The sequence below is a fragment of the Streptomyces sp. NPDC001848 genome, from assembly GCF_042891915.1.
In the GTDB taxonomy this organism is placed as follows: Bacteria; Actinomycetota; Actinomycetes; order Streptomycetales; family Streptomycetaceae; genus Streptomyces.
Map to the genome: position 1 here is coordinate 1 of NZ_JBIATP010000024.1, position 111,827 is coordinate 111,827.

Consider the following 111,827-nt stretch of genomic DNA (forward strand, 5'->3'; position numbering starts at 1 on the left):
AGCGAGTTGGGCACGGATCTCGTCCGGGATGCGCATACCACACCAACGAGCCACGGGACGGGAAGCAACACCTTGATGATCTGCAAGCCCTAAGGGCTGTCCCGCTATTCGCGCGTCCACACCCCTCGTGTGGTACAGCGACACTGACCCGGGCGGCCGACTCGCCAGATCGGGCACCAGGAATCCGGTTGGGCCCGCCCGCGGACGATGCGTACCCTGTCGGACCATGTGCTACCACGCGTTCAACGGCGCCTTCCGGCACTACGTGTGCATCGCGTGCCGGCTCTCCTTCAAAGGCAGCACGTGGCCGATCCGGAAGCGCATCTGCCCTGGCTGTCGTGAACAGCTCGTCTTCGCCGGCTACGACTTCGCCGCGCCCCGGCGACGCGACACGAAGGCATGGTCCGTCGTTGCGACCGTGCTCGCGGAGGGGCTGACCTACGATCACCGCCCTGGCTGCGGCTGCTCTCGGCTCCCCTCCTTCCGGCCCCGGACCCGAGCTCAGGTGCGTGTCCGGCGCCGCGCAGCCGAGCGGCTGGGCCTGCCTCTGTCGGTGACCCTCGCTCGCCGCGACGCCTTCACCTCGGAGAGCCGCGACGAGCAACCCCCCTCGCCGTCAGCCGCGAAGCGCGATACGACCTGAGCGTCGCGTCGACGCGGCATGCCGCGCTGGCCATGTGAGCGGTCAGGGCGTAGTTCGCCCTGAGAAGATCCCGCTGTGGCTGGAGTGATCACGGCAGCAGAACCGTCCTGGATACCAAGAGGCCCTAATCCCTTGTTAAGGCGTTCCAAGAGAGCGGTAGCTCCAGGAGCGTTCGAGTGCCGGACCGCGACACTTCGTGGCTGCCAGGCGGGCAACGCCTCGCTTTAGACAGCGTGCGCGGTCCTGGTGCTCATGGTGGTGGTCGCGTGGGCGCCGTATGAATGCCCCAAGAGGCCCTGACGTGCGACGTCTCAAGGCAGAGCGGCGACATGCGGTGCAGCGGGGCCGCCACCACCGTCGACGGGCGCTGGTGCTCGTCAGCACTGGACGGACGCCTGTGCAGGTCTGGGCCTTGATGCCTCCAGCCAGAGCGGCGACGTCCAGGGCCGTCGAGCGTCAACACCACCCTTTGATCACTCGTTGGTCTTGGTGGTGCGAGCCTGCCGCACGGTGACCTCTTGATACGCCCGAGTCGTCCGAGCTCCCGCGCAGACCGAAGCCCGTGGGGTGCGCTGGTGCCACGAACGGCTAGTGAGGTGGAGGCACAGCCGCAAGGCGGTTGATGCCTGGGATTAGGGTCTGTCCGGCGGATCTTGCCGGGCTCTCCCTGAGCACAGCGGTTGCTGTGGCACTTGACGGTGCTTCCGGATAATTGAGTCGACACCCGTTCCGAGCTGCGGGAAACTCCCCGCGATGACTCAACGAACCGACACTCCTCCCACGTGGGACGAGCGTACGCAGCTGGCCACCTTCCTGGACTACGCCCGTGATACCGCGCGAGCCAAGTGCGAGGGCGTGTCCGCCGAAGACGCCCGCAAGGCCCCACTCCCGAGTTCACCGCTGATGACGCTGTGCGGACTGATCAGCCATCTGCGGTGGGTCGAGTACTACTGGTTCCAAGTGATGTTCCTGGGCGAGGAGCTCGCGGGGCCGCTCGCCGAGGCGACCGACGACGATCCCGATCCCGAGATGCGGACAGCCGTCGATATCCCGTTGCCCCAGCTTCTCGCCGAGTACGAGGAGCAGAGTGCCCGCTACCGTCGCCTGGTGTCCGACCGCGAGCTGAACGCGACGGCCAAGCGTCCCATCAGGGACGGCCGCCACGTCGACCTGCGCTGGGTGATCCTCCATCTCATTGAGGAGACGTCCCGCCACAACGGTCACCTCGACGTCGTGCGTGAGCTCGTCGACGGGCAGACCGGCGCCTGAGACCTGTCGTCCGGGTCACGAGCGGAGCCAGAGCCGGATCGAGGCGAGGGTGACGGTGCCGTGGAATACGTAGGCGCGCTTGTCGAACCTAGTGGCCACGGCGCGGGAGTTCTTGAGCGCCAAGATGGTCCGTTCGACTTCGTTCCTGCGCTTGTAGATCGTCTTGTCGAAGCTGGCGGGCCGTCCGCCCTTGCTGCCGCGGCGTTTGCGGTTGGCCCGCTGGTTCTTCGGCTCAGGGATGGTGTGCTTGATCTGCCGTCTGCGCAGGTAACGGCGGTTACGGCGGGAGGAGTACGCCTTGTCACCGCCGAGGTGGTCGGGGCGGGTACGGGAGCGTCCGCCGCCCAGGCGGCCGACACGGATGCGTTCCATGACGGGGATGAACTGCGGGGCATCGCCCCAGTGGCCTGGAGTGATCAGCAGGGCCAGGGGGCGGCGCCCGCCTTCCCCAGCCAGATGGATCTTGCAGGTGAGGCCGCCCCGGGAGCGTCCGAGCCCTTCGTCGGGACGGTGTTGCCGGGGCGCGCGCCTTTTCCCGGTCTGCGGGGGCCTCTTGCGTGCTCCGGCCGCGTGCCTCGAGAACGGCCTCCTCGTCGAGCGCGAGGAGCGGGCAGCTTGATCGCGTCAGAGAGTGCCCGGCCGGGCCATGGCGGGCCAGTCCAGCTGCATAGATCTTGATCTATCCTCGGTCTTTCACCACCGGGACAGGGGCGATCAGACATGGCGTATCGGGTTGGCGACGAGGTGACCGTCTCTTGCGAGCCGGCAAGCGCTCGGGTCGTCTCGGTGAATGCGACCCACATCCGTCTCCAATGGCCATGGGGAGAGATCGACAACTCCAGGCAAGTTCGCTGGGACGGGACATTCCACCTCCCGTGGGCCGATTCGAGCGGTGAATGGACCCCGTATCACTTCGAGCCGGCGCCTCCCGCCCTCCGAGCAGGAGATGTCTGCACGGTGTCGATCCCTCCCATTCGCCTCTGCGTGGGGCACTACGAGGAGTACGACCCTCCTCGTGACTTCGGCTGGGTTCCCGCCCCCACCGCCGGAATCTACGTCGTGCCGCCGGAGAGCTTCGACCTGGAGGACGTGGACGAGACCGCGGGGTGCATGCTCTACCTCGGCGGAGCAGAGCCTCATCGAGTAGACCCTGTCCAGGGCTGAGTCGCCAACCGCACGTCATCTCGTCCACAGACTATTGCTCTCCGTGGGCCTCACAGGGGCGCTACTGGATGCGAACGGCTGGTGTAGTTGGGGTACTTCGCTGCTGTACCGCGTCACAGGTCCACTTGGGACTCCGTTTCGCGGGACTGGGACTCTGGAGGGATCTACTCGATACTTGTGCGCCGACCTGGTGAAACGGTCCTTTGGGGAGCTGCGGTGGCTGGTGCCCAACGCTCGCGATTTCCCGCTGTTCCGCGTTCGGTCTGGTGCCGATGTGGTGCGGTGCTGGTGCGCCCCTCGGCGGCACTGTCAGTGCGTGTCGCTAAGGTCACCGGTACTGACAGCTGAGCAGAGAACCACCAGGGGGAACTTCATGGCAAGAGAGATCGCGGCGGCTGTTGTGGACGCGTGGGATGAGATCGAACGGTGGTACGAGGCCCAGGGTGCCGCGCATCTGATCCTGCCTCCTGCCTCCGGTGAGCAGATCGCCGCCCTTGAGGAGATGCTCGGCATCGAGCTGCCTGAGGCGGTCACGGCCTCGCTGCGGCGACACAACGGATCGACGGACGGGGGCTGGCCCACGGGCACGCTGTTGTCCTGTGACGGCATCCTGCAAGAAGTGAGTGTGTGGCGCGACCTCCTGACCAGCGGCGACTTTGACGACCTCAAGGACTTCGTTGCGGACGGCGAGGCACTCAAGGCCGGCTGGTGGCAGTTCGGTTGGGTCTCGCTCGATGCAGACGGCGGGGGAAACGGCGCGGTGCTGGACCTGTCGCCGGGTCCTGGGGGACAGGTCGGCCAGGTCATCGACATGGACCACGAAGCAGGGCCGAGCGGGCCCATAGCGAGTGACTTCGTCGGATACCTGACGGCAGTGGCCGCCCGGCTGGGCGACTTCGCAGTGATCGACGGACAGTACGTCGAGGAACAATAGATGGGGCGCCCTATGCACCCTGGCCCAGCCCTGGCGCGGGATGACCTCGTGGACTTTGCCGTACGGTCTCATCTTTATCAGGTCGATCACGGGGGACTGCCCACGTCGACCAACCGCCCTTGCGCCCCAGTCGATCGTCACCCGAGGTTCAGCGTCGACCGCCGCTGTCCGTGCTTGTTGGTGTCAGCTACTGGTGTCCGCCGCCGCACGTGGTCTTGGCAGGGGCCTGCCCTCTCCCGCCTGGAGTACATACGATCACCAGGTGACGACGCCTCATGGTGGCCTTGTGATCGAGGCCGCAGTGTTTGTCGGCCGTGGTACACCGGTCACCGGGTGGGGCCTACTTGGGCCGTTCTTCATGGGCGTGCTCTTCGCGGCTGTGGGACTGGTCATCGTTAGCGACTATCGGGGCTTCGCGACTTGGCACCGCCGACGAGCTGAGGCGACTGTGCCGTTGTGGCTGCGGCGCCTGTCCGAGGGGCGCAAGGGACAGCGACGCGAGTTCAACGACCGCGTCAACCAGGTCATTCAGAAGATCGTGGGTTGGGGGTTCCTGGTCCTAGGCACGTTCATCGCCGTCGGCGCGTTCATCCAAGGGATCTCCGACTTGAGCCGAGGTCGCTGACCCCCGCTCCTGGCTTCACCCACCCAGATCCGCGTCCCCCGCCTTGGGCCGGGCAGGCCCCGCAAGAAGCCCCCACGGCGTCGCCGCGGACCGGGCATACAGCAACCAGCCCTGCCGCGAGTCCTGCGACGTCGCGACATCCCGCACACGATTGCAGAGAAGACCGACAGCCAGGCCGCCCGCCTACGCAAAGGCTCACGCGGAGGGCGGCCACCCGGCTTCGACGAGGACCGCTACAAGAAGCGCAACACCGTTGAGCGGGCCATCAACAAACTTAAGAACCACCGGGCCGTGGCCACTCGATACGACAAGCGCGGGTATGTGTTCCTCGGCAACGTCACGGCGGCCGCCATCGTCATCTGGCTGAGGGCTTGAAGTCGTTCACAGCACGAACGGATAGTAGGCCAAAGCCTGGTCAACGACTTGGGCTGCTGTCGGCTCTTGCCTGTCCTTCGGCCAGAAGATCAATCCAGCAACGTAGCCAGTCGGGCAGCCGAGCCCCCTGTCGAGCTCGTCCAGCACGCGCTGCATCTCGTCTTCGTCGTACTCAACATTCATGACCTTCTGCACCAGCGTGACCGCTGTCTCGCGAGTCATTTGCAACTGAACCCACCCTTCGAGAGCAGAAGCACCCTACTCAAGCGCAAGATAGGCCGGACAGCTCCTAGCGGAGCATTGGCTCGGCGACAGGCTTCAGATCGGCCACCGAATCAGCTGAAGGCACGTGTGATGCGGTGAATACACCCGCCCACAAAGGGGGGCCGGGACGGGTGTGGCACCGTGGACTCAGGCGGGTCCGCCACTTCCCCCGTGGTGGAGGGCCACGCCTTTCTACGTGGCCGTCTGCTCCGGCTCCGGCGGGGAGGCCTCCCCGAGGACCTGACACAGATCGGTGTACATCCGCAGCCGTACACCTGGCTGGCCGGCATCCCGAGTGGTGTGCACGGCGGTCGAGGTGCCCCACAGGCGCGCGATCGCGGCCTGGAAAGCGAAGACGGTGTCATCGTCGAAGCCCGCCACGTCGATGACGAGCAGGCCGGGTTCGGACAGGTGCGCTTCTCGGATCGGGTCCACGTCTGTCAGTACGTCTTCGTGTACGGCCAGGGTTCTGTTCAGGCTCCGGATTCACCTGGCCGGGTGAGTTGTCAGTGGCGACGCCACGCCCTGGAGACCCAGACGCGGCATGCCCGTCTCCGTACGCTCGACCTGGCGGGCATGCAGCTGCTGCAGACCCTCTTCGACGCCGCGCGCGTCCACGGCACCGAGGTGCGCCTCACCCCCGTGACGGCCCCGGCGTACTGGGACGGCCCCGCCTTCACCAGAGGGCCGGACGTGGCCACCGTGCTGGAGGCTCAAGCTGATCCTGGTCGGCCACTCGGGCAGCTTCCTCTGGCCTGACGACCCCGCGCCGGGTGAGAACTTCGAGCACGTTGGCGCCGCCTTGGAGCCCCGGCCCCGGCAAATCTCAGCACGGAGCACCGCCGCGACGAACGCAACCCGGCCGCCCACCGGCTCGTGGACCTCCTTGCGTAGGTCCTTCACGTGGACGCGGACCATGGGATACGAGACGTAGTCGGCCCCACGGTCCTCGACCAGGCGGCCGTACTTGCACTGGGCGGTGTGCCGCTGCCTGGGCGGAGAGTCCAGGCCAGCCCGCAGCATCCCGTCAATCAACGGAGTGACTGAGCGCGGCCGGGCCGCGGCCTTGCGGACGCTCGCTGATCTCACCATGGAGGTAGAGAACCACAAGGTGCGCTTGGCGAGGATTGCGGTGGGCGCGACCGCGCACAGTTCGGCTCGATTGGCGTTCGCCCCGTCGCATCCGGTGTCGTATCCGCCGTCGCTTCCGTGTACGCGCTTGAATACGACACCCTTACACCCCCGTCCCTGCAGGTCAGGCGACCTGCGAGCCACCAGTGGGCGAGGGCGACTGTATATCGGTGCAGCAACGCATCCCGATCCACCACCAGCCGGCCCGGTTCCGTACACCCCGGTGCCCGCCGCTCTCCGCCCTGCTGCGTCTTTCCCGCTTATTGATTCCTTTTCTCCCGACAGCCCAGGCATGCGGGCCGGCTCGGCGCTCACCGTGCAAGGCGGCGGCACCCAGGCGTAGCCGAGGGTGGGGGCCGCGCCGGGGGCCTAATCGGGCGCATACTCGAATTTCCGAAATCTCAATTAGGTGGGCGGCTTGCAATCGGTCGTGTGGGCCGCCGATCGCGACGCCTTGCGTCGCGCCGCCAGGAATTCCCCTGAAAGCGAGTCGTGAATTCGCGAGAATTCCAGCATTTCCGAGCCGGAATACGTCTTCAGGTGGTGTGCGGGTCGAGCTATATTTGAATTGTTCCCGGAAGGCCGGGAACAGAAAACCTCCGATGGGATCCGCCCGGAAATGGATGACGGGTGGAGTGCGCCCAAAAAGGGCCTGAAGTTTTCAGAATTCGGAATATGGCTGCGCCTACAGAGAAGGGCTTCACGAGATGACCGCTACCGCCGCACCGACGCCCCCGCCGTCCGGGACCACCACGCAGGCACCCGTATCCGGTGCGCCGAACACCTCAGCGGCGCCTGCCAGTTCACCGCCCGGCCCCGTAGGGAAGGCGCGCCCAGGCCAGTTGCGGGCGATGATCGCGCAGGTGTTGGCGGCGAATGCGGCGGCGATGTTCACCGTCACGGAGCTGGCCAGGATGCTGGGCCATTCCGGCGGGGCGGTGGGTAATGCCTGCGAGACCCTGGCACGGCGGGGCGAGGCGGAACGTGTCGGCTCCAAACCACGTATGTACCGGGCGACACCGGCCACAACGACCGCAGCCCAGCGTGCCTCTGCAGGCCCGCCCGCCCCGAGGCCCAGGCCCCAGGTGCCGCATCAGGCCACCGGGCCAGCGGCTGCGGCTGCCCCGCCGGGCGGTCGGCCGGAGCCGATCACCCGGCCGAACGGGCAGCGCTACCACCCCAGGGCGTTGGCGCAGTTGCCGGATGTGGAGGCGCTGCGGCGGCTACGCCAGGCGCAGGTTCCGGTGTTGCTGTACGGGCCGCCGGGGACGGGGAAGACCTCACTGATCGAGGCTGCTTTCCCGGACCTGATCACGGTGGCCGGGGACGGCGACACCACGGTCGGCGACCTGATCGGCGAGTACACCCAGGATGCCAGCGGCGGCTACCAGTTCATCTACGGGCCGCTGGTGACCGCCATGCAGGAAGGCCGCGCCCTCCTCCTGGACGACGCCACCCTGATCTCGCCGAAGGTGCTGGCAGCCCTGTATCCGGCGATGGACGGCCGCAGGCAGATCCAGGTCAAGGCACACAAGGGCGAGACGATCACCGCCGCCGACGGCTTCTACGTGATCGCCGGACACAACCCGGGCGTCCACGGCGCGGTCCTCACCGAGGCCCTCGCCAGCCGGTTCAGCGTGCAGATCCAGGTCGGCTCCGACTACGACCTCGCAGCCTCCCTACAGATCAACCGCACGGCGGTGCGCATCGCCCGCAACCTCGCCGCCCTCCAGCAGGCAGGCGACGTCGGATGGGCCCCGCAACTGAGGGAGTTGATCGCCTTCCAGAAGATCGCCGACGTGCTCGGCACCGAGGCCGCCTTCGCCAACCTGATCGGAATCGCCCCCCTGGAAGACCGCGACACAGTCGCCGAGATCGTCACCAAGGCCATCGGCCGCCCGGTCACCGCCCTCGCCCTGGGCCGCCAACTCTGACCCCGCCCCGGCCCGGCCAACCACCGGGCCGGGCCCCGGCCCGCCACCCACACCCACCGACCCTTCTGGAAGGGACCGCATCTGCCATGCCCGCACCCGCTCACGTGTTGCCCACCCCGCCCGCCCAGACCGAGACCGAACAGGCTCTGGCCCGCTGGGAGGACGACGGCGGCCCCATCTACCAGCCCCGGCCCAGCCTGCAGACCGAACACTGGCTGCGGATCGCCGCCGCCCTGACCGAACGCCTCCCCGAACTCGCGGGACGCGAGGACGTGATCGTCACCTGCGAAGAGCAGACCCGCTCCGGGGCCCCAGCCGCCTTCTTCCCCACCCAGGCCGCCCTGGAAATCGACCGGGCACTCTTCGCCCCGCTCCACCCGGCCATCATCGACCCCACCCGAACCGGAGACGAGCACAACTACCCCGTCGCCTGGGGCGCGTTCACCCACGAAGCTGCGCACGCCGCCCACAGCCGGTGGACCACCCCGCCCCCGCTACGCGGCACCGCCCTGGACGCGGCGGCCCAAATGCTGGAGGAATCCCGCGCCGAACACGCCCACCTCGCCCGCCGCCCCGCCGACCGCACGTTCCTACGCTCCGCCATCCACACCCTGGTCCTCGCGGACTTCACCACCCACACGCCGGGCGATGCGTGGCGGGCCGGGCTGGCCGCCGCCTTGATCCTCGCCCGCCGCGACGCCGGAATCCTCGACCCAGACGAAACCCAGCCCGTAGAACACGCCGTCACCAGCATCCTCGGCCAAGGCCTGCTGAATACCCTTGCGGCTATCTGGACGGCCGCGCACACCACCGGCGACGAGGACACCCGGGCGATGCTGGCTCACGCCCAGGCATGGTGCCAGGCCCTCGGTGCAGCCCCCGACCAGCAGGAACCGACCCCAGATGCATGCTGCGGGCATGTCGGGGAGCTGGCCGAGGCGGTCGGCAAGGTGACCGCCCAGGTGACCGTGAACGAGGCCACGCAGCGCGCGGCCCAGGCCCGTATCGCGGCGGCCCGCACCGCCCGGGCCAAGGCGAAGGCCACCCAGGCCGCCCACGCACGCAAGGCGGCCCAGATCGCTGAGAAGGTCTTCGCCCCCGGCGCCCGGCCCTTTACCCCCGATAGCCAGCGTGAGCGGGCACGGGGCCGCCGCATCCCCTCACCTGTCACCGGAACCCGCCCGCCCACCCCGGCCGAGAAGGCGGCGGCCGGACAGCTCGCCCGGGCCCTGCGCGCCGCCGCCTACCGCGAACGCACGGTCACCGTCACCGCCTCGACGGTCCCGCCCGGACGCCTGAGCATGCGCGGTGCGCTGGCGCGGGACGCGCAGAAGGCGGCGGGGGCGATGCCCACGGCCCAGCCCTGGATCCGCACCCAGCGCCGCCAAAGCCCCACCCCACCGCTGCGCGTCGGCATCGCGGTGGACGTCTCCGGCTCCATGCGCGCCGCCGCCCACCCGATCGCCTCGGCCGCCTGGATCCTTTCCAAGGCCGCCGCCCTGACCGACCCGGACTCGCGTACCGCAACCATCGCCTACCGCCGCTCCATCACCGCGATCACTGTCCCCGGGCGGGTTCCGACGCGGGTGACCGAGTTCGACGCGGACGGCGGCGGACACAGCCTCGCCGAGGCCACCGACGCCCTCACCGCCGGACTCGACCTCACCACACCCGGTGCGGGCCGCCTGCTGGTGATCGCCTCCGACGGCTACTACCGCCCCCAGGAGGCCGCCTCCGCTACTGAGCGCATCACAGCCCTACGGGCGGCGGGGTGCGCGGTGATGTGGCTCGCCTTCGACCCTGACCCCCACCCCCTGCCCGGCACCACCCTCCTCCAACTCGCCGACCCAGCCCAAGCCGCCGCCGCGATCGGCAAGGCCGCCACCGCCGCCCTCGCGGCCACCAACCCCTGACGCCCCGCTGCCGCCCCGGCTCTGCCCGGGGCGGCACCCCCAACCGACCGCTGACCCACCCGCCGTAAGGAGTCCGCTCGCCCATGACGTCTCTTGCCGAACGAGCCCACGCCGCCGCCGCATTCATCCGTCACAACAACGTCGTCAGCCTGCACGGCCCCTACCGGGGCGAGGAACACGCCCGCACCGCCGTACGTCTCGCCGCCGCCCTCGGCCTCAGCCTGGACCAGATCACCACCACCCCCGACTGGCTGCGCCGGCGCACCACCCCGGGTGAGCCCATCCTGGCCACCGCCACCTGCCCCGACACCGGCGAGACCTACACCTTCCTCGCCCGATCCCCGATCTACGACGACGACCCATTCGAACTCCTCGGCCCCTGCCCCCAATGCGGCGCAACCGTGCCCCTCGCCGAGATCAGGCACCTCGCCGACCTCGGCACCCACCTCGCCCACCCCCCGCTCAAGCCCGAGGAACTCATGCACACCGACAGGCTGCCGGACACCTTCACCCGCGACGAAGGCCACACCTGCACCTGCTCCTACGGCGAAAACCTCTAACCCTCAAGCACCCGCCATCCAGGAAGGAACCCTGCCGCCATGACCCACCGCATCAGCCGCCACCCCGGCACCCCGGCCCGAACCAACACTCCCACCGCTGCGCCCGGTTTCGACCGCCCAGCCCGGCGCCTGCCGGGGGACGAGGCCCTCCGCGTGACCCTCGGCGAGGACGGCCCCCACCTCCTTGACCGACAGAGCCGAGAACGGGGCACCGCGCTGGGAGAGCTCGCCGACCTGGTCCTCAAAACCGCCCACGAAGCCGACCGGCTGCACGGCAAACTCCACCGCCACGCCGCCCACGTACGCGCCCGCCTCGACGACGCCCTCGACCCCCACCTGGATCCAGCCTTCGTCCCCGTCACCGGCCTGCTCACCAGCACCGGCCACACCACCGACCTGCACGCCGCCCGCTTCGCCCAACAGATGAGCCAGCTCGCCCTCGCCTTGGAGAGCTACCAGGCCGCCGTACTGCACACCGGGAGCGTGACCAGCCGCAGTTGACCCACACGGGCGTCGGGCCCCGACTCTGCCCCTCCACCCCACACACGGCGGGCCGGACACATGGAACCGGCCCGCCCCGTCTCCGGGAAGGACGTTTGACCCGTGGCCGTGCCCGCAGCCGCACACCACCACCAGCTCGTGCACCAGGTGATCCAGCACGCGCACGCCCCTCCTCGCAGCCGTCGACCCGGACGAAGAAGCCCTACCGGCTGCCGCGCTTTGGCCCGTGCGACAGAGCAGGTGTCGGTCGAGGAGCGTGCCGAACCGGATCAACTTGCGCTCGCCTGGGTCGCAGCCGAGCCCGCCGTACGTACCCTGGCCTGCGCCCGCATCCCCATCCGGGCACAGGACCCGCACCTGGCGAACTGCCTTCAGGCCCTCGACCAAGATGCCCCGTACGGCTCGTGTCGGCTTGCTCGCGGCGGCCGTGAGGCGCACCGTCCCCGACCACGAAAGCAATACGTTGCGGTGGGGTGACAGCGGCACGCGCTGTCACCCCACCCCTGGCACTTCCAGCGCCTCATCACACGCACGGTTGCCGCGCCCAGTGGCGACCGGCGACGCCCTTTCGCCGGTCAGCGGTGGCGGTGGCCGCCCCAGGAGACGGAGTCGACGAACTGGTGGTGGTTGTTGCGTAGGGTCGCGGTGTCGGAGGTGTTGTTCCAGACGTAGGCGCGGCGGTCCTGGTAGAGGTCGTGGCGGGAGCCGCGCCCGATGCCGGTGTGGACGCGGACGGTGGAGCGGCCGTCCAGGCGTCCAGGTTCACCACCCGGCGGGTGTTGTTCGTGATGTCCACCCACTCCTGGTTCAGGGAACGGATCGAGCGGTCGTCGCGACCCGGGGAGTCGTACTGCACCCGGCTGATCTGAACACTGGCGCGAGACGAGCGGTGGTCGGCCGCGGAGGCGGGCACGATGATCACCGCGGCGACGGCCGCGGCACTCAGTGCGGCGGCGGTCAGACGGCGAGCAGACACGGAAACGGTCAAGGTCCCCCTGCATGGTGCGGGCACAACTCCGGGTCCGCAGCCCACAGGGCCGCAGCTGGGGTGTGCAGAGTGCGAGAAGCGGCCGGCTGGCCGCGCACCCACACCTTGCCCACCACGTGAGGTAAATGTGGGCGAGAGGTGAATCGTGTCACAGATCGCCCATACCGCCGTGACTCTCGCCTGCGACATCCATCTACGTGGCGAGCACGCCAGGTTGACACCCCTCGGGCCGACAACCGGTGCGGGCCCTGACCAGGCGCCCCCATACGCCACCGTCGGCGCACCGGACACTGCGAAGCAGAACGAGGCCGCCGCTCGCGGCGTCATCCGCGCCACGGCGGACACCGTCCTCGAAGCCCAAGGGCGCCATGAGGACTGCCCTGCTCCGAACCGGTGATGACCGAAACCGATCCCTACGCAACCGGAAGATCACTCGGTGTGGTCCATCCTGGGTGACCCGCCGTGGGACGACACCCTGCCCGGAGCCGCCCGTATGACACCGCTTCCGCCGCCGAACCCCTACCCGCCGTCATGGCCGCACTGCGGGTATGACGCCGACTCGACCACCGATCCGGTCGGCTGCCGCGGCATCCACGTAACTGGCCACACCGCGTGCCTGGCACACCTTGCGGACACTGATCGTGACGCCTACCTGGCCAGCCTGACCCCCGGCGCCAACATCGACCATCGCGGCACCCCTTTCTCCGGAGACCTGCTACGCCGACTCCTCAGCGCGCTTAGCGATCCCACCACCCAAAGACCCCAGCTTGGGAACGGCAACTTCAACGAGGCGGACTTTGACGGTGACGCCAACTTTCAGAGGGCGACGTTCTTTGGGATGGCCAGCTTCGACGGGGCGCAGTTCTCCGGTGACGCAACGTTCCACGAGGCTCAGTTCTCCGGTGACGCATGGTTCAGTCACGCCCAGTTCTTCGGAATCGCTGGGTTCGGCGGGGCCCGGTTCTCCCGCGAGGTGTGGTTCGACCGGGTGCAGTTCGGCAGCGCCGAGTTCAGCGAAGCACAGTTCTCCAGCGACGCCTGGTTCCGAGCGCAGTTCTCCCACCTCGCGAGATTCGGGGGCGCGCAGTTCTCCGGCACCGCCGGGTTCTTCGGAGCAGAGTTCTCAGACGAGGTGAGGTTCGATGGGGCGCAGTTCTCCGGCCTCTCCGGGTTCGGCAGGGCGCAGTTCTCCGGCCACGCGAGGTTCCGAGAGGCTCAGTTCTCTGGCGATGTTCAGTTCGACGAGGTGCAGTTCTTGGACGACGTCTCGTTTTACGGGGCGCGGTTCGCGAGAGCTACGGAATTGGGGCCGTTTGTGTGCGCGAACGCGGTGAATCTGTCGGGTGCCGTGTTTGAGGCACCGGTGACATTGGAGATTGCGACGCTGAAGGTGTTCTGCAAGCGGACTCGATGGGATTCGACAGCGGTGGTGCGCCTGCGGCGGGCCAGAATTGATCTCAGTCATGCGGTGCTGTCGGCGCCTGTAGCAGTCACCGCCCACCCGATCCCCTTCAATGCCATGGCCACTGTGGACGAGGGCTCACTGGCGGGCCACAGCGAAGGGGTGCGGGTGGCATCGATACAGGGTGTCGATGCCGCCCAGCTGGTTCTGACGGACATTGACCTGACCGACTGCCTGTTCTCAGGCGCCTTCCACCTCGACCAGCTTCGCCTGGAAGGCCGCACCGTCTTCGCGCCCACGCCGATCGGCTGGCATCGGCGAGGCATCTGGCCAACGCGCTGGAGCCGGCGGCGCACCCTGGCCGAGGAGCACCATTGGCGCGCGCAGGCCGCTGGCCAGCCTGCCCTGCCCCCGGGGACTACGCCCTCTGACGCTCAGTGGCGTCCTGGCCGGTATCACTCCGATCCCGACCTCACCCCTGATCCCGAGGACGTTGCAGCCCTCTACCGGCAGATACGCAAAGCCTTTGAGGACGGCAAGAACGAACCCGGAGCCGCCGACTTCTACTACGGCGAGTGCGAGATGCGCCGCCACGACCGCACCGGCACCCCGCCCGGCGAGCGCCGATTGCTGTGGGGCTACTGGCTACTGTCCGGCTACGGCCTGCGCGCCTCCCGCGCCATGGGCTGGCTCCTGGCCGCTATGTCCCTGACCGTGTTGCTCCTCATGGGCTGCGGTGTGCCCACCCACGACCCCGACCCTGCCACCACCGGCACTCTCCACGGCAGCAAGATCAGCCTCAACACGACCACACCCGACCCAGCACTGCACGGCGGCTGGGACCAGCGCATGACCTGGGCGCGTGCGGAGAAGGCCACCCGCGTTGCTGTCAACTCGGTGGTCTTCCGGTCCTCCGGCCAGAACCTCACCACCCTCGGCACATACATAGAGATGACCTCCCGTCTCCTGGAGCCCACACTCCTTGCCCTGGCCGCACTCGCCGTACGCGGCCGCATCAAACGCTGACCACCGCACGAGAGGATGACCCCATGACCACCGAGCGCGTCACTGCCCGAGTCCTGCTGCTGTTCGGCGACCAAACCGAGATCGTCGCCGACGTCCCGCCGGGGGAGCGCGCCGAGCCGGAGCGCTATCCGGCCGCCGACATCGCCGCCGCCGTCGGCGTGCCGGCCAGCGACCTGCCCGGAGTACGGCTGACGGCCGAGGTCAGCGACAACGGCCGGCTGTCCGATTGGCGGCTGACCTGAGCTGAGCACCGCCCTCGAGGGTCGCCGCGACTACCGCAAGGCCGACGACTGACGCCCTCAGGCACCTGTCCACCGCCCAAACGAGAGGCGAGGATTGGCGCATGGCCAAGAAGAAGCGCACCAAAGCCGCGAAGGCCTACCGGCAGGCCAAGAGACTGCAGGAACGCGTCGCTCAGGAGCAGGCTGTGCTGGCACAGCGAAGGGCGACGGCCCGGCAGCAGGCCGTCGGTGACGGCGTGTCGAAGCCGCCACCAGACAACCCCGTGTCTGTCCGCACCATCCCTTCGGCCGTAGAGAGCGGCCGCCGCCGGCACTGATGGCCGGCCGACCGGCGTAGCTTGGCCGTGAGCCCTCAAGGGGCAGGCGTACCGGGCGGCCGTACACCGCCCGCGTTCCGGGTGGGCCGCGCGATCCCGTGTGCCCGGGATGGACAGAACCCCGGCGCGCCACCAGCTACTCGACGACAGCAGTGGCTTCATCCGTCACAGATCAGACACGAAGCATTCATGTATCCTGCACAAGTTTCTAGGGCGCCTCCACAATGGCCCTTCCGCGCAAAAACCTTGGGGGCAACCGTGGCTTACAACCACAACCCGTACATCAACGCACCCATCACCCCGACCCGCCCGCGCATGTATGGATCGACCGTCGCACGCGTCATCTGGACGCTCGTGCCCGTGGTCAGCGCGACCCTGCTCGCCGCCCTGCCCTTCGTCGTGGCCGCCGTGAAGGGCGTCATCAAGCCCTGGCTGGCCGCGGTGTACGTGATCGCCGAAGTCGCCGTCTTCGTGTTCTCCACAGCCGTATCCGGCAACGACCCGAAGAACTGGGCGGGTCTCCTGCTCGTGCTCCTCATGCTCGTGTCGGCGACGCATACGGCCCTGCTCGACAGCGAGAAGATCCGGGTCGGGAAGTAGCCAGGAGAGAGTGGCGTCATGCCGAGCTACAGCGCCGTACAGAAGGCCGTGTGCGTCGAAAGGTTCCGAATCTGGTTCGCGTGGGCGTGCGGCGGGTTCGTCGGCCTCGGCGTGGCGAACGCAACGAAGGACATCCACATCGTCAGCGTGATCACGCAGGTGCTGTTCGTCGGGCTCGGCATCCTGTCCACCACCGCGGCTGTACGGATGACGAACGCGCTCAACCGCAGAGCCGAGGCCGCCCGCAAGGAAGTCCTCGGCGACCTGTAGCACCAGCGAAAGGACACGCGATGCGGCTGCGTTGGCGCATCCCCCTTCCCGGCCCGTTCTCCATCGGCGGAAGCATCCCGCTGACCGCCGGACGGCGAAGCCAAGGCGGCGGGGCCGGCTGCATCACGGCACCGTTCATGCTGCTGTGGTGGTGCCTGCTCCTCGAAGCATGGGTCGCCTGGTGGATGCTCAAGCCCTTCTACATCCTCGGCGTGCTGGCCCACCGCAAAGTCACCGGGCAACACACGCCGATATGGCGGAGCGGCAGCGGCTGGTGGTGACGGTGGCGAGCAGACTGCAATGTACTGCCTGTGGCCGGCCGGTGAGCGCCAGCCCGGGCCACGAAGTGAGAGCAGCCGCTGGCCACGCGAAGCAGGTCGGCCACGCCTTCAGTTCGTTGGCCCCCTGGTCAGACGGCAGATACAGCCGCACGCGGGACGCACGCGAACGCGAGCCGTCGGCCCTCACACCGGCCGGGTCGCGAAGTGCCCGTCAGCCCCGGCAGGGCAAGTGGCAGGTGCTGCCCCTTCACGTACATGTCCTGGCCGCGTTGGCTGCTGCCGTGATGGCCTTGGTGTTCGGACTTCAGATTGCTGGTGCCCTGGGCGCTCATGACAAGCCGCTTGACTGCTTCCCACGAAACCGACTTTGTGCAAACCACGGGAAGTGAGCACGGCCATGACCACCGAGCGCGTCACCGTCCGTGTCCTGCTGTTGTTCGGCGACAAGGCCGAGATCGTCGCGGACGTCCGGCCGGAGGAGCGCGGCGAGCCGGAGCGCTACCCGGCCGCCGACATCGCTGTGGCCGTCGGCGTTCCCGTGAGCGACCTGCCCGCCTACGGCTGACTGCCGAGGTCGGCGTCGAAGGGCGACTGACCGGCTGGCAGTTCGCCTGACCTGCGACAACGGCCCCAGCGAGCAGTGATCGGTGCAGCGACGCTGACGGGACCGGGGAAAGATTCGATGGCGAAGTTCGACGGAGCAGCGTTTCGGAAAGCTGACTGCGACGAGTCTGTGTGGAATCACGTCAAGTGAATTGGTTCGCGGATTTGGCCTTCGCAGTTTCAAGCCGGGCGCTAGAGTAGGGACATCACGCATCTATGGATGCGTCAGGGTGGGGCCGTACAGTTCGGCGTCACCCAGAGGACGACCCCCCGAGCCACAGTGAGGCAGCAGCGGGGGGCCCGCCCAACGCAGGTCAGTGACCGCGTGTCAGCATCCAGACTAGGAAGGCGGCAAGGATGGAGGCCACCACCCCGGCCGTTACCTGGTCGAGCCAGCGCTGCGCGCGGTCACTGGTCCATCGGACCCTGAACCGCGCACGCACGGCTCGGTAGGCTTCGGCGCACTGGTCACGCGCGTCCGCCCACCTGAATAGCAGCGTCTCGATGAGCCGCCGCAGGTCGCGTACAAGACGCATCCTCATTTCCCCTTCATGCTCCGCGAGCAGTCCGGCGCCCACGGCGCCGCCACGGGACCCTCGCTTGCTAACTCGTGGCACACGAGGGGGAGATGAGCCTGATTGGCAGTATGTCCGACGGTGTCTCTTGGTGTCTCAAGAACCACAGAAGACGGGTAATCATGGGGCCGGTATGCGAGGGGTACGCTGGTGGCGAGCCCCGGGAGGGGCAGGCGTACCAGGCGGCCGTACACCGCCCGCGTTCCGGGTGGGCCGCGCGAGCCTGTGCGCCCAGGAGAGGCAGAACCGCGGTAGGCCGCCCAAGAGCCACATCAACCCACAGGCTTGAACGTCCCGCACTCCTGCGCTCAGATCGGTGCGCTCGTCGGGGTGGGTGGTCTGATCCCCGCGGTGATGGCGTTCTTCGTCCACTGAGCCTCCGCCAACTTGAAATCACAGGTCAAAGGGCTGGCGTGACCGGCTCTCGGGGTGCTCACGCTGGTCGTGGGTGACTGTCTGCGGAGTAGGTCATCTGTCAGTGATTGGCTTGGAGGTCTGTTAGGAAGAGCCGGGCGTCTCGGAGGCGGTCGACGGGCGCCGCAGTGCCCATGGCGCCGACAGCCGAGCGGCATGGATCAGCCCAGCGATGCAGTTGCCGCACGCAGGTCTTCCAGGGCTGCCAGTGCATGTGGCGCGAGCCCTTCTGTGTCATCACGATCGCTTTCAGACCACTGGGCGTATCCCCGCTTGAACGCGAGGACTCCCAGCTCGCCCGCGAGGTGCGCGGTCGGGTCGGGGACGCCGCGGGCGATGAGCGCGGCTGTCATGGCGGCCGCGAGGCCAACGCTCTTGAGGGCGTCGCGCTCTTGTAGTTCGGTGCTGGCTGCCACGGCTGCTTTGAGGCGGGGGCCGAGTTCGCGGTTCGTCGGTCCCATGGCGCTCGATGCGCGCTCGAGACCGGCTGCTACCGCCTGGAGCGGGCTGGCGCTCGCAGGGGCCTCGGTGATGCCGTCGGCGAGCAGCCTGCTGAGCGTCTCCTGGCCGGCGACCAGTAGCTCGCGCTTGTCGGAGAAGTGCCGGAAGAAGGTGCTCTTGGTGACGCCGGCGCGCTCGGCGATCTGCGTCACCGTGGTGGCGTCGTACCCCTGCTCGGTGAACAGGTCGACGGCCGCAACGACGAGTCGCTGGGTCGCCCCCGGTTGCCATCTAGCCATGCGACCAGGATAGGTGATGGGACACCTGTCCCGTCACCGTGTAGGGTCAGTGATGGGACAACAGTCCCATCACTTTCAGGGAGAGCTCATGCATGTCTTCGTCACCGGCGGTACCGGCACCATCGGCTCCGCCGTCGTCGCCGAACTCCTCGGCACCGGCCACACCGTTCTCGCACTGGCTCGCTCGGACGGCTCCGCGCAGGCCCTTGAAAGCGCTGGTGCCAAGGTGCTGCGAGGAGACCTGGCGGACCTCGACGTCCTGCGGTCCGGCGCAGGGCAGTGCGACGGCGTGATCAGTCTGGCGTTCGGACGCGACTACAGCAGTCCGGACGCGCTCGCGCAGGCCATCGCCGAGGAGAGCGCCGCGCTCGCCGCGCTGGGGCAGGAACTCATCGGGAGCAACCGCCCGATCGTCACGGTCTCGGGTACGCCTTGGGTGCCGGGTCGCGCCTCCACCGAGGCCGATCCGCTGCCGACCGACGGACCGGTGGGCGGTCGGGGCCGTTCGGTCAATGCACTGCTGGACCTCGCCTCGCGCGGTGTGCGCAGCATGGCTGTCCGCATGCCGCGCACGGTCCACAACGAGGGCCAGGGCGGATTCGCCGGCCTGTTGACCGATCAAGCGCGCCGCACCGGGGTGGCCGGCTACCCGGGCGACGGCACCCAGCGCTGGCCGGCCGTGCACGCGCTCGACGCAGCCGTCCTGTTCCGGCTGGCCCTTGAGTCCGCACCGGCCGGGACGGCCTGGCACGCCGTCGGCGACGAGGGCGACGCGGTGCGGGACATCGCCACAGTCATCGGCCGGCGACTGGGCCTGCCGGTCGAGGAGGTTCCGCAGGAGAACTTCGGCCCGTTCGGCCCGATCTTCGCCATGGACCAGCCAGCGTCCAGCGCCCACACCCGGGATGCCCTCGGGTGGCAGCCGACCCACTCCAGCCTCCTCGAGGACCTGGAAACCATTCAGCCCTGACGCACACCGGTTCCAGGGCACCGGACGGGGACGGCTCAATGGGTCACTGGCAAAGGGCCGGTATGCCCGGTACCGGGACACTCCAATTCGTCGTGGGCGACTTCCTGCTGAGTAGATCCCTCAGCGGTTGACTTCGAGGTTCGTCAGGACGAGCAGGGCGCGCAGGAGGCGGGTGGCGCGGGCCGGGTGGGTGCGGAGTTTGGTGAGGATCCGCCAGTTCTTGAGGTGGGCGAAGCCGTGTTCGACGGGGGCGCGTCCGGCGGCCAGGACCCGGTTCGCCTCCTTCTGCCCGGCGTTCAGTTTGCGGTAGCGGGTGGCCTTGAAGCCGGTGACGATGACCAGGTCATCGGGGTTGTCGGGCTTGTCCACGCCGAGGAAGCCCAGATCGGCGAGCGCGCCGAGGCTGGCCGCTTTCAGGTGTTCGACGAGATGGTCGTGGCGGGCGGCGGTGGCGTCGTGGGTGCGGCCGGGCCGGGCGGCGGAGATCCAGAGCAGCCGTCCCTTCTCGTCGGTCAGGGCGAGGAAGTGCAGGCCGTGGTGGTGATGTTTACCGGAGAAGTTCTTCCGGTCGTCGCGTCCGGTGCGGCGTTGGGTGGGGATGAGGGTGCCGTCGACCAGGACGACTTCCCCGCCCCGTTTCGCGATCTTCTTCAGGGCCCGGTCCAGACGCGGGGCCCTGGCGGCGAGCAGGTGGATCATCTCGTCGCGCCAGCGGCGGACGGTGGATTCGGCGACGTTGTTGCCGCTGGCCATGTCGGCCAGGCGCTGGTCGTGGCGGAGCACGGCCAGGACGATCACTGCGATCTTCCCCGGTGGCAGGGCCCGCCAGCGGGAACCTATCGATTTCAGGTGTCGCCGCAGCAGGCCGGCGAGGTGGTTGACGGTGCTCGTGGACAGCGGCAGACGACACTGGTAGACAAGGGACACGGTGTCCCCGGCGCGCTCTTCGGTTTTGCTCACGCATTCCCAACGAGCCCCGGGGGCACCGCAGTTACGGCAGCCCCCATCGGCTCGCGCCTCACGATCGGAGGGTGAACCGCCCGTCGGGACGCTTGCGCAGCCAACCTCGGTCGGCCAGCTTGGTCAGTTTCCCGCGCAGCGGCTCCAGCTTGCCCCGTACCCCGGTATCCAGCCCGAGTGCCTCACCGGCCTGGCGGACCGTGACGGGCCCGCCCGTGTCACGCACTGCGGCGAGAATGCGCTGGTACTCCGGTGGGAGCACGGTCTCGGTGACCTGCGGCGCGCGGTGCGGGATCAGCAGCACCGCTTTCCCGCCCAACTGCGCGGCAGCTGGCGCCGCCGCGGCCCGTTCCGCGGCGATCTGCTCGCCCATCCGGGTCAGCACCCGCTCGGCCGCAGCGAGGTCATCGCGTTCGTCCCGTACCTCCGCCAACTGTTTGACCAGCTGTTCTTCCAGATCGTCCAACTCCGCGCGGCGTACTGCGATCCGCTCGGTCACCTCGGGATCCACCATGCGCCGGATCGTAGGGAAGAAGGCGAGGCAGCGGACCGGAACAGGCGAACCGCTCTGCCAGATGATCTACATGCTGGACACTGCCCCACCACCAGCCCGAGCAGCCCCACCCACCATCACACCAGGGCCCGCGACCAGCCAAAATCAAGATGGCGGGGGCCCTGTGTACCGAGCGGGAGCAGGTGGCGCTGGACCTACTCCTGATTTACGCCAGGAGGCAGCACGACCAGCGGCGGGCCCCCACATGTGCCGCTCGTCGTACCCGTCCGTCACTCCTGTAGCACGGCCCGGCCAGTGGTCCGGAAGCCCGGGAACCGATCAGCACCGAGACCGTATTCCCGTCCATCTCGCGTGCGGAATGAAGCCTGTGCCAGGCTCGCGTCCACGGTGCCATATGTCCGGTACGCACGCAGTCTCTTCAGAAGCGGGCGTGCCGACGCGCCTGGCATTCGTCTCTGTCCGAGGACGTCCCGGAGCAGGCACCGGGTGGCCGCGGAGGCATCTGTGCCGGTGCCCGCCCGGGCGGCTCAGCTCAGGCCCAGCTTGGCCAGGGCGGTGGTCCAGTCGCTGGCGATGGCCTGCTGGGCGGCAGCGAGGGTGACCTTGCCGTCGCAGACCGCGGTGTGCAGCTTCGTCTCCACTGGGTCCTTCTTGTTGTTGATGCCGCCGCCGGACTTGTGGCCAGGGTCGGCGGGTTCGACCCACAGGTTGCGCTCGTCGTTGGGGTCGCCCCCGAGCTGGAGGCTGATGAGGTGGTCGTACTCGGCGTCTCCCATGCGGCCGGTGTAGCCGTAGGAGGCAGCGTTCAGCTTCTTCTCCCGGCTGGTGACCGAGACAGGCGGGCGGATGCCGCCGGTGTAGCCGCCCTTGCGGCAGATCGTCGACCTCAGCGTCGCCTGGGTGACTGCCGGAGAGATCGCACCAGGCGTGCACTTGGGATCCGGGAGCGGCTCCCCACCCTGGTAGCGGTAGTGGCAGCTGCCCGCCGGCGGCTGCTGCTGGACGGTGTACGTCTTCTGCGGGCCGGGACCCACCGCGATCGCCTGCCCGGCGCCGCCGCCCGCACCTGTGGCCGATGTCGTGGACGGCGGTGTGCCGCCCAGTGATCCGGCCCCGACGTTGTGGGCTTTGGGCGAGCAGCCCGCCAGGAACAGTCCAGCGAGCAGCACGGACGACGCGGAGCGGATGAAGGATCTCATTACGGCACCTCACACTTGGGCAGTTGCTGAGCAGATGCTGCCCCAGCCGTCTTTCGTCCTACCGCTCGGGGTGCGGCGCGAAGGCGCACAAGTGTCACACGGGGCGGCGCCACGGCGGAGCAGGTGTCATTCCTGCAGGGCTGTCGGGTGTGTAGGTGGAGGGGTAGGTGGTGGTGTACTCCTCCACCAGCATCCCCATCTGCGCCGCGTAGTCGGCCCGGGCTTGCCGGTCGGCCTCGGTGATCTCCGGGTGTACGCCAGGCGCCTGGGGTGAGCGCCACAGTTGGACAAGGTGGCGTTCATCGCGGTCGCCGACGCCCGGTTCGAGGTTGTCCACGTGGCAGTACAGGCGCATCCGCACCCAGTCGCCGCCGCCCGCGGAGGGCGGAATCTCCAGAGGCGGCTCGTGTTCGGGCCAGGCGTCCCAGAAGTCGCTCTGCCTGATGACGGCAAGGCACAGGGCGGGGAAGTCGGCGCGCAAGCTGACCTCCTCGGCGGGTTCCCAGTCGCCGCCCGTCTCGGCCGCCGGTGGGCCGTCGTGGATCTGGACGGTCATCTGCACCGGGCCGGTATCGGTCGTGGGGATCACGACGGCGTTGGCGTCGGTGGCCGGGCCGCACCGCCAGCCGAAGGGCATCTCCTCGGGCCAGGCGTAGTCGTCGTCGAATCCGATGAGGTAGCCGTTTTCGCCAAGGTCGACGGTGAACGTCGCTTCACGGACCAGCATGAGACAAGCCTCCTTCAAAGCAGAAGGGTGCCCCCGGCCCCGTCTCAAGCGGGACAGGGGGCACCCTGGCGGTGGTGAGTGTGGGGCGGGCCAGCAGCGCGATGTCATCGTCGCGGTCGCCGGACCCAGCATGCCGAGGCCCTCGTCGCACAGCGCCTCCAGCGGCGGCGGGTGATTGACGCCCGTGATCCGGGCGGTCACGGCGAGCTTCTCCCGCAGTTGCTCTTTGCCAGTCCAACGTCCCTCAGCCGCGCCCCGGCCCGCCGAGAACGGCGGTCGCCGCGTCCTGACCGACGGCGTGACCCTCGGTACTGCGTTGAGCCTGCACGACGTGCCGGTGTTCTTGGGGCAAGTCGGCCTGGAGGGCTGGGATGAACTGGACGTGCTCGCGCACGCCGAGCTGATCAAGTGGCGGGGCGGCGGCCCGGACGTGCGGCCTACGAGCAGTGACGGCATTCCACGTCGGGTGCTTAGCCTGAGGCGTTGTTGCTGACCCGGCGCTGGCAGTACGGTCATGGAGCGCGGATAGCGACGCGTTCACCAAACTTTGGTGCCGCGAGTAGCCGTGGAGGTGGCGGTGCCTGCTTCTGTGACAGAGACGAGAGGTCCCCCCATGGCCTCATGCTCCCCCTCCGTCCGCGGCACTCGGTTAGCCGCAGGAGAACGGTGGGTGGCAGCCTCCTGGGTGAGCGACCCCAAAGAGAGCCAGTGGAAGGCAGAGTGGCCCGCCGGTGCATCCCCCGTCGCCGGCGGGCCACCAATCAACCACTGACCCTCATCCTGGAAGGCTCGACATGGAAGCTGCCGGGTGGGTGACGGCTACCTTGGCCGGCATCGCGGGAGGCATCTCAGTCCTCGGATACCTCTTCGATCAGGTGCCACCGCTGTCGCAGAAGGCGATCAGGGCCGTCCGCTCTCTCCGCGCCCTTCGCGAGGAAGTGAAGCGAAGCAAGTGATGAACCGGCGTCGTACCGGCCTCGTGCCGGTGCGGCGCCGGTCGTGCGAAGGAGCATGCTTGCTGCACAACGTGGTCCTCCACGCCGTCTGCGACTTGCCTCAACTGATGCAGGGCACAAGCACACCACGGCAGGCCTGGTCGACCGCTACGCGAGGTCAGCGATGGATCTCCGCGCACGGTGTGTCGTCCGCCTGGTTGAACTGAATGCACAACCACGTTCCGTTCTGGAAGCGTCGTCCCTTCAGGTTCCAGTCCACGCTGGAGAACTTCGTCATTCCCGCGGTGATCGGAGTCGCGTCCTTCCATCGGGTGATGTCGGTTCGCTCGCCTTTGTAAACCGTGTAGAGGAGGGCCCGGACACCGGTGCCGTGACCGTCCATCCAGCCGCCCGCCCGCTTCACTGACAAGCCTTTCCCTGTGACGCTCAGCCCCACTTTGCCCTTCTCGATGGTGGCGTCCGCGTGTGCGGGGGCAATCGAGCAGGCTAGAGAGAGGAACACTACGGCGGCGGTCGTCAAGGGCTTCATGGTTCGTCCAAGTGAAAGCGTCATGTGGATAGTTACGGAGTCCGCGTCGGCCTCAGAGCGGACCTACTGGACATCCGGTGCAACGAGTAGCATGCGTGCGAAGCTTCCTTTTGTCACTCGAATCAGTGGAAAGAGCCTTGAGAATGGGCATTATCGTGCGGTAGGTGCGAAGCTCGCGGCATTCATCAGCCTCGGAGCTGAACCAGCAGGAAGGGAGCGCCTGTTGCCTCGTCACCACGTTTCGTTGCTTGCCTCGGTACTGCTAGCTGCACCGCCGCTGGTGTTGTCGGCTCCCGCAGGGGCCGCCGTGCCGGTACGTGCCGCCGGGGTGCCGGTGGTTGCCAAGGGGGAGTTCTGCCGGATCACCGGCTCCTCGGCGACGGTGCGTGCCAGGCCGAGGGCGGGAGCGACGGCGCTCGGCACCACGTATAAGGGAGACACCTGTATCGCGCACGGCTGGGCCGAGGGCGATGGAGCGTGGGTCAAAGTCACGATCAAGCGCACCGGCGTCACTGGCTATGTGCAATCGTCTCGGGTGGCGTGGGGCCAGGAGAGCTTGGTGCGTACCAGCATGTGACCGGCCCACCAAAGCTGCCCCTCGTGCACCATGATCCGCCGGTGCCAGCCGTCACGGATTGAGCTGCGGGGGCTCGATCGGATCTGCGCGGTCTGCATCGAGGGCGGGTCAAAGCGGTTCATTCGGGTGAGAGTGACGGATCGGCCTCGCGGGCGAGGAGCTGGTCGTGGATCTGGCGCGCGCGTCGGGGGCCGATCCGCAGATCGGTACGCAGCTTCCAGACGCTCACCGGTTTCCCGGTCGAGGCACGTGCCGCGTCGTTCAAGGCGAGTGCGCGTGGCCATACGTCGGCGTCTGTCGCTCCGCTGCTGCCCGGTGGGGATGCGGGGGTTGGGGAAGGGCCGTGGATCGTGCGGCCGCCCGTACGAGGTCTGGCGTGGTGGGTGCTGTCGGTGCTGAGGACGCCGGTCGCTGCGGGCTGATGGCCAGATCGGCTATCGGTCGCCATGGCATTGAGCGGATTCAGGACGGTGGCGTTCGAGCCGGGCCGCTCTTTGGTCGATCCGATGGCCATGGTGGGGCGCCCACGGGAAGGCTTCATTGGGTTGGGGGAGTGGGTTGGGTCCATCAGGTCGGTGATGCAGCGTCGGTAGGCGGCGATCGTTTCTGTCAGGCCGATCAGGAGCAGGGCAGGGGTCAGGTGCAGCAGCACGGCGGCCGGATCGGCCTTGTGGGGCCAGCCGATCTGTCCGTCGGGCCACAGGCTCTCCCAGGAGTTCATGAGAGCGGCGGTGCATCCGGCGCCCCAGCGCAGTGTGGTGGACCAGGCTGGCGGGCTGATGCCCCAGGAGGCCAGGCGGGCATCTACGTAGAGGACGCCGGCGAGTGCGGTGCCGATCATGGGGTCGAGGAGGATCGCGATTGGCAGGGGGACGCTGCGGCTGGTGGCGAAGCGGGTGACGTTGACGGTGGTGAAGACCAGGGCGAGGATGCCGACCGCGCACAGGACCCAGGTCATGGACTTGAGCAGGCTGATGGCCTCCCGCGTGTCGATGTGCTTCACGGGGCACCACCTCCTTGTGGCGCCGAGGGACGTGTTGCGCCCTGGAACGACCGAGCGGTGGTGTTCGCGGGACCTTCGCGCACGACAGCTCCGGGATGTGGAGCATCGATGGCCTTGCCGTCCCCGGTATAGAGGGAGACGTGGGTGATGGTGTGCGGGCTCGTGCCGAAGAACAGCAGGTCGCCCGGCGCCAGTTGCGCCCCCTTTAGGAGATGCGGACCGTGGTCGAACTGGGCTTGGGCGACGCGGGGGATGCTGATCCCGGCGGCGTGGTAGGCGGCCTGGGTCAGGCCTGAGCAGTCGAAGCCGCCGTCGGCGGGGCCGTTGCCGCCCCACACGTATGGGGTGCCGAGCTGGGCGTGGGTGAAGGCGACCGCTGTGGCTGCTGCGGCTGTTGGGGCAGGGGTGGCGCTCGCGTACGTGTCGGCGATGCGGAGTACTTGGTTCACGTAGGCGTCGGAGTGGTTGTAGTGCCAGATGGCGCCCCGCAGGTTCTTCCCATGGCGTGCGCCGTTGGCGCAGAGCAGCCGGGCGGCGGCGTAGACGGCGTCGACTGGGTCCCAGGGGGTGGGCGGTGTTTTCCCGCCGGGCGGGACGGGATACGCGTATGACTGGAAGGTGGACGGCAGGAATTGCATCGGCCCCACTGCGCCGGCCGAGGAGGTCATGATGGGGTGGCGCGTGTGGTCAGTCTCAACTTTCCCGATCGCGGCGAGGATCGTCCAGGGCAAGCCCGGGCACTGCGGGGCAGCCTTCTGGTAGAGGGCGAGCATGGAGGCGGGGATGTCCGCCAATGCGTGTGTGCTCGGAGTGGCCGCCATGCTGCCGCCTGACGATAGGCCGCCCAGCAGCGCCGCAAGGATGAGCGCGCCCAGCAGCGGCAGGGCGAGGACCGCGCACCCAATGCCACCGGCAGCCTTGGTGAACAGGGAGCTCAAACGTCCGCCTTGGGCATCGGTGGGAGCGGGGGTACCGGGAGAGTGACGGTGGTGTCGGCGTCCGTCGGCTCGAGATCTGAGGCCGGACCGAGTCTGGTCCAGCGGTCGGCGAGCCGGATGAGGGTGGTGCGGCGGGTGTTCCCGGGATCGAGAGGGCTCCACCAAGGGCCCCAGGGGTTGGAGGTGGTGAAGTCCGCGGACGAGGTCGCGATGTATAGGCCTAGGTCGCGTGCGGGTGCGGCGAGGCGGCGGCGGATGGCTTGGTCGCGGGAGGTGGTGCGGGTGTGGATGAGCAGGGCCGGCCGGGCGTTCGCTGAGGTGGCGAAGGCGGCGTAGCCGGCGAGTTTGGCCTCGACACGCGCGAGGGGCTGGCTGCCGGTGTCGTATTCGAGGAAGAACGGCAGTAGCTGGTCGCCGTCGTGCCAGTGGGCGTAGGCGTCGGGGCGGACGATGTCGCCCCAGCGGCGGGCGCAGGAGCGCTCGGACAGCCACAGCGACAGCGTGGCGCGTGGGGTGGTGCGGCTGTGGGCGGCGAGGTGGGTGAGGAGTTCGTTGACGCCGATGTCGTGGCCGAGGGAGGGGGAGTAGGCGATGCGGCCGGTGTGGGTGGGGCGCCAGCCGAGGTCGGCGGGGTCGCATCCGGTGTGGGCGGCGAGGACGGCGGCGCCGGCGGGGCCGAGGGTGTAGTGCTCGGGGGCGGATCCGGTCTGGGTCAGGGGGCGGAAGGAGTCGAGGACGGCGTGCTGGTGCAGGGTGCGCAGGCGGCGCTGGGCGGAACGCAGCGATGTGAAGGCGAGGCTGGCGATCTGGTGGGTGGTCAGGACGCGGTGTTCGTGGAGCATCCGTGTCAGCCACAGATCTCGGGCGGTGAGGATGCGGGAGAGTGCGGCGACGTCGGTGTGCCGGGAGGGGCGCGGGCGGGTGGTGGCGGCGCGGGCGGTGTAGCGAGATCCGGGGCCGACGGCGGGGCGAGGGAGTGCGGGCATGACGGGTCACCACCGGAAGGAGGACGAGCAAGGGGGTGTGGTTCAGGGGTGGGTGGCGGGGCGGGGGCCGGTGCGGCCGCCGGCTGCCGTGCGCAGGTCTTTGGCCCGGCCGGGCACCGCAGGTGGCAGGGGCCGGGTGGTGAGGGTGAAGGCGGCAGATTCCGCGCCGCCGGTCAGCAGGTGCGCGGCGGCCTGGTAGGGGCCGAGGTGGGCGAGGTCGTGTGCGGTCAGGGTGGGGAGCGTATGCCGCTCCAGGGCGTTTGCGTCTTCGGGGGATGCGTTGAAGAAGATCTTGTTGCGGGCGTTGGCGGAGATGCCTTCGCGCAGGTCGCGGGGGAGTTGGGCGAGGTGCTGGTGGGCCAGCAGCATGGACAGGCGGTAGCCGCGGGCCTCTGCGAGCATGTCTTCCAGCGGATACGGGAGGGTCAGGAAGTTGTGGGCCTCGTCGATGCTGAGGGTGGCGTCGATCCGGGTGTGCTCGGGGGTGCGGGCGCGGGCGGCTGCGGCCTGCCAGGTGCCGGCGACGATGAACGAGCCGAGCAGGCGGGCGGTCTCCTCGCCGAGGGCTCCTTTGGGGAGGCGGGCGAGGAGGATGCCGCCGTCGAGCACGCTGCCGAGGTCGAAGGTGGAGGGGCCGGCGGCAATCGCGCGGCGGGCGAAGTCGCGTAGCAGGAAGGCTCGCAGTTTGTTCATGACGGGGCCGACGACGGCGGCGCGGGACGGTTCGGACATGGACTCGTACCAGGCCCAGAAGCCGCGCAGGACGGGGTCCTTGAGGGCGGGGATGATGCGCAGCCGGTAGGCGCTCTCGCCGAGCAGGCGGGGAACGTCGGCGAGGGTGACCAGTTGGTGGGTGCGCTCGCGGTGTTTGAGGAGGGTCAGGCAGGCGGCGCGCATGACGTCGTCGGTGCGTGGGCCCCAGAAGGCGGTGAAGATGCGGCGGAAGATGCCGGTGATGTTGTCGACGACGACGTCGATGTCCGCGCCGTCGAGGACGTTCAGGCAGGGCGGGGTGTGCGGGTCGTCGGGGTCGATGAGGACGAGGCGGTCGGCGCAGGTGTCCGGGAGGCGGTCCAGCAGGTCGGTGACCAGGTCGCCCTTGGGGTCGATGACGATGACGCCACGATGACTGCGAACGTCGTCCAGGACGAGATTTGCGACCAGGGTGGACTTGCCGGAGCCGGTCGCGCCCATGACATGGAGGTGATGGCGAGCGTCGGCGACTGCGAGCCCCACACCACGGCGGGCCCCGGTGTCCGAGCGGCCCAGGGGCTTGACCCCGTTGCCAGGCTTCGGCTCGGGAACGGACGGCGGTGGAAGGACCGAGCGGGCTCCGGCCCGCTGGAGGCCCGGCGCGTCCGCATCGACGGGCAGGTGCGCGAGGGCCGCAAGTTCCGGCACCGACAGCAGCACCGGCCGGCCGGGCGGGAACTGCCGGGCTGTCAGGTGAGGTTCAAGATGGCGTGCGCGGGTGCGGGCAAAATAGTTGCGGTCGGCGTACAGGCCGAAGGCCGAGGCGAGGGCGTGGGCCCGGCCACGCGCCACATCCTCGGCACGTTCCGCCTTCGGGGAGCAGGTGGACGCGTAGGTGATCACGCACTGCCACTGTGGGCCGGAGAGTTTGGTCGCCGACTGCCGTACCGCGGTGCCGTGTTCAGGATCCTGCTTGCCGGTGGCAGCAGGTTGTGCGCGGTGCAGAAGGAACGCGGCCAGGGCGGGAAGCCGTGCCGGTGTCCGGCCCGCTTTGAGGCGGCGTGCCTGGCGGCGGGCCCGGCGCAGCGCGAGGCCGGTGGCGGGGCGGGCGAGGATCTGGACGCATGCGGATTCGTCCTCGCTCATGCCGGTGGCGGCCTGGAGCAGCGCCCGGAGCGGGTCGGTGGGGTGGTCGGTGCGCAGGGGCAGGATGTCGGGGCGGGCTGTGCGCAGTCGCCCCGCGGTCACCACATGCCCCATCGGCAGCAGAGGCCGGGGTTCGGTGACGCGGGTGTGGGAGCCGGGCCAGGCGGCTTCCACCGCACGGCGCACCAGACCGAGCGGCACCGTGCCCGGGACCCAGAGGCGGATGGCCAGTGCGGTGGGGTACCAGGTGTATTCGAAGGCCAGATGCGGCTGGCCAGTGGTGATCCGCCGCCACCACGGGCGCAGCAGCCCGGACAGCTGCGCCCACAGCACTTCCCCGCCCTTGGCAGCGACCTGGGGTGGAGCGAGGACATCCACCAGGCGGGCACCGTCGGCGAAGCGCTGCTGCCGTGAGCGCAGCAGGCGGCGCCAGGCGGCACGCCCACACACCGTGGAGACGAGGACCGCAGGGACCAAGACGGGGGCACACGCGGCACACCAGTCCACGGCCGCCGAAAGCGAGGTGATACCGAGTGATTCGGGGTGCTGGAGGAAGTCCACCAGCCATCCATGCGGTTGGACAGCGACGAGAAGTCCCTCCGCCGTCACAGCTCCCACCCCCCGTCTCCCACAGGTTCATCGATGCCAGAGTCATCGGAGTCGAGGTCGGCGTCTGGGTGCAGGGTGGCCGCGATCTCGCCGGGATCTGTGGTGACTACTTCGTGTTCGCCGGGGGCTGCGATGCTGATCAGCGCGACCTTGTGGCGGCGGTCGCCGGTCAGCAGCAGAGCCTCGCCTCGTGTAGCGGACAGCAGGAACTCCCGCTCGCCGTGGCAGAGGTGGAAGTTCTCGCTGATGGTGTCCATCGCCTGCGGGGCCTGGCGCAGCAGGATCTGCGTGGCCGCGTTGGACACGATGGCCCGGCCCAGCGGGGAGGACAGGACGTCGTCGGCGTCCTGGGTGATCACAGCCAGGCCGGTCCAGTACTTTCGGGCAGCCTTGGCCATACGGAACAAGAACCGGGCGCCGGCGCCGTCCCGCATCAGCAGCCACGCCTCATCGACCACCACCAGATGGCGGCCGGAGCCTTGGCGGGCGGTGACTTGCCTCCAGGTCGCATCCAACGCCAGCAGCATCGCCGGAGCCTTGACCTCCTCCGGCAACTGGCGGAGCGCGAAAACCACCAGGTGCCCGGAGGTGGCGGTGGTGCTGTGGCCGTTGAACAGCCGGGCGTGGGAGCCGGTCGTGTAGGGGACCAGCCGCTCGGCGAGCTGCGTTGCCGTCTCGCTTCCGTCCCCGGCCAGGACGGACGCCAGGTCGGCCAGTGTGGGCGGCGTGCGCTGCCAGGTACGCGCGTCACCGGTGATCCCGGCCTTCGCGTACGCGGCGAGGATGGCCCGGTCTAGCACCGCTTTCTCGCCTGCGGTCAGTTCAGAGCCCAGCAGGACGGCCAGGAACGTGTGCAGGAACAGCACCCGTCGCGTCAGGACGTCCTCGCCCCCGGGTGTCGCGGCTGGGAGGTCGAAGGGGTTGAGGCGCACACCGTCGGCGCCGAGGGCGATGACGTGGCCGCCGACGGTTTCCGCGAGGCGGACGTACTCGTCCTCAGGGTCGATCACGCAGGCTGTCACGCCGGTGAACAGCAGCCGGAGCAATTCGAGTTTGGCGAGGTAGGACTTGCCGGCGCCGGAGCGGGCCAGGGTGATGGAGTTGTAGTTGTCCTGCGCGAAGCGGTCCCACAGCACCGGGGCGCCGGAGACCGCGTTCAACCCGTACAGCACCCCTGACGCCGCACCGTCCTTGCCGCTGGGGAGGGTCAGATCGGGGCTGGTGAAAGGGAAGCAGGCGGCGAGCGCTGCGGTGTCGAACGTGCGGCGGATCTTCAACGTGTCGATGCCGAGAGGAAGGGTGGCCAGCCAACCCGGCAGGGCCCGGTAGGTGGTCAGGGCGACCGTCATGAGCAGCGACTCGGCGACCGCCCGGACGGCGGCGGCCTGCTCGGCCAGCCTCTCCTCATCCGGTGCATGCACGGTCAGGTAGAGGGCGACGTGGAAGAGCTTTCCCTCCCCGCGGGCGATGCGATACGCAAGCTCTGCGGCGTCCGCTGCGGCGGCCTCGACTTCCGGGTCGTCCAGGTGCCCCTTGTCGAAGCCGGTACGGCGGCCCGACTCCAGGCGGGCGCGCTGCTTTTTCAGTCCGGCGGCGGCCACGGGGTTGGGGACGGGCTCGATGTGCAGGGCAACATCGAGGTGGCCGGGGAAGTTGAGCAGCGGGGCCAGCCAGCCGGGGGTGACCTCGGCCGGGTAGCCGGTGACCACCAGTGTGGTGGTCAGGTGGGCGCCGATGGCGAGGGTGCGGGCGTGCACCTCGATGGCCTCAGGGCCGCTCACGTGGAGCAGTTCGGCGGCGTCGATGCCCGTGGTCGGGGACGCGGAGCGGCGAGGACCGAAGCGCAGTCGGATCATGCGGAGTCGCCTTCTGTCTCTGTGGAGGACGGGGTGGGGGTGCCGGGGTTGCAGGCCGTACTGACCAGCTCGGCGCTCCGCTCGGCATCCAGGGGCGTGACGGTGACCTCGGCGGCGGCCAGGGCTCGGACGGCCTCGTCGAGGCGCTGCAGGGCCCGTCCCTCGCCCGTTCTCCGCCGCAGCATGTGCGGTGCGGCCTCCTCGCGGGCGACCAGCACGATCTGCCGGCCCAGCAGGTTGCCGCCGGTGGCGAGGTCGGTGAGGAAGTCGGCGTGCGCACGGGCGGCCCTCTCCAGCGCCGGGTGCGGGAGCGCGGCTGCCTCCTGCTGGAGCGTGTCGGCGAGCGGGGCGAGATCGAGGCGGTGGCAGCGCACCAGCAGCTGGGTGGGGCCGGTCAGGGAGTTGAGCCAGCGCGCGAACGCCGCGGTCAGGGCCTGCTGTTCGGCCGCCGAGCGCAGTTCGAAGTTGACTGTGGAGCACGTCGCCAAGGCAGCTTGGCCGTCGCCTCCTAGGTCGAGTACGCCGCCTGCGGTGATGCCGTCGTACGGCATGTCCATCGCAGCAGGAGCGGGTCCAGCCGCTTTTGCCCAGTGGCCGGGGACGGCGGCGGGCAGCGGCGGGATGCCTTCCGGGGCATGCACGCGTCGCTTCGGAGTGCGTGCGTGCAGGAGGGCGGCGGCCAGGAACCGGTCCAGGCCGATGCCCTCCCTCTGTCCCAGCGCGAGCGCTGCCACTGCTCCGGCGATGGGGATCACCAGGGTCACGTAGGCGAGCGGCGCCATGAAGGAGCGGGTGGCCCACCAGCCGCCGTACAGCACCACTCCGGCGATGGCGAGGATGGCGGTCTGTCGGGCGGTGAACGGGCCCAGGAGCCGGTCAGGGCGGGAGATGTCCGCAGGGATACGCGTGGCATAGGAGGAGTCCGACGACTCGTCGGTGGGGCTCATGCGGTGTTACCTCCGGGGCGATTCCAGGGGGAGCCGTAGCTGCATGGGGCGCGGCGGCCGGGCACGGACGCGTGGCGCGGGCACGGGCAGGGCCAGCTGGCGCGCACGCAGGCCAGGGGCAGTGGGCGCCGGCGGGGGGGTGGTCAGGGCGCGGGGGACCGGCCGCGGGCCGGGGACGGCGCGTTCAGCACGGATCGGCAGCCACATCTGGGTGGGCTGAGGTGGGCGTGCCGGGGTGCGCTGGGCGGTGATGGGGAGAGCCAACTGCCGGATGCGGCGGGCCCGGGCGGGATGGACCACAGCGTGAGGGCCTCTCGGCGTACGGACGGGGGAAGCAGCGATCGGGCTGCGACGCCGCACAGCGGGTCTGGCAATTGGAGTGCCCGGGGTCTGAGGAGCACCGGCCGTACCCGGGGCGGTGTTCGCGCCGCTGACGGTGCCTGCGCGGCTTCGACGGCGTGTGGCTGGACCGACGGGGGCGGGCTGCGCGGCGGATCCCGCCCGACTGGCAGAGTTCACGCCAGCACGACTGCGCGCCAGCCAGCCACTGCCTTGGCCGCGAAGCCCCCCACCACGGCCAGAGCCGGACCCCGGCGGCCGGCCCCCGCTCCCTCCGCCGCCCCCAGGCCGGCCACCTCCGCCTCCCGGTCCACCACGCCTTGGTCCGGGTCCCCCTGCGCCACCTCCCCGGCCCGGGCGGCGCAGCAGGCCCACGCCGGGCAGGTAGCGGTCCATGAGTCGGTACATGGCCAGGTGCTTGATCATCCGTACCCCCGCAGGCGCGTGAGGATGGTGGACGGGGGTGCCGCGCAGGACGACCTGCAAAGTCCAGCCAGGAATCTTGAACAGCACCCAGAACAGGGCCACTCCGGCCAGCACCGTGCCCAGCTGATCGGACTTGGGGATGCCGAGCGTCGTGGCGCCAGGTGCAAAGAACAGCTTCAGGGCAAGGACGAACGTCATCGACTGGGCGACCTGGATGACCAGACACCCGGCAAGGGCCCGCCACCACAGGCGGGCGACCGGATCGGTCAGCGGATGCGCGTGACACGCCAGCATCAGGGGTGCGGCCACGGCCAGCAGCGCCATCACCGCGACGCGCATGAGGAAGCCGAGGAGCACCGCGACCACCAGCGCGATCATCACGATCGCCAGGAGCAGCACGTACAGCTGTAACCCACCGGCGCCGAACAAGGCGAAGGGCAGGACGCGCTCCACCATGCCCTGCCCGGCATCCGATAGATCGGTGGCCATGATCGCGTGGGCCAGGGCGTTGGACAGGCTGATGGCCTTGCCCATCACCGTCAGCGACGAGGCGGCGGCGGCCATGCCCAGCAGCAGGCGCGGAGCGATCTGCTTGAGGGCGTAGCGGGTCTGGACGGTCTCATAGCCCATGACTGTGATGCCGCCCGCGGTCACGAACAGCACGTAGATTCCCGCCGTGATCCCCAGGCTGGCGGTCCAGAGCCGTTTGATGTCCGCGTGCTGGGTGACGTCGGGGGTGGCCAGCAGGGTGTCGGCGAGGAACTCCCTGACCGGCTTCATGATCTGCTCGATCAGCATGCCGAGGAACGAGGTGATCGCGTTCACGATCATGCCGGGGATATCGAGGAAGCCCCAGTCACTGGCCTTGTCGCATCCGATGCCCGTGGCCTCGCACGCCGACGAGCTGGGCCCCGGCGCCGGCTGCGGTGGTGAAGGCCGTTCCGGCGCGGGCGCCGGGCGGCCCGGCGCAGGAATCGGACCGGGCGCGGGATCTGGCCGGTGATTCGCCCCGGAAGCCGGGGCAGGGGCGGTAGGGCCGGGCGTGGGAGGAGGTTCAGGCGGTTTTGGAACTGTCGGCGCGTAAGTGGTCGGGTACGTCGTGTGGGCGGAGGCGCGCGCGGTGGACAGCGTTACCAGGGCGAGGACCGTCAGAGCGGACAGCAGGAATAGAACGTGGACGCAACGCCTGGTAGGGGTCATTGTCCGCTCCCACCGCCGGTGCCGACGATGCCCTGCAGCACAGTCACGATCACCGGAGCGAGGACCGCCAGCCCGTACCCGATGGCCGCAGCCTTCAAGGCCCGCTTGGCAGCCTCGACTTCTCCGGGGTCGCCGCCGGCCATCAGGTAGCGCAGCCCGCCGAGGGTGAGAAACAGAGTGGCCAGTGCAGCGAGGATGCCGACGATCCAGTTCCGCAGATTGGCGATGACGGTCGGGATGTCCGCGACCGCCCACACGTGCGGCGGGTCAGCCAGCAGCACGAAGACGGTGCAGGCGGTGGTGAACCCCAGCCGGATCGCGTAGCGGCCCACTCGGAAGGCGGACTGTCGACGTGGTCGGCCAAGTCTTGGGAACACAGCGGACGCACCTCCAACGAAGCTTCATGGCACAAAGGAACGAAGGACCCAGGCACGACGAGTCGGGTCGCGGCTGTAGCGGCAGGGGGTACGCAGCACCCTTGGGTCCGGCGGCGACCTGTCCGGCATGACGACGGCAGGGGTTTGCCGAGTGTCAGCACGAGACGGGCCGCATTCACCTGGCCCCGGGCGGGGCTTGGCGGGCGCACCGGCCGTCACCCGGACCGTGCGGCCGCCACGAAGCGAGGTTGGGCCCCTGTCACCCTGAATAGAGACCTCCGGGGCGCACATTGACATCCGGCCGCTGAGCGTTCCCCGCTTGGGTGCTTTGTCTCCGACCTCCCCCCCATTTGTATGGCTGCTGACAGTGGCCCGGTGGTGGCTCGCAGATGGCACGCGACTGGCTCGCATCCCAGGTGACGTGCACAAACGGCGCCGGGCATCGCTCCTGGGAGCGAGTCGCGTCGGGTTCCTCCGGTCAGCGCCCGAGCTGGGCACTGTGCGTGCAGTTGATACTTCGAGGCTGTTCACGGAGCGGGACCGCCGGCGCTAGGAAGGCGAGGTCACCACTAGGCACGGCTCACCGGCCGCCGGGTTGGTTCCCTCCGTTACCAGGAACCGGCCCGGCCCGATTTGTTGTGCGATGAACTACGCGGTCCGCTCCGGCGTCGCCGCGCGGTAGGTGCGCGGGCGGTCGGTGACCTGTTCGGCAAGGCCCTGCTTGGCGAGGATGACGAGGGCATTGGCGATGGCGCCGGAAGAGCGGTCGATCATCCGGCTGATCCTGGTGGCGGTGAAGGCTTCACCGGGGTGGGCGTTGAGGTGGTCGATGACGAGTTGACGGAGGCCTCCAGAGGCAAGGCGCTTGTTTCCACCGGGCAGGGAAGCGACGGGGGCGGGCCCGGTCGGATCGACGGGTTCGGTGCGCTGGGCGGGCAGGGCCGCAGCAGGGGCAGCCTGTTCGGCCTCCGGGGCGTCAGGGCTCTCCTCGGCCTCGTCCGCGGTGGGCTGGTCTGGCTTCGTTTCCAGGACCGCGGTGTCTACAGCCGGTTCATCGGCGGGCCCGGTGGCGGGCGTGGACTTGGGCGGTTCCTCGTAGACGGGGTGCTCCTTGGGAGTGGGGCTGGGCTCGGTGTGGGTGGCACGCCACAGATCGGGGCGGCGGCTGCGGCCGTTCTGGATTCCTCGGTCGCGGTGGGCGAGGCCTCGCTTCTCCAGGACTACGAGATGCTTAAAGGTGCTGGAGCGGGCGGTTGTGGCGGCCTGGGCAATGTCATCAACGCTGGCCGGTTCGGTGAAGGCCACCAGTTGCGTGTAGACGCTGATGACGGCGGGGGACAGACCGGCCAGCTGGTCGGCGATCGTGGTGTCGGACATGAAGGGGCCTCGCTTCCCAAAGGCGTGTAAGGAGTGAGGTCCCCGGCCGGGGTGCGAGCCCGTACGGGCCGCAGGTGTCGCCGGCGCGTGCGCATCGCGTGTGTTCCGGGCGGACGCGGCCGACCACGTGGGGGATCAAGGTGGTCCGTGATCCGGCTCGGCAGGTCGGCCACGACCATGGACGCTCGGACGCGGGCATGAAGTCAAGCGCCCGTCAGCCGATCGGTGTCGTCCCACGTCAGAGCGGTTCGTGGGTAGCGTGCGACCGGTGTCGAGAAGTTCGGAGAGCGGCGGCGTATCGGCCGATGGATCGGTGTCCGGATCGGTGGGGACCACTTTGGCAGTGCCGTCCCCGTGGTCCGCGTCGGCGGCTGGCCGCACGGCCTGCCGAGCGGCAGCACCATCCCCGACGGGCCGATCGGTCGGGCTGATCCGGTCCATCAGCTCGGTGAGGGCACGTCGGTATGCGGTGATCGTCTTCGTGAGGGTGAAGAAGGAGCAGAGCGCGTGCCAGACAGAGGCCGACGGCGGCGAGGCATGGCGTTGGCGGAGCCAGCCTGCCCGTCAAGCCCGAGGCTGCTGTCACCGCCGGGGGGCGTCTACCGGCCACACCTGCTCGTGCTCAGTGGGCAGTGCCGCTGACGCGAAGAACGCGACTGAGCTCAGACAGCAAAGCTGGGGGACACACAGCCCACCCGGCCCGCACAACGACGGTACCTGGCCAGCACAGTGACACACACCTCACCGGGCACGGCGACGAGAAAAGGGGAGGCGGTGTGAGGTGAGCAGACCCTGGGCCCGGCGCCAACCTCCTTCGGAGAGCTGACAGGCTGAGATCTCGGGTGTCAGCACGAGACAGTCGTGCTCACCCCACACCACTCAGGAGACCCGGCCCATGCCCGGCACATGCACCGGACCGGGAGCCGGAGAGGCGGCTGATGCGCGAGGGGCTTCAACCGCCGTCACCGTGTATGGAAAAGCAGACGCCGGGCATTGACGTCCCGCCAGGAAAGTCGCCCGAACGGCCCTGCCTAACGCTCCTGGATCCGGTGCCTCAAATAGGCCGTCAGGTGCTGCTCCGCGGCGCTTCGGTGCCGGTACAGCTGCCGCCAGCTCACCCCCCACTCACCTGCCAGAGCCTTCATCTGCTCGCCGTGCAGCCGCGTGCGGGCGATGAGCCGCGCCTCTTCCGCAGTCACCACGCCGGCCTGCAGCGCCTGCGCCAGCACGGTGAACTCGTCCACCGGCTCACCGACCTCCTCGGCGAGCATCATGCCTGGGTGCCTGGGGTGGTCGACCTCAAGGTCGCTCTCGCGCAGGCACTTCTGCCGTGCCGCGTACACCAGACGGTGCACGGCCCGGTCAGCGGCCCGGAACAGCTCACGATCCAGCCGTTCACCGTCGAGGTCGACGGTGCACAGTGCCGCGGCGACCCCGGCCAGGGCCTCCTGCTCGACCTCGGCCCGCTCCAGCTGAGCGGGCCGAGCCAGCCGGGCGAGCATCCGGCGCAGGACAGGCACGGACATGGCCACCGCGACCACGTCCCACGGCGCGCCCAGAGACCGGGCGCGCCTGATCACCTCACGCCAGGTCTGCTCGCGCAGCTCCGGCCGGGTGGAGGGGTGAGCCAGATGGGTACGGATCAGGTCCACCGGCCAAGCGGCCCGGTCTGGCTCGTCGCACACGAGGCGGGCGGGCATCGTGAGCGGCTCCACTCCCTGGACAAGGGAGAGGAACGCCTGCTCCAGCTCCATGAGTGGGGAACGGACGGTGCTCGACTGGCGGGCGGCGACGGGACGGCGAACTGCGTGACGGCGCTGCATGAGGGCACTCCCTGAGACGTTACGGAGGACTTCCGCCGCCACGTCTCCCAGGCCCCCGAACCATCCCCGGCCCACCGGCAGACCACGTCAGTGGCACGCCCGGACCAATGGACCGGCCTGTACGAAAACTCGCCCACGAACCATGCCCAATGGGCTGCCGAACTTTTCGCACGCAGTCCAAGAAATCGAACTAAGAAGAATCCTGCGGCCGAGTCTTGCCACACGTACGCGGCCGCACGTGTGGTCCTGGCCTGGCTCGCCGATGGACCGACACTGGCTCCCCACACATCAGCTCAAAGCCCCTGCTGTAGACGAGGCGGATCATGCCTCGGTCACCTCGTGCTGCCCGAACCGTGTTTTCGACGTGCCCGCCCAATGGCAACTCGCCGGCAGCTATTCCCTATGACTGGGTGTCAGCACGAGCCCAGTCGCCTGATCGCCGGCGCCACACCCGCCATGAACCCGTTCACCGCCCTCCGCAAGACGCAAAACCACGGCAGCTCCCTGCAGACCACAATCTGGCTCCCGGACGCCGACGAACCCAACACCGCCCCGATCCCAGGCTGCGTCCTTCCAGCCTGGGCCATCGACAAGGCCCGCACCGACTTCGTCGGACACCCCGACCACCTGCCTGTGCCGCTGTTGAAGATCGCGATCCGCGACATGCATCCGGGCGTCCACGCCCGCATCCCCGCCAACGCCTTCACCACACACCCAGTCACCGAGGACGCCCCCAAGCGCATGCGGATCCTCCTGGCCGAACTCCACCCCGATGCGCTCCCCGCTCCCCGCGAAACCATGGTCTCGACCGCCGGTGACATGCCCGGTACGACAGAGGACGGCTGGCCCGGCTTCTTCCATCGCGCCCACCGACTCCTCCCCGACGACGGCTACCTGCTCCTGGCCACCCGGCAGCTCCGCGACTCCGGCCGCCTCACCGACCCACTCGGAGCCCTGATCGCGGCCGCCCGCACCGCAGGCTTCCGCTACCTGCAGCACATCGTCGTCGCCTACGCCCACCCGGACGGCGACCAGCTTGTGGCCCTGCCGCCCTCCGACGCCTCCCCGGGCGTCACCCACTGCGACCTCATCGCCCTCGGCGTCATCCGACACGCGTAGCCCACCGTCCACGAGGAGAACAGCCCGTGACCTCTCCGGTCTCGATCTGGAACACCGCTCCCACCTCCGCGCCCAAGCAGCGAAAGAACAACTACGTGCCGGGATCGGCCGCCCACCCGGCCAAAATGCTGCCCGGAATCGCCGCTCACGCGATCTCCACCTACACCCGCCCCGGGGACCTCGTCCTCGACCCGATGTGCGGCATCGGCACCACCCTCGTCGAAGCCATCCGACTCGACCGCCAGGCCATCGGCACCGAATACGAGCCCCGCTGGGCCGCGCTCGCCAGCGCCAACGTTCGTCACATCATCACCATGACAGGAGGTGGGCGCGGCGAGGTCGTATGCGGCGACGGCCGCCGCCTGACCACCCTCATCGGTGAGGAGCACCGCGGCCGGGTCGCCCTCGTAGTCACCTCACCGCCTTACGGCAGCTCCGTCCACGGCCAAGTACGTTCCACCAAGGAGACTGGCACTCCCGGCGTGCTGAAAAAGGACCACCGCTACAGCCATGACCCGTCCAACCTCGCCCACGTCTCCACCGACCAACTCCTGGAAGCCTTCACCGACATCCTCACGCAGTGTCGCAAGGCGCTCCGCCCAGGCGGCACAGTGGTCGTCACCACCCGCCCGTGGCGCGAACACGGCGAACTCATCGACCTGCCCTCCGCCGTCCTGGGAGCGGGTAAGGCCGCCGGACTCACCCCGACAGAGCGCTGCGTGGCCCTCCTCGCCGGAATCCGCGACAGCAGATTGATCACCCGCCCCTCCTTCTTCCAGATGAAGAACGTGCGCGACGCCCGCCGCGCCGGCATCCCCCTCTCCGTCATTCAGCACGAAGACGTACTCGTGTTCACCCGGCCCGAAATGAGCCCGCCCCTCGCCCACTGACTGAAAAAGGCTCGCCACCCAAGGCCTGTGACGCAAAGCGGACCCAACCTGCTCGGCGACCCAGGCCAGCCTTCTACACCAGGGCTGGCGTGGGCACGCCAGTCTCCGAGGGCAAGCCGCATGCCAAGTTCGACGGACACGTCCGCACATGGCGGCGAGGCCTCGGGGTCGCCGCACGAAGCGTCATGTCAGAGGCATGCCCCGTCCCTCGCGCAATGCTGCAAGCCGGGCCATTTGCTCACCCATACCGCGTGCTCCGGCCAACGGCGTGTGGACGTGCGGCCAGACGGAGCGCACGAGGCTGATGTGTCGTGCACCGCCGAGGGCCACCACCGGGTCAAGGCCCATGATGTCACGCACGGTTGCCTGTTCCAGAAGGACCTGGCTCGTTACCGCGTCGGCTACGCCATGAGGTGTGTCGTATGGCTCGATGACGTCGTCGAGGTCGAGGAGCCCGTGGCGTGCGGAGAGAATGAGCAGCAGGTCAGGTTGCAGTGCGTCGGCGGCCTTGCGGCATGCCCGGTGGTAGGAGCCTACGTACATGTCTGCGGAGCGCGCGGGCGAGCCCAGTTTGCGGCTGCCGCACGGGATGACGACGAGTTGCGGCTTGAAGTAGTCGAGATGGTCGTTTGTGGTCATGTCTGGGTCCTGCCTGTGCTGTGATGTGAGCAGTACTGGTTGTGTGCGCGCCTGGCGTGTTCTGGTGGAGACCCGCCTGCCGGGCGGTCGAGCCGGGGGATGGCTATGGCGGAGCGGAGTTCGAGAAGAACAGGGTCATGCCGGATGACCGGCCTGAGGCGTCCACGGGAGGGGCAGGGGACGCGGCCGATGGAAGCTCAGATCCGGCAATGCCGCCGTAGCACGAACAGCTTGTGCACACTCGGCCTCTTCGAGCAGGCCCACTCTGTCCCCTGACGCGCAGCGGCAGCACCGTTCCGCCAGGCCCGCCGCGGCCCCTCGCTTCCGCCGCCAGCGGCACGTCAGACCACGCGCTCCTTGGTGTTGGTCCTCACCGTCGGAGTCTCGGCCGGCGTCGGGTGGATCCCGAGGAAGCCGAGGAACGCACCGAAGGCCGTCATGCCGGCGGCGATGGTGAAGCTGAAGGCGTAACCGTGCGCGGCGGCGGTCACCTGGTCGGCGCCCGCACGCCGCAGCACGGCGGCGTGGCCGGTGCCCAGTGAGACCAGGGCAGCCAGACCGACGGCGCTGCCGAACTGCATGGACGCATTGTTCATGCTGGTGGCGATGCCCGCGTCCTCGCCGGTGGCGCCGTCCACTCCGGCGACAGTGGATCCGACGAGGACGAGGCCGCCTCCCAGCGGCACGAGGATCAGTCCGGGCAGTACGTCGGCCACATAGGTGCCGTGGCTGCTGAGGCCGGCAAGGAGGACGTAGCCGACCGTGGTGACCGCAAGCCCTCCTCCGTTCAGGGCCCGCAGACCGAACCGGGGAAGGAGACGTGGTGCCATCACAGTGGCGCTGAAGAGAATGACCAACCCGAACGGTACAAAGGCGAATCCGGTCGCCAGCGCGGAAAAGTGCAGTATGCGCTGGACATACAGGCTCAGTGAGAAGAAAAGGGTGGCGAACCCGACGTAGTAGCAGATGCGCACGATGTTGGCGATGCTCCGGTTACGTGAGCGCAAGAATGCGAGGGGCACCAGGGGCTGGGCCACGTGAGCCTCCACCAGCACGAAGCCGATCAGGCAGAGCACACCGATCACGACGCAACCCAGGACGGGGAACGAGAACCATACGTGACTGTCCTTCTCCAGGAGGCCGAACACGACCAGGAGCAGACCGAGGGTGACCGTGACGGCGCCGAGGACATCAGGCCGACCGCGCTTGGTAGCCCGGCTTTCGGAGACGAGCCTGAAAGTGGCGAAAAACGCGAACGCGGCGATGGGCAGATTGATGAAGAATATCCAACGCCAGGAGGCGATGGTGGTCAGGATGCCCGAGAGCACGACTCCAAGGGCTACCCCAACTCCGGCCAGGCCGCTCCAGATGGCCATGGCCCGTGCCCTTTCCTGCCGCTGTGTGAACAGCAGCGTCACCAGGGACAGGGCCGCCGGGCTGACGAGTGCCGCACCGACGCCCTGTACGAAGCGGCCGGCGATCAGTACACCGGCTTGCTGGGCCACTCCCGCGCCCGCCGACGCCAGCGCGAAGATCGCCAAGCCAGTCAGGAAGAGGCGTCTGCGGCCGAGCAGGTCACCCAGGCGTCCGCCAAGCATCAGCAGCCCACCGTAGGTGACGGTGTAGCCGTTGACGACCCATGCCAGGCCCGTGGTCGTGAAGCCGAGATCGTGCTGGATGGGGGGAAGTGCGACATTGACCACGGTCACATCGAGGAGCAGCATCACCTGCACGAGGCAGATGATCCCGAGCGCGCGCCACCTGCGCGGATCCGGTTCGGGAGTGGGACTGATCGGAGTCATCACTGATCGCCTTCTATACGGTCGGGCCGCCGCCGTCTCCGCGGACGCCGTCTCAGGAGGAGAAGCAGCAAGCGGGCCCGGCCCAACGGACATTTCCTGAGGTTTTCAACTCGCAGGCGCCAGGTGCGCGTGGCCGCGGATCAGGACAGCGAAGGCGCACATTCGGTCTTCGCTGCGGGTTCGTCGCAGACCCCTGCGCCGGTACTGGAGCGAGGCTGAAGCACCTCCGGGTGCCGCCGCCTCCAGGGAGCGTCGCCGGCACTCGTGATGTCCCAGGCCGGTGGGAGGGTCAGCCCTTCGCCCGCCTCCGTTGGCGGGACCCCGGGTGCGCCCGATAGGCGCTGACGCTCGACTCGCCTAGCATCCAGAAGCGCCAGGGGTACAAAGCAGCAGGACCGCCCACCCCCGTCCGCGGCCCTCGGCCGACCCGCGCGGACGAGACGCCCCCGGCGGGTTCCGCGAGGAACAACTCCGACGCTGCGTCGCATGCTGACTGCCCGACATGATGCAGATCGGCGATGCCCAACGCTCGCGCGAGGTTGGCCGGGCCGCGCGCCAGATCGCGCGCCCGTACCCCAGGCCCCCGGCGTTCTTGCGCGACGTCTGGCTCCCTCCACGACGGTGCCGGCGCGGAGCAGCACCGAAGCGGGACGCCGCCCGGGCCCGCAGACGGCGTTCAGGCACCGATTCACCGCGTGCGTCCGGTACACATAGAAGGTCCCCGGGGCCCCGAACTCCGCTCGATTGGTCCGGTTCGGGCCCCGGAACGCATGCGAGGCCGGATCATCGGGCCCCTCGTACGCCTCCACCTCGGTGATACGCACCGCCGTCACGCCGCGCTGCGAGCGCGAGACCACGAGAGCCCCCAGGAGTTCGGGAGCCACCTCGAGGGCGGGCCGGTCGAAGAAGTGCTCGCGCAAGGCGGACCGCCCTGCCGACGCAGCCCCCGGCTCATCGAACGCCCGCAACTGCTCGTGATCGGTCCCGGCCACGCCCGGGACCGTCGGGTTCTCTGCCAAGCCGCTGCCTCCTGTCGAGATTCCGGGACGCCGGATCCGACGCCCCCACCGTCCCAGCGCTCTCCTTGCGTCGCCCCATGGCCCGAGAAACTGCCGTGAGGCACTCGGATACGGACCTTCGAGCCGAACGCCCACCAGGCCGTTGGAGGAAGGGACACACTTCCGGACGAGGTGACATCGAGGCCGAGCACGCGATCCAGGCTGCGGACGCGATGCCGGACTATCCGCAGTCGGGCGAACGTTTCCGGGGCCGCGAGACAACGCGGCGGGCATCCGGCCGACCGGCGCTTCACCCTCCTGCGCTTCACCGGCCACGCGCATGTATGGGTGAGCGAATGCGTCACCGTCTACGACGGTGCGCCTTCGTACTCGGCGAGCGTCATGGAATTCGCCGACCAGCAGGTCGTGCACGAGACGCAGTACTTCGCCGGTCCTTTCGGCGCGCCCGCGTGGCGGGCCGCGCTCGCAGAGCCGGTGCTTGGGACAGACTGTCGAGGAGGCCCGACTGGCCTCGTCCGGCACGGCCGGCCTGTCGGATTTCGGCGATTGTCTGTGCTCGCCGGATACCTCCAGGGCTCAGGCGCCCTTGCCGTCGACTGCGGTGTGCGTGGTGCGGAAGCGTGCCCGGTAGGCTCCCGGCGTGATGCCGAGGTTGCGCGTGAAGGCCCGACGCAGGGACTCCGGTGACCCGAAGCCAGTGCGCCGGGCCACCGTGGCCATGGGGTCGTCGCTGTCTTCCAGCATCGCCTGGGCGGCCTCCATGCGGACCTGCTCGACGTAGCGGGCCGGGGTCGTGTGCATCTCGTCGTGGAACAGGCGTGTCATGTGGCGGGTGCTCACACCTGCCCGGCGCGCCATGGCGGCAAGGGTGTGCGGGGCGGACGGGTCCTCGGCGACCGCGTCCAGGACCCGGCGCAGCATCTCCTGTCTCGCGCGCGGGGTGTGGGTGCGGACACTGAACTGGGACTGGCCGCCCGGCCGCTGCATGAACACGACCATGTCCTTGGCCACGGCGCGGGCGACGTCGGCGCCGAGGTGCTCCTCGACCAGGGCGAGCGAGAGATCGATGCCCGAGGTGACGCCTGCGGAGGTCATGATGTGGCCGTCGCGTACGAACAGGGCGTCCGCTTCCACGGTCACCTTCGGGTAGCGCAGGGCGAGCTGGTCGGCGAAGCGCCAGTGCGTTGTCGCCTTGCGTCCGTCGAGCAGTCCGGCCGCGGCGAGGAGGAAGGCGCCGGTGCAGATGGACGCCGTGCGGCTGCCGCGTGCGTCGAGCCCTCTCATGGCGTCCAGCAGCGCGTCGTCCTTGATGAGGAAGGGCCACTCCGGGCCGCCGGGGATGACGACCACATCGCTGGCCGCCTGTACCTGCGCGGCAGCGAGGTCGACGCGCAGTCCGGTGCCGGCTGCGGTGACCACGTCGGCGCCGTCAGGGGAGACCGTGCGTACGCGGTAGCGGCCGCCGAACTCGTTGGCTGTCGTGAACACCTCGATCGGTCCGGTGACGTCGAGCAGCCGTACGCCGGGGAAGACCAGCACGGTCACCAGGAGCGGCTTCCTGCCTGACGGCCTGTCCTTCATTGTGCGCCTCCCGGACGGACTGGAGCTCACATCGGAGGACACCATCATCCGCCCGGCGATGCTCTGCCGCTCCCGTGCCGATTGTCGTCCGCGTCCCTGCGGCATGCTGCTGCCTTCCGTGGTGTGCAACGAGGCATCGGGCTTCGGCGCCTCGCCCGTGTTCAGCGGTCGCTTACCGTTTCGTCATGGCCACAGGTGTGGCCATAACACGCTCGGACAAGGACATCGGGGCATCAGGCCGGCACCCGGCAACGGGCCTGAACGGTGCTCGATGTCCTGGTGTGAGGGCATCATGGCGCGTGCTGTTCTGTAGCGGAAGCCGCGCTTCGCCATAGCGTCGAGGGCGCCAATGGGCCGACGGTCTCGGCCGCGTCCCTGAGCTGCTGGGTGTGGTCCGGCCAGTAGGCCTGCCCGTCACCGTGGCTGATCGTGGACGGTGACGAATCCGACACCCCAAGAGAAGGCACTCCGCGCCGTGACACCCCACCCCAGTACCAGCCGAGCGGTCCCGTCCCAGGTCGGCCCGGACCCGAGAGCGTCCGCAGTCGGCGCGACCCCGAGATCATCCGTGCTTGTACGTGACCAGCCGGACGAGGCGAACGGCAAGGAGCGTGGCCGGCTCGGTCCCGGCTGGTTCGCCGCCGTCATGGGCAGCGGGATCGTCACTGTCGCGGCCGCCACCCTGCCGCGCGGTCTCCCCGGACTCGGCGAGGCTGCCACGGTGGTCTGGGCGGGGACCGCGCTGCTGCTGATCGTGCTTGCCGTCAGCTATACCAGGCAGCGGGCGCTGAGGGTGCATGCCGGTGATCCGGTACTGGCCCAGTTCTTCGGGGCGCCGCCGATGGCTCTGCTCACCGTCGGGGCCGGGACGCTGCTGCTCGGCCAGCGGCTGATCGGGGAGCGTGCGGCGGTGGATGCGGACTGGGTGCTGTGGTCGGCCGGTACGGTGCTGGGTCTTGCGACCGCCTGCACGGTGCCGTATCTGATGGTCACGCGGCACCGTTTCACGCCGGACGCGGCGTTCGGCGGCTGGCTGCTACCGGTGGTGCCGCCGCTGGTCTCCGCCGCGACGGGCGCGCTGCTCATCCCGCGGGCGCCGGCCGGGCAGGTGCGGCTGGCCCTGCTGCTGTGCTGCTATTCGATGCTCGGGCTCGGGTTGGTCGCGGTCCTGCTGGTGCTGGCTATGGTGTACAGCCGCCTGGTGCATCATGACGCGCCCGGCGGTGCGGTGGTGCCCACGATGTGGATCGGCGTGGGGGCGCTGGATCAGGCGGTGACGGCGCTGGGGACGCTGGCCACGGCGTCGCCGAGCGCGCTGCCCGCCCCGTACGCGCGCGGGAGTGGTGTCGTAGCGCTCCTGGGTGGGCTCGGGATCTGGGGCTTCGCCCTGCTGTGGCTGGTACTGGCCACGGCGCTGACCGTACGGGAAATCCGCAGAGGGATGCCCTTCGCAGCCACCTGGTGGTCCTTCATCTTCCCCCTCGGTGCGTGCGTCACCGGCACGAGCGCGCTCGCTGCTCGTACCGGCTCGCAGCTGTTCGTCTGGATCGCCGTCGTCCTGTACGCCCTGCTCGTCGCCGCCTGGGCGGTGGTCGCCTGGCACTCCCTGCGCCATGCTGTCCGGCAGGGTGAGCGCGCCCGCCGCTGACAGGGCCCGTGTAACGCTCCGCATGACACGGATGTGTCGCGCGAACCCGGCTGTCTGCCGACGGGCAGCCGGGTTCGCGCCGCACCGCAACACGTGCCTATGGCAGCGCCCCGGTTGCCGTCGAGGCCTTGCTCTGCGGGCGGGCCGTCTGCCCCGCACCGGCGGATCCGTGCGCGGTCGTGGGGCGGGCCCGGAGTCTGGCTGCCACCATGGCGGCGAACACGACAGCCCAGAACACCACGGCGATCCAGACCTCCCAGCGGCCCACGCTCGTCATCTACGAGGTTGCGGTCGCGCGTCCCAGCTCATGCGTGGTGACCGCATACATGCCGACCGGGAAGACGAGGTTCCACCAGCCGAGCTCGTAGCGCAGCGGGATACGGCGCAGCGCGTGCCGCCAAACGCCCAGAGCCAGCAGGAGCGGAATCCAGCTTGAGACGCCCACAGGACGACGGACGTCCCGATGACGAGCGGGCGCGACAACATCGTGGTGCCTGGATGGAGTGCGATCAGCCGGACGCCGGCGAGTACGGCGATCACCGCCGCCCCATGAGGATCCAGATGGACGTCATGAGGCCTTCCGGCTGCGCCGGCCGGGCCAGCAGCCGGGCCAGGACCAGCGCGGCGGGCAGCAGGTACTGCATCAGGCCGACGGCCCAGCACACCACTGCCAGGACGGCCAGTGTGTGTCCCGGGGTCACCCGGGCCAGCGATGCCTCCGCGACCGCCACCGACTCCGATCCCACCGACCACAGGAACCAGGTGCCGTTCACCTGGTCGAGCAAGGGGCCCCGCTTCAGCGTGGTGATGAGCGCGAGCGGGATGCCGTAGTCCAGCACCACCCGCCCCAGCGTCCCGAACGCCAGGAACGCCCCGGCGACCGCGGTGTGTCCGGCCGGCACAAAGCGAGCAGCCAGCACGTTCGAGGAGATCGCGAGGGTGAGGAACGCGAAGGCACGCGGCCCGAGGAGATCCGCGACGAACCGCTCGCGCCGGCGCAGCAGCTCGCAGAAGAGCGAGTGCGGCATCACGGCCCCGGCGCTGCCCCCCTGCGAGGCCCGCTTTCAGGCCCTCCTTGATGCCTTCCTTGGCCGCGTGCAGGGTGCGGTGCAGCGCCCGGCCCGGCGCTCCGGCACCGTCGAGCGCCTGTCTGCCCCAGCCGGCCAGACGCTCGTGGCCGGCGTGGGTGCGCAGGGCCGCCAGGTGCCGGGCGAGTCCGCCCACGGTCGGTGCGTACGAGCGTCCGTTGTCCTTGACGCCGATCACCACCGGCCGGTCCCGGTGCCGCCGCGATGTTGTTGAGGGTCTCCCAGGCCAGCCCTCCGGTGAGTGCTCCGTCACCGACGACGGCGACGATGTGCCGGTCCGACTCTCCTGCGAGCTGTGCGGCCTTGGCCATGCCATCGGGGTACGACAGGGCTACCGATGCGTGGGAGGCTCGATGTGGTCGTGCGTGGACTCCTCCCGGCTCGGGTATCCGGAAAGCCCGCCACGCTGCCGCAGGCCGGAGAACTCACCGGCCCGCCCCGTCACGATCTTGTGGACGTACGCCTGGTGCCCGACGTCCTACAGCAGCCGGTGGCGCGGGGAGTCGAAGACCCGGTGCAGCGCCAGGGTCAGTTCCACGACGCCGAGGCTGGGGCCCCGATGGCCTCTGGATGGCTCAGACCCCTCAAGTCCGCGGGCTGGTTGATGCACGCCACCAGGCTCATGCCGCTGCTCCTCCTCGATGCTGCCGTGGTGTCGACGGATACGCGCTGTGGGCAGCCGATGCGCACCCCGCGAGCCGCTGATCACTGGAAGGCCGATGTCACGAGAGCCTTTTGCTCCACGCCGTGCCGGCGGGCCGAGCCGGCCGCGGGCGCGGGCGCCTCGGGCCGGCTCACGCACTCCACGGCGCGCCGGGTCAGCCGGTGCAGACGCGGCGCGACGAACGACCACGCACCCTGGTTCTCCGGCTCCTCCTGCACCCACCGCACGTCCGCGGCCGCGGGGAAGTGGGCGAGTTCCGCCGCGAGTTCCTCGTCGGGGAACGGGTAGAGGCGCTCCACGCGGACGATCGCCGTGTCGGTCGAGCCCGCGGTGTGCCGGTGGGCGTCGAGGTCGTAGAAGACCTTGCCCGAGCACAGCAGCACGCGCGAGACACGGGCCGGGTCCGTCGTGTCGTCCGGCAGGACCGGGCGGAAGCCGCCCTGGGTGAACTCGGCCAGGGCGGAGACGGCCGCCTTCGACCGCAGCATCGACTTCGGGGTGAAGACCACCAGTGGCCTGCGGCCGTTCAGCGCCTGCTGCCTGAGCAGATGGAAGTAGTTGCCCGGCAGGGAGGGCATGGCCACGGTCATGTTGTCCTGCGCGCACAATTGCAGGAAGCGTTCGATCCGGGCGGAGGAGTGGTCGGGGCCCTGGCCCTCCAGGCCGTGAGGCAGCAGCATGGTCACTGCGGAGCGCTGGCCCCACTTCAGCTCGGACGAGGCGATGTACTCGTCGACGACCGTCTGCGCGCCGTTGGCGAAGTCACCGAACTGGGCCTCCCACAGCACCAGGGCTTCCGGACGGGCCTGCGCATAGCCGTACTCGAAGGCCAGCGCTGCCAGTTCGGACAGCATCGAGTCGTACGGTGCGAAGCTCGCGGCCTGCGGGCTGAGGGAGTTCAGCGGCGTGTGCTCCGCGCCGGTGCGCCGGTCGGTCAGTACGGCGTGGCGCTGGCCGAAGGTGCCGCGCCGGGAGTCCTGTCCGGCCAGCCGTACCGGGACGCCGTCCAGCAGCAGCGAACCGATCGCCAGTGTCTCCGCGGTGGCCCAGTCGACGGTGCCGGTGTCGAGCGCCGCCGTGCGCCGGTGGAGCTGCGGCAGGACACGCGGGTGCACGGTGAAGCCCTGCGGCAGGTCGGTCTGCGATGCGATGACCTGACGGGCCGTCGCCTCGTCGATCGCGGTCGCCGTGCGCTGGGTGGCCGCCTGTCCGGCGTCGGCGCAAGGAAGGTCTTCGGCCGGTGTGGGAGCGGGCAGCGCCCGGGTCTCGGCGAAGGCCCGTTCGAGGTGATCCTGGTAGTGGCGGCGGGCACTGTCCACCTGCCGCTCGCCGATGTCCCCGCGGCGTATGAGGGCCGCGGCGTACAGCGTGCGCACCGAAGCCTTGGCGTCGATGCGTTCGTACATCATCGGCTGCGTGATGGACGGGTCGTCGACCTCGCTGTGCCCGTGGCGCCGGTAGCAGACCAGATCGACCACGACGTCCTTGTGGAACGTCTGGCGGTAGTCGAAGGCCATCCGTGCGACGCGGTCGACGGCTTCCGGGTCGTCGCCGTTGACGTGGAAGATCGGGGCCTCCACCATCCGTGCCACATGGGTGGCGTACGTGCTCGAACGGCCGTTGGCGGGCAGGGTGGTGAAGCCGACCTGGTTGTTGACGACCACGTGGACCGTCCCGCCCGTGCGGTAGCCCGGCAGTTGCGACATGTTCAGGGTCTCGGCGACCACACCCTGGCCGGCGAAGGCCGCGTCGCCGTGGAGGACGACCGGCAGTATGGGGAAGGGCTCGCCCTGGTCCCCGGCCAGGTCCTGCTTGGCCCGCACCACGCCCTGGGCCACCGGCCCCACGATCTCCAGGTGCGAGGGGTTCGCCACGACCGAGACGGCGATGGTGCCGCCGTCCAGGGCACGGTAGGCCCCCTCCGCGCCGAGGTGGTACTTCACGTCCCCCGAGCCCTGGACCGACCGGATGTCCACCGCGTCCTCGAACTCGTCGAATATCTGGCCGTAGGACTTGCCGATGATGTTGGCCAGGACGTTCAGCCGGCCGCGGTGCGCCATCCCGATGACGGCTTCTTGGACACCGTCTTCGATGGCGCGGAGCAACAGGGCGTCGAGCAGCACGATGGCCGACTCGCCGCCTTCGAGCGAGTACCGCTTCTGGCCCACGTACTTGGTCTGCAGGAACGTCTCGAAGGCCTCCGCGGCCCCCAACCGGTAGAGGATTCGCAGCTGTCCGGCACGGTCCGGGCGGCGCTGCGGGCCCTCGACGCGCTGCTGGATCCAGCGGCGTTCCCCGGCGTCCTGGATATGCATGTACTCGAACCCGGCGGTGCGGCAGTAGAACTCCCGCAATGCGCCCAGCACTTCGTCGAGTGTCATCGTGGCGCGCCCGGCGAACCCGTCCACGGCGAAGTCTTCCGCCCGGTCCGCGTTGTCAAGTCCGAACGCGGCGATGTCGAGCTCCGGATGCGCTGCGGCTGTCCGGGCCATGAGCGGGTCCGTTCCGGCCATCAGATGCCCGCGCACACGATACGCGTGGATGAGCGCCGCGACCCGGACCGCCTTGAGCGCCGCCTCGTCGGTGCCCTTATGGTGTTGGGCTGAGGCGGTCAGGGAGGCCGCGGCGGCCGGGGACACCAGCGTGGCGAAGAAGTTCCGCCACGTCTCGTCGACCGAGCCGGGGTCGTGGAGGTAACGCCGTCGCTGCTCGTCCACGACCCATTCGTTGAGCCCGAAGTCCAGCCCGTGAGACGCTGCTCGAGCGGTGTCTGATTGCGACGCCATGGCGCGAACGCCTTCTTTCCTCTGCGAAGCCTTGGGATCGCGGACGCGGCTACGGCGGTCGTCCGCCTGTCAGGTGTTCGAGCACTTCGCAACCGTTGCGGAGACCGACCCGTTCGACCGCGTCGCACTGACGACACTAGGACGCCGGGAGTGCGGGGACGGATGGCCAGGCGCGCCACGACGGCCTCACATCAGGACGGACGAGTGACGGCCTGCTGCCTGCCGTCGTCGCATATTCGGAGTGCGGGCGGGTGACGCCGTCCTGATCCGAGGGCTTCGTGTCCGTCCGGCCCGGGATCGACGTCGCATGGAATCTGGTTGTGATGCTGCGGCCACGGGCTTGCGGCCGGAGAACCGGCCCCTGGGAAGGAATATGATCGACTACGATTTGTCGGACACCGGGCGGTGGCAGTTTCCAGGGGTCTTGCGGACCTTAGGTCTCGTGCACGGTGAGTTGCGGGTGCGGCACGGACTGTCGCTCCATGACTACCTCATTCTCGGCGCGCTCGCCGAGGCCGCGAGCGGTTCTGTGCCCGTAGCCAAGCTGGCGGCGTTCCTCCAGGAATCCGGGGACCGGATGTCCTACCTCCTCAGGGGTCTGCAGGCTGCCGGACTGATTGATCGCCATCGTCGTGCCGGAGACCGCAGGACGGTCGAGGCCACCCTGACAGACGCAGGACGCTCCAGGTTCGCCGCCGCCGAGACGACCGCGCAGGCGCTGATGCGCCAGCACCTCGGTCCGGCACTGGACACCCAAGAGCCGTCCGGCCGATCGTGTGACGTCACTTCTGACGGCCTGCCGTCAGAAGGCATGCATACGATGGGACTGATGTGCGGCTGAGCGCGCTTCTCTGCGAGGCCCAGCGTCATGAGGGGGCTGTCCCGGCTACCATCGCGCAGGAGGTCCACCATGGCGACGCTGTTGTCCGTCAACGTAGGACTGCCCAAGGATGTGCCCTGGCAGGGAAGGACCGTGCACACCGGAGCCTGGAAGGCCCCTGTCCAGGGCTGCCGCATGGTCCGGCGGCTGAACGTCGACGGAGACGGTCAAGGAGATCTGGCCGGGCACGGCGGCGAAATGCGAGCCGTCCTCGTCTACCAGCTGCAGTCCTACCAGTACTGGCAAAAACAGCTCGGACGCGACGACCTGACCTTCGGGATCTTCGGGGAGAACTTCACGGTCGACGGCCTGCCCGACGACGAAGTATGCATCGGTGACCGGTACCGCATCGGCGAAGCGGAATTCGAAGTCTCCCAGCCCCGCGTCACCTGCTACCGGGTCGGCATGCGCCTGGGCGAACCCACCATGGCTTCCTTGCTCGTCGCCCACCACCGGCCGGGTTTTTACCTCCGAGTGATCACCGAAGGCCGCGTGCAGGCCGGTGACGCCGTCACCCTCACCCGCAAGGGACCGGAACAACTCAGCGTCGCCGACGCCGACGCGCTGCTCTACCTCCCGGACCGCGACCCCGCGAAGCTGCGCAAAGCACTGAACATCCCTGCCCTCAGTCCCGGATGGCAGCAGTCCTTCCGCGAACTCGCCGCGCCCGAGCAGCCTGCACAGAAGCCGGGACAGCCGGGCGAGCAGCCTGGCAAAGAACCGGGATGGCCGGGCTTCAAGCCCATGCGCGTCACCCGCATCGTCCCCGAGACCCCCACCGTTTCGTCCCTCTACCTCACCACCACCGACGGCACACCCCTGCCCGAGGCCCGCCCCGGCCAGTACCTCTCCATCCGCCTGGCCATCGACCATGCCGCCCCCGAAGTGCGCAGCTACTCCCTGTCCTGCGCGCCCACAGCCGACACCTACCGCATCAGCGTCAAGCGCGAACCCCATGGGAAAGCCAGCGGCTACATTCATGCGAGGCTCCACCCCGGCGACCTCGTGGACATCGCCAGCCCCCGCGGAACCTTCGTACTGGAAGAACACCCCGGCCCGATCGTGCTGATCTCCGCGGGGATCGGTGCCACACCCGTGCTCGCCATGCTCCACCAACTCGCCGCCACGCGAGACCCGCGCGCCGTCTGGTGGATCCACACCGCCCACGACCGCGCCCACCACGCTTTCGCGGACGAGACTCACACCCTTCTGGCCCAACTTCCGGGCGCCCGCGAGTACATCTACTACACCGGCGAAACCCCACGTCCCGACGAGCCCCACATCACTCACGGCCGCCCGACCGCTACATCCCTCATGGCCATGGGCATCCCCGCCGAGGCCAACGCCTACCTGTGCGGCCCACCCGCCTTCATGGACGACCTCGCCGGCTTCCTGCGCGATCTGGGTCTGCGCCCCCAGCAGATCCACACGGAGCAGTTCACCGCTCTCCCCGCCATCAACCCAGGCGTGACCGCCACCGCTGGGATCCGGCCGCACCAGCCACCCGGTCCCACCGCAACCGGTCCCCTCATCACCTTCGCCCGTAGTGGCATATCCACCCCATGGTCACCCGCTCACGCGACCCTCCTCGATCTTGCCGAAGCCTGCGACATCCCCACACGCTGGTCCTGCCGCACCGGCGTGTGCCACACCTGCATCACCCACCTCGTCGCAGGCGACATCAGCTACACCACCCCACCCCTCGAACTCCCCGAGCCCGGGACCGTCCTGGTCTGCTGCAGCAAGCCGACCACCGAGGTCGTCCTCGATCTGTGATCGGCCGACAAAGCGGGTGAGGAGCCGCCTGACCAGCCACGTAGCCGTGGTGGATCGCACGCCGGACGCAGACCCTCGATACCCATGGCGGCCGTCGGCCCGCCGAGCACCGAAACCGCGCAGGGCCGGCGTCCAGGACTGCATGAGCCTCGGCCGCACCTCTCTGATGAGTCCCGCCGTTGAAGCGCGGGCGGCGCGGAGCCGACACCCGGCCAACGCCAGACGATGTCGACTTGGTGCCGGACAGGCGACGTGTCGCCCCCGTCTTGCCGCCGCCCCGCAAGCGGTGTCAGCGCAGTGCGGCGACCGCCGTGCGATAGAGGACGTCCTCGGTACGGTCCCAGGACCAGCCGCTCTCGACCACCAGGGTGCGCCAGCCGGTGGGGCCGAACCAGTGCCAGAGCAGGTTCGGCTGTCTCCTCCACCGGGTAGGAGGACGGTCGAGTCAGGGTGTGCATATGGCGGGCGGTCGTGTGCAGCGCGTCACGGTAATCCGCGGTGGCGCGCTCCCACAGGGCCTCGCCGTCCTCGTGGACGGGCAGCGCCTTGCGGATCGCCTCGTGCACGGTGAACTGACTCTCGTTGCCCATCCGTGTGCCATGAGCCAACGCTCGCAGAACTGCCCCGGCGCTGGCCGCCGACGTGGTGCATGAGGACTTCTGCAACCGCGAGGCGGCCGTGGCACCCCCGGCCTGCGCTCTGCCCGGCCCGGCCGGAGTCCTCGCCTCGGGTGCGTGGATGCGCCCTTCAGTGATCTGCGTTTCCCGGTCCTCGGCATCGCACGCAATGACGACCAGGTCTGGGTGCGGCTGCGCATGCGGGGCCGGCACACGGGGCCCTTCGTCCGCTACCGCGACGGCGCACTCGATCAAGCCATACCCCCCACCGGGCATGACATCGATTTCGAGCAGATCCATGTACTCGGCCTCCGTGACGGCAAGGTGGTGAGCCATGAGGCGGTACGCGACGACATCACCATGCTCGGCCAGCTCGGTGTCTTTCCGCCGGCCCCGCCCACGACACTCCGCATGATCGTCTGGCATATGACCGGGCGAGCCGCACGCGCCGCCACCCGTGTCACGGCCGAGGCCGCCGAGGCCGCCGAGGCGGCCGCGCTGCTGCGCGACAAACCGGCAGAAAGCCGCTGAGCCGACCGTGCCACGTCGGCTGAGAGGTCTGCGTGCGGCACTCGTCCCAGGACCGTGGCCGCCAGCGGATGCGATCGACCTCCGCGCGCGAGACGGCGTATCCGCGTAACGGTTCCTCGTGCGGAACCGACCAGTGCCCAGTTCGACAGATGGGAGGAGGGTGATTGTGGGGACGAACCGAGACCGTTGTGCTTCTGTTTGCGCGCTGACCGGGCCGAGAGCCTCTCCCCGCATCGGCGTCCTACGGCCGCCCGAGGTCGCTCTCACGTAGCCGACCGGTCGGTTATTTCGTAGGCTGATGTCATGGGACGTACTTCTGACGCCAGGCGGAAGATCCTGGACGCCGCCCGCTCGCTGATCGAGGAGCGCGGGTACTCGGCGCTCGGGGTGGCCGAGATCTGCAAGGCCGCCGGGGTCCCTAAGGGGAGCTTCTACTACTTCTTCGAGTCCAAGGAGGCCCTCGCACTCGCGGTCGTCGACGAACACTGGGCGGCCCAGAAGCGCGACTGGACACAAGCCCTGACCGGTGACGCGGAGCCGCTGTGGCGGTTGCGGCGGCTGTTCGAGGAGACGGAGGCCGGCCAGCGTGCCGTCCAGCTGGGCTGCGGCACCGTGGCGGGCTGTCTGTTCGGGAACCTCACTCTGGAGCTGAGTAACCAGACCGAGGCGGTCCGCGAGCGGCTGCAGGAGATCTTCGACGCACAGGTCGACATGGTGGAGTCCGTCATCGCCGAGGCCCGTGAGCGCGGCGAGGCCGCCGTGGCCGACACCCGTGAGGCGGCGCGCGCCGTCGTGGCCCAGCTGGAAGGCCAGGTGATGTTCGCCAAGCTGTACAACAACACGGACCGGCTCGGCCCCCTGTGGTCCAACTGCCTGGCCCTCCTCGGCGGACGGCCGACGCAGGAGGCCGTGGCCGGCGTCTGAGGTCCGATCTTCGCCTGCGCGACTGCTCCCGGCGGCTGCGGCGGCCTGGGAGGGCCCGGTCTCCTCAGGCCTCGTCCTCGTCCGGCACGGGGCAGGCGTACACCGGTGTGGACTGCCCCTCCTGCCCGGCAGACCGTGCCGCAGGGCTCTGGTCCACGACCGGCATCGCGTGGGGGAAGCCGACGCGGAGCACGGCGGCGGCGACCGCGCCGGCCAGGACCACCGCCGAGGCCAGGATCAGAGCCTGGTGGTAGCCGTGGTGGAGCAAGGGGGTGACGGCCAGCGGGCCGAGGATCTGGCCGACCGAGTAGCCGGCGGTCAGCAGCGCGACCGACCGCGGGAACCGCAGATGAGCGCCCGCGGCAAGGGTGAGGGTGCTGATGCCGATGAACGTCGCGCCGAACAGGATCGCGGAGACCAGTGCGGCCGGCACCCCGCCGACGACGGCGGGCAGGGCGATGCCGACGGCCTGGATGACCAGCGCGGTGAGCAGCAGGCCGGGGCGGGACCAGCGATGCCCGAACCATGCCCACAGCGCCGAGGACGGCACGGCGGCCAGTCCGGCCAGCACCCAGGCGCCACTGCCGACCCAGCCCGGGGAGCCTTGTCCGATCGCGGCGACGAGGAAGGTGCCAGCGACGATGTACCCGATGCCCTCCAGCGTGTAGCTGACGAACAGAGCGCTGAACCAGCGGTGTACCCGTGTCCTGGGATGCGAGCCCGCCCCGCCGCCGGAGGGTGCGGGCGTTTCCTCCGGACGCAAGGTCCAGCAGGCGACGGTCATGAGCGCGCAGAGCACGGCCGAGGCCCACCAGGCGGCGCGCCAGTCGCCGAACGCGCGCAGGAAGAGGACGACCAGACCGGACAGGGCGATCCCGGCGCCGACGCCTCCGAAGGCCCAGCCGGTCAGGTGGGCGGGGTGCTGCCTGAGGTGGCCGAGGAGGGAGTTGACCGCGATGACGAAGATCAGGGCGCTGGTGATCCCGGCGAGCAGCCGGAGACCAAGCCATGCGCCGGTGCTGTGGACGGTGGGCATCCCCGCCAGAGTGGCGGTCAGCACCACCAGGGAGACGCGAATGAGCAGACGGGAGCGGACCAGTGCCGGGACGAGGATGCCCGCCAGCGCGCCGATCAGATAGCCGACATAGTTGGCGGTGGCCAGGTTCGCACCAGCACTCGCGGACAGCCCTGCCTGCGCGTGCATCAGCGGCAGGATCGGGGTGTAGACGAAGCGGCCGACGCCCATGCCTGCCGCCAGTGCCGCGGCGGCCTGGGCCGCGTGGCCGCGCGGCGAGTGCAGCGTGCGGTGCGGACGAACGGACGACAGACCCAGGTCCGGCGAACTCATGTGGATATCCCTCTGACGCGGTGCAGATCTTGGCTGATGAAGGCCTCGGTGCCGCAGCCATGGGTGACGACGATGGCCCCGGCACAGGCGCCGGTCACTGCGGCGCGCCGACCGTGCCCGGGTCGTTGGGGTGGGGCGCCAGTACGGTGACGGTGAAGGTCATCCAGGACCGGAGCGGCAGTGTGCCGAGTATCTTCTCGTGCAGCTCGGCTTCGTCGGCGGCCCGCCAGATGCCGATGCTGCGCAGCTCGCCGACCGGACGCCACAGCCGGTACAGATGGCCGGAAGCGGCCAGTTCCGCCGCGCGGACCGCCTCGGCGGCTCGGCGGCGCCCGACCTCGTCCGCACTGACGCCCTCGGGGACGGTGGTGGTGATCTGCACCAGGAACTCTGGCATCTCCTCGCTCCTCTCGGATCCACGCCGGAGTCACTGGATCCGCGTCGTAGGGCCGTTCGGTGCCCCGTCCTCGCCTTCGTGCCTCCATCCTGGCCCTGCCACCAGGGACGTTGCCACGACCGGCTCCCTCCTTGCTGATAGGTGACACCTCCCAGCGGGCGTAGCATGACGGGCGTGGAGCTGCGCCAACTGAGGTATTTCATCGCGGTGGCCGAGGAGCTGAACTTCGGCCGGGCCGCCGCGCGGCTTCTGATCGCGGGCCCTTCCCTCTCCCAGCAGATCAAGGCCCTCGAACGCGACCTCGGAGTGCGCCTCTTCGAGCGCGATCGCCGCTCGGTGTCCCTCACTCCGGCCGGTGCGGAACTGCTCCCGCACACCCGCGCTCTGCTGGAACGGGCGGATGACCTCCAGCGCCGCGCTGGCCGGCTGTCCGGCTCCGAACCGGTCCGGCTCGGCTACGTCAACTGGCTGCCCGGAGATCTGACCGTTCGTACCTCCGCGGTGGCTCAGATCCACATCGACGCTTGGGTCGCCCCCTCCCACACCCAGGCAGCCCGGGTGGCCGACGGCAGCCTCGATCTCGCGGTGTGCTGGCTACGGGCCGAGGACGTGGAACGGCACCGCCTGAACGCTCGGATCCTCGGCGCCGATCGGCTCTATGCCGTCGCCAAGGGAGACGACACCAGCCCCGTGCGGGCCCGGGACACCGCGGTTCTCCTCGACGACGACATCACGTCCTGGTCGTCCTGGAACGTCTACGCCGAAGAACTCGCCGGTGACACCGGAGCCCGAGCCGTGCCCATATCGGACGGCGGCATCACCGGCCCGGCCTTCTTCGACCACGTCCGCCGCAGCGATCGTCCGATCATCAACTCGCCCAAGGGTCAGACCTGCGCGCTCCCGGCCGACCTGGTGCGACGCACCGTCGTCGCCCCCGAGGTCTACTGGATCTGGTCCCTCGTCCGACGCGAGGACGAGGCACGCGCGGCGGTCATCGCTGCCATGGACGCCCTGTGTGACGGCGTCGTAGACCTCGGCATACACGCCGCCGACGCCTGGCTGCCCGCCGGCGACCCGTACCGACAGTAGAGACCGAGTCCCCGCTGACGGAAGCCGCCATTCCCCGGCACCGACGCACCCCGTCGGTCCCGACGCAATCCGTGGTCCTCTACCTGCGACGTCCTCACCTGCACTGAGAGCCACGGCCTCTCAGACGGGAAGAATCGAGTCCCAGCGGAGGGGCCGCCAACCGTTGCCTCGCGGGCGCACGGCTGCCTATCGTCGAATAGTCGACCGGTCGGCTAGTGACTTTTCCACCGGTCCGGAACAGTCCTCCCACCTCGAAAGTGAAGATCACCGTGAGCATTGCGCAGCAGAAGGTCGCCGTCATCACCGGCGCGTCACAGGGCATCGGCGCCGGACTAGTGGAGGGCTACCGCGCACTCGGGTACGCGGTCGTCGCCACCTCCCGCACCATCGCACCCTCGGACGACGCGGAGGTCGTCACCGTCCAGGGGGACGTCGCGGATCACTCCACCGCCGACCGTGTCATCTCCGCCGCGGTGGAGCGGTTCGGCCGGGTCGACACCCTGGTGAACAACGCGGGCGTCTTCGTCGCCAAGCCCTTCACCGACTACACCCTCGACGACTATGCGGCCGTGATCGGCGTGAACCTGAACGGTTTCTTCCGTATCACTCAGTTGGCGGTCGAGCAGATGCTCTCCCAGGGCGGCGGTCACATCGTCAACATCACCACCAGCCTGGTGGACAGCGCTGACTCCAGGGTGCCCTCGGTGCTTGCCGCTCTGACCAAGGGCGGCCTGCAGTCCGCGACCAAGTCCCTCGCCATCGAGTACGCCCGCCGTGGCATCCGCACCAACGCGGTGTCGCCGGGCACCATCAAGACCCCCATGCACCCCGAGGAGACCCATGAGTTCCTCGCTGCCCTGCACCCGGTCGGCCGGATGGGTGAAGCGAGCGACATCGTCGACGCCGTGCTCTACCTGGAGAAGGCGCCCTTCGTCACCGGCGAGATCCTCCACGTCGACGGAGGCATGAGCGCCGGACACTGACCGTACATCGAGTCTTGGACCAAGGAGTGGACATGACCGCCACGACCGACGACGCGGAGATCCTGAGCGGAGTGCTCGACCAGTGGAAGGCCGCGGTCGACGCGCACCAGCCCGACCGCGTTGCCGCCCTCTTCACCGAGGACGCCGTCTTCCAGGGGCTGCACCCCTACAGCGTCGGACGCCAGGGCGTCGCCGACTACTACGACTCCCAGCCCCTCGGCATGAAGGCGGCATACCAGATCCTCGAGACCAGGCGGCACGCCGACGACCTCGTCCTCGGTTACCTCGCCGTCGAGTTCTCGTTCACGGACCGGCCCCCGCTGGACGTGAAACTCTCAGTCCTCGTTGTCCGCACAGGGGACGACTGGTCCATCGGCCACTATCAGGTATCCCGCCTGGATTAGCCTGTTCGGCCAGATCAACCGACCTCGTCTCTGGCGCATGTTGACGCCCGCTCAACGGGCGCTTCGCACCCGGGTTGCGCCGCACCGTGCCCCTGAGCGGGGTGACCGGTGTGGCGTACCTGCGCTGTCAGCGACGCCTTCTCAACTGCGGAAGCGTGCCAGCCGCTCCTTCTCTGTGGTCCGAGTCTCACTGGTGTTGCGGTGGCCACATGCGCTCTGGCCATGGAAGCGGCGGCTCACACGGCAGTCTGCCTCGACAACGTCCGTCGGTTCGCCGCGAGCACACCGCCGCCGCAACCATTCAGCGGCATTTGCTGGCTCCGTGTCAGGCTCCACGAACGGGCATTCACCGTCCATCTGGTCATGCCGGGCACTCAGAGAGCCGGCGGCTGCTTCGATGCCCTGTCCCTGCCCGGCGCCCGTACCGCGCTGGTGATGGGCGAAGCCGGCCGGACAGGGCAGCCACGCCGCAGCCACCATGGGGCAAGTACGCACGGCCGTGCAAACGCTGGTCGCTCTCGACCTGGAACCCGACGAGACCTGTGATGACCCCATGGCTGTGGTAGCCCGGCGCACCGGGTTCGGCTCACCGGAGTCGCTTCGCAGAGCGTTTCTGCGGCAGCTGGGTGTGACACCTGGTGCGTTCCGGGCCAGCTTCCGCACAACCGGCGTGGGCACTTCCGAGGCGGGCTCGGCGTAGTCCGTGACCGTTGTGCTGGTCGCCGGTGGAAGACCGCGGAGGCGGGAGGGCCCTGATCGACGGCGGCCCGGAGGGAGGAAGCCCGTACCTGAGAAGAACCACGCCGCGGTCGCGGTCACCGGAGTGACACCATCGGCCCGCGGGCCCAGGGCTTCGCACGCTACGACTCGACTCCTCATGCCTAGGCTGTGGCCGCGGTGCGGTAGAACTCGGCCGCGGTGACGGTGGCAGGGACGCCGAGTTCTGCGGCGACCGCGGTGATCGCCTTGTCGCCGACAGCCAGATCGGCCTGGCCGTCCGTGGTGAAGTACGGCGCGATGAACGTGTCGTAGTGGGCTCGGGCCTCTTCCGCGGTCTGTCCGCCGAGGAACGTCTGCATGTGGCGCACCGTGGTGTCGGGGTCGTCGTGGATCACCTGAAGGGCGCGCCGGTGGGCTCGTACGACGGCCTGGACCGCAGGGTCGTCCGGTGAGATGTAGGTGGGGTCGACGGCCACGCCCACGGTGGGGATCTGGAAGTGGTCGCCGACCCAGGCCAGCACCTGCCAGCCGTGCTCGGCGGCCACCGCCTCCGGTGCCATGGTGCTGCCGACGTAGGCGGCGTCGATGCTGCCGTCGCTGAGCCGGCGCAGATCCATGCCGTAGTCGCCGGGCGAGCGGACGATGGTCTTCACGTCACGGTCCGGGTCAAGGCCGGCCTTTCGCAGCACGATCCGGGCGAACGCGCCGGGCGGGGTGTGCGGGGCGTGGACCGCCAGCCGTCGACCGGCCAGGTCGGCCAGGGAGGTCAGGCCGGGGCGGGCGAGGAACCAGAACAGCGGGCGGTGGGTGTTGACACTGAGTGCGACCCACGGGGTGCCGTCAGTTAGTCGTGACAGCAGTGCCCGTCCGAGCCCGATGGTGGCGCAGCGGCGCAGCCGTTCCACATCCCAGGTGCAGCCGTCGCGCAGCGCGACGTGGACACCCTCCTCGGCGTAGTAGTCCTGCTGGTCGGCGATGTACGCGGCCAGCTCCTCGTGCAGGCCTCGTCCGACGTAGGCCAGGTCGATCGTGTGCATGAACGTCTTTCCTTGATCGTTTAAGGGCTCGGCCGCGTGTGCAGAGGTCAGCGGGACGTCAGTACATGGCCATGCCGCCGTTGACCGCGGCCGTGGTACCGGTCATGAAGGAGTTGTCCTCGGCGGCGTAGAACGCGACCGCCTGGGCGACATCGGCCGGGTAGGCCAGGCGGCCCAAGGGGGTGGCGGCCACCTGCCGCTGCCTCGTCGCGTCGTCGAGCACGGCATCGGCGGTGCGGGACTCCACCGGGCCGGGCGAGACGACGTTGACCGTGATGCCCTGCGGGCCGAGTTCCTGGGCGAGATACCGGGCGAACTGCTCGAGTGCGGCCTTGGAAACGCCCAGCGCGATCATGCCCGCCCGAGGCAGGCGGCTGAGTCCGGTGCCGATGTAGATGAGGCGTCCCCACCCTCGTTCGGTCATCATGGGCAGTACGGCTTTGGTGACCGCGAACGCCGCGTGCATCTCGGCGTCGATCTTGCCGCCCAGTTCTTCCCACGTCATGTCCTGGAACGGCTTGACCGCATACGGGATGAGCGCGTTGTGCACGAGCACGTCGATGCCGCCCCAAACCGCCTGGACCTGTCCGACCATGCTCTCGACGGCCGCCTCCTCGCGCACGTCGGCCTGCACGGCCATGGCCTGGCCGCCTGCGGCCTCGATGTCGGCCACGACCCCCTCGGCCGCCTTGGTGTTGCGGAGGTAGTTGACCACCACGCGCATTCCTCGCGCGGCCAGAAGTCGCGCCGTGGCCGCGCCGATTCCGCTGCTGGCCCCCGTCACCAATGCCACCCTGCCGGTTGTCCCGGTCATGGGCCCACCTCCTGCTCGTCGTCGCGGGCCGTCGGGATGACCGCCCGGGGTTGTTCGTCGTCGATGCCCTGGCCTGTCGGGCGGATCGCCCCGTACAGCACGGTGTCGACGGTCGCCCGCAGCAGATCGGCCGCGGTCCAGTCCAGATCGCGCGGCAACTCCGACATAAGCAGCCGCTCCAACGCGCCGCGGGTGATCTCACTCAGCAGCTCGGGCGGCGCCACCAGCAAGCCCTGCCGGTGTCCCTCCCGGAACAGCTCGTCGAGCCGCTGGTAGACCACCGCGTCCACACGCTGCTCCACGTACTGGCGCAGCATCGTGTCGCCCCGACCCGTCGCGAGCTGAGTCGCGCCGATCCGCCCGAGCTCACTGCCCGCCGCGATCAGGAACCGCTGCACCCGCACACCGAACGGCTGGCCTTCCGCGTCCTCGGTCGCCGCCACCAGCGTGCGCTCCACTGCGGCGAACTGGCGGTCCAGCACCGCGGCCAACAGGCTGCGCTTGTCTGGGAAATGACGGTAGATCGTCTTCTTGCTCATCCCGAGCTCACGAGCGAGATCGTCCATGCTCACCCGCGCGAAACCCGACCCGAAGAACAGCCGACTGGCCGCCTCCACGATCACGTCCGCACGCCGCTCGTCACTGGTGGAAACTCGAGAAACTGGATTAGTTTCCATAGTTCCCATCGTTGCCCTCTGTCTCTTCGCTGTCAAGGCATGCCGTACGTCCCCAGTGCCTGCCGGCGAGGTCTGGCCGGGGGCGCTCTACCCGGCGGTGGCGAGCCCGATGAGCAGCAGGGCGATGTCGTCCGTCCGGGGCGCGGTCTGCCGTGCATGGTTGATCAGGGTCGTGGCGAGCCGGTCCATGGGCTGTGTCGAGGCCCGGGCGAGCTGGGCGGCGAGCCCGGACATGGCGTCGTCCATGTCGACCCCGGGAGTCTCGACGAGGCCGTCGGTGTACAGGGCGAGGACGGTGCCGCGTGTTAGCGGGATCTCGGTGGGGGGATAGTCCGCGTCGGGGTCGATGCCGAGCAGCACGCCGGGTCGGAGCGGAAGGACCTCGGCGTGGCCGTCCGGGTGACGCAGAACGGGCGGGGGATGGCCGGCGGTGGCGAGGACGGCCCGGCGGCGTGCGAGGTCGAGCTGGGCGTACAGGCAGCTGACGAAGCGGCCCGGGTCCATGGCGACCAGCAGGCGGTTGGCCTGTGCGAGGGCCTGTGGAGGCGTGGCCCCCGAGGCGGCGTGGGAGCGGATGGCGGGGCGCACCCGGCCCATGAGCGCGGCGGCGGTGACGTTGTGGCCCTGGACGTCGCCGATGACCGCGGCTGCGGTGGTGTCGTCGACCCGGACCAGGTCGTAGAAGTCGCCGCCGATGTCCATGCCGCGGACGCTGGGCAGATAGCGGGCCGCCACATCCAGTCCAGGAAGGTTGGGCAGCGAGTCGGGGAGCAGGGCCGCCTGCAGGGTCTTGGCGAGTTCGTTGCTGGTGTCGTACAGGCGGGCCCGTTCCAGCGCCTGCGCGATCAGTCCCGCGAGCGCGATGAAGACGACCCGCTGCTGGTCGGGAAAGGGGTGGGGCCGGTCGAAGGCGAACACGCACGAGCCCACCGGACGCCCGGAGGCGATCAGCGGCAGAAACGCCCAGGCATGCAGACCCTTCTGATGCGGGGCGGGCGGGTAGGCCCGGGACAGCTCGTCGAAGGAGGCGAAGAAACTGGGCACGCCGGTGGCGAGGACCTGGACCGCGGGTGCCGGGTGGGTCAGCGGCACGCCGTCGAAGTGTTCGAGCAGCGAGGGGTTGTAGCCGCTGCGGCCGATGACCCGCATTCTGCCGTCCTCGGCCGCGAGCAGGGCGACGGTCCGGGCTCCGAACGCCGGCAGCATCTCCTCGGTGACCAGATCGACCACGTCTGAGACGCCCACGGTTTCCGACAGGGCGGCGGCCAGGTGCAGCACCCGGTAGATCTCGCCCAAGCGGATCGGCTCGCCCCGGAACGTCTCCGTCATGGTGGGCCCCGGCTGCGAGTCCCCGCCCGGACCGGTCGGCGATATGCGGACGCTCACCCCCGAGCCGTCGGGATAGAGCTCGAACGCGAGCCACTGGTCCGGCGGGTGCATGGCGGTGTAGTAGCCGGGCTTCCGGCTGACCACGGTGGCGCGGAAGTGGTCCTCGAAGGCCGGGTCGGTGCACCAGGGCAAGGACTGCCAGGGACGCGTGCCGATCAGATCGTCGGGGCTGCTCGCGCCCAGTAGGGCGGCGGCGGTGGCGCTGACGTAGGTGAACCTGCCCTGGAGGTCGAGGGAGCAACTGCCCCAGGGCAGCCGCTCGACGAGGTCGGCCGCGGCGAGCGCCTCGGCCGGCCCCCGCTTGCCGGCGGGCGGCTGCACCAGGGTGCGGGGTGTGGGTCCCGGGCCGACGGCGTGGCCGGTGCCGGCGGCGTCGCGCAGGAACCGCGCCAGACGCCGACCGGCGGCACGGACCCGCTCAGGGCTCGGGCCGTCGGTACTGGTGGCGCCGGCGCCGGCGCCGGGCCAGAACAGCAGCAGTGCGCCCCAGACCGTGGTTCCGGTGAGGAGCGGTGCCGCGACCACCGCATGGTGGTAGGGCAGGGCGATCGCCGTGCGGGGATAGCGACGGGCGAGGTCCTCCGGGTCGCTGAGCCAGATGAGCCGCCGCTCGCGCACCGCATCGGTCACGGGAAAGCGGCTCGACAGCGGGACCCCGAACCAGGGCGCGAGATACTCCGCCGGCATGCCTGCGGCCACCTCCAGCCGCAGGGTCTGGCCGTCGGACGCCAGCAGGAAGACCGCTCCCGCGTGCACGCCGGTGTCGCGCACGGCGAGCTCCAGCAGCCGGTCCAGCTCGGCCCGGCGCAGTGACCCGGCGGTGGGTGAAGGGGAGCGGGGCCCGTGGGGCTGCGCCGCGCCGCCTTCCCGCATGGCGCACATACCAGTACCGTACGTCCGCACCCGCCGACCCCGCGCGGAGGCCGCTGCCGACTCCCGTCTCGGACGCTGTTCCCCACGACGGTCAGCTCGTCCCGTTCGTGTCAGCGTTCGAGGACGAGGGCGAGGCCCTGGCCCACGCCGATGCAGAGGGTGGCGACGCCCGTGCCGGAGCCGCGGCGGGCGAGCTGGTGGGCGACGGTGCCGGCGAGGCGGGCGCCGGAGGCGCCGAGGGGGTGGCCGAGCGCGATGGCGCCGCCCTGCGGGTTGAGGATCGCCGGGTCGAACTCTGGCCATTCGGCGAGGCAGCCGAGGACCTGGGCGGCGAAGGCCTCGTTCAGCTCCAGTACGTCGAGATCGGCGAAGGTCCGGGCGGCCTTGGCCAGGGCCCGGGCGACGGCCTCGACGGGGGCGAGGCCGAAGTAGTCGGGGTCGATCGCGGAGACTCCGGTCGCGCAGACGCGTGCCAGCGGCTCGCGGCCGATGGCCTTCACACCCTCCTCGTCGGCCAGCAGCAGGGCGGCGGCGCCGTCGTTGAGGGGGGAGGCGTTGCCGGCGGTGACCGTGCCCTGCTTGGTACGGAAGGACGGCTTGAGCCTTGCCATCGCCGCGAGGGAGGCGTTCGGGCGTACGCACTCGTCGGCCGCGAACAGCTGGAGGTCGCCGTTGCGCTGCGGGACCGGGACGGGCACCAACTCGGCGTCGAACAGGCCCTGTTCCTGGGCGCCTGCGGCCTTCTGGTGGCTGTGCAGGGCGAACTCGTCCTGCTGCTCACGGCCGATCTTGTGCTTCTCGGCGATCAGCTCGGCTGACTCCCCGAGAGGGATGGTCCATTGCGGGTTCATCGCCGGGTTCACCATGCGCCAGCCCAGCGTGGTGGAGTACAGCTCGGCGTGGGCGGCCGGGAACGGTCTGTCGTTCTTAGGTAGGACGTAGGGGGCGCGGGTCATGGACTCCACGCCGCCGGCGATAGCGGCGGAGGCGTCGCCGACAGCGATGGCGCGGGCGGCCTGGATGACGGCTTCGAGTCCGGAGGCGCACAGCCGGTTGACCGTCGCCCCGGGCACGCTGGTGGGCAGGCCGGCGAGCAGGCCGGCCATGCGGGCCACGTTGCGGTTCTCCTCGCCGGCGCCGTTGGCGTTGCCGAGGTACACGTCCTCGATGCGCGCAGGGTCCAACTGGGGTATGCGGGAGAGGAGTTCGCGGATGGCGTGGGCAGCCAGGTCGTCGGGGCGCAGCGAGGCCAGGCCGCCGTTGTAGCGCCCGATCGGCGTGCGCACGGCGTCGACGATGTAGACGGGGTTCACAGCAGGCCCTCCGTGACGGTCAGCTTGGCGTCGGTCTTGGCGATGATCTCCTCGACGTCGACGGAAGGTGCGCACTCGACCAGCACAAGCCCCTCGTCGGTGACGTCGAGGACACCGAGATCGGTGATGATCCGGTTCACGCAGTGCTTCCCGGTCAGCGGCAGCGTGCACTCGGTGCGGATCTTCGGCGAGCCGTCCTTGGCTGTGTGCGTCATGGCGACGATGACCGTGCGGGCGCCGTGGACCAGGTCCATCGCACCGCCGATCCCCGTGATCATCTTTCCGGGGATTGCCCAGTTCGCCAGGTCCCCCTGCTCGGAGACCTGCATGGCACCCAGCACCGCGACGTCGATGTGCCCGCCGCGGATCATCGCGAAGGACAGTGCGGAGTCGAAGAAGGAGGCGCCGGGCAGGACCGTGACGGTCTCCTTGCCGGCGTTGATCAGGTCCGGGTCGACCTCGTCCGCACCCGGGTAGGGGCCGGTGCCCAGGATGCCGTTCTCCGACTCGAGGATCACCTCCACCCCTGGCGGCAGGTAGGTGGGGATCAGCGTGGGCAGGCCGATGCCGAGATTGACGTACTGGCCGTCGCGCAGCTCACGCGCGGAGCGGGCGGCCATCTCCTCACGAGTCCAGGCCATCAGCTGGTCACCGTCCGCCGCTCGATCTTCTTGTCCGCCGCCTGCTGCGGGGTGAGGGCCAACACCCGCTGGACGAAGATGCCGGGCAGGTGCACCGCGTCCGGATCGATCTCGCCCGGTTCGACCAGCTCCTCCACCTCCGCGATCGTGAGCCTGCCGGCCATGGCCGCGAGGGGGTTGAAGTTGCGGGCGGACTTGCTGAACACCAGGTTTCCGTGCCGGTCGCCCTGCGCCGCCCGCACCAGCGCGAAGTCGGTGCGGATGCCGCGTTCGAGCACGTACTCGGTTCCGTCGAAGACCCGCACCTCCTTGGCCGGCGAGGCCAGTGCGACCCCGCCGGAGCCGTCGTAGCGCCAGGGCAGACCGCCCACGGCGACCTGCGTACCCACCCCCGCCGGGGTGTAAAAGGCGGGGATGCCCGCGCCGCCGGCGCGCAGCCGTTCGGCGAGCGTGCCCTGAGGGATCAGCTCCACCTCTAGCTCACCGGACAGGTACTGCCGCGCGAACTCCTTGTTCGCCCCGACATACGATCCTGTCACCCGTCCGATCCGGCCCGCCGAGAGCAGTACCGCCAGGCCCGAATCCATTGCCCCGCAGTTGTTCGAGACGACCGACAGCCCGCCGACGCCTCGCTCGAACAGGGCCTGGATCAGCACGTTCGGCACACCACTCAATCCGAACCCGCCCACGGCCAACGACGCTCCATCCGGCACATCCGCCACGGCCTCCAGGGCCGTATTGACCAATTTCCCCATATTTTTCGGATCTCCAGATGCTCGCGTGAATTCTGTGTCCATCGCGGAGTGTTTTACGCCGCCGACATGTCCGCCCGATGTGCATTCAGCCTGCCGGGGCCGTCCGCTGAGACCTGGTTCCACGGTCCGATGCCACGGCGCGCCTGGCCATCCCGCAGATCGGCGATATTGGCTCCGATTCAAGCGTTGTGCCGTCGGCCGCTCTCGCACGAATCGGGTATTTCACGTTCCTGCGGGAACGAGATGCTGACGTGACAGGCGGGCGACCCCGTACGCCACCAGCGCGAGCCCGAGCACCTGGAGGGTCAGCCACCAGCCACCACGCAGTCTTTCCCCGTAGAGGGTGACGCCGAGCGCCAGGCTCACCAGGGTGTCCCCGAGGGTCAGGGCAGGTTGGGAGGCGACGAGCGGTCCGGACTGCATGGCGTTCTCCAGCAGGAACAGGGCGCACACGCCGAGGGCTGCGAACGCATAGGTCTGCCATGTGGTGAAGAAGGCACCCATACCCCGGCTCCCGAGGGCGGCGGTCGAGGACTTCATGAGCGCAGCAGTGAGGGAGTAGGAGACGGCGGCGGCCAGGCCCATGCACGCGGCGCGCGCCGCGCCGTTGGGCAGCCTGACCGCGACGCTGCACAGCACCACCACGGCGAGCAGGCAGCAGGTCAGTACCGCTGCCCACCGGGCCGCGGGGATCCCGAGAGTGCCACCGGTCGGCGCGGCCGCGAACAACGCCAGGCCCAGGCCGCCCCCGATACTGCCGACGGGCACCCAGCCGGCCCGGGGCAACGGGCGCCCGAAGACGATGCTCGCGAGCAGCAGTACGAACGGCAACTCCAGCATGAAGAGCGGCTGTACGACCGCCAGGGCGCCGGTGGCCAGCGCGGCGCCCTGGAAGATCGCCGAGAGGGCGACCCCACCTATGCCGAGCAGCCAGACCGGTGTGCGCAGCAGGTCCCACATCAGGCCGATGCGCAGACCGCTGGACTGCGGGACGACGGTGGCGGCCCGGCGCTGCATCACGGTTCCCAGTGCGTTGGTTGCGGCTGCGAGCAGAGCGAAGATCGGTGACAGCACGGTCATCATCGTGGTCTCCTGTCCCGAGATCGCTGTGATCGATGATCGATCGATCGTGGGTGTGGGTCAGTGCTCTGCGAGAAGATGCATCAGTTGGGCGTCCAGGTCGACATGCACGTGCTCGGTGCCGGGTGACACCACCGCATCGGTACGTTGCAGGAACTCCGTCACCACCGGCCAGGGGAACATGAGGTCCGCCCGTCCTGCGGGCGGCGTGAGGACGATCTGCACCATGTGCTGTCCCTGGTGCCAAGCAGGGCGCAGGCGGACATCGCCGATACCGACTGGCTGGAGCAGCCCCTCTCTCAGGAGCTCACGGGCGAAGAACCACTCGACCGCCCGGTCACCGCCGAGGCGGAAGGTCGCATTGACCGCGTAGGGATCGTCGGGACGATAGCCCAGTCGCGTGGACACGGGCACCGCTGAGCCGTCCGGCATGACGAGGAGTGCACATAGCTCGGCATCGACGGCACCGGTGCTGGGTCTCGGCATCTCATCCTCACTCACTCGGTACGGGAGTCGAGCCCTCCGGCCCGGGGCTGTCCCGGACGCCGGGCCGGAGGGCTGTCAACGGGTGTTCCATGCGCTCTTGGAACACCGCTGCCCCCTGCGTGCATCCCGCCTTCCGCCGCCGTCCCGGGTGACCTCGCTCACCAGCCCGTGGTGCGGGCCCACTGCCTCGAACGTGGCCCGCCGGGACGAGACGGTGCTCCTGGGCATAACCCTCCAGCAGCGAGCGCAGCCGTCGGTGACCTCGGTGCAGTCGGGACAGCACGGTGCCGACGGGAGTCTGCATGATGTCGGCGATCTCACGGGTGGTGAAGCCCTCGACGTCGAAGAGGTACACCGCCGTCCGGAAGTATTCCGGGACGGCTTGCAGCGCCGCCTTGACGTCCGAGTCCGGCAGGTGGTCGAGCGCCTCGGCCTCAGCGGAGCGCAGTCCCGACGAGGTGTGCGAGGCCGCGCGGGCGATCTGCCAGTCCTCGATCGCCGTCGTGTCGTCGCGTTGCGGCCGCCTGCGTTGACTGCGGCGGTAGTTGAGGAACGTGGTGGTGAGGATGCGGTACAGCCAGGCCCTGAGATTCGTGCCCTCGCGGAACTGGTGGAACGAGGCGTAGGCCCGGGCGTACGTCTCCTGGAGCAGGTCCTCGGCGTCGGTCGGACTGCCGGTCATCCGCACGGCGGCCGCGAAAAGCCGGTCACGGTGTACCAGTGCCGGTTCGAAGAGGGCCTGCATGTCGTGGTCCGCGACGGCCTTCGCGTCCTCATCGGTCGTCCCCGTCGCCGCCGGACTCAGCGGGATGTCGGGCTCGGCCTCGCAGTTGGGTCCGGTTCCGGTCATGGTGCCTCCTGGGGTGGGGACGACGGCCGGATCTCAGCCGTCGATCAGGTGCGCGCCGGACCGGTCCGCACCTAGTCCGGGAGACGCATGGACAGCGGCCGCATTCCTGGGTTCGGCACCCCCCGACCTGAACCCTCGCCGCTCGTGAATGCGGACCCCTCGGACGCCGTTCTGGTGACCTCGACCGGCATATCCGCCTGACAGAGGTCCGGATCCACGATCCAGCCCATGGACACCCACCGCATCACGCAGACGAGTGATGTCCGTCGAGAGCCGGAGGCCCCGGGCGGGGAGCCTGTCGCACGAACAAGGTATTTCAACGCCGGCGCCCGTTATCCCTCGCGGATGACGTTGACCCCCGTCATTCAGGCATCGAAAGTCTTGCTTCCAAGCAGACGGCGGGACTGGGGAATTCTCATGAAGACATTCGTGCATCGGGGACAGATCACCAAGGTGGTCTTCGGCACCGGCACGCGCAGCCGTATCCCTGAAGAGGCTGATGCCCTCGGATGCCGTCGGGTGCTCATCCTGTGCACACCTGGTCAAGCGGGCCAGGCAGTGGAGGTACACGACGTACTGGCTACGGCGGCGGTGGGAACCTTCACGGAAGCGGCTCCGCACACCCCCGTCGAGGTCACGGAGAAGGCCGTCGCGTATGCCAGAACCGTGGGAGCGGACTCGGTGCTCGCCATCGGCGGTGGCTCGACGATCGGCCTCGGCAAGGCGATCGCTCTGCGGACCGGGCTGCCACAGATGGCGTTGCCCACCACCTACGCCGGCTCGGAGATGACGCCGATCCTCGGAGAGACCGAAGGGCGCCGGAAGACGACCCGCCGGCTGCCGGAAGTGCTGCCGAAGACCGTGGTGTACGACGTCGACCTGACGTTCACGTTTCCCACGGCGGCATCGGTGGTCAGCGGCATCAACGCGATGGCGCACGCGGTGGAGGCCCTCTACGCACAGGACCGGGACCCGCTCGCCTTCCTGATGGCCGGTGAAGCGCTCGAATCCCTCATCCGCTCCCTCCCGGTCGTCGCACAACGTCCGGACGACCGCGAGGCGCGGGCCGACGCCCTGTACGGGGCGTGGCTGGCGGGCACGTGCCTCGGCACGGTCGGCATGGCCCTGCACCACAAGGTGTGCCACGTCCTGGGCGGCACGTTCGGGCTTCCGCACGCCGAAACCCACACGGTCGTGCTGCCGCACGTCGTCGCCTACAACGCACCGGCGGCGCCCGAGGCCATGGCACGCATCGCAAGGGCGCTGTCGGCGGCCGACGCCGCGAAGGGACTCTTCGACTTCGCGGGACGGCTCGCCGCCCCCAGGGCACTGCGGGACCTCGGCATGCCGGAATCGGGCATCGAGCAGGCGGCCGAACTCATCGTGCGGGACGGCTACTGGAACCCGCGGCCAGTCGAACGGACGGCGGTACGCGCCCTCCTGACCCGCGCCTGGGCCGGACAGCCGCCGTGCACATCACCCGGCGACGGACATCCCCGGACCGAGTCCGCGACCCACCACCCAACCACCACGGGAGCGCGTCATGCGTGATCTGACCAGCGACACCATCACCGAGGCCGTGATCTCGACCATGCGGGACACCAAGGACTCCCGCGTCGCCGAGATCCTGGAATCACTGGTGCGGCACCTGCACGCCTTCGTCCGCGACGTCGAACTGACGCAGGACGAATGGGCCCGGGGAGTCGACTTCCTGACGCGCACCGGGCAGACGTGCACCCCGACGCGTCAGGAGTTCATCCTGCTGTCCGACGTGCTCGGAGTCACCATGCTGGTCGACGCCCTGACCAACCGACGCCCCAGCCAGGCCACGCAGAACAGCGTGCTGGGCCCCTACTTCAGGGAGGACAGACCGCAGCAGGCCGACGCCGCCGACATCTCCGGGGGTCTGACCGGTACCCCGCTGTTCTTCGAGGGGCGGGTCGTGGACCACCAGGGAGCGCCGGTGGCCGACGCGGCGGTGGACGTCTGGCACAGCGACTCGGACGGCCACTACGACATCGAGGTGCCCGGCCTGGACGAGCCGGCCATGCGCGCGCTGTTCCGCACCGACGAGACGGGGCACTTCGCTTTCCGTTCCATCCGCCCGTCCAGCTACCCGATACCCGGTGACGGCCCGGTCGGCGAACTCATGAGCGCGACCAGCAGGTCGCTCATGCGTCCCGCCCATGTGCACCTGCTGATCGAAGCGCCGGGATTCCAGCGCGTGACCACCATGCTCTTCCCCTCGGACGACCCGCACCTGGACACCGATCCGGTGTTCGGCGTCAAGGAGTCGCTGGTCGACCGCTACGACACCTACCCGGCCGACGCCGGGCCCTGCCGGGGCATGACCGACGTGCCGTACACCCTGCTGCGCCACACCTTCGTCCTCGAACCCTGCGTCACGGACTGATCCCCACGGCGCCACCACGACGGGAGCCGGTCATCCACGACGACGGCCGATGTCAAACACTTCATCACACCGCGGGGTTCAGCCCCGAATTCACGGAGGTCCTCAAATGAGTGAAACCCTTGATGCCGTCTTCGGGTTCCGAGCCACGATGAGCCGGCTCGCCACGGGTGTCAGCGTGATCACCACATGCTCGGGCAGCACGCCCATCGGCATGACGGCGAGCGCCGTCTCCGCACTGTCGCTGGAGCCGCTCCAACTACTCGTGTGCATCGGCAACCAACTCTACACGCGGACCGCGATCGCGGAGCACGGTCGCTTCGCCGTCAACGTCCTCGGCGAGGACAGCGAGCACCTCGCGCGGAACTTCGCCGTCTCCAAGCCGGACAAGTTCGCGGGTGTGGAGACCATCGACGACCACGGCGTGCCGGTGCTGAAGGACGCCATCGCGGCTGTCGTGTGCGACGTCGCCGCGGCGCTGCCCGGCGGCGATCACACCATATTCGTGGGCGACGTCCGTCACTTCGAACACCGGATGGAAGGCCGGCCGCTGCTCCACTTCGGCGGAGACTTCGGCACGCTCAGGCCCCCCTGCTAGCGCAGGTGACAGCGGCCCGACGAAGGCTGCCGTATCCCTGCCCCGGTCCACTACGGCCCCCGGCGTCCGCCTCCTGCAGGCGAGCCACGGACGCCGGGGGCTCCACTAGTCCCGACTCCGCCGAAGGTGCCATGACCAGTTCCGTGCCGACCTTCAAGCTGCGTCCTGGGGACCAGCCCCCGCACCAGCTGACCCGCCCCCGGCTTTTGCGCCGGCTGGACGCGTCGACCGAGCCCGTGGTGGTGGTCTCCGCGCCCGCCGGTGCCGGAAAGACGGTGCTCCTGACCGAGTGGTCGCGAAGCCTCGCAACTCGTGGCGCGTGCGCCTGGCTCAGCCTGGACGCCTACGACAACGCCCCGGGCCGGCTCTGGGCCGGCATCCTGCGGGCGTTGCAGCACGTACGGCCGGAACTCCCCGTCCGCCCCCACAGCGGCGAGTGGACACTCGACGCGTGGCTCGAGGAGATCCTGCCGAGACTCGTGAACGGACTGGACGGACAGGGACCGCTCGCGCTGATCCTCGACGGAGTGGAATCGATCACGGACGTCGATGCGGTCCGCAGTCTTTCGGATTTCCTGACAAGGCTTCCGCAGGGCTTTCGCGTCGTTCTGTCGACCCGTCACGTTCCGGGTGGACCCGTACCGACCCTGCGCGCCCGGGGCGCGATCGCCGAACTCGACCGGCACGACCTGGCCTTCACCCCCGAGGAGGCACAGGCCGTGCTCACCGATCTGCTCGGGTCCGCTCCTGCCCCGGACACGTTGAGCGCGGTGTACGAGACCACCGAGGGGTGGGCGGCGGCGCTGTGCATCATGGGCCGTACCCTCGCTCGCTCGTCGGACGACGCCGACACGGCGGCCGACCTGACCCGCGGCAGGCGAGCGGTCACCGAATACCTGGCCACCGAGGTGCTCCACCGGCTCACCACCGAGCAGCGCGAGTTCCTGCTCCGTACCAGTGTGCTCGACGAGTTGAGTGCCGGGCCGTGCCAAGCCCTCGCCGGGGACCGGGCGGGCGTACTGCTGCGCGAGCTCGCACGGACCGTCCAACTGCTCGTGCCCGTAGCCGCCGATCCCTCGGCATACCGGCGTCACCGTGCACTGTCCGCGCTGCTCTGCGACCTTCTCGGATCCGAAGGGCGCGAGACCGCCGTGTCGTTGCACAGGGCGGCGGCTCGGTGGTACTCACGGCAGGGCGAGACCACCGCGGCCGTACGGCACTGGGTGCGCGGCGGTGACGAGGCCGCCGCCGTCGCGTCGATACTCCACGACTGGGAACAGGCGATCTCGGCAGGCCGTGGTCCGGAGGTCAGACAATGGCTGGAGCTCTTGCCGCTCCGCACGGTCGCCGCCGACGCAAGACTGTGCGTCGTGGCGGCGATGGCGGACCTGTCGGGGGGTGCTCCGGAAACGGCCCGGCGCTGGCTGGACGTGGTCCGGCTCAGGGGGCCGGGAGCGGAGAAGGTCGGCGAAGGCAGCACGGTGTCCGATGCGGCGGCCGTCGCCCGGGCCGTGGCCTGCTGGCTGCAGGGGGAGGTCCTGACCGGCGACCGTCTCGCCGAAACCGTCTTCGCCGGCACCGTCCCGTTGACTTCCTGGCGTGCCCTGGCCTGTACGGCCCGCGGTACCGCTCTGCTGTGGACCTCCCAGTACGAGGAGGCCGAGGCGCTGCTCGGCGAGGCGACCCGTGACGCGCATGCCGCCGGGCATGGCCTGACGCTCGTCCGCGCGCTGGGGCTGCGGGCGCTGTGCGCCCTGTTGGCCGGACGCCATGAGCCGGCGCGCATGCTGAGCGACGAAGCCCTGGACGCGGCCGGGACGGCCGGGCTGGAGCGGCACTTCGTCGCGGCGCCCGCCTACATCGGCAGGGCCGGCCTGCTCCTCGATGAGGGACGGGCCGACGAGGCCGAACGGACTCTGGCTGATGCGGAAGCGGCGCTGGCGCACTCGTCCAGGACAGGCAGCGAACCCCAGATGCACGCCTTGTATCACGGCACACGGGCACGACTTGCCACTGCGCGACGCAACGCGGACGCCGCGCGGGAAGCCCGTGAGGCGGCCGAGCGGGCAGCGGCCCGGTGCGAGTCACCAGGAGTGCTCACGGATCTGCTCGGGGGAGTCGGGGAGGACACCGTCGTGCCGCTCGTCGTGTCCGGCCCCCAGGAGCTGTCGCTCGGCGAGCGCCGGGTGCTCCGCGCCCTGTGCGGTCCGCTGACACTGCGTGAGATCGCCGCCGAGTTCTATGTGTCCCACAACACCGTCAAGACACAGGTACGGGCGGTCTTCCGCAAACTCGGTGCGCACGACCGGAGCGCAGCGGTCGCCAGGGCCCGGGAGTGCGGCATGCTCTGACCCGGGCCCCGGCATCCTGCTACGAGTCGTTCTGACGAGAGGCGTCCTGGCGTCGGGCGTAGTCCGCCTGGGCCAGGTACGCGGTCTCCTGCTCCCCATCGTTGCTCACGCTCTCGATGCCGCAGACCTTGCGCGCGAGGTCCGCCATGCTGCCGGTGGGGGACATCTCGGCACGTTTCATCGTGAGGCTTCGGATGGCCAGCAGGGGCGTGCCGTTGAAGTTCTCGAAGGTGCTGATGCGGTCGCCCCAGTCGGACAGGAACATGTCGCGGATCACCCGGCTGATCTTCAGCCGGTCGTGCGGCCTGCCGACCGGTCCGGTCTGCAGCGCCGTCAGCCACGGCCGCAGTTCGGGCCGCTCCCACTGCCCCTCGGTGGGATAGATGAGCGCGGCACGACCGGACAGGTCGATGAGCTCGTGGGTCAGGTCGGTGATGTGCTCGATGTAGTAGGCCCGCCCGAAGTCGAACATCAGAACGTTCGGCTTGTAGATGCCGCCGGGAGTGAAGAAGCCTTCGTCCTCCGAGGCGATCACATGCGCCTTGAGCGTCTGGAGGAAGCCGGCGAACCGGGCGATCCGCGCCTGGACGGGCGGCAGTTGGTAGGTGCCGATGTGCTCGGTGATCAGCAAGGCCAGACCGAGCATCAGCTCGGCCTTGACCATGGCACGCACCAGCGAGTGGTAGTGCAACCAGTCGAAGACGCGCTGCGGGTACAGCGAGGCGTGCTGGGGGTTGCCGATGTGGAAGACCCGGTTCCAGGGGATGAGCACGTCCTCGAACACGATGATGCTGTCCAGCTCGTCACCCTGCGAGGCGAGCGGGTGCTCCACCTCCTCGCCGTCGCGGACGTTGCTCTCGCGGCAGATGATGGTGACCCCGGGGGTGTTGGGCTTCACCGCCCCGTAGATGATCTGCTCCGACACGATGCCGGGGCGGTAGAAGACGCCGATGTGGATCCAGTCCCCGAAGGCCGCGCCGGTGCTGATCGACTTCACACCCCGCACGGTGATGCCCTCGTCCGAGGTGGCGACCACCCGCAGTGCGGGGGAGATGGCCTGTGCGGAATCGCGCGAGCGGTCCGCCTGCGGGTCGACGAAGGCCGGCGTCGCGTTGAGGTCGCCGTCCCGCATCACGTTCCAGAAGTCGAGGATCCCACCGGTGAGGTCCCGCCCGTCGGTCCCGACGGACTGGCTGCTCCAGGGCTCAGGGTCGTCGACGTAGGTCAGCAGGACGTAGTTGTTGACGTCCGGCGTGCGCGGGATCGCACCACCGCCCAGTTCCCGCTGCACCGTCTCCAGGTAGCGCCGCTTACGCAGCAGGTCCTCCTTGGAGCGGTGCTGGAACCATGTCATGGACCGCCGGACACCGTCCTCGTCCAGGAACGTCATGACGTCCTGGAGGTCGGGACGGTGGTGCAGGTCGTAGAAGTCCGCGATGCTCCGGGCGTACGCCCTGGTCTTGGGGTGCGTGGACACGTCGTCGACGAGTTCGTCACCCACCCACACCGTGCGGCCGTCGTTCAATGCCGCGAGGTATTCCTTGCCTGTACGCACGTCGTGCTCCTCTCGGGGGCAAGAGATCTGGACGCCCCGAAGGATGTGTCGTGGCGGGGTGAGCGGACGGCACGGAACCTGCAATCACCCGGGTGAAAGCGCCGGGCACACATGAACCGGCGTTGAGGGCGATGTGGCCGTGCGGCATGCTGGCCCCATGCGCAGCACAGACCCCGTGGGTGACCGGCCCGGTGGGCGTGGGCACCGGGCCGTGAACGGCCTGCGCCTCAGGGGACGGGGCCGCGAGATGGCGGCCGTCCGTGAGGCCCTGGACGCGGTGCGTGCCGGGCGGGGTGCCTGCGTCGTCGTGGAAGGCGCACCCGGCGTCGGCAAGAGCCGGCTGCTGGCGGAGCTGGACGACATGGCACGGCGGTCCGGCTTCGACGTGGTGTCCGTACGCGCCGACGAGCTCGACCAGTACGCCGCCGGAGCCGCCCTGCAGTCCGCCCTGCAGTTCTCCGACGGTTCCGAACGAGTGGCCGCGGCCACCGACGATCAGCGGCTGTGGCTGCTGGACAGCATCACGGACGCTCTCGAGGAGCGTGCCCAGCGCGCCCCGGTGGCCGTGCTGGTGGACGATGCGCAGTGGGCGGATCCGGCCACGCTCCTGGTGCTGCGCACCCTGCCCCGGCGACTGGCGGCTTCGCGGATCCTGTGGGTGCTGGCGGTACGGTCGGAGACCGAGCGGCCGACCGTTGCGAGGGTGCGGGAGGACCTCGAACGCCTCGGAGCCCGGTGGCTGACCCTCGGTCCCCTGCCGCAGCAGGAGCTGCAGCACATCGCGGCCGACGTCCTCGGGGCGAAACCGTCACCCGCTCTGGCCCGGCTCCTGCAGGGCGTCGGGGGCAATCCGTTCCTGGCGATCGAACTGGTGCGCGCCTTCGTCGACACGGACGCCGTCAAAGTGGAGGCGGGCGTGGCGAGCCTGCTGCACGACGGCATCCCCGTCGGTTTCCGGCGGAGCGTCGCCGCGCGTCTGGACCGGCTCCCGGAGGATGCCGTGCGCCTCCTCCAGATCGGGTCCGTCCTCGGCCGGGAGTTCGACCTCGGTACGGCCGCCCGCATGCTCGGCAGGCAGGTCGGCAGCCTGCTGTCGGGCGTCGAGGCGGCCCTGAACGCCGGTCTGCTCTCCGGCGACGGGCCACGACTGGCGTTCCGCCACGACCTCATGCGGCAGGCCGTCCACGAGAATCTGGCGCCGGCCGTACGGACCGCTCTGCACCGGGAGGCCGCCGACATTCTGCGGGGCATCGGGGCACGATCGGCCGAGGTGGCCTGGCACGTCGTCCTGTCGGGCGGCCCGGTCGACGACGACGCCGTGACCACATTGACCACCGCGGTTCGGGAACTGTCCTCGTCGGCCCCCGACGCGGCTGCGGACCTGGCTCAGCAGATCGCCGGACTGCTGCCCCTGCACGACCGGCGGCGCATCGCCCTGCTGACCGACGCCGCGGAGTACCTTGGCCGGACCCGCCGGGTGCACCAGGCGCTCGACCTGGTCGACGCGACCCTGTCGGACCGGCTGGAGCCGGTGCAGGAGGCGCGTCTGCGCCTGGTGGCTGCCGAGATCCACCAGGCCGCGGGCGATGATGCCGCAGCGATGACACACCTCCAGCAGGCTCTGGTCCTTCCCGGGCTGCCGACTGACCTGCGAATCAGGCTGCTGAAGACCAAGGCGACGGGCCACGTGTACCTCGGGGACATCACCGCTGCCGAGCAGACCGACATCGGACTGGTCGAGGCCTCCTACCGCAGCGAGGACCCGGCCGTCGTCGTCAGCGCCATGGTGTTCCAGTCGCAGACGTTCTTCTACCGTGGGCGCCTGGCCCGCGCCCTTGAGCTCGCCGAGGAGGCCACGGCACGCGCCGCCGGCACGGAGTCCGGCGTACTCTACCTGCGGCCTCCGCGGATTCCCGCGCTGTGGCTGGCCACGGTGCTGACCGCCACCGACCGGCTCGCGGACACCGAGCGGGTGCTGCGGGAGGGGCAGCGCGAAGCGGAGACGCTGGGCCTGGGTTGGTCGCTTCCCCACTGGCATGCGAGCCGTGCCTGCGCGCTGTTCGAACAGGGGGCGCTGGACGACGCGGCCGTGGAGGCCGAGTCCAGTCTGATGGTGGCCGACGAACTCGAGATCACCCAGCCGAATCCGCAGGCCCGCTCCGTCCTGGCATTGGTGGAGATCAGACGCGGTGACCTCGCCAAAGCCAGGGACCATCTCCGCGCCGCCGAAGCCGGATCCGGCACGAGCACCCAGCGGTTCGGACTGACGGTATCGCTCGCACGCGCCTGCCTGGCCGACGCGGAGGGCCGGGACACCGCAGCGGCAGCGGCGATCGGCGGCAGCTTCACGGACGCCGAGCCGGCACGCCTGCTTGCGGTGCCGCCGTCCCACTGGCCCGGGATCGTGCGCATGGCGCTCCGCGGCGAGGACCCCTCGCTCGCGCACGCCGTGTCCGGCGCATTGCGCACCCTGGCCGCACAGGACGGCGGCCAGCAGATCGTCGGGACAGTCCGTGCCCATGTGGACGGCCTGCTCCACCACGACCGGGACGCACTGGCGTCCGCCGTCACCGGTTACCGGAGCACCGGCAGGCGGCTGGGCCTGGCCGCGGTCTGCGAGGACCTCGGGGACCTCGTGGCCGCGTCGGGCGACAGCACGTCGGCGATCCCGTATTTCGAAGAGGCGGGTGAGCTGGCGTCGGCATGCGGAGCCCTGCGCGATCACGAACGGATCATGCGGCGCCTCAGACAGTTCGGCGTACGTACAGCTGCCCCACGGCACCACAAGACCGGCGCAGCGGGATGGGAGAGCCTGACCGAATCCGAGCGGAAGCTCATCCCGCTCGTCGTGGAGGGCCTCACCAACCGGGCCATCGCCGACCGGCTCTACGTGTCCGTGCATACCGTCAACACGCATATGAAGCACATCTTCACCAAGCTCGACATCAACACACGAGTCGAACTGACCCGGCTGGCGATCGAACGGGGCGGCATCGCCGACAGGGCGGACTAAGCGACGCCTGCGGCGGCGGGGCGCGGCGGCGAGGATCCCGTGAATGGGCGATGCAGGCGGATGACGTACGGGTGATCCTGGTCGCGACGGCGCCACAGGAACGGTGCCGTCAGCGATCCGATCACATGCGGACGGCTGAGCCCGGAGACCGACCGGGTCGTTCCCCCGGCGCAGACCGGGCCGCGTACCAGGCGCTCGAGAAGGAGTACCGGCGTGGGAAGACTTTCCCCCGTGTCGCGGACGGATGGTCAACCGCGGACCGGGTCGGTCGGCACCGGCGCGGTCGCCGGACGCGGAGACCGCGGCCAGCTCCGTGCAGCCGTGGCCGCGAGCGCGGCCCCGCACGGATACACCCTGGCGCTGTGGACCGCCACCGCCGTGACGTCGTCCGATCGGGGCGCCCCAGGGACGGCCGAAGTCCTGGCACTCCTCGCCGGTGCGACGCTCGCCTTCGTCGGGCTGGGTGCCGTCGCGTACGGCGGCTCCCCCATGAAGCCGGAGAGGTCCGCCCCGGCCGGCACGTGGATATGGGCCGCCTTCCATCTACCCATGGCGGCTCTCGCTGCGCTGGTCAGCCTGTTGCTCGCAGGGTGCTGTTCCGGTCCCTTCCTGCGGGGGCTCGTCGGGACGACCACGACGGCTGTCTATCTGCTTGCTGTCAGCGCCCAGTTCCTCTGTTTCTCAGTTCGCCGAATCACCTAGATACCAAAGCCGCACACACAGTAAGAGGTTCACCATGTCACTCGCACTCGACCCCGCAGCCCAGGACCTTCTGTTCCGGGAGGCTCGTACCGCCAACACCTTCACCGACGACCCGGTGACGGACGACCAGGTGAAGGCCATCTACGAACTGGTCAAGTACGGTCCCACCAGCATGAACCAGCAGCCGCTGCGGATCGTGCTGGTTCGTTCCGCCGAGGCGCGTGAACGCCTGACCGGACACCTGTCCGAGGGAAACCGTAAGAAGACCGCGGCCGCCCCTCTCGTCGCCATCCTCGCCGCGGACAATGAGTTCCACGAGGAACTGCCGAGCCAGTTCCCCCACTTCCCGCAGGCAAGGGATCTCTTCGCCGAGCGTGCGGTGCGTGAGCGTTCCGCAAGGCTCAATGCGCTCCTCCAGGTCGGCTACTTCATCATCGGCGTCCGCGCGGCCGGCCTGGCCGCGGGACCGATGACCGGCTTCGACGCCGAGGGCATCGACAAGGAGTTCTTCAGCGACGGCGAGCATTCGGTTCTCGCCGTCGTCAACATCGGCAGGCCGGGCGAGAATGCCTGGTTCCCGCGCTCCCCACGCCTGACGTACGCCCAAGTGGTCACGACCGTCTGATCCACTGCCAGGCATCTGAGCTCCGGAACCCCTCCGGTCATCCACGCGTCCGCAGGCCCGGGGGGAGGGTCTCCCCCTCCGGGACCGGTTTCGTCCGGCTCCCGGCGGTGTCGCCGATGGCGGTGTGCGCGGGCGGCCACGGCAGCAGGGCGATCAGGGAGTGTGCCCGGTGGATGAGGAAGGCGGCGAGCGGCAGTTCGGTGGCCAGGGCAAGACCCCCCGCCATCCAGACGTCCTCAGTTCCGACATCGAGCGAGATGTCGAACCAGGTGTCGCAGATCAGCAGGACTGCTGTGGCGTGCGCGTACAGAATGACCGAACGGCTGCGCCGCCAGGCCAGGAACGCCGTGGACGCCAACGCCATGATGAGCAGCACGTCGAATCCGACCCAGGTCAGGCGCCACTCGTGCACGTGGTGGGACGACGGCAGCGTCAGCCCCAGCATCACGGTCCAGGGTATGAGACAGGCGGCGCATGTGGCGAGCAGCTCAGCGGTGTGCCTCCTGCGGCGGTCCGGCGCGAGGCCGCGGTGGCCGGTATGTTCCTTGGTCACTTGCGGTCCGTCCTCGCGCACTTCCTCCGACACCGGCGGGTTTCCCGGATTCCACATGGGCACAGCCGTATACGTCGTTCCGGATATTCCCGCGGTGTGCCACCGAACCTCTCGGGCCGCGGGCGATGCCGGTGTCACCCACTACGGGCGTGCCAACCCGAACGTCTTCAGCTGCTCCCAGATCCACGGGTAGAAGCGGTCGTACCTGGAAGAGTCCCAGACGTGTCCGCGATGTCCGTCGTGGTGCCCACCGACGGTTCCCGTCTCGGCCACCGCACCCGCTCGCGCAGGGACGCGCGCGTCGGCCGGAAGAGCAGCCGCGTTCGCGGAACCCCCGGCGACGAGGAGGGTCCCTCCGGCGAATGCCAGAGCGGCGGCGGTGGTCGCTATACGCCGTACGAGCTTGTTCTTGGTACGCAAAAAAATCATTCCCTGGTTTCCGGGGAGTAGAAACTGCCAACGCGGCCAGTTTCGATCAGGAAGGTGTGTAGTGCATCGCATGATCTGGTGATTGACTGCTGCCCAGGTGGCGCCATGCTGCAGGTATGTATTGTGGGCTTGAGTCGAGACCTGATAGTCACATGAATCGCTAGACTGTGCGATGTTCTCAGTTCCTTTCCGGTCCACTCTGCCCAGAGAGCTGATACCGCTCGAGTTTTCTTGACTCGGCGGTCGTCTGCCGAAGAAAAGTGGCACGCGAAACCAGATCGGGGTCGGGAGCGTGGAGGGCCGGGATGTCCAGGCGCAGTAGCAAAATCGAGTTCCTAGGCTCGCAGGGCGTCCCGCTCGTGGCGCGCCTGGATCAGCCGGAGGGGACGCCTTGGGCATACGCCGTATTCGCCCCCTGCTTCACATGCGGCAAGGACTGGTTGGCGGCCGCTCGGATCTGCCGGGAGCTGGCCGAACGCGGAATCGCGGTCCTCAGTGTGGACTTCACCGGCATCGGTGAGTCCGGGGGTGACTTCGCTGACAGTACATTCAGCTCCGATGTGGACGATCTCGTGCGCGCCGCCGACCACTTGCGCGAGAACTTCACGGCACCGTCCCTCCTCATCGGGCATTCGCTGGGCGGCGCAGCCGTGCTGGCCGCCGCGCACCGGATACCCGAAACGGCGGCGGTGGCCACGATCGGTGCGCCTGCGGACCCGGAGCACGTCGTGCACACTTTCGGCGGCAGGCGGGAGGAGATCGAGCGGCACGGGGAGGCCGAGGTGCGTCTCGGAGGCCGCGTATTCCACATCCGTCGGGAGTTCCTCGACGACATCGCCGCGCAGCCTCAGGCCGAGCGCATCCGCCGACTGCGTCACGCGCTCCTGGTGCTGCACTCACCGATCGACGAGACGGTTGGTGTGGAGAACGCCCAGCAGATCTTCGACGCAGCACGGCACCCCAAGTCCTTCGTCGCGATCGATGGCGCCGACCATCTGCTCACCGATCGTGCCGACGCCCGCTATATCGCGACGCTGCTGGCCGCATGGGCCGGCCGATACGCCCGCGATTCGGTCCAGGCCGGGCCGGCGTGACGGAATTCGCATACCCGGAGCCGATAGGACTTCCGTGCACCGAATGTGCCGTAAATCGCATCATTCAGACATTGTGACGCTGCTGGGACGGGAGTAGGTTTCGCACGTGATTAGAATTGCATCAATCGCATTTATTGGAGTCCTCGCAGTCGCATTCGGATCCTTTGCGGCGACCGCATCTCCCTGGTGGTGGCCAGCCGCCGTGCTGTGCGCGGCGTTGGCAGGCCTGGGTACCTACGATCTCCTCCAAAAGCGCCACTCGGTGCTGCGCAACTACCCTGTGCTGGGGCATGTGCGCTTCATGCTGGAGTCGATCCGGCCGGAATTGCAGCAGTATTTCATTGAGCGCAATTACGACGGCCGTCCCTACGACCGGGATGTGCGCAGTCTCGTCTATCAGCGCGCCAAGGGCTTGGAAGCGGAGCAACCGTTCGGGACCGAACGGAACGTCTATGCCGAAGGCTACGAGTACTTCGAGTCGTCGATGAGGCCACGCCCGGTGCCGGCGGAGCAGCCGAGGGTCCGCATCGGTGGTCCGGACTGCACCAAGCCCTACGACATGGCCCTGTTCAATGTCTCGGCGATGAGTTTCGGCTCGCTGTCCGCCAACGCCATCCTCGCCCTGAACCAGGGCGCCGCCCTTGGGGGCTTCGCACACGACACGGGCGAGGGCGGCCTGTCGCAATACCATCTGCGGCACGGTGGCGACCTGGTGTGGGAGATCGGTACCGGATACTTCGGCTGCCGCACCGAGGACGGCCGTTTCGACCGGGCGCGGTTCGCGGAAAAGGCTGCTCACGACAGCGTGAAGTGCGTGTCGCTAAAGCTGTCCCAGGGAGCCAAACCCGGCATCGGAGGAGTGCTGCCCGGGGAGAAGGTCACCGCCGAGATAGCCCGGGTACGCGAAGTCCCCGAGGGACGGACCATCATCTCGCCCCCATACCACGAGGTTTTCAGCACCCCACGGGAACTGATCCGATTCATCGCCGAGATGCGCGAGCTGTCCGGGGGCAAGCCGGTCGGATTCAAACTCTGTGTGGGCTCCCGGCGTGAGTTCCTGGCGGTGTGCAAGGCCATGATCGAGGAGGGCACCGCGCCCGATTTCATCATCATCGACGGAGCGGAGGGCGGCACCGGAGCCGCCCCGCTGGAGTTCGCGGACCATCTGGGCAGCCCCCTCACCGAGGGCCTCATCACGGTCCACAACGCTCTGGTCGGCGCCGGCCTGCGGGACCGGATCAGGATCGGCGCCAGCGGCAAGGTGGCCACCGGAGCCGACATCGTCAAGCGCATGGTGCAGGGCGCCGACTTCACCAATGCGGCTCGCGCCATGATGTTCGCGATCGGCTGCATCCAGGCGCAGAGCTGCCACACCAACACCTGCCCCGCCGGAGTCGCCACACAAGACCCGCGCCGCGCCCGCGCGTTGCACGTCGACGACAAGTCGGTCCGGGTCCAGCGCTTCCAGTCCGCCACGGTGAACAGCTCCCTGAAGATCATCGCCTCGCTGGGCGTGAACGGACCGGCCGAGCTGCGTCCGCACATGCTGCGCCGGCGCGTGGATCCGGTCACGGTCCGCTCCTACGCGGAGCTATATGAATGGCTGGACCCGGGGCAGTTGCTGATCGAGCCGCCGGAGTCCTGGGCGGTGGACTGGAAGGCCGCCGATCCTGATCGTTTCGCCGCTTGACTGGTCTCGCCGCGGTGAGCGGGCGGGGTGCGCCATCGACGTCGGCACCCCGCCGCTTTTCGCCGTGCCCAAGTCGCGGCCCGTGTACGGCCCGCACATCGACCACGTCCTCGCCCAGGCCCCACCCGAAGCATGGCAGCATCTGTCGGCGGGTGCGGGAGCCAAGGGCGAACGGTTCTACGACTGGGCAGCCGCCCCCTTGCCCGCAGTGTGGGAGTTCGACGGCGACGAGCCGACCTGGCAGCGGCGGATGCTGGGCCGCCGCAGCATGAGCAAGCCCGACGAAATCGCGTACTACCTCGCCTGCGCCCCGCTGGCGGCCACTGTCGTAGAAGTGCGAGGTCCGCCGCTACATGGGATAGTGCCGGCACATCATGCTCACCATGCTCGCCCACGCGTTCCTCACGGTGAGGGCCGTCCAGAAGTGAGAAAATGGGGTGACCCGGCCGACGCACCCGACCTCGTGGACCTCACACCAGCTGAAATCCGTCGTCCGCTGGCAGCTGAAGCCCGCCACCCTCCTGCATGCCGCGACCACGCGGTGAACTGGTCCGGATGGCGGCGTCGCCACCAAGTACGCGCCCGCCGCTGTCACTAGATGCGGCGGACACACGTTGGTGGGACAGCCCGTCCAAGGCCGTCCCACCCATGCCAAACCCTCGCTACGCTCCCCAGCTCTGACTGACTCACCGCTACTACACCATGCCCGGTTTGGCGCTGCCATGCTGGGCCGTGGCGGACGACGTTCAGCGGAAATCCTCCGCGAGCTCAAATTTCCATCTGCCGATGGAGTCACAGCGCAGGCACCGTATTTCGGTCCAAGCCTGGTCAAGAATGAGGTGCTTGCGTCGTCCACGTTCGGCGGGTGTCTCTGCCCGTTCGGCGGCCATCTGCCGAGCCTGTTGCTGGTCCCTGGCGTTGTCGACCAGGTAGAAGCACCGAGTTATACGATCGGGGGCAACGTGGTAGCGGAATCCGATCAACCAGATGACGGTGTCAATCATTGTCGGCTCATCTGCTTCAACGAGGGGATGGGTGAACGGCATTTCATGTCAGTGATTCTCCTGGCCGACTGCCAGCCACGCTGAAAGCCAGGGCTCCAGTCCGTCCGTGAATGTTTGGCCTGGCTCATACTTCGGAGAGTCGAGATCGGTGGTGGCGCACTCCGGGATGCGCGTGTGACGCGACGAGGAAGGTTGGGACTCAGCTGGCGTAGAGCTCAGGGAACTGTGAATACCGCTCATCGTGCAAAATACGCCCGGCTTCTATCAGGAACTAAATACCAACACCATCAGTGTTCGCTGTGCATCGCATAATCTAGTGAGCGGTCCTTGCGCAGTCGACGGCGAGGGGTGGAGGGCTGGACGGCTTTTGGCGCTGCCGGTTGTGCGGGCTGTGATGCTGGGGCGGGGAGTTCGCGTTGACGGACACCCTGGGTCAGTTGACGTGTCCGAGTTCCGTGAGCTGGTCCCAGACCCAGGGGTAGAAGCGGTCGAAGCGGTCGTAGGCGTAGCGGCCGCAGTGCCCGTCCGAGGGCTTTTCGTGGTGGCGGTAGCCCTCACTCCTGACTCCGCCGTACCCGCCGTGGTTCCAGCCGGTGGCTCCCGTTCCGGCAACCACACCTGAGTGGGCGGGGGTGGGCGTGTGCGCCGGGAAAGCGGCCGCACTCGCCGAACCGTTGGAAGCGAAGAGAGCACCTGCGGCGACTGCAAGAGACGCAGTCGCGATCCCGATGCGATGTGCGAGCTTTTCCATGACCATTTCTCCTTGTTTTATCGATCGCTAACAGGAATCACTATGGATCGGAAACGGGCGGGGAGCATCACACGATCGAGTGATTGGTCGGCGTATGGCCCGCCATCCTTCTTCGAGGCGTCCCTTTCGGGCTTGACCGCAGAAAGATCGACTCAGGGCGATCCCTGTGTGCGCCGTCGAGTATCTCGTCGCCATCGCACGGTCACCAGTAAGGAGGAGTTACTCGCGACACGGGAGGGAATGGTCGGACCGATCACCAGATCATGTGATGCGCCTCAGTTCCTTGCCGTGCCATTCTGGCCAGGCAGAAAACCGGTAGCCACGTTCCCCTCGCCCGCGCGGATGTCGGGTGTGTCCGGCAGCTCTTGCGGGCCTGCAGTGCGGGCGACGGCCAGCTCGCTGTCCGGGCCGCCAAGGACTTCGAGTCGCCGGTAGGAACCGAGCCTTCCGCACGAATGAATGGCCGCAGATGAGCGATCAGACGAAAGTGATGGTCCTGGGATTGATCACACTCGTCCTCGGTGTCAGCTTTGTTCTCGTACTGCAGCATGCCTACACGCACTGATGAACAGAGCTCCGAGGCGCTCGCCTGGGCCTTCCTGAGGGGACGCCGTGGGCGTACGCCGTATTCGCCCCTGCTTTTTACGTGCGGCAGGGACTGGTTGACGGCCGCCCGGATCCGTCAGGAGCTGGCCGGACACGGAATCGCGGTCCTCAATGCGAATCTCGCCGGCGTCGGGGAGCCCGGGGCGACTTCGCCGGCAGCAGGTTCAGCTCCGACGATCTCGTGCGCGCCGCCGACCACCTGCGTGAGCACTTCGCGGCACCGTCGATTGTCGTGCGTCCCGCCACCCTGAGGCCGCACCTTCGACCGCGGGATCAGCGGCTTTGCGATCCCCAATAGACCGTCCGGCACAACCCAACTCACCCCGCTCCATGCACAGCCCAACGACCGCCTCACCACACAGGGCACCGCCTTAGCTTCGCTTTCGCCTCAACTCAGCAGTACCCCGGGCGGTGTTCGGCGCGGGCCACCAGGCTGCGTTCGAAATCGGGGTCGCCGGTGAGCCGGTGAGTCGAGGAACCACGTCGGTGACCACGGAAAGCTCGCCCCTCTCGATCGCCTGATACCACGAGATCCAGGTCTCGATCTGTTCCCCGCTCATGCCCAGTCGCCATCGCCGTGCGAAGGCTTCCTCGAGGGTCTCGGGTTCGTAGCGGTAGGGCCGACCGGTGGCTGCGGCGATCCGGGTGACAGCTTCGTCGAGAGTCAGGGCCTCGGGCCCGGTGATCTCCAGGGTCGCGCCGTCGTGCTCGGAGCGGGGACCGTCCTCGATGGCGACGGCTGTGATCACGTCGGCGAGGTCCTCGTGGGCGACGAAGGCGGCCCGGCCTGTCGGCGCAGGACCGCTTACGACAAGTTCCTCGTTGGCGAGGGCGGCAGGTGTCGCCGCGTAGAAGCCCGCCCGGAGCACTGTGTGGCGGATCCCGGTCCCTGCCAGGAACTGCTCGGTCAGCCACTGGTCACGGGCGTTGAGGTAGGTGGCGGTGGGCGCCGCGCTGACGAGGGACATATACAGGACCCGGCCCACGCCGACCGCGATCGCGGCCTCGACCGCGGTGGCGTGTTCTTCCAGCCGGCGACCCGTACGGTGTCCGGAGACCAGGATGAGGGTCGACGCGCCCTCGAGCGCCCTGCGCATGTCTGCGGCGTCGGCGTAGGCGGCCGGACCGCGTCGCTGGGCGCCTGGCAGTTCGGGCATGCGGTCGGGACTACGTCCGACGAGGAGTTGCGGAACGCCGTGGTCGGCGAGTCGGGCCGCGATCCGGCTGCCGAGCGCACCGGTCACCCCGGTGACCGCCACCGTGGCGTGATTCTTGTCAGACATGGGTTTCCCTCCAGCCCGGGCCGCTGCCGATCCCGGCGTTCTTGTTTTCCGATTACGTCCAGCAAAGAGAGCGATGGTTTCGGCCGCATCCTCCAGCCGTGCGATGGCGCCGGGGCCACCGCCACGCGGCGCGGCGGCTTCCCGGGAAACCAAGATCGTCGCGGTGTGCATCGAGCAGGGCGCATCGACCTCGTCGGCCCCGGCTGGCGCCATCCGTGTGGTCTCAGGAGCCGTGTCTCGCGTGTCCGAGGTCGAGGCGTTGAGCGCCCGCGCGGACTGATGTGCCGTTGCGCCGGTCGTGCAGGGTGAAGTCGGCCCGGACGGCCACACCGGACTGCAGCAGCTTCTGGTGGACCAGGGGGTCTCGGCCGGGGTGCGAGACGACGACGCTGATGTATCCCTCGGGCAGTCCGGTCACGGCGTACTCGCCGCGCGCGTTCGTCGTGGTCCGCACCAACTGCCGGCCGCCGGTGTCCATGACGGTCACCGCGGCATGGCGGACGGGCTGCTGTTCGCTGTCGTAGACGGTGCCCTCCAGCATCGGCAACGGCTCGCCGAAGTGGTGGGGGTGGACCGGTAGCGCGGTGGGTGTGGGCATCTCCAGGGAGGGGTCCTCCACCGGCGGTTCGGGAATGTCCTGCGGCTCGTCCTGCGCTCCCCGTCGTACGGCCATGCGGCGGTGGTGCCAGGCGTCGAGGCCCAGCAGCGCCGTACCCGCGGTGATCCACCCGCACAGGACGAGGACCGGCTTCAGCACCCCGGCGCCGTCGAAGTACAGCATTCCTCTTAGGGCGTCGACCGCGTTGCCCAGCGGCATGACGGCGTGCAGGGCCTGGAAGAACCCCGGCAGCAGCTGGACGGGGACCAGGCCGCTGGAGGGAACGCTCAGCACGACGTACAGACCCAGACCCGCCAGGGGGAAGAAGTGCTTGACGAAGGGCGCCATGCCGAGGGAGAACGTGGCCACGGCCGTGGTGAGCAGGAAGGCGATCGCCAGGGCCGCGGGGTCGTTGGGGAAGAAGCCCAGTCCCACGCCGACGAAGAAACCCACGGCGCTGAAGAGGCCGGCGGCGCCCGCGACCGTGATGAGCTTGTTGCGCCGGTTGAAGGTCACCGCCCGCAGCAGGGTCGTGGCGAGTATGTAGCCGGGGACGTTCCAGGCGATCCCGAAGTAGACCAGGGTCGCGCCGGACCCGTCCTTGCTGACCGTGGGGGCTACGTCCGTGACGGTGAGCTTCTGCTGGTTGTGCGCCGCGAGCTGGGTGAAGCCCTTGGTCAGCGCCTGCTCGAGGGACGCGCCGTTGGCCTTGGCCACGTAGAGCACGGCATGTCTGCCCGTGGCGGCGAAGCCTGCCGCGGCGTCCCGGTCCAGCACCGCCCGGCGGGCTGCCCGGGCGTCCGGGACGGCGGTGACGTCGAACCCGCCGGGATGCTGCCGCTGCAGTGCGGTCTCGACCCTGTATTCCACCGCGGGATCGGCGATCACGAGCTTGGCGTGATGGGGCTGAGGCTGGTGGAAGGCCATGGGGAAGCTGAACAGCAGGCCGAGGAAGAGCGCTGCCGGGATCGTGAGGGTCTCGACGAGGACTCTGGCCACCGATATGCCCCGGGGACGCGCGATCCGGTGTTTCACAGGACCACCCCCTGGCCGCCACGGCGGGCCATGCCGCAGAGACCGCGGCACACTCGGCCGACCGGATCCCCGGTCACCACTTGGCCGCCTCTCCGGTACCGGTGGTCCCTCACTGTTCGCGATCCAACCAGTTTCACGGCGCCTCCCTCGGCTGTGCCGCGCCTGACCGTCGCCATGGCGCCACCTCGATTAACGTACCGATCGGAACATTTACGTCTGCTGGACCTTACGTGTACCGGTCGGTACAGTCAAAGCGTGTCTCGCCCCGTCAACGCCGAGAAGCGCGCCGAGCTGCTGAAGCAGGTGGTGAACCACCTCCAGCACCACGGCGTCGCGCAGATGTCGCTGAGTCCGCTCGCCGAGTCGATCGGCACCACCAAGCGCATGCTTCTGTACTACTTCGGCAGCCGTGAGAACCTGCTGGCCCAGGCGCTGGCTGCTTGCCGTCCCGACGCGCACGCGATGTTCGACGACGTCCGCGACAGCGCGGGGCTGCGCAAGGCGGCTCATACCCTGTGGGAGGCGATGACCGTCGGGGAGCAGTCCGGGCCGGTCCGCATGCTGCTGCAGCTGCTCAGCCTGGCCGCCACCGATCCCGAGCAGTACGGCGACATCGCGGCCGAGACCGTCGAGGTCATGATCGGCCCCATCGCCGCGGCTTACGTCCGGCTGGGTCACCCGCCACAGCAGGCGCGGACAGCGGCCACGCTCCTCGTCTCCGGCCTGCGCGGTCTGTGCCAGGACCGCTTGGTGACCCATGACGTCGCCCGTACCGACGCGGCCGCCCGCCGCCTCATCAGGGACGCGGCCACGACGGCCGACTGAGCCTGCGCCCCCGACCACTTCGGGGCCTCGGTATCACCCCGGCACTCGCGAAGCAGGGCTGGTAGTCCGGTCCTGCGGGTTGGTCCATGGATGGCGCCCCGCTTGGTGGTGCAGCCGATCAAGACCAGGGCGTACGACCTGCAGACCACCGCCTTGGCTGAGCTGAGGTAAAGGAGTCAGCCGGCGGGCCATGAGGTCGGTCATGGCAAGGTGGATCATGGCTTCGGAGCGGGCGGACAGAGTCTCGTAGTCTCGTGCTCGGGTTGCCGGCCGAAGTCCAGGGCCCTGCCACGGCGCTCGAAGCGCCATGCCGAGAGCACTGGCTGACGTCGTCGATGTCGAGGAGGCGTTCTTCCTTGCGCTGTTTGTTCCAGACCTCGTGGCCGGTGTAGCGAGGGTTGCGCAGGATCGCTCTGACCGCACCGGCCTGCCATGCCCTCTTCGTGCGGTGCGGGTTGCGGGCGCGAACCAGCGACGAGATCTACCACCGGGTCCGCTGGGACCCGCGGTTTGGCCCGGGCCGACCCGGTGCCACGGGATGTCGCCTCCGGGCACGAAGGAAGGCAAGAAGGCGTGACGGCGGGAGGGGAGGCGTGATGCCCCGTTCCAGATCAGGGTCCGGTCCAGCAGCTCTCTACGGCAGGTCTGCACCCATCTGGCGTTGAGGGCTGACGATGTGTGATCGTCGCGGCATGCCGATTGTGTGAGATATCCGCAAGGTGGTTGGCTGACGCCTGAACCGCAGGCGTTTCGCTAGCGGATCCGGCTGGAGGCTGCGGAGCGATTCGCTGCGGCTGCCTCCAACGCCGAGGTCGCCAAGGACTTACGGGTGAGTGTGCGCTCGGTGCAGCGCTGGCGCCGAGCCTGGCACGACGCCGGTACCGAGGGGCTGCGCTCTGCCGGGCCCGTGTCACGGCCCCTAGCCACCTACAGGTCACTCGTCTGCATTCGGCTGCTGGCAGCGTGGGCGCAGCCCCTGCGGACAGGATGAGCAAGCCGGCCAGGAGGCCGGAGAGCGTGCTCGAGCAGGAGCTCGCCAAGGGGCCGGTCGCGCACGGCTGGCCGGACCAGACGTGGACGCTCGCGCGGATAAAGAGGCTGATCGGGCGCCGGTTCCACAATCGCGCCTGAAGCCGTGCCGGTGCAGCATCTGCGCGATCGTCACGGTCGGTGCCTCGCGGGCATGCGCCGGGTCACCGCGCTGGGGACCGGCGGCCCCGCTCCGGGCGGAGGCGCAGGCCTGCCGTCCAGGCATGCTGCCTGGGAGCGTCGGATGTACGGTCGATATACGGCGTAGGTGCGGACCTCTAAGCCGGCGAACGAGCCGGTGTCCCGTACACGCCCGGGAGTGCCCATGGCGCAGCAAGCGAACATCGCCGCACAGACCGCATTCGCAGAGGCCGTGGTCACCGGGCACCTCGACGCCCTCGACGACATCGTCGCGCCCGATTCTGTCGATCATGACCCCGCTCCAGGACAGGCCCAGGGAGCCGAAGGCTACAAAGCCATGTTCAACGAGCTGCGAGCCGCTTTCCCCGACTTGCACGTCGAGGTGGAACACCTGCTGGCCACCGACGACGAGGTGGCCTTCGCCTACATGATCAGCGGGACGCATCTGGGACCGTTGATGGGACGGTCGGCGACCGGCAAGAAGGTGAGCTACCGCGGCATGCAGATCAGCCGCTTCGACAGCGACGGCAAGCTCGTCGAGCGCTGGGGCAGCAGCGACGAACTCGGCATGCTGCGTCAGCTCGGCCTGGTCGACGCATGACCCATCCGCTGCCTCACTGCCCGCTGGCGCCAGTCGGGCCGGTCGTGATGGACGCAACTGACGACTTGAGCCTGGCCGCCGGCGCGGCCAGGACCCGCTGCCGATTCAGGCCTCGCCCTGTGTCTGTAAGGGGGTGGGAACGCGGCGGCCGGCCGTCGGAATCCGTCGGGACTGCCGCGGCGGCTTGGTATAGGAGACGGGCATGTCCAAGCCTTTTGACACATACGATCTGCTGCCATCGGTGCCGTCGTTCGAGCTGAGCAGTGCCGACGTCGCCGACGGGAAGTCGCTGGACGTGGCACAGACCAGTGCCATCTTCGGGGGTCCGGGCCAGGACATCTCCCCGCACGTGGCCTGGAACGGCCATCCCGCCGAGACGCTGAGCTTCGCGGTCACCTGCTTCGACCCGGACGCGTTGACGGTCAGCGGCTTCTGGCACTGGGCGGTCTATGACATCCCCGCGTCGGTGAACGAACTGCTTGCCGGTGCGGGCGACGCCGACGGAAAGAGGCTGTACGCCGGGGCCAGAATGCTCGCCAACGACGCCGGTCGGCACGGGTTCCTCGGCGCGGCACCCCCGCCCGGGGAGGCCGCTCACCGGTACATGTTCGTCGTTCATGTGCTGGACACGCCCCGTCTCGACATCACCACGGAGGCGATCCCCGCATGGCTCGGATTCCGGCTCGTGGCCCACGGCCTGGCACGAGCCAGGCTCACGCCGGTGTTCGGGATTCCGGTCTGATGCGGAGCAAGGCTGCGAGCGAGAAAGAAAGAAACCGAGTCCCCGGCGAGTCAGGTGGGGCGAGGAGGCGAAGATCGATGGCGAAAGTACTCTTCATCGTCAGTGGGGCTACCTACTGGGTGCTCAAGGACGGCACCAGGTATGCGACCGGCTACTGGGCCGAGGAGTTCGCGATGCCGTACAAGGCGGTTACGGACGCCGGCCATGAGGTCGCGGTCGCGACGCCGGGCGGTGTGACCCCGAACGTCGACATGATGAGCCTGCGTCCCTCCATGGCCGGAGGCGAGGAGGGGGCTCTGGAGCTGGAGGAGATCATCCGTTCCGCGGAAGCGATGCGTCGGCCGCTCAAGCTGTCGGACGTCCGCCTGGAGGACTACGACGCGGTGTACCTGCCCGGCGGCCACGGCCCGATGTCGGACCTGGCCTACGACGCCGACGTCGGCCGGCTGCTGACGGCCCAGCTCGCCTCCGGTAAGCCGTTGGCGATCGTGTGCCACGCTCCCGCCTCGCTCCTGGCCACCAGGATTCACGGCGAATCGCCCTTCAAGGGCTACCGCGTGACGGGCTTTACCAACGAAGAGGAGGAAGCCGTAGGCCTTGCATCCAGGGCAACCTGGCTGCTCGAGGACGAGCTGAAGGACAAGGTGGGCGTCGAATACAGCCGCGGTCCCATGTGGGAGCCGTACATGGTCGAGGACCGCAACCTCATCACCGGGCAGAACCCTCACTCGGCGGCGGTTCTGGCGGATCGCCTGCTGCAAATCCTCAAGTGAGGACACTCGAAGTCCTTGGCGTAGCCGGAGTTGTGCGGCTGAGAACCGCCTGCGGTCGATTCGGCGCTTCTCTCCAACCTGTTCATCGGGTGTGCGCCCGGCAAGTTCGCCAGACTCCGATTCCCCCAGGTAGCCCCCGACAATGCTGAGCCATGGGACCCCGCAGGTTAGAGAAGGTGGACAAGGCCCACTGTAAATCTGCCGGTTCTACCTTCCCCGGTTCGAATCCTGGCGCCGCCACGCTTGTGGGAATCGGCCCCTGACCAGCAAGTTTGGTCGGGGGCCGATCTCGTTTGGGCTTGCCGTTCGTCACTGTGATTCCCCGTGGCTCCCCGCTCGTTCTGGCACGCTTGTGGCACGCACCGTGACCTTGATCACGGGGCTTGCTGACAATTCCTACGGCGTTGATCGGTGCGCGAGTGGAGCGCACAGCGTTTGATCAGCAGGTTCGGCTGAGTTTCTGTGCCCTGGGCCCGGACGAGGGGTACCGACTGGATGCCGAGCTGGTATTGGAGACGCCGTTTCTCTTCCGGGACGCTGCTGGCGAGTGGCATGAGCTGGACCCTGGCACAGGTGTGAGCCTCGCCCCTGCTCGATGTCCGCGACCGCGGTGTGTTGGTCATCGACTTTGAAGGCGGTGCAGGGCTCTGGGTGGGCTCTGACCCGCAGTTCGAGTCCTGGCATCTGAGCGGGCACGGAGTCGACCCGATCGTGGTCGGCCCTGGTGGCGAGGAAAACTGGGAGCGCTGATCACCGCGAAGCCAGGGTTACCCACGCGGTCGGTGGAAGCTCAATGGGCGAATCAAGCGTGGTTGGCTCGATCAGTAGTCGAAGAACTGGAATCACATCGGGTGGGCATGAAGGAATTCGTCCGGGCCCCTCCGGTTGACGGGCGGCGGTGGACGAGACCCGCGTGGCGGCACACGCGGGTCCTTCGTCGAGGCACGCTTGGCTGTGATCGGTTTGCCGCCGGGTTGACGGGTCAGCCGACGCAGCCCGTGATGTTGACGGAGCTGCCGGCGCAGTTGGTGGGGGTGTTGTGCCGGATCTCCGACCGGTTCACGTCGAACGGGGTGTCGGTCCACACGCCTCCGGGTGCGACGGTGGAGGCGTTGTCGTCGACCTCGCTGTCGTCGAGCGTGACCGCACCGGTGGTGTTGTAGATGCCGCCCGCCTGCGAAGTGCCGGGACCGTTCGCGCTGTTGCGGTTGATCTTGCTGTCCCGCACCACCAGGGTGCCTCCGCTTTCGTAGATGCCGCCGCCCTCGCCGGTGGAGCCTCCGACGACGTTGCCGGAGACCTCCGTCCGGATGAGGGTCAGCGTGGCGCCGTTATAGATCCCGCCGCCGTACGAATCCGTGTTGGTGTTGTTGAGGATCTTGCCGTTGATGAACTGGACGGTGCCGCCGTCGATGTCGATGCCGCCGCCGTAATCGCTGGCGGTGTTGTCCTTGAGAGTGGTGTTGCGGTAGACCGCGTCACCGCTGTCGTGGTCGATGGCGCCGCCCTCAACACCGGCGAAGTTACGGGAGAACACGACGCCGTCGGTGGTGACGGTGCCGTCCGACTGCAGGCCGCCACCTCTGGTGCCCACGTTGTTGAAGGTGAACTGAGTGCGGGTAATGTCCGCCGTGGCACCTGAGTCGACATCGACGCCGCCTCCGTCGACCGCGGCGGTGTTGTTGTCGAGGGTGGCGTCGCTGAGCTTCAGCTTGCCGCCCTTGTCGACGAGGATGCCTCCCCCGTCATCGGGCGCGTTGCCTCCCCGGATGGTGACGTCGTCGAGCCGGAGGTCACCGGTCGAGGTGACGTGGAAGATGCGGAAGACGCTGGCCGTCTGCCCGTCGCGGACGATCGTGGCGTCACGGCCCTGGATGGTGAGCTGCTTGTTGATGGCGGGCAGCCCGTCATCGCCGAGGTAGGCCGTGTGCAGGTGGTAGGTGCAGTGGCGGGCGAGGACGAGCGTGGATCCGGCCGGCGCGGTGGCGATCGCGGTGGTCAGCGCCGTGGTGTCGCATGTCACCGGGGTCCCCGTCTGCGCGATGGCCGGTGCCGCGCTCACGCCGTTGGCGAGAAGGGCGGCGAACGCCGCGATGCCAGGAAGTGTGGTGTATCGCATGGCTCTCCTTGAAGTGCGGGGACCGCCGGAGCACGGACGGCCCCTCGTCCGTGTCCCGGACGCTGCGAGCAAAGCCGCCTCCCTCACCTCTTCAAGCGAGCCGCAAGTCCTTCTCACCCGGGCACAGCAGCAGATTCGGCCGAGCGGTCGATTCCGTCGTCCGACCCGCGGTCGGCAGGGCGACGTCCCGTTCCTGCCGCCAGCGCCGGCCCGGCCGCACGTGAGATCGCCAGATGTCCGGCCGGCCCGAGGGCGCAGCTCTGGCCTAGTTAGGGTCCGTCTTCAAACGGATCTTGCCCAGAGCAGGAATGACGCGAGTGTGACCGCCGCTTCGTAGGAGGTGGCGGTCTTCTCGTATCTGGTGGCGATGCCGCGGAAGCCTTTGAGCCGGTTGAAGCAGCGCTCGATCATGTTGCGTCGGCGGTAGATCTCCTGGTCGAATCCTGGCGGCCTTCCGCCGTGACGGCCGCGGTTGTGCCGGTGCCGTCGCTGGTCGGTCTTCTCGGGGATGACGTGCGCGATGCCGCGTTGACGCAGGTAGGCGCGGAAACCGCGGGAGCTGTAGGCCTTGTCTGCAACGACCTGGTCGGGCTTGCAGCGCGGTCGGCCGGGGCCGATGCGGGGGACGCGGATCCGTTCCAGCAGGGGGCGTGCGCAGATGCTGTCGTGACGTTGGCCCGGTGTCAGGAGGATGGCGAGCGGGCGTCCTTTGCCGTCGCAGGCGAGGTGAATTTTGGTGGTCAGTCCTCCTCGGGATCGGCCGAGGGCGTGATCGTCCGGTTCGTCCGAGTGGTGGTTCCCCCTTTTCGGCCGGTGCCGGCGGCGTGCTGGTGGGCGCGGACGACGGTGGAGTCGATCTGGACCAGCCAGTCGATGTCGCCGGCTGTGTCGGCCTGGGCCTGGATCTGCTGCAGGGCTCGGGTGAACACCCCGTCCAGGGCGTAGCGGCGGAAGCGGGTGTACACCGTCTTCCACGGGCCGTAACGGGGTGGCAGGTCGCGCCAGGAGATCCCGGTGCGGATTTTGTAGACCATGCCGTTGATGATCTTCCGGTCCTCGACGCGAGGTCGGCCCGTTACGGCTCGCGGTATCAGTGGAGCGAGCAACTCCCACTCAGAGTCGGTGAGTTCATGGCGGCGTATCACGCCCACCATGATCCATCACGAAATGATCTTTGAAGACGGACCCTAGAACAAGACGAAGTGACAGGCCGGGTCTCTGACCTGCGGCCGTGTGATTGACCAACGCTGCGACCTGCGACTTAGAACTGTCGGTGGTTGTTAGCGTTGGTCGTCGTTGAGCACCCTCGCACGGCCCGGAGACGGCCCGGGGGACGTCGCGGTGCCCCCTCGATGTGAACCATGGGGACGGAGGTCGCTGAGGTCTGGTGGGCTGGTCAGACTGGCACTGGGGGCGTGTGCGGTTGTCCCCAGTCGGCATGGTTGCTGTACTTCGCTGCTGCACCGCACAGGCATCTGCGATCATCATCAGCGTGACCGATGGCGAGGTGCTGGCGGCTGTCAAGGCCCGCGTTCAGGCAGGGCGCCCAACGGACTGGTGCGACAGCCCGCTCACGCCGGCCCCTGCATCTGCGGAGGCACTGGCGGAGGCAGAGCGCATCATCGGTTACCCACTCCCGCCTCTGCTCCGCCGCCTCTACACGGAGGTAGCCAACGGCGGTTTCGGTCCCTGCGGCGGCATCGAAGGGCTCCGCGACGGATACACGAGCGACGAGCCAAGCATGCTGGAGGTGTACCTCCAGTACGACGAGCCCGATCCGGATCCGGAAGCGCCACCAGCCCGGCCTCAGGGGGTGCTGTTGTTCTGCGACCACGGCTGTGCCACGTGGTCCATGCTCGACTGCCGCCACCCGAAGGGGCAGATGTGGTGGTGGGACCAGGGAGAGCGGCACAAGTGCGACCTGATGCTCCGTGAATGGCTGAGCATGTGGCTCGAAGGCAAGCTTGAGGACGGCGTGCCGGGCCACCTCGCGCTGGAGGACGACGAGTCTTGGCACTGGCCCGAGACCGACGGCCACCCAGCTCATTGCCACGAGGGTCTCGCGGCAACCTCGGCGGGCTCCTCAATGACGCAGTCAAGCGCTGCTGTCCGGGTCTTGGAACAGCAGTTTGGAAGATCACGTCTCCGACCGTGGGGCGACCAGGTGATACGCCTACCAGCGCGTTCCTGACGGGTTCGCCGGAGTTCCCCTCTGGTTGCCGCCCTATCGGGCACGCAGGGGGCACGGACGGCTGCTTGCGCGCCGTTACGGCGATCGGGCCGTCTTCCTGCGGCGAGCGAGCCGACGCCGGGCCACCAAGAGGCTGTTCAAGACCAGCAGCGCTGCTCCCGCGACGGCCCAGCCCACGGAACCTCCATCGCGGTAGGTGCTGAGCCCGACCGCCAGCAACAATGCGCCTGCCACCAGGCCCATCAGGTCGTGGAGGATGTCCGCCCATCTCATGACCTTTGAAGGATTGATCACGCCTGATCGTGACAGGCAAACGCGCCCGCTGCCAAGGGCGAATTCCGTGCCACGACCTGTGCCTTGGGCACGCGGTCGGCGTAGCGACTTCGGCCGGGAGCTCCAATGACCGAGTCAAGGCGATGGGCGCCGCCCCACGGTGAGGACAGCGCCTGTACGACGTGAATGCTTTGAGGTCTGGCCTCATCCTTATCAGGTCGATCAAGGGGGTCTGTCAACGTCGACCAACCGCCCCTGCGCCTCGGTCGATCGTCCTTTGGGGTCCGGCCTCGGCCGCCGTCGTTCGCGCTTGTTGGTGTCAGCCGCTGGTGTCAGCCGCCGCGTGCAGTCTTGACAAGGGCTGCCCCGATCCGGCCAAAGGGAGGACTTAGCAGCCCATGCCCGCCTGGCCCCGGCCCGGCTGTGCCCGGAGTGCCTACGCTGGCACCGCTACAGAAGGGCGGTGCCATGGATGCTGAGTCCCGGACCAGGGCCGCGATCGAGGAGCATTGGCGGGCCTCGGAAAGCGGGAACATCGAAGCTGAGCATGCCATTTACGCCACGGACGCGATCCTGGACTACCCGCAGTCAGGAGAGCGATTCCGGGGTCGCGCGACGATTTTGGCGCAGCGCGGCGGGCACCCGGCCGACCGGCATTTCACCGTCCAGCGGATCACGGGCCACGCGAATCTATGGGTGAGTGAATGCATCATCACCTACGACGGCGTGCCTTCGTACTCAGTGAGCATTATGAAATTCGCTGACCAGCACGTGGTGCACGAGACGCAGTACTTCGCCGACCCCTTCGGCGCGCCGACCTGGCGGGCCGCGCTCGCGGAGCCGATGCCTGGCCGAACCATTGCCGGAGCCTGATTCTCGGCCTCACTCGGCTGATCAGCCAGTGAGCCCTTTCCGTGCGCCCAGCAGAACAGGAGGTGACACCGTGACGTAGCGGTGTTCTTGCTGTTCGTAAGCTCGTCGTCGCTTGCCGGTGGAAGTCCGGTCCGGGTAGCTGCCAGGAGGCCCGGTAGCAGGCTGGCGGCGCCGGAGGGAAACGTCCGGCGTCGAAGCCCAGCGTCAAAGGCCCTGCGAAGGGGGAGCGACGATACGGTCCGTAGCATCACGCGAAGCCTGCGGCGCACCGAGCCTCACAGCCACGCGCGTGGCCGACGCCCGGCGGACATCCACCGGCAGCGGCAGATCCTGGCTTCCGCATGGCTCCGCGAACCGAACCCCGGCCCCACGGACGAAGAACGGCGGCTGCTGGAGCAACTACGCTATAAACACCGCGTGCCAGAGGTTGTTGCGATTGGACCACTGCCACTGATCGGCCTTGCGCAGCTGTACAGGAGGGACATTCCCGACCTGCCGGCCGGGCCGGACGACTGCGATCTGCTTCAGGTGTTCTGGTGCCCCTTCGACGCCCACGGCCCGACCGGCCATGGCATGCTGCTCGACCTGCGCTGGCGCCGGTCGTGGGAAGTCACCGAGGTGCAGACCTCACCACCGCAGCCGCAGGTCGTCGGCTTCGAGGGGTACGTGCCCGAACCGTGCGTGCTGCACCCGGAACAGGTGGCCACCTACCCGTTCGCCGGCCTCCTCCCGGAGGACCTATGCGCCCGGATCGACGCCTGGGAAGAAGCGCTGGAGGAGGCGGCCGAGCAGTCGGAGGGCGACGATGCCGCCGAGCCGGTGAGCTACCAGTACGACCTGTCCCTCCCACCGGGCTGGCGCGTCGGCGGGTTCGCCTCCTGGCACGCTACCGACCCGTACCCCATGAACTGCCGGACCTGCGCGACACCGATGCACCTGCTGCTGACCATTGACAGCTCGGAATGGGACGGCGGCAGCGGCAGCTGGAAGCCACTGGAAGAACAGGACCTGCCTACCCACCGGTCCGCCACGCCGACCCAGGTCACCGTGGGCCGCTGGGGCGAACTCAACATTTTCGCTTGCCCCGAAGACCCCAGCCACCCGCGCCGCTGGAGCATCCAGTAGGTCACTCGGTCACGACCAGTGCACATGCTTGAGGGAGGCCATTTCCTTCACTGCGCCGTTCGAGCAGCGCAACTGACGCTGTCTGAGTGGGTTGAGGCAGCCGTGGTTGGCTGCCGTCATTGTGGTGATCTCAGCCATGGTGCGGCTGTTATCACGCCATGTCAGGCGTGCCACTGGGCACATCGATCATTTGTTCGGTAGATGTTCTTCCGACCGGGTGCCGGGCATCAGCCCCGGCGCTGTATGAGTTCGGGGGTGCGACTACATGGACAACAGATGGGTGAGACGCCTCGTCGGCCAGATTGCTGTCGCGATGCTGACGGTGGCGGTCTTCACGGTGACACCGTCGATGGCGAGCGCGGACGACGTCGGAGAGTTGCGGGTGGAGTCCTATGTGCTGCCTGTTGGCGCGGCGAAGCCATCACTTGAGCAGTTGCAGAACGGGGACGGCTTGGCGCGACTGCGGAAGCTAGCCGCCGCGTCAGAGCCACAGGCGCAGATGCCGTCCGAGACGGTCGGACCGGCCGCTGCCTACGCTCCGTTGTCGCGGCGGGCCTCCGGCTCGCCGACAGTGCCGGACGGGGCGGGTGAACGGTCTGCGTCTGCCGCGGCGCCGCAGGCGACTGCTCCAGAGCCGGCCCGGACGATGACCTTCGATGAGTGCAAGAAGGGCCTGGGCAGCGACAACAAGTTCTTCGTCAAGTCACGCTTCGCGGTGTGCGACGGGGCGTCGTTCCTGCAGACCTGGCTCCAGAACAACCGCCCGGTCGGCGAGAGCATGTTCAACGTTCGCGTGATCGGCACTATCCCGAGCAACAGCCGCACGATCAACTTCCAGTACTACTTCACCGACTTCCTCACCGCCGGCGAGACCGGCGCCCCCTCCATGCCCATTACAACGGAGGGGAACGTCCCCCAGAGCTGGCCTTCCCGGGTGCGCTACACCCGCGGCGGCAACCTGCCCGCAGGGAGCAGGACCTTCGCCCAGCTGAAGGCGGCCGGCACCTTCAACCAGACCGTGACGGCCGCCCCGGGGCAGGGCAGCAGCGGCACCACCGACCTGATCTTCGCCGTGTACGAGCCCGCCGTGACCTACACAGCCCCCGCGCCCTGGAAGCTCAGCGGCGCAACCGGCGGCAAGCTGTTCATGCTCGCACCCCGCTGGGACGCCGCCTCCTACCTGGCCAACTCCACCGGCGGCGGCAATCCGGCCAAGAAGGGCTCCGCCACGTTCAGCTACATCACCACGCTCACCCTGAGCGCGAAGCAGGGAGCGGAAGAACGGGCAGAAGCCGCGCACATCCGACAGGCCTTCCTCGTCCCGCAGGACACCAAGCCGTACATGTCGGCGAAGAAGGTGCCCGGCCAGACGGTGGATGATCCGCTGCATCGCACGGTGAGCAGCGAGCGCAACGACAAGAACCGGTCTGAAGCGGTCAAGCAGTGCAAGCGCTACTGGGGGCCCAACTACGCCAGCGGGGGCAAGGAGTGCGACGAGTACCCCTTCGCCAGCACCTATGAAGGAGCCGCCCAACCGCAGTACGACCCGGACGCCAAGAAGTTCAACTTCTCGGTGAAGCCGATCGCCAAGGCCGACAACCAGGCCGGCGGCCTGATCCTGAAGAGCTTCTACGCCAAGAACCGCGTCATCGACGGACTGGAAGACGGCTTCATCGTCAACGTCGTCGACTGATCTGATCCTTGCCCGGCGGGGGTGGATGCGCGACCGCCCCCGCCGAAGCATTTTCGCTTCCTACAGGTCGGCGGGCCAGAACTGGATGAGGTAGCGCTCCACGCCGACCCCGGTGCCTTCCTGCTCCGAGAGGGCAGCGGCCTCGGCGCGGCCAGCACAGCTGACTCGCACGCGCCAGGAGCCGCCCGAGTCCGCCAGCGTGATGACGTCGTCCATGCGGCCCGTGTGCATGGACCACACCGCAAGCTGTCCGCTCGTGGAGTCGAAATCGGCTTCGGCCTGCTCGTCCCAGTCGGCAGGATCCTGCGGCGGCGGAGCTGCGTCCCACACTTCGATGTCCACCGTGGCGGTGTGGGTGTGGCCGCCGCTGGTGATGTCCAGACGCCCGGGATGGGTGCCGAGGAAAACGTCGCGGTGGAAGTCGTCGGGGAACGGAACGGGCAAGTCTGCGTCGTCGGACTCCTGCAACCCGAACGCGTAATACCCCACGTACGCGCTTACGCGCTGTCGTCGCACCAGCTGCGCCACGAGCACCCCTTCGCTTCACCGGACACGCCTTCGCCTGGATGCTAGACCTCGACCTGCACGGCTGGGCGCACAGCGCACAGAACCGGCCGAAGAGTGCCCGCTGCCCACCGGCCCCACGGCTGTGGTCGATCACGTCCGACAGCTGCGCGAGCTGGTGCTGCGCTCCAACCGGGTCAGCACCAGTACGCGGACGATTCGCTGGCACGCCCAGCCAGGCGCCCAACGACGCGCGCTGATCCGACAAGATCCGAAAGAGAAGACCTGGGCCTCAGCCAGCCCGGTTGATGACGGACGCCAGCGCGGCGCGCAGCTGTTCGTCCTAGCGGATCATTGCGTGGTCGGAGCCGGAGACGACTAGGCGGCGGTCTCCGGTGGCGAGCGCGGCCAGCCAGCTGTGCTGCTGCGGCGTCAGGACGGCGGCGCCGAGCGCTTGCAGGGCGTCGCAGGCGCCCTTGAGGTCGGCGCGGGTCTCGGCCGAGTGCAGCGCCGCTTCGGCGAGCCATGCGCGGTCGAGGTCGGCCGGATCGGCGACGGCGAGCAGCCCGGGCCAGGACGCGCCGCAGCCTTCTTCGGTGCCCCCGAGTGGGTGCTATCCATCGTCCAGAAAACGGCCTGCCGCATCGGCTGGCAGAATTGCTCTTCTTCGGCGCCCTGGAGTTCATCCTCGCGTTCGTCATCGTCGGGGCGCTCTCCGCCGCACTCAAAACCAGACGAATGCCACTTGCTGCCTGAGACAGCGATCCTGGGCGGGGACACCGACACCCGCCGCCGGCCTCCGGCCAGAGCGGCTCCTGAGGCGCGCCCTGACGGAAGTCTCAGGGAGAGAGTCTCCCTTGTGCCACCAAGACCGTATCGTCAGTCGTCAACTCCCCCCTCGGACACTCCTTCTCCTTATAACGATACGCAAGCGAGGGCCTCGACCTAACGGTCGCGGTCCTTGTTGCGTTGTCGTATGTGATCGTGATGCCCAGGGCGTCGTAGAGGGGCTCCTTCTTCTCGGCGTCGGCGGCTTGGACACGTTGAGCGATGTCTCCGAGTCTCTCAGTAATTTCCCGGATCTGATCGGTGGTGAGGGGTGGTTCCTTCTGCCGGGTGACGCTGGGTAGTGCGTCGAGCTTCTTCTGTGCCGCGTCCTTGTCTCGTTGTGCGTCGTTGATCCACTGGGTGACGACGGCTGGGTCGGCTCCGGAGTCGAGGGCGGCCTGATAGCGGGCAAGACGCCGCTCGCATTCCTTGAGAGCTTGGCGGGCTTGAGCCTGCTCGGGGGTCTGGGGCTGTGCGGTGCTTGCCGCGATGCTGGCCTGGCTGAGTGCGGTGATGGTGGCGGCGAGCCGCTCTGGGGCGAAGGCCCGGGCGATCCATACGTCCAGTGCCCGGCAGATGATGTCTTCTCGCAGGTTGATGGTGCGGGGGTGGTCGAGCCCGGGGTAGAGCGCTGCTTCCTGTTCCTTGTACTCGCATCGGTAGTAGACGCGGTCGCGGATGGCAGAGGGCTGCATCTTGCGTCCGCACAGAGTGCAGCGCAGCCGTCCTCGCAGGACGTAGGGACGCCGTTCGCTTCGCCGGTTGGGGCGTTCCTGCCGCTGGTAGGCGCGGGCGCGTTGTCTGCGGGCGCGCTGGGCGGCTTCGAAGAGTTCGGTGGTGATGAGCGGGTCGTGTGCGGGTTCGTTGGACCAGATCCATTCGGCGCTGGGGTTGTGGGCCATGGTGGTGCGGTGGCCGAGGGTGACGTCGTCGATGTCGAGGAGGCGTTCTTCCTTGCGCTGTTTGTTCCAGACCTCGTGGCCGGTGTAGCGGGGGTTGAGGAGGATCGCTCTGACCGCGCCGGCCTGCCATGCCTTCTTCGTTCGGTGTGGGTTGCGGGCGGCGTCGTGGGCGGAGGGGCAGGGGATGCCGTCGTGGTTGAGCCGGAGGGTGATGGCCTCGTCGCTCATGCCGTCGACGTACATGGTGAAGATGCGCAGCGCGACGGGTGCAGTGGCGGGGTCGGGCTCGAGTTTGTGGAGTTGCTGTCCGGCGGCTGCCTTGGCGGGGTTGGGATGAGTGCCGGCGTCGGTGATCCGGTAGCCGTAGGGCGGTCGCCCGCCGAGGTAGCGGCCCTGGAGCTGGGCCTGGGAGCTCATGGCGGTCCGTACCCGGATTTTGATGCGGTTGCGTTCTCCCTTGCTCATGCCGCCGAAGACGGACATGACGAGGTCGTGGGCTTCGTTGTCTGGGTCGATGGTGCCGCCGACCTCCGGGACCCAGAGAGGGATGTGGAAGTGGACGAAGACGGGGAAGGTGTTGCCGAACTGGTTGCCGTAGAAGGTGCGTTGGGGTTCTCCGATCACGACCGCGTCGAATCCGCGGTTGGGGTTGCGGAGGGCTTTGAGGAGTTCGTTGGCGCGGGGGCGGCGTTGCCAGGGCAGGGAGCGGCTGTGGCCGATGTCGAAGTATTCGGTGACGATCTGGCCTCCTGTGGGTTCGATGAGGGCTCGGGCGCGGGTGAGCTGCCAGTTTCTGGAGGTTTCGGGATCTTGAAGGTCCTCGGTGGAACAGCGTCCGGCGAAGGCGAAACGGATCACGTGCGGAGACCCCCGTGGGGTGAGGTGTGGAGCGTGTTGCGGGTGTTATACGGCGGTCTGTCGTACCTCGAATGGGCGAGAAGAGCCAGCGGGCCTGCCCTTGCTAGGCGTCTCCGGCTTCGGGGCGGGCTTGGTTACTGTAGTCAGCTGCTGCAGCAGCCCACCCTGCCCGGTCAGCTGCAGCCCCTCCGACCGGGCCCGCTCCACCAGCATCGCGACCAGTTGCTCGTCGGACACGGGCGCAGGCTGCCCGGACTGGGCACTCTCTACAGGCTCCACGGTCTCCAACTCCACGGCGTATCAGTCACTTGACGTCTCTCCCATGATCGTCGGATCCGCCGTTAGATTTACACTCCCCGCTGTCATGGCCTGCGGCAAGACGCGCGCCTGCTGGGACGTGCCATGACTCGATCCTCTCAGGGAATCGAGCCTCCATCAGACCCGGAGCGGTTCATGGTGAGGTGTTGGAGCGCGTGCAGGGGCGTTCACCTGGGTTCATGGGCGGATGGTCGGTGCGCGGGAGTGGGCCGCTGGTCTCGTCTGAACGTCCGCGAACGGCGGTGAATGAGACGGAAACTGAGACGGTGGCGACCGGTCGGGTACTTGGCGCTCCTGCCCAGGTGAGGGCTCAAAGATGACTCGCCACCGCGGTCTCGGTTCGACGTCGGGGCGAGCCATACCGCCCGAGGTGCGCCGAGGGCCTGTCCTCCGCCACCTGATACGGCATCTTTGCTGGCCCGAGAAATCGAACACATGCTTGAATTCGGTCATGCGACCGTTTCCTGACGACCTTGCCCAGGCGCAGCAGGAGTGGAGTGCCACCTACCGGCAGCTTGCCGAGCGGCCCGGCCGTACCGAGTTGCGCCGGCGTCTGTACTGGCTGTCGGCTCAGCTGTTCTTTCATCCCTACTGGCAGCAGCAGCGGCCGGGCCCTGCGGCGTGGCGGGAACTGTGTGATCTGGGATGCTCGGACGGGGACGTGAGTGAGCGGCTTCATCGATGACGCGCTGGAATGCGGGGCCGCTGCGCGATTCGCGTGATCGTGCATCCGCCGTCGCCCACGGGGGGTCGGCGCGTACGTGTGGACCGCGAGACCCTCGGCCTGGCCCACAGCGTGGTCGACGTCGCGGAGTTCCTGCGCCGGGCCGGACTGGAGATCGACCCGGCGGAGGTAGCAGGGGCCCCGTGGATTGACTGGCGCGGAGTCCAGGGCGGCGAATATCTCCTCGACCAGTCGCTTGAGGCCCTGCACCAGCGCTATGAGAGCGGTGCAGGGCCTCACGGGTCAAAGATCCTAGCTTCTCTGGATGACGAACAGCCGTCAGGAGGGGTAGTTTTCGTTGACTGGCTGATATGGGTCAGTCCGAGCCGAGCGTCCGCAAGTAGTCCCGCAGCAGCGAGAACAGTGCCGAAACTGCCTCTTCATTCTGTGCAGGCGAGAACGAGCGGACATCTGAAACCTTCAGCGTGGGATCTACCTCACACAAGACCAGACCCCACCAGGTGAGTTCGCTCGGTCCTCTCCCCCGCTTGCCCAGCCAGGCACGGAATCCGTTCATCGTGGCCGCGCCCGAACACATGTCGAATCCATCCAGAAAGGCGCAGACCTCACTGAAGGACTGGGACATCGTGTACATCCCGACACGCCGTTCCAGTGTGTCGAGCACTTCCTGAAGCTTTATTACCCGCACTGTTCGCCAATCTTATGGATTCGGGGAGACGAGGGTCCACTCGTGGTCCTCTGGATATGCCCATTCCGTCTTCCATTGCTCGATGGGCATCCCGTCGGGTCCCGTGAACTGGTCGTATACTCGATCATCCTTGACGAGAAATGTGTGATGCCCCCACGATTCGTTGGCGAGTTTGTAATCGCCCAGGCTGGGGAGTCTGTCTTTCGGAGTGATGGTCCAGATCTCTCCTCCCATCTTCTTCTGGAGCTTGGCCGCGAACTCGTCACAACCTGCATTATGCACGAGCACCGGTGTCGAACCTGCCAGCACGTAGTAGGTGTGGAAGCTTTCTACGGTGAGGTTGTAGGTGCGTACCCGCTGGTCGAAGGCGCGGTTTGTCTGTACGCGTACCGTGCTCCCGTCGTTGGTCAACAGGGTGGAACCAGGGCGCAAGTCGCGGGCTTTCGTCCAGTGATTCTGCGATGCGTTCCAGAAGGGATGTTCGTAGGTGGCGGTTAGTTTCTGTGGGCCAGTTGGTGTAGCGATTGTCAGTTCGTCGAAATGCTTGTCGCCGTCGGTGATGATGAGACGGGTGACTGTGTGGGGCTCGGTCTTCTGGGTGAGCGGGCCTGTTGCAACGACCTTGTCGCCTGCCTCAACGTCCTCGATCCTCTTTGTCGAGCCACCGGCCATGAGCACTTTGGTGCCGGCGATAAAGCACTGACTGCAGCTCTCTTCCGCGCCGCCCTGTTCCTCTTGCTGGGCCTCACGGAAGGCTTGTCCGAGGCCGTTGTTGAAGCGGCTGATGCCGTCGGTGATTCCGTAGATTCCCGCGCCCGCTGTCGCGACGCCGAACGCGATGGCCGGTGCTCCCACCAGGCAGCCGGCACCACTAAAGCAGGCTGCTACGCCTCCGATGGTGAGGTCAGTTCCTTCGTTCACGGCCCCGACACTGGTAAAGGTCTCGATCAGGCCTTTCCAGACGTCGGGGTTTTCGATGATTGCCTGCCCGTAGTCGCCGATCGTGTTGACCGTGTTCTTGAGCCAGTCCGGTACCCAGCTGTCGTCGTCTTTCTGTTGGCTCTTTTTCAGTTGCTCCTCGTACCACTGCCGCCAGCGGGCCTGCTCTTGTTGCCGCTTGGCGACAGCGGTGTGGTAGGCCTCTGTTGCCGCTTGGTTGGCTGCGATGGCGTCCTTCCCTGCAGCGGTGGCGGAGGCACGGGCTTGCTGGGCTGCTGTCCAGGCCGAGTCGGCGGAGCCGCGCGCGGCGGTGGCCGAGTACTGAGCCCGGGCGGCGGAGGTGACGGCCGCGGCTGCCGCGTTCTCAGCGTTCTGCTGTGCGTTGCGGGCGGTTTTGGCCGAGGCGGCGGCGTCCTTGGCGGACTGTTCGGCCTGGGTGGCGTAGCCGTTGGCCTGGGTGGCGTACTTCTGGGCGTCGTTGGCGGCTGCTTCGGCTTGCCTGCGGTAGCCCTCGGCTTCGGAGTCGGCTCTGGCGGCTCTGGCTGCTGCCCTGGCCGCCTCTGCGGCGTTCTTCTGGGCGGTGGCGGCGATGCCGGCGGCCTGCGCGATCAGCTGCTGGATCTGCTGCTCGTGGGTGGCGCCCAGTTGGTCCTGCCGCTGGGCCTTGTACTGGCCGACGGTGATGAAGGCGTGGAGCAGGTCGGAGGGGCCTTCGAGGGCGATGCGGGCGGCGGCCCTGACCTGGGGGCCGTTGTTTTTGTTGTTGGTGTCGGCGAGTTGGGCGGCGCGGACGCGTTCGTCCTGGGTGCGCGCCTGGGAGTCGTCGGTGGTGATGAACTGGCGTAGGGCGTCGGTCGTGTCGGTGTTCAGTGCGGTGCGGCCGGCCTGCTGCTCGATCGGGCCTGCGTTGGCGATGGTCCGGGCGACGACAAGGCGCATGTCCTGCTTCATGGCCTCGTACTGGCCGGTGGCCAGGAAGGTACTCACCGCCGAGTCGTCGCCCTCCAGCGCCTTGGCGGCGGCGGCGCGTACGTCAGCGGAGCCGGCGTGCGTCGCCAGCTGCTGGATGTTCTCACGGTCGTCCTGGGCACTGGCCTGCTGGCGGCCGGTGCGGACGTAGTCGGTCACGTCCTGGTCGGAGCCGGCCAGGGCCATGAGAGCGGCGGACTGGCTCCAGGACCGACCGGTCTTGGCGGTGGCCAGGGCCACCTTGCGGGCTTCGGGAGCGATCTTCGCCGGGTCGGCGCCGGGCTGGGATGCCTGGTCGGCCAGTTTGGCCGCTTTGGCTTGCAGGTCCTTGGCCTGCTGCACGGCTACCTGCTGGGCGGCGGTGCGCTGGTCCTCCTGCGCTTTGAGGTCCCGGGCGCGGGCGATGGCCTCGTTGGTACGGGCGGTCAGCTGCTCGGTGTCGATACGCACGGCCAGGTCGTGGACCTTCTGAGCCTTGGCGACCGCCGCACTGGCCACGTCGGCGTCCTTCTTGGCCTCCCTGGCGTGCGCGGCGGACTGCTTCGCAGCGGTCGCCGCCTCACCCGCGTGCTTGGCCGCGTCGTCGGCGGCCTTGGCCGCGTTCTCCGCGTGCGTGGCCGCGTCGTTCGCGGCGTCACGGGCCTCTCCGGCGGCGGAGGCGGCTTCCTGTGCCAGTGCCTGGGCGGCGTCGGCGGCGCGGGCCGCCTCGCG

Annotated in this window: 103 protein-coding genes and 9 pseudogenes; 53 read left to right on the forward strand and 59 right to left on the reverse strand. The window is 68.7% G+C overall.

Features of this window, described 5'->3' with window-relative positions; genetic code table 11:
- The first annotated feature begins 226 nt into the window (after positions 1–226).
- Together ACFYZJ_RS34825 and ACFYZJ_RS34830 are read left to right on the forward strand one after the other, a co-directional pair.
- Positions 227–643: a hypothetical protein gene (locus tag ACFYZJ_RS34825; protein WP_388575112.1), complete on the forward strand. Its 417-nt coding sequence runs from the start codon at positions 227–229 to the stop codon at positions 641–643.
- A 753-nt stretch (positions 644–1,396) separates the two neighbouring features.
- Entirely contained in the window at positions 1,397–1,912 is a 516-nt protein-coding gene (locus ACFYZJ_RS34830) for a DinB family protein (RefSeq protein ID WP_388575115.1), read from the forward strand.
- 15 nt (positions 1,913–1,927) lie between these two features.
- Here ACFYZJ_RS34830 and ACFYZJ_RS34835 read toward each other — a convergent pair.
- Positions 1,928–2,488 (reverse strand): annotated as a pseudogene (locus ACFYZJ_RS34835) (IS5 family transposase); the annotation flags it as partial.
- Between the two features lie 381 nt (positions 2,489–2,869).
- On the opposite strand from ACFYZJ_RS34835, the gene ACFYZJ_RS34840 reads away from it, so the two are divergent.
- The 3 genes from ACFYZJ_RS34840 (at position 2,870) to ACFYZJ_RS34850 (ending at position 4,635) form a co-directional block, all read left to right on the forward strand.
- Complete coding sequence (locus ACFYZJ_RS34840; RefSeq protein ID WP_388575118.1) at positions 2,870–3,076, forward strand: hypothetical protein; 207 nt, start codon at positions 2,870–2,872, stop codon at positions 3,074–3,076.
- Positions 3,077–3,449: 373 nt separating this feature from the next.
- A complete protein-coding gene (locus ACFYZJ_RS34845; RefSeq protein ID WP_388575120.1) occupies positions 3,450–4,010 on the forward strand; it encodes an SMI1/KNR4 family protein in 561 nt (186 codons plus the stop codon).
- Between the two features lie 262 nt (positions 4,011–4,272).
- Positions 4,273–4,635, forward strand: coding sequence for a hypothetical protein (locus ACFYZJ_RS34850; RefSeq protein ID WP_388575123.1), 363 nt, complete (start codon positions 4,273–4,275; stop codon positions 4,633–4,635).
- 381 nt (positions 4,636–5,016) lie between these two features.
- Here ACFYZJ_RS34850 and ACFYZJ_RS34855 read toward each other — a convergent pair whose 3' ends face one another.
- Positions 5,017–5,232, reverse strand: a complete 216-nt coding sequence (locus ACFYZJ_RS34855) for an e9imm peptide (RefSeq protein WP_388575126.1) — start codon at positions 5,230–5,232, stop codon at positions 5,017–5,019.
- A gap of 234 nt (positions 5,233–5,466) precedes the next feature.
- Positions 5,467–5,709 carry a DUF6207 family protein gene (locus tag ACFYZJ_RS34860; RefSeq protein WP_388575129.1) on the reverse strand — a complete coding sequence of 81 codons (243 nt, stop codon included), beginning with the start codon at positions 5,707–5,709 and terminating at the stop codon, positions 5,467–5,469.
- A 141-nt stretch (positions 5,710–5,850) separates the two neighbouring features.
- On the opposite strand from ACFYZJ_RS34860, the gene ACFYZJ_RS34865 reads away from it, so the two are divergent.
- A complete protein-coding gene (locus ACFYZJ_RS34865; protein WP_388575132.1) occupies positions 5,851–6,033 on the forward strand; it encodes a hypothetical protein in 183 nt (60 codons plus the stop codon).
- Positions 6,034–7,105: 1,072 nt separating this feature from the next.
- Here the strand turns inward: ACFYZJ_RS34865 and ACFYZJ_RS34870 are convergent.
- Positions 7,106–7,306, reverse strand: coding sequence for a hypothetical protein (locus tag ACFYZJ_RS34870; RefSeq protein WP_388575371.1), 201 nt, complete (start codon positions 7,304–7,306; stop codon positions 7,106–7,108).
- Between ACFYZJ_RS34870 and ACFYZJ_RS34875 the strand changes: the two genes are divergently transcribed.
- The 4 genes from ACFYZJ_RS34875 to ACFYZJ_RS34890 all read left to right on the forward strand — a co-directional run bounded on the left by ACFYZJ_RS34875 (position 7,260) and on the right by ACFYZJ_RS34890 (position 11,313).
- Positions 7,260–8,339, forward strand: coding sequence for an AAA family ATPase (locus ACFYZJ_RS34875; protein WP_388575357.1), 1,080 nt, complete (start codon positions 7,260–7,262; stop codon positions 8,337–8,339). The genes ACFYZJ_RS34870 and ACFYZJ_RS34875 overlap by 47 nt on opposite strands.
- An 86-nt stretch (positions 8,340–8,425) precedes the next feature.
- Entirely contained in the window at positions 8,426–10,252 is a 1,827-nt protein-coding gene (locus ACFYZJ_RS34880; RefSeq protein ID WP_388575134.1) for a VWA domain-containing protein, read from the forward strand.
- 83 nt (positions 10,253–10,335) lie between these two features.
- Positions 10,336–10,812 (forward strand): hypothetical protein, encoded by a 477-nt coding sequence (locus ACFYZJ_RS34885; protein WP_388575136.1) that lies wholly within the window; start codon positions 10,336–10,338, stop codon positions 10,810–10,812.
- Between the two features lie 39 nt (positions 10,813–10,851).
- Entirely contained in the window at positions 10,852–11,313 is a 462-nt protein-coding gene (locus tag ACFYZJ_RS34890) for a hypothetical protein (RefSeq protein ID WP_388575138.1), read from the forward strand.
- Between the two features lie 575 nt (positions 11,314–11,888).
- Here the strand turns inward: ACFYZJ_RS34890 and ACFYZJ_RS34895 are convergent.
- Positions 11,889–12,289: pseudogene (locus tag ACFYZJ_RS34895) on the reverse strand (lamin tail domain-containing protein).
- Between the two features lie 448 nt (positions 12,290–12,737).
- Between ACFYZJ_RS34895 and ACFYZJ_RS34900 the strand changes: the two are divergent.
- The 7 genes from ACFYZJ_RS34900 to ACFYZJ_RS34930 all read left to right on the forward strand — a co-directional run bounded on the left by ACFYZJ_RS34900 (position 12,738) and on the right by ACFYZJ_RS34930 (position 17,004).
- The gene (locus tag ACFYZJ_RS34900; RefSeq protein WP_388575140.1) at positions 12,738–14,729 is read left to right on the forward strand and encodes a pentapeptide repeat-containing protein; all 1,992 of its coding nucleotides are present in this window, start codon (positions 12,738–12,740) and stop codon (positions 14,727–14,729) included.
- 23 nt (positions 14,730–14,752) lie between these two features.
- Entirely contained in the window at positions 14,753–14,971 is a 219-nt protein-coding gene (locus ACFYZJ_RS34905; RefSeq protein WP_388575143.1) for a hypothetical protein, read from the forward strand.
- Between the two features lie 101 nt (positions 14,972–15,072).
- The gene (locus ACFYZJ_RS34910; RefSeq protein WP_388575146.1) at positions 15,073–15,288 is read left to right on the forward strand and encodes a hypothetical protein; all 216 of its coding nucleotides are present in this window, start codon (positions 15,073–15,075) and stop codon (positions 15,286–15,288) included.
- 258 nt (positions 15,289–15,546) lie between these two features.
- Positions 15,547–15,888, forward strand: a complete 342-nt coding sequence (locus tag ACFYZJ_RS34915) for a hypothetical protein (RefSeq protein ID WP_388575149.1) — start codon at positions 15,547–15,549, stop codon at positions 15,886–15,888.
- Between the two features lie 18 nt (positions 15,889–15,906).
- Positions 15,907–16,158, forward strand: a complete 252-nt coding sequence (locus ACFYZJ_RS34920; protein WP_388575151.1) for a hypothetical protein — start codon at positions 15,907–15,909, stop codon at positions 16,156–16,158.
- 20 nt (positions 16,159–16,178) lie between these two features.
- Positions 16,179–16,439: a hypothetical protein gene (locus ACFYZJ_RS34925; protein WP_388575153.1), complete on the forward strand. Its 261-nt coding sequence runs from the start codon at positions 16,179–16,181 to the stop codon at positions 16,437–16,439.
- Positions 16,440–16,836: 397 nt separating this feature from the next.
- Entirely contained in the window at positions 16,837–17,004 is a 168-nt protein-coding gene (locus ACFYZJ_RS34930) for a hypothetical protein (protein ID WP_388575156.1), read from the forward strand.
- Between the two features lie 1,188 nt (positions 17,005–18,192).
- Here ACFYZJ_RS34930 and ACFYZJ_RS34935 read toward each other — a convergent pair.
- Positions 18,193–18,771 carry a TetR/AcrR family transcriptional regulator gene (locus tag ACFYZJ_RS34935; RefSeq protein WP_388575159.1) on the reverse strand — a complete coding sequence of 193 codons (579 nt, stop codon included), beginning with the start codon at positions 18,769–18,771 and terminating at the stop codon, positions 18,193–18,195.
- An 88-nt stretch (positions 18,772–18,859) separates the two neighbouring features.
- Here ACFYZJ_RS34935 and ACFYZJ_RS34940 point away from each other — a divergent pair, with 88 nt between their 5' ends.
- A complete protein-coding gene (locus ACFYZJ_RS34940) occupies positions 18,860–19,741 on the forward strand; it encodes an SDR family oxidoreductase (RefSeq protein ID WP_388575162.1) in 882 nt (293 codons plus the stop codon).
- A 120-nt stretch (positions 19,742–19,861) separates the two neighbouring features.
- Here the strand turns inward: ACFYZJ_RS34940 and ACFYZJ_RS34945 are convergent, their stop codons facing one another.
- The 5 genes from ACFYZJ_RS34945 to ACFYZJ_RS34965 all read right to left on the reverse strand — a co-directional run bounded on the left by ACFYZJ_RS34945 (position 19,862) and on the right by ACFYZJ_RS34965 (position 24,617).
- Entirely contained in the window at positions 19,862–20,701 is an 840-nt protein-coding gene (locus tag ACFYZJ_RS34945) for a transposase family protein (protein WP_388575164.1), read from the reverse strand.
- Positions 20,702–20,759: 58 nt separating this feature from the next.
- The gene (locus ACFYZJ_RS34950) at positions 20,760–21,215 is read right to left on the reverse strand and encodes a hypothetical protein (protein WP_388575167.1); all 456 of its coding nucleotides are present in this window, start codon (positions 21,213–21,215) and stop codon (positions 20,760–20,762) included.
- Positions 21,216–21,742: 527 nt separating this feature from the next.
- Positions 21,743–22,414 carry a hypothetical protein gene (locus ACFYZJ_RS34955; RefSeq protein WP_388575169.1) on the reverse strand — a complete coding sequence of 224 codons (672 nt, stop codon included), beginning with the start codon at positions 22,412–22,414 and terminating at the stop codon, positions 21,743–21,745.
- 94 nt (positions 22,415–22,508) lie between these two features.
- Entirely contained in the window at positions 22,509–23,141 is a 633-nt protein-coding gene (locus ACFYZJ_RS34960; RefSeq protein WP_388575171.1) for a hypothetical protein, read from the reverse strand.
- Between the two features lie 1,113 nt (positions 23,142–24,254).
- Entirely contained in the window at positions 24,255–24,617 is a 363-nt protein-coding gene (locus ACFYZJ_RS34965) for a hypothetical protein (RefSeq protein WP_388575174.1), read from the reverse strand.
- Between the two features lie 100 nt (positions 24,618–24,717).
- Here ACFYZJ_RS34965 and ACFYZJ_RS34970 point away from each other — a divergent pair, with 100 nt between their 5' ends.
- Positions 24,718–25,203 (forward strand): SH3 domain-containing protein, encoded by a 486-nt coding sequence (locus ACFYZJ_RS34970; RefSeq protein ID WP_388575177.1) that lies wholly within the window; start codon positions 24,718–24,720, stop codon positions 25,201–25,203.
- Between the two features lie 118 nt (positions 25,204–25,321).
- Here ACFYZJ_RS34970 and ACFYZJ_RS34975 read toward each other — a convergent pair whose 3' ends face one another.
- From ACFYZJ_RS34975 to ACFYZJ_RS35020, 10 genes are all read right to left on the reverse strand, one after another.
- Positions 25,322–26,206, reverse strand: a complete 885-nt coding sequence (locus tag ACFYZJ_RS34975; RefSeq protein ID WP_388575180.1) for an extensin — start codon at positions 26,204–26,206, stop codon at positions 25,322–25,324.
- Positions 26,203–27,144: an NlpC/P60 family protein gene (locus tag ACFYZJ_RS34980; protein WP_388575183.1), complete on the reverse strand. Its 942-nt coding sequence runs from the start codon at positions 27,142–27,144 to the stop codon at positions 26,203–26,205. The genes ACFYZJ_RS34975 and ACFYZJ_RS34980 overlap by 4 nt, the downstream gene beginning before the upstream one ends.
- Positions 27,141–28,130, reverse strand: coding sequence for a replication-relaxation family protein (locus tag ACFYZJ_RS34985; protein WP_388575186.1), 990 nt, complete (start codon positions 28,128–28,130; stop codon positions 27,141–27,143). The genes ACFYZJ_RS34980 and ACFYZJ_RS34985 overlap by 4 nt, the downstream gene beginning before the upstream one ends.
- Before the next feature lie 42 nt (positions 28,131–28,172).
- A complete protein-coding gene (locus tag ACFYZJ_RS34990; RefSeq protein WP_388575189.1) occupies positions 28,173–30,446 on the reverse strand; it encodes a type IV secretory system conjugative DNA transfer family protein in 2,274 nt (757 codons plus the stop codon).
- Positions 30,447–30,574: 128 nt separating this feature from the next.
- Positions 30,575–32,434, reverse strand: a complete 1,860-nt coding sequence (locus tag ACFYZJ_RS34995) for a VirB4 family type IV secretion system protein (protein WP_388575192.1) — start codon at positions 32,432–32,434, stop codon at positions 30,575–30,577.
- Complete coding sequence (locus tag ACFYZJ_RS35000) at positions 32,431–33,381, reverse strand: PrgI family protein (protein ID WP_388575195.1); 951 nt, start codon at positions 33,379–33,381, stop codon at positions 32,431–32,433. The genes ACFYZJ_RS34995 and ACFYZJ_RS35000 overlap by 4 nt, the downstream gene beginning before the upstream one ends.
- 6 nt (positions 33,382–33,387) lie before the next feature.
- Complete coding sequence (locus ACFYZJ_RS35005; RefSeq protein ID WP_388575197.1) at positions 33,388–34,977, reverse strand: hypothetical protein; 1,590 nt, start codon at positions 34,975–34,977, stop codon at positions 33,388–33,390.
- Positions 34,978–35,342: 365 nt separating this feature from the next.
- Complete coding sequence (locus tag ACFYZJ_RS35010) at positions 35,343–35,678, reverse strand: pilin (RefSeq protein WP_388575200.1); 336 nt, start codon at positions 35,676–35,678, stop codon at positions 35,343–35,345.
- Positions 35,679–36,371: 693 nt separating this feature from the next.
- A complete protein-coding gene (locus ACFYZJ_RS35015; RefSeq protein WP_388575203.1) occupies positions 36,372–37,100 on the reverse strand; it encodes a hypothetical protein in 729 nt (242 codons plus the stop codon).
- A gap of 1,031 nt (positions 37,101–38,131) precedes the next feature.
- Positions 38,132–38,923 (reverse strand): hypothetical protein, encoded by a 792-nt coding sequence (locus ACFYZJ_RS35020; protein WP_388575206.1) that lies wholly within the window; start codon positions 38,921–38,923, stop codon positions 38,132–38,134.
- A 456-nt stretch (positions 38,924–39,379) separates the two neighbouring features.
- Between ACFYZJ_RS35020 and ACFYZJ_RS35025 the strand changes: the two genes are divergently transcribed.
- On the forward strand, positions 39,380–40,042 hold the full coding sequence (locus ACFYZJ_RS35025; RefSeq protein ID WP_388575209.1) for a hypothetical protein: 663 nt from the start codon (positions 39,380–39,382) through the stop codon (positions 40,040–40,042).
- A gap of 26 nt (positions 40,043–40,068) precedes the next feature.
- A complete protein-coding gene (locus tag ACFYZJ_RS35030; protein WP_388575212.1) occupies positions 40,069–40,932 on the forward strand; it encodes a TRM11 family SAM-dependent methyltransferase in 864 nt (287 codons plus the stop codon).
- Between the two features lie 183 nt (positions 40,933–41,115).
- On the opposite strand, the gene ACFYZJ_RS35035 is transcribed toward ACFYZJ_RS35030, so the two are convergent.
- The 5 genes and pseudogenes from ACFYZJ_RS35035 to ACFYZJ_RS35055 all read right to left on the reverse strand — a co-directional run bounded on the left by ACFYZJ_RS35035 (position 41,116) and on the right by ACFYZJ_RS35055 (position 45,973).
- Complete coding sequence (locus ACFYZJ_RS35035; RefSeq protein WP_388575215.1) at positions 41,116–41,571, reverse strand: DUF6884 domain-containing protein; 456 nt, start codon at positions 41,569–41,571, stop codon at positions 41,116–41,118.
- A gap of 341 nt (positions 41,572–41,912) precedes the next feature.
- The gene (locus ACFYZJ_RS35040) at positions 41,913–43,304 is read right to left on the reverse strand and encodes an MFS transporter (protein ID WP_388575218.1); all 1,392 of its coding nucleotides are present in this window, start codon (positions 43,302–43,304) and stop codon (positions 41,913–41,915) included.
- Between the two features lie 358 nt (positions 43,305–43,662).
- On the reverse strand, positions 43,663–43,932 hold the full coding sequence (locus ACFYZJ_RS35045; RefSeq protein ID WP_388575360.1) for a DNA-3-methyladenine glycosylase: 270 nt from the start codon (positions 43,930–43,932) through the stop codon (positions 43,663–43,665).
- A gap of 100 nt (positions 43,933–44,032) precedes the next feature.
- A pseudogene (locus tag ACFYZJ_RS35050) lies at positions 44,033–44,713 on the reverse strand (DNA-3-methyladenine glycosylase); the annotation flags it as partial.
- Positions 44,714–44,968: 255 nt separating this feature from the next.
- The gene (locus ACFYZJ_RS35055) at positions 44,969–45,973 is read right to left on the reverse strand and encodes a GlxA family transcriptional regulator (RefSeq protein ID WP_388575221.1); all 1,005 of its coding nucleotides are present in this window, start codon (positions 45,971–45,973) and stop codon (positions 44,969–44,971) included.
- A gap of 568 nt (positions 45,974–46,541) precedes the next feature.
- Here ACFYZJ_RS35055 and ACFYZJ_RS35060 point away from each other — a divergent pair.
- Positions 46,542–47,621, forward strand: a complete 1,080-nt coding sequence (locus ACFYZJ_RS35060; RefSeq protein ID WP_388575224.1) for a TDT family transporter — start codon at positions 46,542–46,544, stop codon at positions 47,619–47,621.
- A gap of 97 nt (positions 47,622–47,718) precedes the next feature.
- Here ACFYZJ_RS35060 and ACFYZJ_RS35065 read toward each other — a convergent pair whose 3' ends face one another.
- The 5 genes and pseudogenes from ACFYZJ_RS35065 to ACFYZJ_RS35085 all read right to left on the reverse strand — a co-directional run bounded on the left by ACFYZJ_RS35065 (position 47,719) and on the right by ACFYZJ_RS35085 (position 52,159).
- Positions 47,719–47,898, reverse strand: a complete 180-nt coding sequence (locus tag ACFYZJ_RS35065; RefSeq protein WP_388575227.1) for a hypothetical protein — start codon at positions 47,896–47,898, stop codon at positions 47,719–47,721.
- Complete coding sequence (locus ACFYZJ_RS35070; protein ID WP_388575230.1) at positions 47,899–48,066, reverse strand: hypothetical protein; 168 nt, start codon at positions 48,064–48,066, stop codon at positions 47,899–47,901.
- Between the two features lie 91 nt (positions 48,067–48,157).
- Positions 48,158–48,649 (reverse strand): hypothetical protein, encoded by a 492-nt coding sequence (locus ACFYZJ_RS35075; protein WP_388575232.1) that lies wholly within the window; start codon positions 48,647–48,649, stop codon positions 48,158–48,160.
- A gap of 43 nt (positions 48,650–48,692) precedes the next feature.
- Positions 48,693–49,274 (reverse strand): annotated as a pseudogene (locus tag ACFYZJ_RS35080) (1-deoxy-D-xylulose-5-phosphate synthase N-terminal domain-containing protein); the annotation flags it as partial.
- 140 nt (positions 49,275–49,414) lie between these two features.
- Positions 49,415–52,159 carry a multifunctional oxoglutarate decarboxylase/oxoglutarate dehydrogenase thiamine pyrophosphate-binding subunit/dihydrolipoyllysine-residue succinyltransferase subunit gene (locus ACFYZJ_RS35085; protein ID WP_388575235.1) on the reverse strand — a complete coding sequence of 915 codons (2,745 nt, stop codon included), beginning with the start codon at positions 52,157–52,159 and terminating at the stop codon, positions 49,415–49,417.
- Positions 52,160–52,532: 373 nt separating this feature from the next.
- Here ACFYZJ_RS35085 and ACFYZJ_RS35090 point away from each other — a divergent pair, with 373 nt between their 5' ends.
- The 4 genes from ACFYZJ_RS35090 to ACFYZJ_RS35105 all read left to right on the forward strand — a co-directional run bounded on the left by ACFYZJ_RS35090 (position 52,533) and on the right by ACFYZJ_RS35105 (position 56,887).
- Positions 52,533–53,000: a MarR family winged helix-turn-helix transcriptional regulator gene (locus ACFYZJ_RS35090; protein WP_388575237.1), complete on the forward strand. Its 468-nt coding sequence runs from the start codon at positions 52,533–52,535 to the stop codon at positions 52,998–53,000.
- Positions 53,001–53,069: 69 nt separating this feature from the next.
- The gene (locus ACFYZJ_RS35095) at positions 53,070–54,815 is read left to right on the forward strand and encodes an MOSC domain-containing protein (protein ID WP_388575240.1); all 1,746 of its coding nucleotides are present in this window, start codon (positions 53,070–53,072) and stop codon (positions 54,813–54,815) included.
- Between the two features lie 734 nt (positions 54,816–55,549).
- Complete coding sequence (locus tag ACFYZJ_RS35100; protein WP_388575243.1) at positions 55,550–55,963, forward strand: ester cyclase; 414 nt, start codon at positions 55,550–55,552, stop codon at positions 55,961–55,963.
- A gap of 303 nt (positions 55,964–56,266) precedes the next feature.
- Positions 56,267–56,887, forward strand: a complete 621-nt coding sequence (locus ACFYZJ_RS35105; protein ID WP_388575245.1) for a TetR/AcrR family transcriptional regulator — start codon at positions 56,267–56,269, stop codon at positions 56,885–56,887.
- Between the two features lie 64 nt (positions 56,888–56,951).
- Here ACFYZJ_RS35105 and ACFYZJ_RS35110 read toward each other — a convergent pair whose 3' ends face one another.
- Positions 56,952–58,235, reverse strand: coding sequence for a YbfB/YjiJ family MFS transporter (locus tag ACFYZJ_RS35110; protein ID WP_388575248.1), 1,284 nt, complete (start codon positions 58,233–58,235; stop codon positions 56,952–56,954).
- Positions 58,236–58,329: 94 nt separating this feature from the next.
- Positions 58,330–58,632 (reverse strand): muconolactone Delta-isomerase family protein, encoded by a 303-nt coding sequence (locus ACFYZJ_RS35115; protein ID WP_388575250.1) that lies wholly within the window; start codon positions 58,630–58,632, stop codon positions 58,330–58,332.
- Between the two features lie 165 nt (positions 58,633–58,797).
- Here ACFYZJ_RS35115 and ACFYZJ_RS35120 point away from each other — a divergent pair, with 165 nt between their 5' ends.
- The 4 genes from ACFYZJ_RS35120 (at position 58,798) to ACFYZJ_RS35135 (ending at position 61,808) form a co-directional block, all read left to right on the forward strand.
- On the forward strand, positions 58,798–59,721 hold the full coding sequence (locus ACFYZJ_RS35120) for a LysR family transcriptional regulator (RefSeq protein WP_388575253.1): 924 nt from the start codon (positions 58,798–58,800) through the stop codon (positions 59,719–59,721).
- A 269-nt stretch (positions 59,722–59,990) separates the two neighbouring features.
- Entirely contained in the window at positions 59,991–60,704 is a 714-nt protein-coding gene (locus tag ACFYZJ_RS35125; protein ID WP_388575256.1) for an SDR family NAD(P)-dependent oxidoreductase, read from the forward strand.
- A gap of 32 nt (positions 60,705–60,736) precedes the next feature.
- Positions 60,737–61,108: a nuclear transport factor 2 family protein gene (locus ACFYZJ_RS35130; RefSeq protein ID WP_361232405.1), complete on the forward strand. Its 372-nt coding sequence runs from the start codon at positions 60,737–60,739 to the stop codon at positions 61,106–61,108.
- 478 nt (positions 61,109–61,586) lie between these two features.
- Positions 61,587–61,808, forward strand: coding sequence for a hypothetical protein (locus ACFYZJ_RS35135; RefSeq protein ID WP_388575259.1), 222 nt, complete (start codon positions 61,587–61,589; stop codon positions 61,806–61,808).
- Between the two features lie 181 nt (positions 61,809–61,989).
- Here ACFYZJ_RS35135 and ACFYZJ_RS35140 read toward each other — a convergent pair whose 3' ends face one another.
- The 10 genes from ACFYZJ_RS35140 to ACFYZJ_RS35185 form a co-directional block, all read right to left on the reverse strand.
- Positions 61,990–62,865: an ABC transporter substrate-binding protein gene (locus ACFYZJ_RS35140; RefSeq protein ID WP_388575262.1), complete on the reverse strand. Its 876-nt coding sequence runs from the start codon at positions 62,863–62,865 to the stop codon at positions 61,990–61,992.
- 58 nt (positions 62,866–62,923) lie between these two features.
- On the reverse strand, positions 62,924–63,679 hold the full coding sequence (locus tag ACFYZJ_RS35145) for an SDR family NAD(P)-dependent oxidoreductase (protein ID WP_388575265.1): 756 nt from the start codon (positions 63,677–63,679) through the stop codon (positions 62,924–62,926).
- Complete coding sequence (locus ACFYZJ_RS35150; protein WP_388575268.1) at positions 63,676–64,302, reverse strand: TetR/AcrR family transcriptional regulator; 627 nt, start codon at positions 64,300–64,302, stop codon at positions 63,676–63,678. The genes ACFYZJ_RS35145 and ACFYZJ_RS35150 overlap by 4 nt, the downstream gene beginning before the upstream one ends.
- A 141-nt stretch (positions 64,303–64,443) precedes the next feature.
- Positions 64,444–66,627, reverse strand: coding sequence for a SpoIIE family protein phosphatase (locus ACFYZJ_RS35155; protein ID WP_388575270.1), 2,184 nt, complete (start codon positions 66,625–66,627; stop codon positions 64,444–64,446).
- 101 nt (positions 66,628–66,728) lie between these two features.
- Positions 66,729–67,931 carry a thiolase family protein gene (locus tag ACFYZJ_RS35160; RefSeq protein WP_388575273.1) on the reverse strand — a complete coding sequence of 401 codons (1,203 nt, stop codon included), beginning with the start codon at positions 67,929–67,931 and terminating at the stop codon, positions 66,729–66,731.
- Positions 67,928–68,572 (reverse strand): CoA transferase subunit B, encoded by a 645-nt coding sequence (locus ACFYZJ_RS35165; protein WP_382026482.1) that lies wholly within the window; start codon positions 68,570–68,572, stop codon positions 67,928–67,930. Before ACFYZJ_RS35165 ends, ACFYZJ_RS35160 begins: the two co-directional genes overlap by 4 nt.
- On the reverse strand, positions 68,572–69,327 hold the full coding sequence (locus ACFYZJ_RS35170) for a CoA transferase subunit A (protein WP_388575363.1): 756 nt from the start codon (positions 69,325–69,327) through the stop codon (positions 68,572–68,574). Before ACFYZJ_RS35170 ends, ACFYZJ_RS35165 begins: the two co-directional genes overlap by 1 nt.
- 222 nt (positions 69,328–69,549) lie before the next feature.
- Positions 69,550–70,410 carry a DMT family transporter gene (locus ACFYZJ_RS35175; RefSeq protein WP_388575276.1) on the reverse strand — a complete coding sequence of 287 codons (861 nt, stop codon included), beginning with the start codon at positions 70,408–70,410 and terminating at the stop codon, positions 69,550–69,552.
- 57 nt (positions 70,411–70,467) lie between these two features.
- Positions 70,468–70,839, reverse strand: coding sequence for an SsgA family sporulation/cell division regulator (locus tag ACFYZJ_RS35180; RefSeq protein WP_388575278.1), 372 nt, complete (start codon positions 70,837–70,839; stop codon positions 70,468–70,470).
- Positions 70,840–70,900: 61 nt separating this feature from the next.
- Positions 70,901–71,743, reverse strand: coding sequence for a sigma-70 family RNA polymerase sigma factor (locus ACFYZJ_RS35185; protein ID WP_388575281.1), 843 nt, complete (start codon positions 71,741–71,743; stop codon positions 70,901–70,903).
- Between the two features lie 417 nt (positions 71,744–72,160).
- Between ACFYZJ_RS35185 and ACFYZJ_RS35190 the strand changes: the two genes are divergently transcribed.
- The 4 genes from ACFYZJ_RS35190 to ACFYZJ_RS35205 all read left to right on the forward strand — a co-directional run bounded on the left by ACFYZJ_RS35190 (position 72,161) and on the right by ACFYZJ_RS35205 (position 77,102).
- Positions 72,161–73,294 (forward strand): maleylacetate reductase, encoded by a 1,134-nt coding sequence (locus ACFYZJ_RS35190; protein ID WP_388575283.1) that lies wholly within the window; start codon positions 72,161–72,163, stop codon positions 73,292–73,294.
- Positions 73,287–74,156, forward strand: coding sequence for a dioxygenase (locus tag ACFYZJ_RS35195; RefSeq protein ID WP_388575286.1), 870 nt, complete (start codon positions 73,287–73,289; stop codon positions 74,154–74,156). Before ACFYZJ_RS35190 ends, ACFYZJ_RS35195 begins: the two co-directional genes overlap by 8 nt.
- A 106-nt stretch (positions 74,157–74,262) precedes the next feature.
- Positions 74,263–74,751, forward strand: a complete 489-nt coding sequence (locus ACFYZJ_RS35200) for a flavin reductase family protein (RefSeq protein WP_388575289.1) — start codon at positions 74,263–74,265, stop codon at positions 74,749–74,751.
- 131 nt (positions 74,752–74,882) lie between these two features.
- On the forward strand, positions 74,883–77,102 hold the full coding sequence (locus ACFYZJ_RS35205; RefSeq protein ID WP_388575292.1) for a LuxR C-terminal-related transcriptional regulator: 2,220 nt from the start codon (positions 74,883–74,885) through the stop codon (positions 77,100–77,102).
- A gap of 19 nt (positions 77,103–77,121) precedes the next feature.
- On the opposite strand, the gene ACFYZJ_RS35210 is transcribed toward ACFYZJ_RS35205, so the two are convergent.
- Positions 77,122–78,657, reverse strand: a complete 1,536-nt coding sequence (locus tag ACFYZJ_RS35210) for a 4-hydroxyphenylacetate 3-hydroxylase family protein (RefSeq protein WP_388575293.1) — start codon at positions 78,655–78,657, stop codon at positions 77,122–77,124.
- Between the two features lie 157 nt (positions 78,658–78,814).
- On the opposite strand from ACFYZJ_RS35210, the gene ACFYZJ_RS35215 reads away from it, so the two are divergent.
- From ACFYZJ_RS35215 to ACFYZJ_RS35225, 3 genes are all read left to right on the forward strand, one after another.
- Positions 78,815–81,670, forward strand: a complete 2,856-nt coding sequence (locus ACFYZJ_RS35215; RefSeq protein ID WP_388575295.1) for an AAA family ATPase — start codon at positions 78,815–78,817, stop codon at positions 81,668–81,670.
- Positions 81,671–81,991: 321 nt separating this feature from the next.
- Positions 81,992–82,372 (forward strand): hypothetical protein, encoded by a 381-nt coding sequence (locus tag ACFYZJ_RS35220; RefSeq protein WP_388575298.1) that lies wholly within the window; start codon positions 81,992–81,994, stop codon positions 82,370–82,372.
- 34 nt (positions 82,373–82,406) lie between these two features.
- Positions 82,407–82,997: a malonic semialdehyde reductase gene (locus tag ACFYZJ_RS35225; protein WP_361258907.1), complete on the forward strand. Its 591-nt coding sequence runs from the start codon at positions 82,407–82,409 to the stop codon at positions 82,995–82,997.
- A 37-nt stretch (positions 82,998–83,034) separates the two neighbouring features.
- On the opposite strand, the gene ACFYZJ_RS35230 is transcribed toward ACFYZJ_RS35225, so the two are convergent.
- Both ACFYZJ_RS35230 and ACFYZJ_RS35235 read right to left on the reverse strand, forming a co-directional pair.
- Positions 83,035–83,550, reverse strand: a complete 516-nt coding sequence (locus ACFYZJ_RS35230; RefSeq protein ID WP_388575301.1) for a hypothetical protein — start codon at positions 83,548–83,550, stop codon at positions 83,035–83,037.
- Positions 83,551–83,691: 141 nt separating this feature from the next.
- Positions 83,692–83,970, reverse strand: a complete 279-nt coding sequence (locus ACFYZJ_RS35235; protein WP_388575304.1) for a hypothetical protein — start codon at positions 83,968–83,970, stop codon at positions 83,692–83,694.
- A 368-nt stretch (positions 83,971–84,338) separates the two neighbouring features.
- Here ACFYZJ_RS35235 and ACFYZJ_RS35240 point away from each other — a divergent pair, with 368 nt between their 5' ends.
- Positions 84,339–85,073, forward strand: coding sequence for an alpha/beta hydrolase family protein (locus tag ACFYZJ_RS35240; RefSeq protein WP_388575307.1), 735 nt, complete (start codon positions 84,339–84,341; stop codon positions 85,071–85,073).
- A 106-nt stretch (positions 85,074–85,179) separates the two neighbouring features.
- Entirely contained in the window at positions 85,180–86,763 is a 1,584-nt protein-coding gene (locus ACFYZJ_RS35245) for an FMN-binding glutamate synthase family protein (protein WP_388575308.1), read from the forward strand.
- A 1,437-nt stretch (positions 86,764–88,200) separates the two neighbouring features.
- On the opposite strand, the gene ACFYZJ_RS35250 is transcribed toward ACFYZJ_RS35245, so the two are convergent.
- The 4 genes and pseudogenes from ACFYZJ_RS35250 to ACFYZJ_RS35265 form a co-directional block, all read right to left on the reverse strand.
- On the reverse strand, positions 88,201–88,518 hold the full coding sequence (locus tag ACFYZJ_RS35250) for a hypothetical protein (RefSeq protein ID WP_388575311.1): 318 nt from the start codon (positions 88,516–88,518) through the stop codon (positions 88,201–88,203).
- Positions 88,519–89,353: 835 nt separating this feature from the next.
- Positions 89,354–89,446: pseudogene (locus tag ACFYZJ_RS35255) on the reverse strand (IS5/IS1182 family transposase); the annotation flags it as partial.
- Between the two features lie 49 nt (positions 89,447–89,495).
- Complete coding sequence (locus tag ACFYZJ_RS35260; RefSeq protein WP_388575314.1) at positions 89,496–90,407, reverse strand: NAD(P)H-binding protein; 912 nt, start codon at positions 90,405–90,407, stop codon at positions 89,496–89,498.
- 223 nt (positions 90,408–90,630) lie between these two features.
- Positions 90,631–92,040, reverse strand: a complete 1,410-nt coding sequence (locus ACFYZJ_RS35265) for a carboxypeptidase regulatory-like domain-containing protein (RefSeq protein ID WP_388575317.1) — start codon at positions 92,038–92,040, stop codon at positions 90,631–90,633.
- A 255-nt stretch (positions 92,041–92,295) separates the two neighbouring features.
- On the opposite strand from ACFYZJ_RS35265, the gene ACFYZJ_RS35270 reads away from it, so the two are divergent.
- Positions 92,296–92,865, forward strand: a complete 570-nt coding sequence (locus tag ACFYZJ_RS35270; protein WP_388575319.1) for a TetR/AcrR family transcriptional regulator — start codon at positions 92,296–92,298, stop codon at positions 92,863–92,865.
- A gap of 174 nt (positions 92,866–93,039) precedes the next feature.
- On the opposite strand, the pseudogene ACFYZJ_RS35275 reads toward ACFYZJ_RS35270, so the two are convergent.
- Positions 93,040–93,123, reverse strand: a pseudogene (locus tag ACFYZJ_RS35275) (IS5/IS1182 family transposase); the annotation flags it as partial.
- A 103-nt stretch (positions 93,124–93,226) separates the two neighbouring features.
- Positions 93,227–93,346: pseudogene (locus ACFYZJ_RS35280) on the reverse strand (recombinase family protein); the annotation flags it as partial.
- Between the two features lie 279 nt (positions 93,347–93,625).
- On the opposite strand from ACFYZJ_RS35280, the pseudogene ACFYZJ_RS35285 reads away from it, so the two are divergent.
- From ACFYZJ_RS35285 to ACFYZJ_RS35310, 6 genes and pseudogenes are all read left to right on the forward strand, one after another.
- Positions 93,626–93,984: pseudogene (locus ACFYZJ_RS35285) on the forward strand (helix-turn-helix domain-containing protein); the annotation flags it as partial.
- A gap of 235 nt (positions 93,985–94,219) precedes the next feature.
- On the forward strand, positions 94,220–94,636 hold the full coding sequence (locus tag ACFYZJ_RS35290) for an ester cyclase (protein WP_388575321.1): 417 nt from the start codon (positions 94,220–94,222) through the stop codon (positions 94,634–94,636).
- A 202-nt stretch (positions 94,637–94,838) separates the two neighbouring features.
- The gene (locus tag ACFYZJ_RS35295) at positions 94,839–95,378 is read left to right on the forward strand and encodes a YbhB/YbcL family Raf kinase inhibitor-like protein (RefSeq protein ID WP_388575323.1); all 540 of its coding nucleotides are present in this window, start codon (positions 94,839–94,841) and stop codon (positions 95,376–95,378) included.
- Between the two features lie 77 nt (positions 95,379–95,455).
- Positions 95,456–96,151: a type 1 glutamine amidotransferase domain-containing protein gene (locus ACFYZJ_RS35300; protein WP_388575324.1), complete on the forward strand. Its 696-nt coding sequence runs from the start codon at positions 95,456–95,458 to the stop codon at positions 96,149–96,151.
- A 419-nt stretch (positions 96,152–96,570) separates the two neighbouring features.
- Positions 96,571–96,783 carry a hypothetical protein gene (locus ACFYZJ_RS35305; protein ID WP_388575326.1) on the forward strand — a complete coding sequence of 71 codons (213 nt, stop codon included), beginning with the start codon at positions 96,571–96,573 and terminating at the stop codon, positions 96,781–96,783.
- 19 nt (positions 96,784–96,802) lie between these two features.
- Complete coding sequence (locus tag ACFYZJ_RS35310) at positions 96,803–96,901, forward strand: hypothetical protein (protein ID WP_388575328.1); 99 nt, start codon at positions 96,803–96,805, stop codon at positions 96,899–96,901.
- 232 nt (positions 96,902–97,133) lie between these two features.
- Here the strand turns inward: ACFYZJ_RS35310 and ACFYZJ_RS35315 are convergent, their stop codons facing one another.
- Positions 97,134–98,270, reverse strand: coding sequence for a hypothetical protein (locus ACFYZJ_RS35315; RefSeq protein WP_388575330.1), 1,137 nt, complete (start codon positions 98,268–98,270; stop codon positions 97,134–97,136).
- A gap of 282 nt (positions 98,271–98,552) precedes the next feature.
- A protein-coding gene (locus tag ACFYZJ_RS35320) for an IS5 family transposase (RefSeq protein ID WP_388575365.1) occupies positions 98,553–99,412 on the reverse strand; the annotation gives its coding sequence in 2 pieces (ribosomal slippage) (positions 98,553–99,046 and positions 99,046–99,412; 861 coding nt in all).
- Between the two features lie 350 nt (positions 99,413–99,762).
- Between ACFYZJ_RS35320 and ACFYZJ_RS35325 the strand changes: the two genes are divergently transcribed.
- From ACFYZJ_RS35325 to ACFYZJ_RS35335, 3 genes are all read left to right on the forward strand, one after another.
- Positions 99,763–100,461 carry an SMI1/KNR4 family protein gene (locus ACFYZJ_RS35325; RefSeq protein ID WP_388575332.1) on the forward strand — a complete coding sequence of 233 codons (699 nt, stop codon included), beginning with the start codon at positions 99,763–99,765 and terminating at the stop codon, positions 100,459–100,461.
- Positions 100,462–101,202: 741 nt separating this feature from the next.
- Positions 101,203–101,607, forward strand: a complete 405-nt coding sequence (locus tag ACFYZJ_RS35330; protein ID WP_388575334.1) for a nuclear transport factor 2 family protein — start codon at positions 101,203–101,205, stop codon at positions 101,605–101,607.
- A gap of 246 nt (positions 101,608–101,853) precedes the next feature.
- Positions 101,854–102,732, forward strand: a complete 879-nt coding sequence (locus ACFYZJ_RS35335; protein ID WP_388575368.1) for a hypothetical protein — start codon at positions 101,854–101,856, stop codon at positions 102,730–102,732.
- A gap of 9 nt (positions 102,733–102,741) precedes the next feature.
- On the opposite strand, the gene ACFYZJ_RS35340 is transcribed toward ACFYZJ_RS35335, so the two are convergent.
- Positions 102,742–102,870, reverse strand: a complete 129-nt coding sequence (locus tag ACFYZJ_RS35340; RefSeq protein ID WP_388575336.1) for a hypothetical protein — start codon at positions 102,868–102,870, stop codon at positions 102,742–102,744.
- A gap of 508 nt (positions 102,871–103,378) precedes the next feature.
- Here ACFYZJ_RS35340 and ACFYZJ_RS35345 point away from each other — a divergent pair.
- A complete protein-coding gene (locus tag ACFYZJ_RS35345) occupies positions 103,379–104,425 on the forward strand; it encodes a NucA/NucB deoxyribonuclease domain-containing protein (protein ID WP_388575339.1) in 1,047 nt (348 codons plus the stop codon).
- A 60-nt stretch (positions 104,426–104,485) separates the two neighbouring features.
- Here the strand turns inward: ACFYZJ_RS35345 and ACFYZJ_RS35350 are convergent, their stop codons facing one another.
- The gene (locus ACFYZJ_RS35350; protein WP_388575342.1) at positions 104,486–104,953 is read right to left on the reverse strand and encodes a hypothetical protein; all 468 of its coding nucleotides are present in this window, start codon (positions 104,951–104,953) and stop codon (positions 104,486–104,488) included.
- A 582-nt stretch (positions 104,954–105,535) separates the two neighbouring features.
- Between ACFYZJ_RS35350 and ACFYZJ_RS35355 the strand changes: the two genes are divergently transcribed.
- A complete protein-coding gene (locus tag ACFYZJ_RS35355; protein WP_388575345.1) occupies positions 105,536–105,685 on the forward strand; it encodes a hypothetical protein in 150 nt (49 codons plus the stop codon).
- 83 nt (positions 105,686–105,768) lie between these two features.
- Here ACFYZJ_RS35355 and ACFYZJ_RS35360 read toward each other — a convergent pair whose 3' ends face one another.
- The gene (locus ACFYZJ_RS35360) at positions 105,769–107,517 is read right to left on the reverse strand and encodes a recombinase family protein (RefSeq protein ID WP_388575348.1); all 1,749 of its coding nucleotides are present in this window, start codon (positions 107,515–107,517) and stop codon (positions 105,769–105,771) included.
- A 769-nt stretch (positions 107,518–108,286) separates the two neighbouring features.
- On the opposite strand from ACFYZJ_RS35360, the gene ACFYZJ_RS35365 reads away from it, so the two are divergent.
- Complete coding sequence (locus ACFYZJ_RS35365) at positions 108,287–108,520, forward strand: hypothetical protein (protein ID WP_388575351.1); 234 nt, start codon at positions 108,287–108,289, stop codon at positions 108,518–108,520.
- A gap of 9 nt (positions 108,521–108,529) precedes the next feature.
- Positions 108,530–108,721, forward strand: a pseudogene (locus tag ACFYZJ_RS35370) (hypothetical protein); the annotation flags it as partial.
- 154 nt (positions 108,722–108,875) lie between these two features.
- Here the strand turns inward: ACFYZJ_RS35370 and ACFYZJ_RS35375 are convergent.
- Complete coding sequence (locus tag ACFYZJ_RS35375) at positions 108,876–109,184, reverse strand: hypothetical protein (protein ID WP_265568930.1); 309 nt, start codon at positions 109,182–109,184, stop codon at positions 108,876–108,878.
- Positions 109,185–109,220: 36 nt separating this feature from the next.
- Positions 109,221–111,827, reverse strand: a 2,607-nt coding sequence (locus ACFYZJ_RS35380; RefSeq protein ID WP_388575354.1) for a polymorphic toxin-type HINT domain-containing protein, incomplete at its 5' end; no start/stop codon positions are given.

Bases quoted from the DNA above. Each gene is read 5' to 3' on its own strand.
- ACFYZJ_RS35260 (WP_388575314.1), bottom strand. From the start codon at position 90,407: ATGTCTGACAAGAATCACGCCACGGTGGCGGTCACCGGGGTGACCGGT.
- ACFYZJ_RS35200 (WP_388575289.1), top strand. From the start codon at position 74,263: ATGAGTGAAACCCTTGATGCCGTCTTCGGGTTCCGAGCCACGATGAGC.
- ACFYZJ_RS34925 (WP_388575153.1), top strand. From the start codon at position 16,179: ATGCGGCTGCGTTGGCGCATCCCCCTTCCCGGCCCGTTCTCCATCGGC.
- ACFYZJ_RS35035 (WP_388575215.1), bottom strand. From the start codon at position 41,571: ATGACCACAAACGACCATCTCGACTACTTCAAGCCGCAACTCGTCGTC.
- ACFYZJ_RS35365 (WP_388575351.1), top strand. From the start codon at position 108,287: ATGCGACCGTTTCCTGACGACCTTGCCCAGGCGCAGCAGGAGTGGAGT.
- ACFYZJ_RS34960 (WP_388575171.1), bottom strand. From the start codon at position 23,141: ATGCTGGTCCGTGAAGCGACGTTCACCGTCGACCTTGGCGAAAACGGC.
- ACFYZJ_RS35130 (WP_361232405.1), top strand. From the start codon at position 60,737: ATGACCGCCACGACCGACGACGCGGAGATCCTGAGCGGAGTGCTCGAC.
- ACFYZJ_RS35340 (WP_388575336.1), bottom strand. From the start codon at position 102,870: ATGGCTGAGATCACCACAATGACGGCAGCCAACCACGGCTGCCTCAAC.
- ACFYZJ_RS34970 (WP_388575177.1), top strand. From the start codon at position 24,718: ATGCGTGCGAAGCTTCCTTTTGTCACTCGAATCAGTGGAAAGAGCCTT.
- ACFYZJ_RS34935 (WP_388575159.1), bottom strand. From the start codon at position 18,771: ATGGCTAGATGGCAACCGGGGGCGACCCAGCGACTCGTCGTTGCGGCC.
- ACFYZJ_RS35000 (WP_388575195.1), bottom strand. From the start codon at position 33,381: ATGAGCCCCACCGACGAGTCGTCGGACTCCTCCTATGCCACGCGTATC.
- ACFYZJ_RS35175 (WP_388575276.1), bottom strand. From the start codon at position 70,410: ATGATGACCGTGCTGTCACCGATCTTCGCTCTGCTCGCAGCCGCAACC.
- ACFYZJ_RS34845 (WP_388575120.1), top strand. From the start codon at position 3,450: ATGGCAAGAGAGATCGCGGCGGCTGTTGTGGACGCGTGGGATGAGATC.
- ACFYZJ_RS35295 (WP_388575323.1), top strand. From the start codon at position 94,839: ATGTCCAAGCCTTTTGACACATACGATCTGCTGCCATCGGTGCCGTCG.
- ACFYZJ_RS35180 (WP_388575278.1), bottom strand. From the start codon at position 70,839: ATGCCGGACGGCTCAGCGGTGCCCGTGTCCACGCGACTGGGCTATCGT.
- ACFYZJ_RS35065 (WP_388575227.1), bottom strand. From the start codon at position 47,898: ATGACGAGCGTGGGCCGCTGGGAGGTCTGGATCGCCGTGGTGTTCTGG.
- ACFYZJ_RS35025 (WP_388575209.1), top strand. From the start codon at position 39,380: ATGAACCCGTTCACCGCCCTCCGCAAGACGCAAAACCACGGCAGCTCC.
- ACFYZJ_RS35300 (WP_388575324.1), top strand. From the start codon at position 95,456: ATGGCGAAAGTACTCTTCATCGTCAGTGGGGCTACCTACTGGGTGCTC.
- ACFYZJ_RS35185 (WP_388575281.1), bottom strand. From the start codon at position 71,743: ATGACCGGAACCGGACCCAACTGCGAGGCCGAGCCCGACATCCCGCTG.
- ACFYZJ_RS35020 (WP_388575206.1), bottom strand. From the start codon at position 38,923: ATGCAGCGCCGTCACGCAGTTCGCCGTCCCGTCGCCGCCCGCCAGTCG.
- ACFYZJ_RS34995 (WP_388575192.1), bottom strand. From the start codon at position 32,434: ATGATCCGACTGCGCTTCGGTCCTCGCCGCTCCGCGTCCCCGACCACG.
- ACFYZJ_RS34930 (WP_388575156.1), top strand. From the start codon at position 16,837: ATGACCACCGAGCGCGTCACCGTCCGTGTCCTGCTGTTGTTCGGCGAC.
- ACFYZJ_RS35195 (WP_388575286.1), top strand. From the start codon at position 73,287: ATGCGTGATCTGACCAGCGACACCATCACCGAGGCCGTGATCTCGACC.
- ACFYZJ_RS34940 (WP_388575162.1), top strand. From the start codon at position 18,860: ATGCATGTCTTCGTCACCGGCGGTACCGGCACCATCGGCTCCGCCGTC.
- ACFYZJ_RS35205 (WP_388575292.1), top strand. From the start codon at position 74,883: ATGACCAGTTCCGTGCCGACCTTCAAGCTGCGTCCTGGGGACCAGCCC.
- ACFYZJ_RS35110 (WP_388575248.1), bottom strand. From the start codon at position 58,235: ATGAGTTCGCCGGACCTGGGTCTGTCGTCCGTTCGTCCGCACCGCACG.
- ACFYZJ_RS35225 (WP_361258907.1), top strand. From the start codon at position 82,407: ATGTCACTCGCACTCGACCCCGCAGCCCAGGACCTTCTGTTCCGGGAG.
- ACFYZJ_RS35015 (WP_388575203.1), bottom strand. From the start codon at position 37,100: ATGTCCGACACCACGATCGCCGACCAGCTGGCCGGTCTGTCCCCCGCC.
- ACFYZJ_RS35315 (WP_388575330.1), bottom strand. From the start codon at position 98,270: ATGCGATACACCACACTTCCTGGCATCGCGGCGTTCGCCGCCCTTCTC.
- ACFYZJ_RS34955 (WP_388575169.1), bottom strand. From the start codon at position 22,414: ATGAGATCCTTCATCCGCTCCGCGTCGTCCGTGCTGCTCGCTGGACTG.
- ACFYZJ_RS35290 (WP_388575321.1), top strand. From the start codon at position 94,220: ATGGCGCAGCAAGCGAACATCGCCGCACAGACCGCATTCGCAGAGGCC.
- ACFYZJ_RS35250 (WP_388575311.1), bottom strand. From the start codon at position 88,518: ATGGAAAAGCTCGCACATCGCATCGGGATCGCGACTGCGTCTCTTGCA.
- ACFYZJ_RS35190 (WP_388575283.1), top strand. From the start codon at position 72,161: ATGAAGACATTCGTGCATCGGGGACAGATCACCAAGGTGGTCTTCGGC.
- ACFYZJ_RS35095 (WP_388575240.1), top strand. From the start codon at position 53,070: ATGGCGACGCTGTTGTCCGTCAACGTAGGACTGCCCAAGGATGTGCCC.
- ACFYZJ_RS34985 (WP_388575186.1), bottom strand. From the start codon at position 28,130: ATGCCCGCACTCCCTCGCCCCGCCGTCGGCCCCGGATCTCGCTACACC.
- ACFYZJ_RS35085 (WP_388575235.1), bottom strand. From the start codon at position 52,159: ATGGCGTCGCAATCAGACACCGCTCGAGCAGCGTCTCACGGGCTGGAC.
- ACFYZJ_RS35170 (WP_388575363.1), bottom strand. From the start codon at position 69,327: ATGGGGAAATTGGTCAATACGGCCCTGGAGGCCGTGGCGGATGTGCCG.
- ACFYZJ_RS35115 (WP_388575250.1), bottom strand. From the start codon at position 58,632: ATGCCAGAGTTCCTGGTGCAGATCACCACCACCGTCCCCGAGGGCGTC.
- ACFYZJ_RS35120 (WP_388575253.1), top strand. From the start codon at position 58,798: ATGACGGGCGTGGAGCTGCGCCAACTGAGGTATTTCATCGCGGTGGCC.
- ACFYZJ_RS35090 (WP_388575237.1), top strand. From the start codon at position 52,533: ATGATCGACTACGATTTGTCGGACACCGGGCGGTGGCAGTTTCCAGGG.
- ACFYZJ_RS34885 (WP_388575136.1), top strand. From the start codon at position 10,336: ATGACGTCTCTTGCCGAACGAGCCCACGCCGCCGCCGCATTCATCCGT.
- ACFYZJ_RS35140 (WP_388575262.1), bottom strand. From the start codon at position 62,865: ATGCACACGATCGACCTGGCCTACGTCGGACGAGGCCTGCACGAGGAG.
- ACFYZJ_RS35165 (WP_382026482.1), bottom strand. From the start codon at position 68,572: ATGGCCTGGACTCGTGAGGAGATGGCCGCCCGCTCCGCGCGTGAGCTG.
- ACFYZJ_RS35005 (WP_388575197.1), bottom strand. From the start codon at position 34,977: ATGATCGTGAACGCGATCACCTCGTTCCTCGGCATGCTGATCGAGCAG.
- ACFYZJ_RS35155 (WP_388575270.1), bottom strand. From the start codon at position 66,627: ATGTGCGCCATGCGGGAAGGCGGCGCGGCGCAGCCCCACGGGCCCCGC.
- ACFYZJ_RS34825 (WP_388575112.1), top strand. From the start codon at position 227: ATGTGCTACCACGCGTTCAACGGCGCCTTCCGGCACTACGTGTGCATC.
- ACFYZJ_RS35105 (WP_388575245.1), top strand. From the start codon at position 56,267: ATGGGACGTACTTCTGACGCCAGGCGGAAGATCCTGGACGCCGCCCGC.
- ACFYZJ_RS34865 (WP_388575132.1), top strand. From the start codon at position 5,851: ATGCAGCTGCTGCAGACCCTCTTCGACGCCGCGCGCGTCCACGGCACC.
- ACFYZJ_RS35075 (WP_388575232.1), bottom strand. From the start codon at position 48,649: ATGCCGCACTCGCTCTTCTGCGAGCTGCTGCGCCGGCGCGAGCGGTTC.
- ACFYZJ_RS34910 (WP_388575146.1), top strand. From the start codon at position 15,073: ATGGCCAAGAAGAAGCGCACCAAAGCCGCGAAGGCCTACCGGCAGGCC.
- ACFYZJ_RS35215 (WP_388575295.1), top strand. From the start codon at position 78,815: ATGCGCAGCACAGACCCCGTGGGTGACCGGCCCGGTGGGCGTGGGCAC.
- ACFYZJ_RS34855 (WP_388575126.1), bottom strand. From the start codon at position 5,232: ATGACTCGCGAGACAGCGGTCACGCTGGTGCAGAAGGTCATGAATGTT.
- ACFYZJ_RS34880 (WP_388575134.1), top strand. From the start codon at position 8,426: ATGCCCGCACCCGCTCACGTGTTGCCCACCCCGCCCGCCCAGACCGAG.
- ACFYZJ_RS34905 (WP_388575143.1), top strand. From the start codon at position 14,753: ATGACCACCGAGCGCGTCACTGCCCGAGTCCTGCTGCTGTTCGGCGAC.
- ACFYZJ_RS35055 (WP_388575221.1), bottom strand. From the start codon at position 45,973: ATGAAGGACAGGCCGTCAGGCAGGAAGCCGCTCCTGGTGACCGTGCTG.
- ACFYZJ_RS35345 (WP_388575339.1), top strand. From the start codon at position 103,379: ATGACCTTCGATGAGTGCAAGAAGGGCCTGGGCAGCGACAACAAGTTC.
- ACFYZJ_RS34830 (WP_388575115.1), top strand. From the start codon at position 1,397: ATGACTCAACGAACCGACACTCCTCCCACGTGGGACGAGCGTACGCAG.
- ACFYZJ_RS35145 (WP_388575265.1), bottom strand. From the start codon at position 63,679: ATGACCGGGACAACCGGCAGGGTGGCATTGGTGACGGGGGCCAGCAGC.
- ACFYZJ_RS35330 (WP_388575334.1), top strand. From the start codon at position 101,203: ATGGATGCTGAGTCCCGGACCAGGGCCGCGATCGAGGAGCATTGGCGG.
- ACFYZJ_RS35135 (WP_388575259.1), top strand. From the start codon at position 61,587: ATGGGGCAAGTACGCACGGCCGTGCAAACGCTGGTCGCTCTCGACCTG.
- ACFYZJ_RS34950 (WP_388575167.1), bottom strand. From the start codon at position 21,215: ATGGTGGATCCCGAGGTGACCGAGCGGATCGCAGTACGCCGCGCGGAG.
- ACFYZJ_RS34920 (WP_388575151.1), top strand. From the start codon at position 15,907: ATGCCGAGCTACAGCGCCGTACAGAAGGCCGTGTGCGTCGAAAGGTTC.
- ACFYZJ_RS34890 (WP_388575138.1), top strand. From the start codon at position 10,852: ATGACCCACCGCATCAGCCGCCACCCCGGCACCCCGGCCCGAACCAAC.